The sequence below is a fragment of the Ensifer sp. 4252 genome, assembly GCF_050434565.1.
GTDB lineage: Bacteria > Pseudomonadota > Alphaproteobacteria > Rhizobiales > Rhizobiaceae > Ensifer.
The window spans coordinates 1-114,650 of sequence record NZ_JBNDIU010000002.1; the positions used below are offsets into that span (position 1 = coordinate 1).

The 114,650-nt window shown below is 62.5% G+C and carries 102 protein-coding genes, 1 tRNA gene and 1 pseudogene (1 of these 104 running past the window's edge); 59 read left to right on the forward strand and 45 right to left on the reverse strand.

Annotated elements, in window-relative coordinates:
* Window positions 1-204: 204 nt before the first annotated feature.
* Window positions 205-1,152 carry a LysR family transcriptional regulator gene (locus tag ABIE33_RS06930; RefSeq protein ID WP_429123176.1) on the reverse strand — a complete coding sequence of 316 codons (948 nt, stop codon included), beginning with the start codon at window positions 1,150-1,152 and terminating at the stop codon, window positions 205-207.
* A 238-nt stretch (window positions 1,153-1,390) separates the two neighbouring features.
* Between ABIE33_RS06930 and ABIE33_RS06935 the strand changes: the two genes are divergently transcribed.
* From ABIE33_RS06935 to ABIE33_RS06965, 7 genes are all read left to right on the forward strand, one after another.
* Window positions 1,391-2,596, forward strand: a complete 1,206-nt coding sequence (locus ABIE33_RS06935) for an ABC transporter substrate-binding protein (protein WP_429123179.1) — start codon at window positions 1,391-1,393, stop codon at window positions 2,594-2,596.
* Between the two features lie 14 nt (window positions 2,597-2,610).
* A complete protein-coding gene (locus ABIE33_RS06940) occupies window positions 2,611-3,393 on the forward strand; it encodes an ABC transporter ATP-binding protein (protein WP_429123182.1) in 783 nt (260 codons plus the stop codon).
* Between the two features lies 1 nt (window position 3,394).
* Window positions 3,395-4,096 (forward strand): ABC transporter ATP-binding protein, encoded by a 702-nt coding sequence (locus tag ABIE33_RS06945; protein WP_429123185.1) that lies wholly within the window; start codon window positions 3,395-3,397, stop codon window positions 4,094-4,096.
* Window positions 4,097-4,099: 3 nt separating this feature from the next.
* On the forward strand, window positions 4,100-4,987 hold the full coding sequence (locus tag ABIE33_RS06950; protein ID WP_429123188.1) for a branched-chain amino acid ABC transporter permease: 888 nt from the start codon (window positions 4,100-4,102) through the stop codon (window positions 4,985-4,987).
* Window position 4,988: 1 nt separating this feature from the next.
* Window positions 4,989-5,975, forward strand: coding sequence for a branched-chain amino acid ABC transporter permease (locus ABIE33_RS06955; protein WP_429123191.1), 987 nt, complete (start codon window positions 4,989-4,991; stop codon window positions 5,973-5,975).
* Between the two features lie 75 nt (window positions 5,976-6,050).
* Window positions 6,051-7,646, forward strand: a complete 1,596-nt coding sequence (locus ABIE33_RS06960; protein WP_429123193.1) for a GMC family oxidoreductase — start codon at window positions 6,051-6,053, stop codon at window positions 7,644-7,646.
* Window positions 7,647-7,785: 139 nt separating this feature from the next.
* Window positions 7,786-8,823, forward strand: a complete 1,038-nt coding sequence (locus ABIE33_RS06965; RefSeq protein WP_429123195.1) for a Tim44 domain-containing protein — start codon at window positions 7,786-7,788, stop codon at window positions 8,821-8,823.
* 158 nt (window positions 8,824-8,981) lie between these two features.
* Here the strand turns inward: ABIE33_RS06965 and ABIE33_RS06970 are convergent, their stop codons facing one another.
* On the reverse strand, window positions 8,982-9,899 hold the full coding sequence (locus tag ABIE33_RS06970; protein ID WP_429123198.1) for a LysR substrate-binding domain-containing protein: 918 nt from the start codon (window positions 9,897-9,899) through the stop codon (window positions 8,982-8,984).
* An 89-nt stretch (window positions 9,900-9,988) separates the two neighbouring features.
* On the opposite strand from ABIE33_RS06970, the gene ABIE33_RS06975 reads away from it, so the two are divergent.
* The 9 genes from ABIE33_RS06975 (at window position 9,989) to ABIE33_RS07015 (ending at window position 19,278) form a co-directional block, all read left to right on the forward strand.
* Window positions 9,989-10,477, forward strand: a complete 489-nt coding sequence (locus tag ABIE33_RS06975) for a DMT family transporter (protein WP_429123201.1) — start codon at window positions 9,989-9,991, stop codon at window positions 10,475-10,477.
* 262 nt (window positions 10,478-10,739) lie between these two features.
* The gene (locus ABIE33_RS06980) at window positions 10,740-11,738 is read left to right on the forward strand and encodes an MFS transporter (protein WP_429123204.1); all 999 of its coding nucleotides are present in this window, start codon (window positions 10,740-10,742) and stop codon (window positions 11,736-11,738) included.
* A 302-nt stretch (window positions 11,739-12,040) separates the two neighbouring features.
* Entirely contained in the window at window positions 12,041-13,519 is a 1,479-nt protein-coding gene (locus ABIE33_RS06985; RefSeq protein WP_429123207.1) for an aldehyde dehydrogenase family protein, read from the forward strand.
* Between the two features lie 135 nt (window positions 13,520-13,654).
* A complete protein-coding gene (gene ppk2 / locus ABIE33_RS06990; RefSeq protein ID WP_429123210.1) occupies window positions 13,655-14,575 on the forward strand; it encodes a polyphosphate kinase 2 in 921 nt (306 codons plus the stop codon).
* Window positions 14,576-14,687: 112 nt separating this feature from the next.
* Window positions 14,688-15,530: a MurR/RpiR family transcriptional regulator gene (locus ABIE33_RS06995; RefSeq protein ID WP_429123213.1), complete on the forward strand. Its 843-nt coding sequence runs from the start codon at window positions 14,688-14,690 to the stop codon at window positions 15,528-15,530.
* A gap of 327 nt (window positions 15,531-15,857) precedes the next feature.
* Window positions 15,858-17,321 (forward strand): MFS transporter, encoded by a 1,464-nt coding sequence (locus tag ABIE33_RS07000; RefSeq protein WP_429123216.1) that lies wholly within the window; start codon window positions 15,858-15,860, stop codon window positions 17,319-17,321.
* The gene (locus ABIE33_RS07005) at window positions 17,318-17,977 is read left to right on the forward strand and encodes an aspartate/glutamate racemase family protein (RefSeq protein WP_429123219.1); all 660 of its coding nucleotides are present in this window, start codon (window positions 17,318-17,320) and stop codon (window positions 17,975-17,977) included. Before ABIE33_RS07000 ends, ABIE33_RS07005 begins: the two co-directional genes overlap by 4 nt.
* Window positions 17,978-18,139: 162 nt before the next feature.
* Window positions 18,140-18,730 carry an ankyrin repeat domain-containing protein gene (locus ABIE33_RS07010; protein WP_429123222.1) on the forward strand — a complete coding sequence of 197 codons (591 nt, stop codon included), beginning with the start codon at window positions 18,140-18,142 and terminating at the stop codon, window positions 18,728-18,730.
* A 116-nt stretch (window positions 18,731-18,846) separates the two neighbouring features.
* The gene (locus ABIE33_RS07015; protein WP_429124025.1) at window positions 18,847-19,278 is read left to right on the forward strand and encodes a YHS domain-containing (seleno)protein; all 432 of its coding nucleotides are present in this window, start codon (window positions 18,847-18,849) and stop codon (window positions 19,276-19,278) included.
* A 116-nt stretch (window positions 19,279-19,394) separates the two neighbouring features.
* Here the strand turns inward: ABIE33_RS07015 and ABIE33_RS07020 are convergent, their stop codons facing one another.
* Window positions 19,395-21,614 (reverse strand): adenylate/guanylate cyclase domain-containing protein, encoded by a 2,220-nt coding sequence (locus tag ABIE33_RS07020; RefSeq protein WP_429123225.1) that lies wholly within the window; start codon window positions 21,612-21,614, stop codon window positions 19,395-19,397.
* A 230-nt stretch (window positions 21,615-21,844) separates the two neighbouring features.
* On the opposite strand from ABIE33_RS07020, the gene ABIE33_RS07025 reads away from it, so the two are divergent.
* Window positions 21,845-23,263: a DUF1254 domain-containing protein gene (locus ABIE33_RS07025; RefSeq protein ID WP_429123228.1), complete on the forward strand. Its 1,419-nt coding sequence runs from the start codon at window positions 21,845-21,847 to the stop codon at window positions 23,261-23,263.
* Between the two features lie 117 nt (window positions 23,264-23,380).
* The gene (locus ABIE33_RS07030) at window positions 23,381-24,403 is read left to right on the forward strand and encodes a DUF1254 domain-containing protein (protein WP_429123231.1); all 1,023 of its coding nucleotides are present in this window, start codon (window positions 23,381-23,383) and stop codon (window positions 24,401-24,403) included.
* A 263-nt stretch (window positions 24,404-24,666) separates the two neighbouring features.
* Here the strand turns inward: ABIE33_RS07030 and ABIE33_RS07035 are convergent, their stop codons facing one another.
* From ABIE33_RS07035 to ABIE33_RS07070, 8 genes are all read right to left on the reverse strand, one after another.
* Window positions 24,667-24,891, reverse strand: a complete 225-nt coding sequence (locus ABIE33_RS07035; RefSeq protein WP_429123234.1) for a hypothetical protein — start codon at window positions 24,889-24,891, stop codon at window positions 24,667-24,669.
* 57 nt (window positions 24,892-24,948) lie between these two features.
* Window positions 24,949-25,185, reverse strand: coding sequence for a 30S ribosomal protein S21 (gene rpsU / locus ABIE33_RS07040; protein ID WP_025424996.1), 237 nt, complete (start codon window positions 25,183-25,185; stop codon window positions 24,949-24,951).
* A 56-nt stretch (window positions 25,186-25,241) separates the two neighbouring features.
* The gene (locus ABIE33_RS07045; protein WP_429123237.1) at window positions 25,242-25,523 is read right to left on the reverse strand and encodes a cold-shock protein; all 282 of its coding nucleotides are present in this window, start codon (window positions 25,521-25,523) and stop codon (window positions 25,242-25,244) included.
* 124 nt (window positions 25,524-25,647) lie between these two features.
* The gene (locus ABIE33_RS07050; RefSeq protein WP_025424998.1) at window positions 25,648-25,857 is read right to left on the reverse strand and encodes a cold-shock protein; all 210 of its coding nucleotides are present in this window, start codon (window positions 25,855-25,857) and stop codon (window positions 25,648-25,650) included.
* 520 nt (window positions 25,858-26,377) lie between these two features.
* Complete coding sequence (gene metH / locus ABIE33_RS07055) at window positions 26,378-30,151, reverse strand: methionine synthase (protein ID WP_429123241.1); 3,774 nt, start codon at window positions 30,149-30,151, stop codon at window positions 26,378-26,380.
* Between the two features lie 246 nt (window positions 30,152-30,397).
* The gene (locus tag ABIE33_RS07060; protein ID WP_429123243.1) at window positions 30,398-31,561 is read right to left on the reverse strand and encodes an AGE family epimerase/isomerase; all 1,164 of its coding nucleotides are present in this window, start codon (window positions 31,559-31,561) and stop codon (window positions 30,398-30,400) included.
* Between the two features lie 4 nt (window positions 31,562-31,565).
* Window positions 31,566-32,060 (reverse strand): heme-degrading domain-containing protein, encoded by a 495-nt coding sequence (locus ABIE33_RS07065; protein ID WP_429123246.1) that lies wholly within the window; start codon window positions 32,058-32,060, stop codon window positions 31,566-31,568.
* A gap of 11 nt (window positions 32,061-32,071) precedes the next feature.
* Window positions 32,072-32,968, reverse strand: coding sequence for an ROK family protein (locus ABIE33_RS07070; RefSeq protein ID WP_429123249.1), 897 nt, complete (start codon window positions 32,966-32,968; stop codon window positions 32,072-32,074).
* Window positions 32,969-33,232: 264 nt separating this feature from the next.
* On the opposite strand from ABIE33_RS07070, the gene ABIE33_RS07075 reads away from it, so the two are divergent.
* The 9 genes from ABIE33_RS07075 to ABIE33_RS07115 all read left to right on the forward strand — a co-directional run bounded on the left by ABIE33_RS07075 (window position 33,233) and on the right by ABIE33_RS07115 (window position 39,935).
* Window positions 33,233-33,309 (forward strand) — tRNA-Arg (locus tag ABIE33_RS07075).
* 173 nt (window positions 33,310-33,482) lie between these two features.
* Complete coding sequence (locus ABIE33_RS07080) at window positions 33,483-33,995, forward strand: GNAT family N-acetyltransferase (RefSeq protein ID WP_429123252.1); 513 nt, start codon at window positions 33,483-33,485, stop codon at window positions 33,993-33,995.
* 9 nt (window positions 33,996-34,004) lie between these two features.
* Window positions 34,005-34,262: a hypothetical protein gene (locus ABIE33_RS07085; protein WP_429123255.1), complete on the forward strand. Its 258-nt coding sequence runs from the start codon at window positions 34,005-34,007 to the stop codon at window positions 34,260-34,262.
* A complete protein-coding gene (locus tag ABIE33_RS07090; protein ID WP_429123257.1) occupies window positions 34,259-34,402 on the forward strand; it encodes a BA14K family protein in 144 nt (47 codons plus the stop codon). Before ABIE33_RS07085 ends, ABIE33_RS07090 begins: the two co-directional genes overlap by 4 nt.
* A 328-nt stretch (window positions 34,403-34,730) precedes the next feature.
* The gene (locus ABIE33_RS07095; protein WP_429123260.1) at window positions 34,731-36,260 is read left to right on the forward strand and encodes an ABC transporter substrate-binding protein; all 1,530 of its coding nucleotides are present in this window, start codon (window positions 34,731-34,733) and stop codon (window positions 36,258-36,260) included.
* 113 nt (window positions 36,261-36,373) lie between these two features.
* Window positions 36,374-37,315 (forward strand): ABC transporter permease, encoded by a 942-nt coding sequence (locus ABIE33_RS07100; protein ID WP_429123263.1) that lies wholly within the window; start codon window positions 36,374-36,376, stop codon window positions 37,313-37,315.
* Window positions 37,315-38,184 (forward strand): ABC transporter permease, encoded by an 870-nt coding sequence (locus ABIE33_RS07105; protein ID WP_429123266.1) that lies wholly within the window; start codon window positions 37,315-37,317, stop codon window positions 38,182-38,184. The genes ABIE33_RS07100 and ABIE33_RS07105 overlap by 1 nt, the downstream gene beginning before the upstream one ends.
* Before the next feature lie 3 nt (window positions 38,185-38,187).
* Window positions 38,188-39,399, forward strand: a complete 1,212-nt coding sequence (locus ABIE33_RS07110) for an amidohydrolase/deacetylase family metallohydrolase (RefSeq protein ID WP_429123268.1) — start codon at window positions 38,188-38,190, stop codon at window positions 39,397-39,399.
* A 44-nt stretch (window positions 39,400-39,443) separates the two neighbouring features.
* Window positions 39,444-39,935: a RidA family protein gene (locus ABIE33_RS07115; RefSeq protein WP_429124027.1), complete on the forward strand. Its 492-nt coding sequence runs from the start codon at window positions 39,444-39,446 to the stop codon at window positions 39,933-39,935.
* Between the two features lie 19 nt (window positions 39,936-39,954).
* Here ABIE33_RS07115 and ABIE33_RS07120 read toward each other — a convergent pair whose 3' ends face one another.
* Complete coding sequence (locus tag ABIE33_RS07120; RefSeq protein WP_429124029.1) at window positions 39,955-40,734, reverse strand: IclR family transcriptional regulator; 780 nt, start codon at window positions 40,732-40,734, stop codon at window positions 39,955-39,957.
* Between the two features lie 229 nt (window positions 40,735-40,963).
* Here ABIE33_RS07120 and ABIE33_RS07125 point away from each other — a divergent pair, with 229 nt between their 5' ends.
* Together ABIE33_RS07125 and ABIE33_RS07130 are read left to right on the forward strand one after the other, a co-directional pair.
* Window positions 40,964-42,163 carry an aminotransferase class V-fold PLP-dependent enzyme gene (locus ABIE33_RS07125; RefSeq protein WP_429123270.1) on the forward strand — a complete coding sequence of 400 codons (1,200 nt, stop codon included), beginning with the start codon at window positions 40,964-40,966 and terminating at the stop codon, window positions 42,161-42,163.
* Between the two features lie 45 nt (window positions 42,164-42,208).
* Window positions 42,209-44,038 (forward strand): ABC transporter ATP-binding protein, encoded by a 1,830-nt coding sequence (locus tag ABIE33_RS07130; protein WP_429123273.1) that lies wholly within the window; start codon window positions 42,209-42,211, stop codon window positions 44,036-44,038.
* A gap of 21 nt (window positions 44,039-44,059) precedes the next feature.
* On the opposite strand, the gene ABIE33_RS07135 is transcribed toward ABIE33_RS07130, so the two are convergent.
* The 3 genes from ABIE33_RS07135 to ABIE33_RS07145 all read right to left on the reverse strand — a co-directional run bounded on the left by ABIE33_RS07135 (window position 44,060) and on the right by ABIE33_RS07145 (window position 45,700).
* A complete protein-coding gene (locus ABIE33_RS07135; protein WP_429123276.1) occupies window positions 44,060-44,428 on the reverse strand; it encodes a VOC family protein in 369 nt (122 codons plus the stop codon).
* A gap of 148 nt (window positions 44,429-44,576) precedes the next feature.
* Window positions 44,577-44,738 carry a Thivi_2564 family membrane protein gene (locus tag ABIE33_RS07140; protein WP_107027568.1) on the reverse strand — a complete coding sequence of 54 codons (162 nt, stop codon included), beginning with the start codon at window positions 44,736-44,738 and terminating at the stop codon, window positions 44,577-44,579.
* Window positions 44,739-44,974: 236 nt separating this feature from the next.
* Entirely contained in the window at window positions 44,975-45,700 is a 726-nt protein-coding gene (locus ABIE33_RS07145) for an META domain-containing protein (RefSeq protein ID WP_429123280.1), read from the reverse strand.
* Between the two features lie 239 nt (window positions 45,701-45,939).
* On the opposite strand from ABIE33_RS07145, the gene dxr reads away from it, so the two are divergent.
* Window positions 45,940-47,118, forward strand: coding sequence for a 1-deoxy-D-xylulose-5-phosphate reductoisomerase (gene dxr / locus ABIE33_RS07150; protein WP_429123283.1), 1,179 nt, complete (start codon window positions 45,940-45,942; stop codon window positions 47,116-47,118).
* A 234-nt stretch (window positions 47,119-47,352) separates the two neighbouring features.
* Here dxr and hemA read toward each other — a convergent pair whose 3' ends face one another.
* The 4 genes from hemA to ABIE33_RS07170 all read right to left on the reverse strand — a co-directional run bounded on the left by hemA (window position 47,353) and on the right by ABIE33_RS07170 (window position 52,527).
* Window positions 47,353-48,567, reverse strand: a complete 1,215-nt coding sequence (gene hemA, locus ABIE33_RS07155; RefSeq protein WP_429123286.1) for a 5-aminolevulinate synthase — start codon at window positions 48,565-48,567, stop codon at window positions 47,353-47,355.
* A gap of 226 nt (window positions 48,568-48,793) precedes the next feature.
* Window positions 48,794-49,591: an FAD binding domain-containing protein gene (locus tag ABIE33_RS07160; protein WP_429123288.1), complete on the reverse strand. Its 798-nt coding sequence runs from the start codon at window positions 49,589-49,591 to the stop codon at window positions 48,794-48,796.
* Window positions 49,592-49,606: 15 nt separating this feature from the next.
* Complete coding sequence (locus ABIE33_RS07165; RefSeq protein WP_429123291.1) at window positions 49,607-51,955, reverse strand: xanthine dehydrogenase family protein molybdopterin-binding subunit; 2,349 nt, start codon at window positions 51,953-51,955, stop codon at window positions 49,607-49,609.
* Window positions 51,956-52,038: 83 nt separating this feature from the next.
* A complete protein-coding gene (locus ABIE33_RS07170) occupies window positions 52,039-52,527 on the reverse strand; it encodes a (2Fe-2S)-binding protein (RefSeq protein ID WP_429123294.1) in 489 nt (162 codons plus the stop codon).
* A gap of 431 nt (window positions 52,528-52,958) precedes the next feature.
* On the opposite strand from ABIE33_RS07170, the gene ABIE33_RS07175 reads away from it, so the two are divergent.
* The 4 genes from ABIE33_RS07175 (at window position 52,959) to ABIE33_RS07190 (ending at window position 61,172) form a co-directional block, all read left to right on the forward strand.
* Window positions 52,959-53,216 (forward strand): YMGG-like glycine zipper-containing protein, encoded by a 258-nt coding sequence (locus tag ABIE33_RS07175; RefSeq protein WP_065780791.1) that lies wholly within the window; start codon window positions 52,959-52,961, stop codon window positions 53,214-53,216.
* A gap of 245 nt (window positions 53,217-53,461) precedes the next feature.
* Window positions 53,462-54,691, forward strand: coding sequence for an MFS transporter (locus ABIE33_RS07180; protein WP_429123297.1), 1,230 nt, complete (start codon window positions 53,462-53,464; stop codon window positions 54,689-54,691).
* A gap of 279 nt (window positions 54,692-54,970) precedes the next feature.
* Complete coding sequence (locus tag ABIE33_RS07185) at window positions 54,971-56,884, forward strand: autotransporter assembly complex protein TamA (RefSeq protein ID WP_429123300.1); 1,914 nt, start codon at window positions 54,971-54,973, stop codon at window positions 56,882-56,884.
* 112 nt (window positions 56,885-56,996) lie between these two features.
* Window positions 56,997-61,172: a translocation/assembly module TamB domain-containing protein gene (locus ABIE33_RS07190; protein WP_429123303.1), complete on the forward strand. Its 4,176-nt coding sequence runs from the start codon at window positions 56,997-56,999 to the stop codon at window positions 61,170-61,172.
* A 148-nt stretch (window positions 61,173-61,320) separates the two neighbouring features.
* Here the strand turns inward: ABIE33_RS07190 and ABIE33_RS07195 are convergent, their stop codons facing one another.
* On the reverse strand, window positions 61,321-62,406 hold the full coding sequence (locus ABIE33_RS07195) for a MerR family transcriptional regulator (RefSeq protein WP_429123306.1): 1,086 nt from the start codon (window positions 62,404-62,406) through the stop codon (window positions 61,321-61,323).
* 305 nt (window positions 62,407-62,711) lie between these two features.
* Here ABIE33_RS07195 and ABIE33_RS07200 point away from each other — a divergent pair, with 305 nt between their 5' ends.
* On the forward strand, window positions 62,712-63,503 hold the full coding sequence (locus ABIE33_RS07200; RefSeq protein WP_429123309.1) for an APH(3') family aminoglycoside O-phosphotransferase: 792 nt from the start codon (window positions 62,712-62,714) through the stop codon (window positions 63,501-63,503).
* A 29-nt stretch (window positions 63,504-63,532) separates the two neighbouring features.
* On the opposite strand, the gene ABIE33_RS07205 is transcribed toward ABIE33_RS07200, so the two are convergent.
* Together ABIE33_RS07205 and ABIE33_RS07210 are read right to left on the reverse strand one after the other, a co-directional pair.
* A complete protein-coding gene (locus tag ABIE33_RS07205; RefSeq protein ID WP_429123312.1) occupies window positions 63,533-64,030 on the reverse strand; it encodes a VOC family protein in 498 nt (165 codons plus the stop codon).
* 112 nt (window positions 64,031-64,142) lie between these two features.
* The gene (locus ABIE33_RS07210; protein ID WP_429123315.1) at window positions 64,143-64,577 is read right to left on the reverse strand and encodes an Lrp/AsnC family transcriptional regulator; all 435 of its coding nucleotides are present in this window, start codon (window positions 64,575-64,577) and stop codon (window positions 64,143-64,145) included.
* A 141-nt stretch (window positions 64,578-64,718) separates the two neighbouring features.
* On the opposite strand from ABIE33_RS07210, the gene rocF reads away from it, so the two are divergent.
* The 4 genes and pseudogenes from rocF to ABIE33_RS07230 all read left to right on the forward strand — a co-directional run bounded on the left by rocF (window position 64,719) and on the right by ABIE33_RS07230 (window position 70,148).
* Window positions 64,719-65,642, forward strand: coding sequence for an arginase (gene rocF / locus ABIE33_RS07215; protein WP_429123318.1), 924 nt, complete (start codon window positions 64,719-64,721; stop codon window positions 65,640-65,642).
* A 24-nt stretch (window positions 65,643-65,666) separates the two neighbouring features.
* On the forward strand, window positions 65,667-66,872 hold the full coding sequence (rocD, locus tag ABIE33_RS07220) for an ornithine--oxo-acid transaminase (RefSeq protein ID WP_429123321.1): 1,206 nt from the start codon (window positions 65,667-65,669) through the stop codon (window positions 66,870-66,872).
* A 566-nt stretch (window positions 66,873-67,438) separates the two neighbouring features.
* Window positions 67,439-67,918, forward strand: coding sequence for a chemotaxis protein CheW (locus ABIE33_RS07225; RefSeq protein WP_025425030.1), 480 nt, complete (start codon window positions 67,439-67,441; stop codon window positions 67,916-67,918).
* Window positions 67,919-68,365: 447 nt separating this feature from the next.
* Window positions 68,366-70,148, forward strand: a pseudogene (locus ABIE33_RS07230) (methyl-accepting chemotaxis protein).
* A gap of 288 nt (window positions 70,149-70,436) precedes the next feature.
* On the opposite strand, the gene ABIE33_RS07235 reads toward ABIE33_RS07230, so the two are convergent.
* The 7 genes from ABIE33_RS07235 to ABIE33_RS07265 all read right to left on the reverse strand — a co-directional run bounded on the left by ABIE33_RS07235 (window position 70,437) and on the right by ABIE33_RS07265 (window position 78,537).
* Window positions 70,437-70,667: a formate dehydrogenase subunit delta gene (locus tag ABIE33_RS07235; protein WP_429123325.1), complete on the reverse strand. Its 231-nt coding sequence runs from the start codon at window positions 70,665-70,667 to the stop codon at window positions 70,437-70,439.
* Window positions 70,657-71,511 carry a formate dehydrogenase accessory sulfurtransferase FdhD gene (gene fdhD / locus ABIE33_RS07240; protein ID WP_429123328.1) on the reverse strand — a complete coding sequence of 285 codons (855 nt, stop codon included), beginning with the start codon at window positions 71,509-71,511 and terminating at the stop codon, window positions 70,657-70,659. Before fdhD ends, ABIE33_RS07235 begins: the two co-directional genes overlap by 11 nt.
* Window positions 71,512-71,516: 5 nt before the next feature.
* Window positions 71,517-74,396, reverse strand: coding sequence for a formate dehydrogenase subunit alpha (fdhF, locus tag ABIE33_RS07245; protein WP_429123331.1), 2,880 nt, complete (start codon window positions 74,394-74,396; stop codon window positions 71,517-71,519).
* Window positions 74,397-74,407: 11 nt separating this feature from the next.
* Complete coding sequence (locus ABIE33_RS07250) at window positions 74,408-75,964, reverse strand: formate dehydrogenase beta subunit (RefSeq protein ID WP_429123334.1); 1,557 nt, start codon at window positions 75,962-75,964, stop codon at window positions 74,408-74,410.
* The gene (locus ABIE33_RS07255) at window positions 75,961-76,440 is read right to left on the reverse strand and encodes a formate dehydrogenase subunit gamma (protein ID WP_429123337.1); all 480 of its coding nucleotides are present in this window, start codon (window positions 76,438-76,440) and stop codon (window positions 75,961-75,963) included. Before ABIE33_RS07255 ends, ABIE33_RS07250 begins: the two co-directional genes overlap by 4 nt.
* A gap of 172 nt (window positions 76,441-76,612) precedes the next feature.
* Entirely contained in the window at window positions 76,613-77,509 is an 897-nt protein-coding gene (locus ABIE33_RS07260; RefSeq protein WP_429123340.1) for a LysR family transcriptional regulator, read from the reverse strand.
* 260 nt (window positions 77,510-77,769) lie between these two features.
* Entirely contained in the window at window positions 77,770-78,537 is a 768-nt protein-coding gene (locus ABIE33_RS07265; protein ID WP_429123343.1) for an SDR family NAD(P)-dependent oxidoreductase, read from the reverse strand.
* 173 nt (window positions 78,538-78,710) lie between these two features.
* Between ABIE33_RS07265 and ABIE33_RS07270 the strand changes: the two genes are divergently transcribed.
* From ABIE33_RS07270 to ABIE33_RS07305, 8 genes are all read left to right on the forward strand, one after another.
* Window positions 78,711-79,475, forward strand: a complete 765-nt coding sequence (locus ABIE33_RS07270) for a DeoR/GlpR family DNA-binding transcription regulator (RefSeq protein WP_429123346.1) — start codon at window positions 78,711-78,713, stop codon at window positions 79,473-79,475.
* A gap of 130 nt (window positions 79,476-79,605) precedes the next feature.
* Window positions 79,606-81,123, forward strand: coding sequence for a glycerol-3-phosphate dehydrogenase (gene glpD / locus ABIE33_RS07275; protein WP_429123349.1), 1,518 nt, complete (start codon window positions 79,606-79,608; stop codon window positions 81,121-81,123).
* A gap of 51 nt (window positions 81,124-81,174) precedes the next feature.
* Window positions 81,175-82,245, forward strand: coding sequence for an ABC transporter ATP-binding protein (locus ABIE33_RS07280; protein WP_429123351.1), 1,071 nt, complete (start codon window positions 81,175-81,177; stop codon window positions 82,243-82,245).
* A 23-nt stretch (window positions 82,246-82,268) separates the two neighbouring features.
* A complete protein-coding gene (locus ABIE33_RS07285; protein ID WP_429123354.1) occupies window positions 82,269-83,339 on the forward strand; it encodes an ABC transporter ATP-binding protein in 1,071 nt (356 codons plus the stop codon).
* A gap of 2 nt (window positions 83,340-83,341) precedes the next feature.
* Entirely contained in the window at window positions 83,342-84,208 is an 867-nt protein-coding gene (locus ABIE33_RS07290; protein ID WP_053249280.1) for a carbohydrate ABC transporter permease, read from the forward strand.
* A gap of 21 nt (window positions 84,209-84,229) precedes the next feature.
* Window positions 84,230-85,054 (forward strand): carbohydrate ABC transporter permease, encoded by an 825-nt coding sequence (locus ABIE33_RS07295; RefSeq protein ID WP_429123357.1) that lies wholly within the window; start codon window positions 84,230-84,232, stop codon window positions 85,052-85,054.
* A 12-nt stretch (window positions 85,055-85,066) separates the two neighbouring features.
* The gene (locus ABIE33_RS07300) at window positions 85,067-85,348 is read left to right on the forward strand and encodes a DUF2160 domain-containing protein (protein WP_429123360.1); all 282 of its coding nucleotides are present in this window, start codon (window positions 85,067-85,069) and stop codon (window positions 85,346-85,348) included.
* A gap of 79 nt (window positions 85,349-85,427) precedes the next feature.
* On the forward strand, window positions 85,428-87,149 hold the full coding sequence (locus ABIE33_RS07305) for an ABC transporter substrate-binding protein (RefSeq protein ID WP_429123363.1): 1,722 nt from the start codon (window positions 85,428-85,430) through the stop codon (window positions 87,147-87,149).
* Window positions 87,150-87,252: 103 nt separating this feature from the next.
* On the opposite strand, the gene ABIE33_RS07310 is transcribed toward ABIE33_RS07305, so the two are convergent.
* Together ABIE33_RS07310 and ABIE33_RS07315 are read right to left on the reverse strand one after the other, a co-directional pair.
* Window positions 87,253-88,473, reverse strand: a complete 1,221-nt coding sequence (locus ABIE33_RS07310) for an MFS transporter (protein ID WP_429123366.1) — start codon at window positions 88,471-88,473, stop codon at window positions 87,253-87,255.
* A gap of 110 nt (window positions 88,474-88,583) precedes the next feature.
* Window positions 88,584-88,949, reverse strand: coding sequence for an antibiotic biosynthesis monooxygenase (locus ABIE33_RS07315; protein WP_429123369.1), 366 nt, complete (start codon window positions 88,947-88,949; stop codon window positions 88,584-88,586).
* A gap of 159 nt (window positions 88,950-89,108) precedes the next feature.
* Between ABIE33_RS07315 and ABIE33_RS07320 the strand changes: the two genes are divergently transcribed.
* A complete protein-coding gene (locus ABIE33_RS07320; protein WP_429123372.1) occupies window positions 89,109-90,020 on the forward strand; it encodes a LysR family transcriptional regulator in 912 nt (303 codons plus the stop codon).
* Window positions 90,021-90,051: 31 nt separating this feature from the next.
* Here ABIE33_RS07320 and ABIE33_RS07325 read toward each other — a convergent pair whose 3' ends face one another.
* Window positions 90,052-90,513 (reverse strand): hypothetical protein, encoded by a 462-nt coding sequence (locus ABIE33_RS07325; protein ID WP_429123375.1) that lies wholly within the window; start codon window positions 90,511-90,513, stop codon window positions 90,052-90,054.
* A 275-nt stretch (window positions 90,514-90,788) separates the two neighbouring features.
* On the opposite strand from ABIE33_RS07325, the gene ABIE33_RS07330 reads away from it, so the two are divergent.
* Both ABIE33_RS07330 and ABIE33_RS07335 read left to right on the forward strand, forming a co-directional pair.
* On the forward strand, window positions 90,789-92,273 hold the full coding sequence (locus ABIE33_RS07330; protein WP_429123378.1) for a nucleobase:cation symporter-2 family protein: 1,485 nt from the start codon (window positions 90,789-90,791) through the stop codon (window positions 92,271-92,273).
* Window positions 92,274-92,433: 160 nt separating this feature from the next.
* Window positions 92,434-93,345, forward strand: a complete 912-nt coding sequence (locus ABIE33_RS07335) for a DMT family transporter (RefSeq protein ID WP_429123381.1) — start codon at window positions 92,434-92,436, stop codon at window positions 93,343-93,345.
* Between the two features lie 278 nt (window positions 93,346-93,623).
* Here the strand turns inward: ABIE33_RS07335 and ABIE33_RS07340 are convergent, their stop codons facing one another.
* The gene (locus tag ABIE33_RS07340; protein WP_173418234.1) at window positions 93,624-94,052 is read right to left on the reverse strand and encodes a Fur family transcriptional regulator; all 429 of its coding nucleotides are present in this window, start codon (window positions 94,050-94,052) and stop codon (window positions 93,624-93,626) included.
* Between the two features lie 121 nt (window positions 94,053-94,173).
* Here ABIE33_RS07340 and ABIE33_RS07345 point away from each other — a divergent pair, with 121 nt between their 5' ends.
* From ABIE33_RS07345 to ABIE33_RS07360, 4 genes are read left to right on the forward strand one after another with little or no spacing between them, the layout of a single operon-like run.
* Window positions 94,174-95,079, forward strand: coding sequence for a metal ABC transporter substrate-binding protein (locus ABIE33_RS07345; RefSeq protein ID WP_429123384.1), 906 nt, complete (start codon window positions 94,174-94,176; stop codon window positions 95,077-95,079).
* Window positions 95,076-96,011 carry a manganese/iron ABC transporter ATP-binding protein gene (locus ABIE33_RS07350; RefSeq protein WP_429123387.1) on the forward strand — a complete coding sequence of 312 codons (936 nt, stop codon included), beginning with the start codon at window positions 95,076-95,078 and terminating at the stop codon, window positions 96,009-96,011. Before ABIE33_RS07345 ends, ABIE33_RS07350 begins: the two co-directional genes overlap by 4 nt.
* A complete protein-coding gene (locus tag ABIE33_RS07355) occupies window positions 96,008-96,868 on the forward strand; it encodes a metal ABC transporter permease (RefSeq protein WP_429123390.1) in 861 nt (286 codons plus the stop codon). Before ABIE33_RS07350 ends, ABIE33_RS07355 begins: the two co-directional genes overlap by 4 nt.
* Entirely contained in the window at window positions 96,865-97,716 is an 852-nt protein-coding gene (locus tag ABIE33_RS07360; protein ID WP_025425056.1) for a metal ABC transporter permease, read from the forward strand. Before ABIE33_RS07355 ends, ABIE33_RS07360 begins: the two co-directional genes overlap by 4 nt.
* A 45-nt stretch (window positions 97,717-97,761) precedes the next feature.
* Here ABIE33_RS07360 and ABIE33_RS07365 read toward each other — a convergent pair whose 3' ends face one another.
* Complete coding sequence (locus tag ABIE33_RS07365; RefSeq protein WP_429123394.1) at window positions 97,762-98,511, reverse strand: F0F1 ATP synthase subunit A; 750 nt, start codon at window positions 98,509-98,511, stop codon at window positions 97,762-97,764.
* Window positions 98,512-98,879: 368 nt separating this feature from the next.
* On the reverse strand, window positions 98,880-99,785 hold the full coding sequence (locus ABIE33_RS07370) for an aminoglycoside phosphotransferase family protein (RefSeq protein ID WP_429123396.1): 906 nt from the start codon (window positions 99,783-99,785) through the stop codon (window positions 98,880-98,882).
* Between the two features lie 362 nt (window positions 99,786-100,147).
* On the opposite strand from ABIE33_RS07370, the gene ABIE33_RS07375 reads away from it, so the two are divergent.
* The 3 genes from ABIE33_RS07375 to ABIE33_RS07385 are packed head-to-tail and all read left to right on the forward strand — an operon-like array spanning window position 100,148 to window position 101,447.
* Window positions 100,148-100,363, forward strand: a complete 216-nt coding sequence (locus ABIE33_RS07375; RefSeq protein ID WP_429123399.1) for a hypothetical protein — start codon at window positions 100,148-100,150, stop codon at window positions 100,361-100,363.
* Window positions 100,363-100,506 (forward strand): hypothetical protein, encoded by a 144-nt coding sequence (locus ABIE33_RS07380; RefSeq protein WP_429123402.1) that lies wholly within the window; start codon window positions 100,363-100,365, stop codon window positions 100,504-100,506. The genes ABIE33_RS07375 and ABIE33_RS07380 overlap by 1 nt, the downstream gene beginning before the upstream one ends.
* On the forward strand, window positions 100,503-101,447 hold the full coding sequence (locus ABIE33_RS07385) for a DUF6030 family protein (RefSeq protein WP_429123404.1): 945 nt from the start codon (window positions 100,503-100,505) through the stop codon (window positions 101,445-101,447). Before ABIE33_RS07380 ends, ABIE33_RS07385 begins: the two co-directional genes overlap by 4 nt.
* Before the next feature lie 7 nt (window positions 101,448-101,454).
* Here ABIE33_RS07385 and ABIE33_RS07390 read toward each other — a convergent pair whose 3' ends face one another.
* Complete coding sequence (locus ABIE33_RS07390; protein ID WP_429123407.1) at window positions 101,455-101,886, reverse strand: Lrp/AsnC family transcriptional regulator; 432 nt, start codon at window positions 101,884-101,886, stop codon at window positions 101,455-101,457.
* A gap of 124 nt (window positions 101,887-102,010) precedes the next feature.
* Here ABIE33_RS07390 and ABIE33_RS07395 point away from each other — a divergent pair, with 124 nt between their 5' ends.
* Window positions 102,011-103,114, forward strand: coding sequence for a saccharopine dehydrogenase NADP-binding domain-containing protein (locus tag ABIE33_RS07395; RefSeq protein WP_429123409.1), 1,104 nt, complete (start codon window positions 102,011-102,013; stop codon window positions 103,112-103,114).
* Between the two features lie 194 nt (window positions 103,115-103,308).
* Here the strand turns inward: ABIE33_RS07395 and ABIE33_RS07400 are convergent, their stop codons facing one another.
* The 8 genes from ABIE33_RS07400 to ABIE33_RS07435 all read right to left on the reverse strand — a co-directional run bounded on the left by ABIE33_RS07400 (window position 103,309) and on the right by ABIE33_RS07435 (window position 113,061).
* Window positions 103,309-104,736: a mannose-1-phosphate guanylyltransferase/mannose-6-phosphate isomerase gene (locus ABIE33_RS07400; RefSeq protein ID WP_429123412.1), complete on the reverse strand. Its 1,428-nt coding sequence runs from the start codon at window positions 104,734-104,736 to the stop codon at window positions 103,309-103,311.
* Window positions 104,737-105,005: 269 nt separating this feature from the next.
* Window positions 105,006-105,410, reverse strand: coding sequence for a F0F1 ATP synthase subunit epsilon (locus ABIE33_RS07405; protein ID WP_429123415.1), 405 nt, complete (start codon window positions 105,408-105,410; stop codon window positions 105,006-105,008).
* Between the two features lie 125 nt (window positions 105,411-105,535).
* Window positions 105,536-107,050: a F0F1 ATP synthase subunit beta gene (atpD, locus tag ABIE33_RS07410; protein ID WP_429123418.1), complete on the reverse strand. Its 1,515-nt coding sequence runs from the start codon at window positions 107,048-107,050 to the stop codon at window positions 105,536-105,538.
* A 24-nt stretch (window positions 107,051-107,074) separates the two neighbouring features.
* On the reverse strand, window positions 107,075-107,956 hold the full coding sequence (locus ABIE33_RS07415) for a F0F1 ATP synthase subunit gamma (protein ID WP_429123421.1): 882 nt from the start codon (window positions 107,954-107,956) through the stop codon (window positions 107,075-107,077).
* 27 nt (window positions 107,957-107,983) lie between these two features.
* Window positions 107,984-109,513 (reverse strand): F0F1 ATP synthase subunit alpha, encoded by a 1,530-nt coding sequence (atpA, locus tag ABIE33_RS07420; protein ID WP_057255020.1) that lies wholly within the window; start codon window positions 109,511-109,513, stop codon window positions 107,984-107,986.
* Window positions 109,513-110,079 (reverse strand): F0F1 ATP synthase subunit delta, encoded by a 567-nt coding sequence (locus ABIE33_RS07425; RefSeq protein WP_429123425.1) that lies wholly within the window; start codon window positions 110,077-110,079, stop codon window positions 109,513-109,515. Before ABIE33_RS07425 ends, atpA begins: the two co-directional genes overlap by 1 nt.
* A gap of 257 nt (window positions 110,080-110,336) precedes the next feature.
* On the reverse strand, window positions 110,337-110,723 hold the full coding sequence (locus tag ABIE33_RS07430) for a DUF4345 domain-containing protein (protein ID WP_429123428.1): 387 nt from the start codon (window positions 110,721-110,723) through the stop codon (window positions 110,337-110,339).
* Between the two features lie 133 nt (window positions 110,724-110,856).
* A complete protein-coding gene (locus tag ABIE33_RS07435) occupies window positions 110,857-113,061 on the reverse strand; it encodes a primosomal protein N' (protein ID WP_429123430.1) in 2,205 nt (734 codons plus the stop codon).
* A gap of 178 nt (window positions 113,062-113,239) precedes the next feature.
* Here ABIE33_RS07435 and fsa point away from each other — a divergent pair, with 178 nt between their 5' ends.
* Window positions 113,240-113,893: a fructose-6-phosphate aldolase gene (fsa, locus tag ABIE33_RS07440; RefSeq protein ID WP_053249254.1), complete on the forward strand. Its 654-nt coding sequence runs from the start codon at window positions 113,240-113,242 to the stop codon at window positions 113,891-113,893.
* Between the two features lie 49 nt (window positions 113,894-113,942).
* Here the strand turns inward: fsa and ABIE33_RS07445 are convergent, their stop codons facing one another.
* Window positions 113,943-114,650, reverse strand: partial view of an AAA family ATPase gene (locus ABIE33_RS07445; protein WP_429123434.1) — the 3' portion only. Its footprint extends 429 nt past the window's final position; only the last 708 of its 1,137 coding nucleotides appear in the window; its start codon lies off the right edge, out of view — the gene reads right to left on this strand; its stop codon occupies window positions 113,943-113,945.

Sequence of the window (114,650 nt, forward strand, 5' to 3'; positions counted from 1 at the left end):
CTTATAGACCCCACTCCCCGAACACGTCAACAGACAATTGCAAAAATAAACCAAGATCGAACAACGCCCTGAAAAGATTGGGGAAATTCACACCGTAGTTATCAACAGGGCAAAGTGAGCCAAAATCCGTGACGGAATTCGGTGGGCAAACCGCCGAACAGCAAGGCCGGACACCGTAAACCCCCGAAAGACATGCTTGACGTTTCATTGCGACTGAAGCACCTGACCAACCGACGCTGCCGCCAACGGCCGTTCGCGGCTGAAACAGCCCCAATTCTCCCGCACGATCTGCGTCAGAAACTCGCGCACCGCCCTCACCCGCGGCACGGCAATCAGGTCGCGGTGGCAAATCATCCAATAGGTCCGCTTCAGTTCGATCTCGTCGGGCAACACGATCTCGATATCCTTTTCCTCCCGCGCCATGAAATGCGGCAGTACGCAGAGGCCAAGCCCCTGGCGCACGGCCTTGAGCTGCGTGAGGATGCTGGAACTCTGGAAATGCGCCCTGAGGCCCGGCTGGATCTCGCCGAGATAATCGAGCCCGGGCGCAAAGATCATGTCTTCGATGTAACCGACGAAACGATGGGCGGCGAGATCGTTGCGGCTGCGGATCGGCGGATGGCTGGCGAGATAGCTGCGTGCACCATAGACATGCAGCGTGTAGGGCGTCAGCACCTCGGAATGGTAAGGGCCGGCCTTCGGCGCCGTCAGCGCCACCGACAGATCCGCCTCCTTGCGCGACAACGACATGATCTGCTGGATCGCCACCAGCTCCAGCGAAATGTTCGGGTAGGTCGCGGCAAAGCTTGAAAGCCTATCCGACAGGAAGAAGTTGCCAAAACCTTCGAGCGTGCTCAGCCGCACGACGCCGCGCTGCGCCGTCAGGCCGTCGCTGATATCGAGCTGCAACTGCTCGGTCTCGCGCTCGATGCGCTCGGCGGTCTCGACGAAACGCTGGCCGATCGCCGTCAGCACGTAGCCGCGCGGATTGCGCTCGAACAGCTTGACCTTGAGCGCGAATTCCAGCCGGTCGATGCGCCGGGAAACCGTCGCGTGGCTGGTGCGCAGCCGCCTTGCGGCCGTCGACAATTGCCCGGTGCGGGCGACCGCCAGAAAGAACTGCAGGTCGTCCCAGGTGAAGTTCGGATTCATCTCGCTGCCCCCATCTGTTCGAAAATGAACAGACCCTGTTTGCAATTTACGGGCCGCGCCGCTTGCGTCCAAGCGAATTTTTCCGGATTGTATCGTCGGAGCCGGCATCTGAGGAGCATGTCTGGCCAAATTTGAACAGAACGGGACCGATGGTCCGGCAATGCCATGCGCCTTGCCGGAACCGAGCGCGATTTTGCGCGAGACCGTCCCCGCCTGAAGGCCCTTGGAGGAGGACACGATGACGAAGAAACTGCTCACCGCATTCGCAATGATGCTTGCCAGCAGCACGGCGGCGCTCGCCGACGCATCCGACGGCAAGGTCAAGATCGGCATCTTGAACGACCAGTCCGGCGTCTATGCCGATTTCGGCGGCAAGTCCTCCTATGAGGCGGCGCTGATGGCGGTCGAGGATTTCGGCGGCAAGGTTCTGGGCGTTCCGGTGGAAGTGATCACCGCCGACCACCAGAACAAGGCCGACATCGCCTCCAACATCGCGCGGCAATGGTACGACACCGAGCAGGTCGACAGCATCATGGAGCTGACGAGCTCTTCCGTCGGCCTCGCCGTCCAGGCGCTGTCGAAGGAAAAGAAGAAGATCACCATCAATACCGGTGCTGCCACCACCGAGCTGACCGGCAAGCAGTGCTCGCCCTATGGTTTCCACTGGGCCTACGACACCCATGCGCTGGCGGTCGGCACCGGCGGCGCGCTGGTCAAGCAGGGCGGCGACAGCTGGTTCTTCCTGACCGCCGACTACGCCTTCGGCTATTCGCTCGAGGAAAACACCGGCAACTATGTCAAGGAGAACGGCGGCACCGTCGTCGGCTCGGTGCGCCATCCGCTGGCGACCACCGACTTCTCGTCCTTCCTGTTGCAGGCGCAGTCTTCGGGCGCCAAGGTCATCGGCCTTGCCAATGCCGGCCTCGACACCTCCAACGCCATCAAGCAGGCGGCCGAATTCGGCATCGTCCAGGGCGGCCAGCGCTTGGCGGCGCTGCTGTTCACGCTCGCCGAAGTCCACGGCCTCGGCCTCGAGGCGGCTCAAGGCCTGACGCTGACCGAAGGCTTCTACTGGAACCGCAACGAAGAAACGGCAAAATTCGGCAAGCGCTTCATGGAGCGTACCGGCAAGATGCCGAACATGGTCCATGCCGGCACTTACTCCGCGGTACTTTCCTATCTGAAGGCGATCGAGAAGGCCGGCAGCGACGACGGCGATGCGGTTTCGAAGGAACTGCATGCCCTGCCCGTCAACGACGTCTTTGCCGAAAACGGCAAGGTCGCCGAGAACGGCCGCATGATCCACGACATGTACCTGCTGGAAGTGAAAAAGCCGGACGAAAGCAAGGAGCCCTGGGACTACTTCAAGGTGCTCGCCACCATCCCCGGTTCCGAAGCCTTCATCGACCCGGCCAAGAGCGGCTGCGAACTCGTAAAATCGTGAGCGGTCGGATCGCGATGACCGCTGCCTTGCCAGAACAGAATGGAGCGCCGCGGGTGGTTTTGTCCGCCCGCGGTCTCCGTCGCGATTTCGGCGGTTTTACCGCCGTCAACAACGTCAACCTCGACGTCCACCATGCCCGCGTGCATGCGCTGATCGGCCCGAATGGCGCCGGCAAGACGACGGTCTTCAACCTTTTGACCAAGTTCCTGCAGCCGACCGACGGCACGATCACGCTGCTCGGCGAAGACATCACCCGCATGGCGCCGGACAAGGTGGCGCGCATGGGTCTGGTTCGTTCCTTCCAGATCTCGGCGGTGTTTCCGCATATGAGCGTGCTCGACAATGTGCGCGTGGCGCTGCAGCGTCCGAACGGTCTTGCGACCCAGTTCTGGAAGCCGATGTCGGCGCTCGACGGACTGACCGCCAAGGCCGATCAGCTGATCCGCTCCGTCGGCCTCGACAAGGAACGAAACGCGGTTGCCGCCGATCTTTCCTATGGCCGCAAGCGGGTGCTGGAGATCGCGACAACGCTGGCGCTCGACCCGAAGGTGCTGCTGCTCGACGAGCCGATGGCCGGCATGGGCCATGAGGATGTCGGCATGGTGGCGGAGATCATCCGCGAGGTGGCGCGCGAACGCGCCGTGCTGATGGTCGAGCACAATCTCTCCGTCGTCTCGACGCTTTGCCATCACGTCACCGTCTTGCAGCGTGGCGAGATCCTCGCCGAGGGCGATTACGCAAAAGTGTCGGCCGACCCGCGGGTGCGCACCGCCTATATGGGCACCGAGGAGGCCTGAGATGAAACCGCTTCTAACAGTCTCCGGCCTCAACGCCTGGTACGGCGAAAGCCACATCCTGCATGGTGTCGACATGACGGTCGGCGAAGGCGAGATGGTCACCCTGCTCGGGCGCAACGGCGTCGGCAAGACCACCACCCTGCGCTCGATCATGGGCATCGTGCGCAATCGCAAGGGCGCGATCGATTTTGGCGGCGAGGATCTGATCAAGGTGCCGCTGCACCGGGTCGCCCATCGCGGCCTCGGTTTCATCCCCGAGGAGCGCGGCATCTTTTCGACGCTCTCGGTCTATGAAAACCTGCTGCTGCCGCCGGCGGTGGCCAAGGGCGGCATGACGGTCGACGAAATCTTCGAGCTTTTCCCCAATCTGCACGAGCGCCGCAACAGCCCGGGCACCAAGCTTTCCGGCGGTGAGCAGCAGATGCTGGCGATCGCCCGGATCCTCAGAACCGGCGTGCGCATGATGCTGCTCGACGAACCGACAGAGGGCCTTGCCCCTGTTATCGTCCAGCGCATCGGCGACGTGCTCAAGACATTGAAGGAGCGCGGCATGACCGTCCTGCTGGTCGAACAGAACTTCCGCTTCGCCAGCAAGGTTGCCGACCGTTTCTACCTGATGGATCATGGCCGCATGGTCGGCGAGTTTCCGGTTTCGGAACTCTCCGCCCGCATGGACATGCTGCATGACGTGCTGGGGGTCTGAACCATGACCATGATCTTTGGAATTCCGCTGCAAGCCTTCCTCGGCCAGCTGCTGATCGGCCTGATCAACGGCTCGTTCTACGCCCTCTTGAGCCTCGGTCTTGCAATCATCTTCGGCCTCTTGCGCGTCATCAACTTCGCCCACGGCGCGCAATACATGCTCGGCGCCTTCTTCGCCTGGATGTTGCTTTCGTATTTCGGCATCGGCTACTGGCCGGCGCTGATCATAGCACCGCTCGCCGTCGGGCTTGTCGGCGCCGTCATCGAACGCACGATGTTGCGGCGGCTCTACACGCTCGATCCGCTCTACGGCCTGCTCTTCACCTTCGGCCTGGCGCTGACGATCGAAGGCACGTTCCGTTATCTCTATGGCGCTTCGGGCCAGCCCTATGCCACGCCGGCCGCCCTTGCCGGCGGCACCAATCTCGGCTTCATGTTCCTGCCGGTCTATCGCGGCTGGGTGATCGCCTTCTCGCTCGTCGTCTGCATCGGCACCTGGCTCGTCATCGAAAAGACCAAGCTCGGCTCCTATCTGCGCGCGGCGACCGAAAACCCGATCCTCGTCCAGTCCTTCGGCATCAACGTGCCGTTCCTGCTGACGCTGACCTATGCGCTGGGGGCAGCACTTGCCGCCCTTGCCGGGGTGCTTGCCGCGCCGATCTACCAGGTCTCGCCGCTGATGGGGTCGAACATCATTATCGTCGTCTTCGCCGTGGTGGTCGTCGGCGGCATGGGCTCGATCATGGGGGCGATCGTCACCGGTTACCTGCTCGGCGTCGCCGAGGGGCTGACCAAGGTGTTCTACCCCGAAGCCTCCAACATCGTGATCTTCGTGATCATGGCCATCGTTCTCCTGATACGGCCGGCAGGCCTCTTCGGCCGGGATGTTTGATATGACATTGACACTCGATATCGATAAACCCAGGGAAAAGAAGCCGGTCGTCGCGCAGACGATCTTCCTGGCGGCGGGTCTTGCGCTGCTGGTGCTCGCCCCCCTGTTCTTCTATCCCGTATTCCTGATGAAGCTCTTGTGCTTCGCGCTGTTTGCCTGCGCCTTCAACCTGCTGCTCGGTTACACCGGCCTGCTCTCCTTCGGGCACGCAGCCTTCTTCGGCGGAGCCGCCTATTTCACCGCCCATGCGGTGAAAGAATGGGGGCTGCCGCCGGAACTCGGCATTCTGGTCGGCGTCACGGGCGCTGCGTTTCTCGGCGCGATCATCGGTTTTCTCGCCATCCGAAGGCAGGGCATCTACTTCGCCATGATCACGCTGGCGCTGGCACAGATGTTCTATTTCTTCTGCCTGCAGGCGGAATTCACCAAGGGTGAGGACGGCATCCAGTCCGTGCCGCGTGGCCATCTCTTCGGCTTCATTGATCTCAGTCAGTCGACGAACATGTATTACTTCGTTCTCGGCGTCTTCATCATCGGCGTCGCGATCATCTGGCGGATCATTCACTCGCCGTTCGGCATGATCCTGAAATCGATCCGTGAGAACGAGACACGTGCCGTGTCGCTCGGCTACTCCGTGCGCAACTACAAGCTCGCGGCCTTCGTCATGTCGGCAGCGCTCACCGGCCTTGCCGGCGGCGTCAAGGCGCTGGTCTTCCAGTTCGCGACGCTGACCGACGTCAGCTGGCAGATGTCGGGTGAGGTCATCCTGATGACGCTGCTCGGCGGCATCGGCACGCTGATCGGACCGCTGTTCGGCGCCGGCCTGGTCGTGACCTTGCAGAACTATCTCGCAACTTCCGAATTCCCGGTCACCATCATCACCGGCCTGGTGTTCATGGTCTGCGTGCTGTTGTTCCGGCGCGGCATCGTCGGCGAGTTCTACAATTCACGACTTGGCCGCAAGCTCGGCTTCGAGCACCGGCACTAAACGTCGCGCCTCGGGAAAGAGAGCTGGCCCGGTCCCGCTTTCCGCCGGACCGGGCACCGAGAAGAGAGTGAGCCCATGGACACGTTCGACTACATCGTCGTCGGAGCGGGTAGCGCCGGATGCGTTCTGGCGAACCGCCTTTCCGAAAACCGGGATCACCGAGTCCTGCTGCTCGAGGCCGGCGGCAGCGACAATTATCACTGGATCCACATTCCGGTCGGCTATCTCTATTGCATCAACAACCCCCGCACCGACTGGTGTTTCACCACCGCCCCCGAGGAAGGGCTGAACGGCCGGGCGCTCGGCTATCCCCGCGGCAAAGTGCTCGGAGGCTGCTCGTCGATCAACGGCATGATCTACATGCGCGGCCAGGCGCGGGACTACGATCACTGGCGCCAACTGGGTTGCACCGGCTGGGGATGGGACGACGTCCTGCCGCATTTCCGCAAGTCGGAAGACCACTATCGCGGCGCCGACGACATGCATGGCGCTGGCGGCGAATGGCGGGTGGAAAAGGCGCGCGTTCGCTGGGCTGTGCTTGACGCCTTTCAGAAGGCGGCCACCGAGGCCGGCATTCCGGAAACGTCGGACTTCAATCGCGGCGACAATGAAGGCTCCGGCTATTTCGACGTCAACCAACGCTCCGGCATCCGCTGGAACACCGCAAAGGCGTTTCTGCGGCCCGCGCGCAATCGGCGCAATCTCACTATTCTGACCAAGGCGCATGTCCGGCGGCTGGTGATTGAGGATGGTCGCATCGCCGGCGTGGAATTCCAGCATGACGGCACAGTCAAGCGTGCGCGGTGTCGCCGCGAAACGATCCTTTCCGCCGGCGCCATCGGCTCGCCGCAGATATTGGAGCTTTCCGGCATCGGCCGAGGCGATGTGCTGAGGGACAACGGTATCGAGATCCGGCACGAGCTGGCAGGCGTCGGCGAAAACCTGCAGGATCACCTGCAACTGCGCCTCGCCTACAAGGTGACCGGCGTGCCGACGCTGAACGAGAAGGCAAGTACGCTTCTCGGCAAGGCGGCAATCGGCCTCGAATATCTCGCGAGGCGCTCGGGTCCGATGGCAATGGCGCCGAGCCAGCTCGGCATCTTCACCCGCTCTGGCCCCGAGAAGGAAACGCCCGATCTACAATATCATGTCCAGCCGGTGTCGCTCGAAAAGTTCGGCGAGCCGGTTCATGCCTTCCCGGCGATTACCGCCAGCGTCTGCAACCTGCGGCCGGAAAGCCGGGGATCGGTGCACCTGAAGGGGCCGGATTTCGCAACGGCGCCCGACATTCGCCCGCGCTATCTGACGGCTGAGGCCGACCGCGATGTCGCGGTCCGCTCCATCCGCCTGACGCGCCAGATCGTCAGCCAGCCATCCTTCGCCCGCTTTAACCCGGTCGAGTTCAAACCTGGCCCGTCCTATGAGAGCTATGAGGATCTGCAGCGCGCCGCCGGTGATATCGGCACGACGATCTTCCACCCGGTCGGCACCTGCCGTATGGGCGCGGACCCGACAAGCGTCGTCGATCCCGAACTGCGCTTGCGCGGCCTGCAGGGCTTGAGGATTGCCGATGCCTCGATCATGCCGACGATCACTTCGGGCAACACCAACTCGCCGACGATCATGATTGCCGAGAAGGCGGCGACGATGATCCTCGCGGCCAACCTTTGATCGCCGAATCGCATCCTTTGCCGCCGGGATTACGGTAAACTGGCCAAAATGCGACGTGCAAACCTTAAAATCCGGGACTGAAACCTCTATATGCAGCCATGAAGGCCCTTCAGGGGCCCAAGCACTATAAGGGGTTTGAATGGCAATGCAGCGTTTTGGACGAGCTCTGGCGATGATGGCGATCGGTCTCACGATCGGGCTCACGGTTGTTGATGTCGCCGAGGCGCGGCGCTCCGGCGGCGGCTTCGGCAGCCGCGGTACACGCACCTTTTCGCAGCCACCCGTCACCCGCACCGCGCCGACCAACGCGGCACCGATCGACCGCTCGATGACGCCGCGCCAGGACGCCGGCCCGACGACGACCAATCCGGCCGCTGGCCAGACGCGTCCGAACGCCAACACGCCCAATGCGCGCCCGGGCTTCTTCAGCGGCTTCGGTGGCTCGCTTCTCGGCGGCCTCATGGTCGGCGGCCTGATCGGTATGCTGATGGGCGGCGGCTTCGGTGGTGCGGCCGGCTTCCTCGGTCTGATCGTGCAGATGCTCCTGATCGGCGGCGTGATCATGCTCGCCATGCGCTTCTTCGGCCGCAACCGCCAGCCGGCCTATGCCGGCCCGTCCGAGCGGTCGTCGGCTCAGTCGCCTTCGGCCGGCGCACCATCGTTCAAGATCCCGAGCATCGGCGGCGGACAGGCAAGTGGGCAGGCGAACGCGCGCCCGAGCGTCGCGCCGGCACCGGCCCCCGCAGCGGAAGGCCCGGCCGATGAAATCGGCGTCGGCCAGTCGGATCTTGAACAGTTCGAGAAGATGCTGAAGGACGTTCAGGCAGCCTATGCAGCCGAGGACTACGGCACGCTGCGTCGCCTGACGACGCCGGAAGCCATGTCCTATCTGGCCGAAGAGCTCAGCGACAACGCCACCAGCGGCGTCAAGAACGACGTCACCGACGTCCACCTCGTGCAGGGCGATGTCGCCGAAGCCTGGTCGGAAGACGGTAAGGACTACGCAACCGTCGCCATGCGCTACGAGAGCATCGACGTGATGCGCGACCGCACCACCGGCCGCGTCGTCAGCGGCGATCCGGACAATCTGACAGAAGCCGTCGAGCTTTGGACCTTCGTGCGCAAGGCTGACGGCGAATGGCAGGTGTCGGCGATCCAGGGCGTCGGGCACGCCTGATAGCGCCAGTAACCCCAAAACTTTTGGAGACCCGGCCGGCCCATCCGACCGGGTCTTTTTTTGCGCTTCAACAATCGCCGGATTACACGGACCTGACGAGGTGAAGCGCAGGTCCACTTGGCTCGCACAATAATGGAGAGACGGGTGGCACCGCGTCATCAGCCCGCAGCCGGCTCCCCATCGCCGAGAAGGCGCCCAATCAGCGTCCGCAACCAGCGATGACCCGGATCGCCTTCGCGGCGCCGGTGCCAGATCTGCTCGAAGTCGAACGGCGGAATGGCAAAGGGCGGCTCGAAGACGACCAACCCGTCGCCGTCCCCCTGCGGCAGGATGCGGCGTGCCACGGTCAAGACGAGGTCAGTGCCGCGCACTAGGCCCGGTGCGACGCTCCAATGCGGAACCGCAAGGCAAATGCGGCGCGCGTTCCCCGTTGCCGCCAGCGCCAGGTCGATTTCGTTGCTGACATCGCTACGCAGCGACACCAGCACATGCGGCCGGGCGAGATATTCGCCGAGATCCATGGTCGGCGATCCGCCAAACCGCGACGCGTCTGCAAGACAGGCAAAGCTTTCCCTGAAGAGCAGGGATGACCGGATGCCTTCTCCGTGCGTCGGGAACACGCCCAGCGCCAGATCGATCTCGCCATCGGTCACCTGCGACGCCATCACTTCGCGGCTTGCCTGACTGACGATCAGATCGATATGCGTCGCCTCGACGCGCAGGGTCGCCATCAGCTTCGGCAGCAGCACCGCCGCGCCGTAGTCCGACATCGCCAAGCTGAACGCATGCCGCTCGGTTGCGGGGTCGAACCCTGCAGGGGTTAGCAACGACCGCACCCGGCCCATGGCTTCCGCGAGCCGCGGCGCGAGTTCAAGCGCTCGTATGGTCGGCTCCAGCCGCCCGCCATGTCGCACCAGCAGGGGATCATCGAAGAGATCGCGCAAGCGCGCCAGCGCATGGCTGACGGCGGGCTGGCTCTTGTTCAGACGCACTGCGGCGCGAGAAACATGGCGTTCGGCCAGCAACGCATCGAGCACGACCAGCAGGTTCAGATCGATTCCAGTCAGACTATTCATTCAGTAAATATAGACCGTACGATCTACGAATTTCCATTCTTGATTTGAATGATGAACCATGAGGCCGTCAAACAGATCGGAATATCGTCATGCCAAATGCTGGATCTCTCCTCCTCGTCCTCGCCGCTGTCTTCGCCGGAGCGGTCGTGCCGTTCCAGGCCGGCGCTAACGCCATGCTTGGTCGGCTGATCGGTCATCCCCTGTGGGCGACTGTCGTTTCGCTCGGGGTCAGCCTCGCCCTCATCATTCCCATCATGATCGCCTTTCGCGTACCGATGCTAACGCCCGGCGAGGCGCTGAAGGGGCCATGGTGGATCTGGATCGGCGGCGCGGCCGGCGTGATCTACATCACCGCCGCACTGCTGCTTGCGCCGAAGCTGGGTGCCGCCAGTTTCATTGTCGCGGTGATCGCCGGACAGATGGCGGTCTCGATCCTGATCGATCACTTCGGCCTGATGGGCTTTCCGGAAAAACCGGCAAGCGTCGCCCGCCTCGTCGGCGTCGCCCTGATCATCGGCGGCATGGTGATCACGCAGCTCGCAAACGCCATGCCTGCACTCGCAAGTCAGAGCCGGTGATCGGGCACCCCTCCCCACCACAATTCTTGTCGCTGCCCCCGCAGCCATGATAACAGGGCGTTCATGTCGACCGAACCACACCTGATCGCGTGACGAGCCCCGCAAGGCGGGGCTTGCAGCAGCGAGCCCAAAGTCGCCCGTGTCTCACGGGCTGGTCTTCAGTGATTCGATAGACCTCTTTCTCCTAGATCCGCGACACGGCCCAGTGAGGGACCGGCGACGAGGGGGAGCATGAGGCAATCGACTGCCATCCGGGCTTGCTATGACATCGCCACCCCCCTGGAAATCGACCGCCTTCCGGCGCGTCGGCTTTGCTCTTGCCTTCTATTCCTTCTGCTCGTGGATGCTGGTCGCAGCACTGCCGCTTCTCGTCGCGCACCGGTTCGGCACCGGCGCAGAACTTGTCGGCAGTCTCGCGCTTAGGCTCGCGCCGCGCATCCTGTTTGCCCCGATTGCCGCCAGCCTGATCCGGCGCACTGGTCCACGGTTGCCCGTTTGTGCGGGGCTGATCGTCACCGCATTGTGCGTTGTCGTTCTTGCCATCGTCGCGCACTCCGGCACGCTGCAGGTCGTGGTCCTGACAATCGGGCTTGCAGACACCATTGTTGTCCCGGGCCTGCTGGCGCTACGCGCGGCCGTCGTGCCTGCCGGTCGCAACATGGAAGCAAACACGACGTTTCAGACGATCGATCGGCTTGCCAAAATCTTCGGCCCACCGGCGGCCGGGCTTGTGCTGACGATCGCATCCCCTGTTCCGGCTTTCCTCGCGCTTGCCGTCGGCCACCTCCTGGCCGCGATCGCTCTTTGCCAGGGCGTCGCGGCGCCGGGGCAGATCTCACTCAAGCCGAAGCCAACCGCTGGATCCGGCCTTCTCAGAGAGGCCGCCGCAACGATGAGAGAGAACGCGGTGCTCTGGGCACTGGTCCTGCCCGCTCTCGGCTATATGATTTCCCTTGGCGCGCTGCAGCCCTTTCTGTTCTGGCTCAATCACGACCAGTTCGGGCTTGGCCCAACCATGTGGACCGTGCTGCTGGCCGCGCAAGGGGCGGGTGCCGTTATCGGCGCGCTCGTCTCGAACCGTCTGGCGCGAATGTTGGTCGACGCACAATCGCTGCTGACCGCCTATCTCGTCGCCAGTCTTCTCGAAGGGGCGACGACGCTCGCCTTGGTCTTCGCCCCGACCCACGCACTGGCAACCGTGATGTTGATCATTGGCGGCATACCGGAGATGGTCGCCTTTGCCGCCTTCAACAGAGGCTGAGCCTTGAGCGCCAGGCGGCTTTCTACGCTCTGAGCCTGCCGTTGATGGATCTGTTCATGGTGGCGGGCGTCCTCACAGGCACGCTGCATAGCGGCGGCTGGATGACGCTTCGGCAGTTCTGGTTCGTTGCCAGTGCCGGCGCGATCCTTCCCGTTCTTCCGTTCCTTGCCTGGAGGCCTTTGAGCCGAAGAGCGTAAAGGCTTGCACGGAAAGCGACATAGCCCAGAAAAAGTATGGCCGGCGGCTGGCGCTATCGCCATCGCGGGGGCCATACTCTCTCGGCTGAAAATGAGGGGACTGGTATGCGGGACAAGTTGTTCATCGATGGCAAATGGGAGAAACCCCGCCGCGGCGGAACGCTCGACGTGATCGATCCGGCGACAGAGGAGGTCATCCACCGCGCGCCGGCCGCCACCTATGACGATATCGACCGCGCCGTCAAAGCCGCCCGCATCGCCTTCGACAGCGGCCCGTGGCCAAAGCTTACCGGCACTGAGCGGGCCGCCTATCTCCGGGCGATTGCCGAGACGATCGAGGAAAGACGCCACTCGCTGGCGCGTCTCGAAGTCACCGACAACGGCAAGCCGTTGCCGGAGGCGCTATGGGATATCGACGATGCCGCCGGGTGCTTTCGCTACTATGCCGGGCTTGCCGAGGAACTCGACGCCAACCCCGAGGAAACGATCGCCGTCGGCGACAACAGGTTCACTGCGCGCGCCATCCGCGAGCCGCTCGGGGTCGTCGGCGCGATCACACCCTGGAACTATCCGCTGCTGATGGTCTCCTGGAAAGTGGCACCGGCGCTTGCCGCCGGATGCACCATCGTGCTGAAACCGTCCGAGCTGACGCCGCTGACCGCCCTGGAACTCGGCGCAATCGCCGAGGAAGTCGAGCTTCCGCCCGGCGTGCTCAACATCGTCACCGGCACCGGTCAGGATGCGGGCCAGCCGCTGACCGAACACCCGCTGGTCGACAAGCTCGCCTTTACCGGCTCGGTACCGACAGGGCGAAAAGTGATGATGGCCGGCGCCCAGGACATCAAGAACATCAGCCTCGAGCTCGGCGGCAAATCCCCCTTCGTGGTCTTCGCCGACAGCGATATCGAAAAGGCCGTCGAATGGATCATGTTCGGCGTCTTCTGGAATCAGGGACAAGTCTGCTCGGCAACCTCGCGCGTGCTCGTCGAGGAGCCGATCTACGATGCCGTCGTCAAAAGGCTCTGCGAAGAGGTGGCCAGGATCACCATCGGCAACGGCCTCGACGAAGGCACGCTGCTCGGGCCGATCGTTTCCAAGGGGCAATATGACAAGATCCTGACCGCGATCGACCGCGCCCGTCAGGACGGCGCGACGGTGGCAGCAGGCGGCGGCAGGCCTGCCGGTTTCAACAGCGGGTACTTCATCGAGCCGACCGTTCTGACCGACATGAGCGAAGACAGCTATGTCTGGCGCGAGGAGATCTTCGGGCCTGTCGTCTGCGTCAAGCCGTTCGCGGACGAAGCCGATGCGCTGCGCATGGCCAATGACAGCCGTTTCGGCCTTGCCGCTGCGGTCATGTCCACGGACACGGCGCGCTGCGAACGCGTCGCCCGCGCCTTGCGCGCCGGCATCGTCTGGATCAACTGCTCGCAACCGACCTTCACCGAGGCACCCTGGGGTGGCTACAAGCAGTCTGGCATCGGCCGCGAGCTCGGCCGATGGGGCCTTGCCAACTATCTCGAGACCAAGCAGATCACCAGCTTCGATGCCGACGAGCCCTGGGGCTGGTACATCAAGGGGTAGAACGGCCCCGCAGTAACGGCGCCGGCTGCCAAGGGCGGCGTCAAATTCCCTTCATGCGGCTATGGAATAAGCCAAAGGACGGTAGCATCATGCCGCGGGCTGCCGCATTGCGCGCTTGTGCGCTGGAGGGATGCGATGAACAGGTCAAATGGCGACTTCGACGGGCAGGACTGGCTGGAAGCGGAGTTGGCCGACACGCTCGATGAGGACTACGAACTCGAGCTTTCCGAGCCGGCACTTTCGGAAGAGATCCGCAAGATCTACCGCAAGAACCATCCGCCATCGCTGCCGCGCATCGACTATTTCCGCGCCCTGATCGCGCTGCAATCCGAGCTGATCAAGCTGCAGGACTGGGTCGTGCACCACAAGGAAAAGGTCGTGGTGATCTTCGAGGGGCGCGATTCCGCCGGCAAGGGCGGGGTGATCAAGCGCATCACCCAGCGGCTCAATCCGCGTGTCGTCAGGGTCGCGGCCCTGCCCGCCCCGTCGGACCGCGAAAAGACCCAATGGTATTTCCAGCGCTACGTGCCGCATCTGCCGGCCGGCGGCGAGATCGTGCTGTTCGACCGCTCCTGGTACAATCGCTCCGGCGTCGAGCGGGTCATGGGCTTTGCCAGCGAAGACCAGGTCGAGCAGTTCTTCAACGACGTGCCGGAATTCGAGCGCATGCTGGTGCGCTCCGGCATCCGGCTGGTCAAGTACTGGTTCTCGATCACCGACGAGGAACAGCAGATGCGCTTCCTGGTGCGCATCCATGATCCGCTGAAACAGTGGAAGCTGTCGCCAATGGATCTCCAGTCGCGCGTGCGCTGGGAGGCCTATACCAAGGCCAAGGAAGAAACCTTCGCCAGAACCAACATTCCCGAAGCGCCGTGGCACATCGTCGAAGGCAACGACAAGAAGCGGGCGCGGCTAAACTGTATGGATCACCTGCTGCACCAGATCCCCTATGAGGATGTGCCGCACGAGGAGATCACCCTGCCGGAGCGGGTGTTCAACCCGGACTACGAGCGCAAGGTGCTGCCGCCCGAACTCTACGTGCCGTCAAAATACTAAGGCGACTTCGACGCGACATAACGGCAGGGCCGGCGCTTTCCGGCCTTGCACTCTTGCCAACCCCTCGCGGAAATCGGACAGTCCGTGAAACGACAGTTTCACGGAATTGGTAATGAGTCCCAAAGAGCGATCCTTCCTCACCCGCGTTCGTCAGGTCCTGCCGGAGCTTCATCCCGCAGAGCGGCGCCTTGGCGACTTTCTCTGCGACTTTCCGGGTGAGGTCGCGAGCTACTCCGCCCAGGAACTGGCGGCACTGGCGCATGTGTCGAAGGCGACCGTATCGCGTTTCATCCAGCGGCTCGGCTATGAAAACTACGAGGAGGCGCGCCGCCATGCGCGCGCCGACAAGCAGACGGGATCGCGCCTCTTCCTGGCGACGAGCGCCGATACCGCCGGCGAGCAATCCGTTACCGCCCATGTGGCACAAGGGGTTGCCAATATCGAAGCCACCTTCCTTGCGATATCGGAAACCCAGATCAACACCGCGTCGGCAGCACTGTTGAAGGCGCGCAAGGTCTGGGTGATCGGCTTTCGCGCCAGCCATTCCTTCGCCACCTATCTGCAATGGCAGCTGACGCAGGTGATCGAGAACATCTCGGCCATTCCCGGCGGAGGACAGACGCTGGGCGAACACCTTGTCAGCTTCACACCTGACGACGTCGTCATCGTCTTCGGGCTGCGCCGCCGCATCGCCCTGATGGATGCGCTCATCAACCAGGTGGAAAAGTCCGGTGCCCGCCTGCTTTACATCACCGACGAGGGCGTGCCCTTCCTCAGCAAGGCCGAGTGGCATTTCCGCTGCCAGACGCTGGCCCCCGGCCCGCTCTTCAACCATGTCTCGGTCATGGCGCTCTGCCACCTCCTGACGACGCGCTGCATCGAAACGGCCGGTGTGAGCGGCCGCAACCGTCTGCGCGGCATCGAAGCACTGAACGACGCGCTCGAAGAGTTGTGACCGTTGTTTGGGCATCTGCCTGAAACAGCAGTGCACTATTCGATCACAGGAAACCACAGTTCCAAGCTGTAGATATGGACCAGCGGCGGTCCATATATTTGATTGCAAAGGAGAAACTATAGTTTCCGGTATTTTGGCATGAAATCTGCATTCCTCAATGGCGTTGTTTCGAAGGTGAATTGTGCTGGACGGCAAGTGCGCCCGTCAGGCGCGAAATGTCCGGTTTGTTCGGTTCGAAGCAAGATTCTTGTATGAAACTGTGATTTCTTGATGTAGCATCATGAAACTATGTTTTCACGCCAATTAAGCCATAAAGGGGAACAAACCATGGCAGCGGAAAATATGGTGCCGTCCGGCAAGTCTTCGCCGGTCATTCGACAGTTGGAATCAGCATTTACCAAGATCGGCGTCACCGGCGCCCACAAGCAGATCATCGCCCTCGTTCTGATCGGCTGCCTGTTCGACAGTTTCGAGCAGAACACCATCGGCGTCGCCGGCCCGATCCTCAAGGAACATTGGGGCCTGACCGGCACGGATATCGGCTTCCTCAACACCATCACCTTCGGCAGCGCCGCCCTCGGCCGGTTGCTGTCGGGCATCCTCGGCGATCGCTACGGCCGCCGCGTGATGCTGACGATCAACCTTCTCCTGTTCACTATCGGCTCGGCGGCCTGCGCGCTCGCGCCGAATTTCGCAGCGCTGTGCTTTGCCCGCGCCATTGTCGGCTTCGGCGTCGGCGGCGAAATCTCCACCGCTGTGACGATGCTGTCGGAATTCTGCTCGCCGAAATTCCGCGGCACGGCAGCCGGCCTCGTCAATGTCGGCGCCGGCGGCTTCGGCAACTTCCTTGCCCCCGCCTTCGGCCTGTTGATCTTCACGCTCTTTCCCGGTGAAAACAGCTGGCGCTGGCTGTTTGCTTCGCTGGCATTGCCCGCGCTGCTCGTGGTCTTCTATCGCCGGTTCGTGCCCGAGACCCCGCGCTTCCTTGCCTCGCAGGGAAAGATCGACGAGGCCAACAAGGTGCTGTCGATCCTCGCCTCCGGATCGCTGCGGCCGCGCAACCTGAAGGTCGAGGAATATCTGACCAAGGAGCATCTGCAGGACGAAGCACCGGCCAAGAGCGACTGGAAGGAGCTCTTCCGCGCGCCGTTCATCGGCCGAACCATTCCCGTCGCGATCGCCATCCTCATGAGCTACGGCGCCCAGCTGTCGGTGCTCACCCTGATGCCGATCATCTTCGTGTCGATGGGCTACACCCTGCAGGGCAGCCTGCTCTACAGCATGATCATTCAGAGCGGCAGCGTGCTCGGCGCCATCGCCGCCTCGATGTTCGGCTATTACTTCCCGCGCAAGAAGGTGCTGACGGTCGGTGCGGTCTTCGCGTGCCTGGCGGCAGTTTCGATCGCCTATCTCGGCACCAACATCTACCTCGTCTTGATGTTCGGAGCGATCTTCCAGTTCTTCGTGCTCTTGCTCAACACCTCGATCTGGATCTACGCACCGGAGCTCTTCCCGACGCGCATCCGCGCCTTCGGCGTCGCACTCATCCTGGCGACGGGGTCTGCAGCCGGCTCCTTCGTGCCGACGATTTCCGGCATGCTGTTCGATACCTACGGCATGGTCGGGGTGTTCGGCCTGGCAGCCGGCATGTACGCGGTCTTCGCATTCTGCATCCAGCTCGGCCCCGAGACCTATGGCATGTCGATGGAAGACCTGGACCAGCCGGCGGACGCCGACCTCGCCAAGGCTGAACCAAACAAGATCAATGTCGGCATGGAAGTCAGAACGTGACCGCACATATCCTGTTGATCAACCCGAACAGCTCGCAGGCAACAAGCAGCATGATGCTCGCCATCGCTGAGCGGGCTGTAACCGGACGCTTGGCCGTGGCAGTCGCCACGGCCAAGCGGAACCCGCAGATGATCGTCACGCCGCAGCAGCTGACCGCTGCGGCCGACGAGGTCATCGAGATCGGTGCGGCTCACGACGCCGGTTGCCTCGGCATCATCGTCAGTGCCTTCGGCGACCCGGGCCTTGCTGGCCTCAAGGACCGTGTCGACGTCCCCGTCGTCGGCATCTGCGAGGCATCCATGATCGAAGCCGCGCGCAGCGGCCGCAAGTTCGGCGTCGCAACCACGACGCCTGATTTGATCGAGGCGATCGACGAACGCGCCCGCGACCTCGGCCTTGCCGGCCAATATACCGGCATCCGCTGTACGCCGGGTGATCCGCTCGCACTTGCCGGCGATGAAAAGCGGCTGCGGCAAGCGCTCGGCGAGGCGGTGCGGCAATGCATCGAGCTTGACGGCGCCGAAGCCGTCATCATCGGCGGCGGCCCGCTCGGTCAGGCGGCAGAACAGTTGCAACCCGACTTCACCACGCCGATCATTGCGCCCATCCCTTGTGCGGTGGAGCGCGTGCTCGATCTGATGCGGGTCAACGCCTAACGCGCAATTTCTGCGCTCTGCATCTGTCTGCCGCATCAGGCAACGCCCCGGGGAAACCACGTTCGGGCCCGGACCGGCAATTGACCTTGTTGACGGCAACCACTCTGTGATATTTTCGAATGTCCTTACATGCAAAACCGAAGCTGGGGCGGAGGTTGAGCGATGAACTTTATCTGTGTCTCGGTCGCCGGGCTGGCGTTTTTCACCTCGGCGGCTTTTGCGGGCCCCTTGCATGACGCGGCAAGAGACGGCGACATCAAGAGCGTCACGCTGTTACTCGATCAGGGTACCGACATCACCGAGCCGGATACGGCCGGCGAGCCGGCATTATTGGTCGCGTCACTGGCCGGACGGCCGGATGTCGTCGCGCTGCTGCTCGACCGCGGCTGCGACATCGAGATCCGCAACAAGGGCGGGCTGACCGCCCTGCACGCGGCGGCCTATGGCGGCAATCTCGACACCGTCAAGTTGCTGCTCGCCAAGGGCGCCGACGTCAACGACACCAAGAACTTCTACAAGATGTCGCCGCTTCATGCCGCAGCCGAGGAGGGCCACGCCGATGTCGTGGCTCTGCTGCTTACTCAAAAAGCAGAGGTCGAGGCGAAGGAGCGCAACGGCTACACGCCGCTGACACAGGCAGGCTGGCGCTCCCATTGGGACGCCGCCGAGCTTTTGTTGAAGGCGGGCGCCACCTGCCAGAAGGCCGACCTCGTCGGCGACTGGCTCTATGCCGAATGCACGAAGCGGAAGTGACGCCAAAACGCGCGCCAACCGCATCCGGAAATCGGAGAAGAGGAATGTTTTACCATCGATACGCTTGCACCGTCGGCCTCGCTACGACGGTGTTTCTGGCACTGTCCGGGCCGATAATGGCCGAGGACCTTGTCAACACCGGCTATTTCGGCGATGTCGCCATCAAGGGCTACGACCCGGTCGCCTATTTCACCGAGAACAAGGCGCTCGAAGGCTCGCCGCAATATTCCTACCGCTGGCTCGGAGCGAATTGGCAGTTCGCCAGCGCGGAAAACCGTGAGCTTTTCATCCGTGAACCCACCCGCTACGCCCCGCAATATGGCGGCTACTGCGCCGACGGCGTCTCGTTCGGAACGGTGACCACCAATATCGACCCCAAGGCCTGGCGCATCATCGAGGGCAAGCTGTTCCTGAGCTATGATCCGGGTGCGGCGGAAGGTTTTGAGAAAAACCCGAACAAGCTGGTCGATTCGAAAAAGCACTGGTCCGAAGTGGAAAACACGCTCATTTCGGAAAAGCTCGGTACCACCTGGCAGAAGGCGCGCTAAAGCATTTCCAGGAAAAGCGCGAAGCGGTTCTCCGTCAGAAAATGCGTGAAAACAAAGAGAGAGAGCTTTTCTGCGGCGCCGTCAAAACCGAAAGCGCGCCGTTCTTCGAACCGCCGTCAGCGCTCGATCGAGAAGAATTTCAACGCCTGCGGCGTCACCTGGATGAAGTCGGCGCCGCGTTCGCCCTTGGCCGTGTTGCGATAGACATAGCCGCAGACCATACGGTCGAGAAAATAGCCGTCGAACTTCTCGCAGAGTTGGTTGCCCTTCACCTCGGCGCGCCCGGTGATGTTGGTGTTGGCGCTGCGGTAGGCCGTATTGCCTGTTTTGTCGAAGAATTGCATGAAACTCGTGCCGTTCTTGTGCTGCCCGGTCCAGGTCTTGTCGTCGGTCAGCGTGGCGAGTTCCGCCGGCCCGAGCCTGTCGGCCGCCGCCCCGACGAAACCGAAGGGCCACTCCGGAATGCCGGCCGTACGCAGGCCGTAGAGGTGGCGGTTGAGGTCCTCTTCGCGCCAGTAATCATAGAGGTAACTGTAATAGGTGAGGTTGGTGTCGGGAAAGAGCTTCAGCAGCTTCTCGCCTTCCGCCACCGCACGGGCCCGATCGCCGCGCTGGGCATAGGCGGAGGTTAGATACTCCCGTGCGGCTTCCGCGTTCGGCAGGGCCTCGCCGGCGGCTTCGATCAGCGGGATCGCCCGGTCGTTGTCGCGTGAGGTGTAGTAGACGATGCCGGCCAGCAGCTGAAAACTCGGGGATGGCGACGGGTCGAGCCTCAATGCCCGTTCCAGATCGGCGATCGCCTGTTCGTGTTCGCCGGTTTGCGCGAGGATCAGCGCCAGATTGGCAAAGGCCTCGGGATCGCTCGGCTGCGCTCTGACGGCCCTCGCGGCAGATTCCCGCGCCTCCGTTTCGCGACCATCGACGAGTTGCAGCAATGCCAGCACCGTATGCGCGCGCGCATTGTTGCCGTCGAGCTTCAAGGCCTGGCCCGCCGCGTCATAGGCGATCTTGCGGGCGACGGCCGCTGACCAGAGATAGTTGTAATCGTTGCGCCAGACGTCGACGGCGACCCGCGCGATCCCCGCATGGGCATTGGCGAAACGCGGGTCGAGATCGATCGCCTTCTGATAGAAGGCCAGCGTCTGGCGATAGGTATCGACATCGCTGTAGATGAGCCCCTGCTGCTCGGCCCGCATGTAATAGTCATAGGCTTCGAGATTGTCGGTCGGGATGCGCGCCAGCTGGTCGCGCTCGCCCTCGCTGAGCTTGACCTCCAGCGCCGCGATGATCTTGCCGATGACATCGTCCTGGACCGCGAAGAGATCGGCATATTGCCGGTCATAGCGCTCGGCCCAGAGCGATAACCCGCTCATCGCATCGATCAGCTTGACGTTGATGCGCAGGCGCTGGTCGGCCCGCTGCAGCGTGCCCTCGAGAATGTAGTGAACTCCAAGCTCCGCCGCCACGTCCTGGATCTTCGAAGCGTTGTCCTTCATCGCGAACACCGAATGGCGGGCGATTACGAACAGCCCGGACACTTTCGAAAGCTCGGTGATCAGGTCGTCGGTCAATCCTTCGGCCAGGTGATCGTGATCCCGGTCGCCGCTGACATTGATGAACGGCAGGACTGCGACGGAAGGCTGATCCGGCAGGGGATAGGCAAAGCGCTCCGTCTGCGTCTCCGGCAGGATGAGCGTCCACGGCTGCCACCAGGCTGCGGCAAGCGCGAGGACCAGCATGAGGGCACCGGCAATGAGGATCTTACTTAGGGTGGCATGCCGCTTCGTATCCTTGACAATGGTCTTGCCGGCGTCCGTCGGATCGAGCAGCACGCGGTAGATGCGGATCGGCTCGGAGATGCCCCTGACAGTCTGCTCGCCGAGAGAGGCAAAACCGACAGCAAGCTTCGATCGGACTTGGTCATAGGCGGGACCGGAAATGGCGATGCCGCCCGGCTCCGCCAGCCCCTGCACCCGATCGGCGGTATTGACGCCATCGCCGTGAATGTCGTCGCCTTCGACAATGATATCGCCGAGATTGATGCCAATACGGAAGTCGAGCCACCGATCGGCCGCGACGTCGTCGCCTCGTTGATCGGCCTTGCGCTGCTGGATCTCGACCGCGCAGCGAAGCGCGTCGACGACGCTGCGGAATTCCACCAGCAGCCCGTCGCCCATCGTCTTGACCAGCCGGCCGTGGTGTTCGGCAAACTTCGGCTCCAGAATGCCATGCAGGTCGCTCTGGAATTTGGCGCGCGTTCCCTCCTCGTCGAGCCGGCTCAGGCGACTGTATCCGGCGACGTCGGCGATCAGGACGGCTGCGAGGTGGCGCTCCATCGACGGTCTCTTCACCTGCGATGTATTTGAGCAGCGATGTTACCGCAGGTCGTCAGGCACCGCCATCGCGCCGACAGCGAACGGCAGCTGCCGTCGTAACTGTTACGTACTTGCGGTTTTCTACCCACAGCGCACCATCGAAGCATTGCTGGCCCGTTTGGCTTTGCACATGCCGTCGGATTGTCCGTCGGTCATCTGCGTTGCGCGCGTTCCGCCCGGAGGATTTTGCCATGCTCAGACGACGAACCCTTCTGATGGTCGGTGCGCTTGCTGCCACGCTCCCGCATATGGCGGCCTTGCCGGCCCTCGCCGCGGATGTCGCCCCCACACCAGATGAAGCACGGGCGATCGCCAAGGAGGCGACGATCTACGGCTTTCCGCTGGTCGACAATTACCGGGTGCAGCATTCCTACTTCGTCGACGCAGGCGGTCCGGAGTTCAAGGCGCCGTGGAACACGCTGTTCAACAATGCCCGGGTCTATACGCCGGATGACAAGGCCATCCAGACGCCGAATTCGGACACGCCCTACTCCTATGTCGGCGCCGATCTCAGGGCCGAGCCGCTGGTGTTCACCGTTCCGGCAATCGAGAAGGAGCGTTACTACTCGCTGCAATTCATCGACCTGTACACGTTCAACTTCGCCTATGTCGGCAGCCGCGCAACAGGAAATGATGCCGGCAGCTACCTGCTTGCGGGGCCGAACTGGAAGGGCGATAAACCGCCCGGCATCAAGGACGTCATCCGCTCGGAGACGGAGTTTGCCTTCGTGCTCTACCGCACCCAGCTCTTCAACCCCGGCGACATCGAAAACGTCGAGAAGATCCAGGCCGGCTACAAGGTCGAGCCCTTGTCGGCATTTCTCGGAGAGACCGCGCCTGCACCCGCAGCTGCCGTCAACTTTTTTACGCCGCTCACCGCGGAGGAGGAAAAGACGTCACCCGAGATCTTCAACGAACTCAATTTCATTCTGCAGTTCTGCCCGACGGATCCTTCGGAGAAGGAACTGATGGCACGCTTCGCCGAACTCAACATCGGCGCTGGCAAGACATTCGACCTCAAGGCCTTCCCGCCGGATATCCAGAAGGCGATCACCGACGGCATGGCCGACGGCTGGGCTGCCTTTAGGGAACACAAGGAAACCATGGTCGACACCGGCAAGGTTTCGAGCGCCGACAGCTTCGGCACAAGGGCGTTCCTGAAGAACGACTACATGCAGCGCATGTCCGGCGCGGTTCTCGGCATCTACGGCAACTCGAAGGAGGAGGCCCTCTATCCCGCCTATTTCATCGACGACCAGAAAAAACCGCTCTCCGGCACGAGCAAATATGCGCTGCGCTTCGAACCCGGGCAACTGCCACCCGTCAATGCCTTCTGGTCGCTGACGCTCTACGAACTGCCGGCAAGCCTGCTCTATGCCAACTCGCTCGACCGCTATCTCATCAATTCGCCGATGCTCCCAAGCCTCAAGCAGGATGCCGACGGCGGCCTGACGCTCCATGTCCAGAACGAGAGCCCCGGCCCTGACCGGGAGAGCAATTGGCTACCGGCACCCAAAGGACCGTTCTTCGTGGTTTTGCGGCTCTACTGGCCCAAACCCGATGCGCTCGACGGCAAATGGAAAGCCCCGCCACTGAAAGCCGCCACCTAGAGCATTTCCACGAAGCGCGAAGCGGTTTCCCGTCAGGAAATGCCTAGAAACAAAGAGATAGGGCGTTTCTGCGATTCCGTTAACGGGAAACGCTCCAAGCAAAAAAGGACGCACAGCATGAGCACGTTTCGAACCACCCTTCTGGCGACGGCCCTTGCCGCGATCGGCACGATACCGGCCAAGGCCGCAGATCCCGTTATTGTCGGCGTCGACAACTTCATCCGCGCCGAGAGCGACATGTATGCTGCCGCCATGATCAAGGAAGGCGAACTCGGAAAACTTCAGCACCGCCGCGAACCGGCCTCGATCGACAACCAGACCGTCATCCGCCTCAACCGCGACACGCTCTATTCGTCGGGTGTGTTCGACCTTGATGCCGGCGCGGTGACCATCACCATGCCGGACGCTGGAAAGCGTTTCATGTCGTTGCAGGTGATCAACGAGGATCATTATGTGCCGCAGGTGACCTATGATCCCGGCGAACATACGCTGACGAAGGAGAGTGTCGGCACGCGCTACGTTGTGGTGGGGATCCGCACGCTCGTCGATCCGGCCGACGCGAAGGATATTGAGGCGGTCCACGCGCTGCAGGATGCAATCAAGGTCAGCCAGAAGAGCGTTGGCACCTTCGAGGTCCCCGCCTGGGATCCGGCGAGCCAGAAGAAGGTGCGCGAGGCCCTGCTTGTGCTTGGCTCAACCATACCGGACTTCAAGAAGGCCTTCGGCACCAAGGACGATGTCGACCCCGTTCGCCACCTGATCGGGACGGCCTCGGCCTGGGGCGGAAATCCGGACAAGGATGCCACCTATCTCAACATCACGCCGGCGAAGGACGATGGCGCGACGGTCTATAAGCTCGATGTGAAGGATGTTCCGGTCGACGCATTCTGGTCGGTCAGCGTCTACAATGCGGCAGGATATTACGAGAAGAACCAGTACGACGCCTACACCATCAACAACATCACCGCGAAGAAGGGCGACGATGGCGCGATCGCGATCCAGTTCGGCGGTTGCGACGGCAAGATAGCCAACTGCCTGCCGACGACGAAGGGCTGGAACTATACGGTGCGCCTCTATCGGCCGCGGCAGGACATACTGGATGGAAAGTGGCAGTTCCCTGAGCCGAATCCGGTCAACTAACCGGCCTTCGGAACTACAGCGCCGCGCGTCTTATCAGACGCGCAAAGGCCGCTGTAGCACTTTGAATTGCTGCATGTTTCCTTAAATCGAATAGGATTTAAGGAAACATGCAGTAGGACGCGTGCAAAGCCTGGCTGCGCATCGCGTGGGAGGCGCAGCAGGCAGACCATCTATCGATGAGAATTACATCTGCGCTTGCCTGGCATCGGTGCGACGCGGCAGCGCCCGGGTCGGGTCATGACTGCGCCCGCCCATGAACGCAGTCAGGCGCTCGTGCGCTTGCGTGCCGGCTGGCGTTTCGGCGCCGGGGCCACAGGCTCGGCGTCAGCCTCCTGCAACAGCCGCATGGCCTTGAGCTTCTCGGTCTTCTTTTCGCGCGCCAGCTTTTCAGCCGCGACGATACCGCGGGCCGTATGGTCTGTCGCCGCAGCCTTGTCGCTTGCCGACAGCCGTTCAGGCTTGAAAAGATCTTTCTTCGTCGACGTCATGCGTACCTCCTCGCTCGGGCGTGGACCGATGCCGAAATCGGCATCGGTACCTCAGATTTAGCGGGTGCGGACGGCCTTCTTCGGTGCCGGCAGCAGGCCTTCGCGCTGAAGCTTCTTGCGCGCGAGCTTGCGCTGGCGACGAACGGCTTCGGCCTTTTCGCGAACGCGCTTTTCCGACGGCTTTTCGTAGGCGCTGCGCGCCTTGAATTCGCGGAACAGTCCCTCGCGCTGCATCTTCTTCTTCAGAATGCGGAGCGCCTGGTCGACGTTGTTGTCTCTGACGAGTACCTGCAAGATGTATCCTTCCCGTTGGTTGGTGGCCGCACACCGGCGGACCGAAATTGCTGTAGCTATCTTCCGATCCGGATGCGCGACGGTTTCAGCCAGGGTTCACCCTTGGCAATGCGCGACGGTCCCTCTTCGATGGGAGAGGCCGCCTCAGTGGTCTCGACGTCGCTTGCAACGATGCGACGTTCGAAGTTCTCGCCGTCGAAACGGACGCGATATTGGGTCTCGCCGTGGTCGGCGGGCAGAACACCGATGATCCGGCACGTCCTGACGGCGGGTGCCAGCTTGGTGAAATCGGCCCTTACGGTCACCGTGTCGCCAACGGCACAAATTCTGCGGGTCATGATAGTTTCCTTCCCCGGAATGTGCAGGGTCCGGACGCAAAAAGGCCGGGATTCACCCGACCTCTTCCCGTCAATCAAACGTCCCCAGCCAGTACATCCGTGGTCGGGGGAGGCAGATGACGATTCATTCCGCCCGAAGATTGTCGGCAGAGTTCTTGCCGGTCTTGCGGTCGCGGACGATGTCGTAGGTGACCTTCTGGCCTTCCGCCAGCGAGCCCATGCCTGCACGCTCCACAGCGGAAACATGAACGAACACGTCGGTCGTGCCATCATCCGGCTGGATGAAGCCAAAACCCTTGGTGCCATTGAACCACTTTACTGTGCCTGAATTCATAACGATCTCCTTTCAATCGTTGATTTCGCTCGACGGGTATTCGCCGAGCCGTGTCGATGTTGAGAGGAAATCTGACAACGCTTTTCAGCGCTTTGACAAAGGTCGCAAGCAATATTCGATTGCACCCATATAATTCTTTTTTCGAGATTTTCAATGTTTCATTTGGAAAACGGCCCGAAATGCAACGGCACCTGCGAAAAACAACGTTGAATCACGTTCGCTTCGATTGGAATCCTTCCGGAATTTCCATGCCATTATTTTTGAACGTCTCACGAAATGTATTAGCGACGCCGACCATAAACGATGAATACAGAGCAAATGGGCCAGTTCAGCGAAGCATAGAGACTCCAAAAATCTGGCAAAGTGCCGGGATCGCCAACCGCTCGACGTAGTTTCATCTTGGATTGAAGCAAGGGGGAAGCAAGGTTTTTCCGCACGGCCGGCCTTGCAGGCCTCCCCGCATCAAGCGTGACACTGACGGGCATGGTTGCCCGCCAGCGCTATTGTTGGAATCCCGAGATTACTCGGCTGCCTCTGCTTCGGGCATCGGCACGTAGTTGAGGATCGGCGACAGCCAGCGCTCGACCTCGCGCACCGGCATGCGTTTGCGCGCAGCATAGTCCTCGACCTGATCCCGCTCGACCTTGGCGACACCGAAATAATAGGCATCGGGATGGCCGATGTAGAGGCCGGAGACGGACGAACCCGGCCACATGGCATAGCTCTCGGTCAGGGTGACGCCGATCGCCTTCTCGGCGTCGAGCAACCGGAACAGGGTTTCCTTTTCCGTATGATCGGGCTGGGCCGGGTAGCCCGGCGCCGGACGAATGCCGGCATAGGGCTCACCGACCAGATCCTGCGGTGAAAACGTCTCGTCGGCGGCATAGCCCCAGAGTTCCTTGCGCACATATTCATGCATGCGCTCGGCAAAGGCCTCGGCAAATCGATCGGCCAGCGCCTTGACCATGATCGACGAATAGTCGTCGTTGGCACGCTCGAAGCGCTCGGCAATCGCCACTTCCTCGATACCGGCGGTGACGACGAAGCCGCCGAGATAGTCCCTGCTGCCGCTCTCGACAGGGGCGACGAAATCCGACAGCGCCACGTTCGGCCGGCCATCGCGCTTGCTCAACTGCTGGCGCAGCGTGAAGAAGGTGCCCAGCTCCTGACCACGCATCTCGTCGGCAAACAGCCGGATGTCGTCACCGACGGTTCCGGCCGGCCAGAAGCCGACGACCGCCTTCGGTGCGAACCATTTCTCGGTGATGATCTTGGCAAGCATGGCCTGCGCATCGTCGAACAGCTGACGTGCGGCTGCGCCCTGCTTCTCGTCGTCGAGGATTTTCGGATAGACGCCCTTCAGCTCCCAGGTCTGGAAGAACGGCGTCCAGTCGATGTAGCGCGCAAGCTCTTCCATCTCCCAGCCCTGAAACACCCGTGTGCCGAGGAACGAAGGGGCCTTCGCCTGATAGTCGCTCCAATCGATCTTGTGGGCATTGGCCCGCGCCTGCGACAGCGGCAGGCGGCGCTTTTCCGCCTCGTTGCGAGCATGGGCGTCGGCGACCTTGCGGTATTCCGCCCGGATCGTCTCGACATAGGGTGCCTTGGCCTCCGGCGACAGCAGGCTGGAGACGACCCCGACGGCACGGCTCGCATCGGTGACGTAGACCGTCTGGCCGCGGTCATAGCGCGGATTGATCTTGACCGCCGTATGCACCCGGCTTGTCGTCGCGCCGCCGATCAACAGCGGGATGTCGAAACCTTCGCGCTCGAGTTCCGAGGCAACGTGCACCATCTCGTCGAGCGACGGCGTGATCAGGCCGGAAAGGCCAATGATGTCGACCTTTTTCTCCTTGGCCACCTCGAGGATCTTGGCGGACGGCACCATGACGCCGAGGTCGATGATTTCATAATTGTTGCAGGCAAGCACGACGCCGACGATGTTCTTGCCGATGTCGTGCACATCGCCCTTGACCGTCGCCATCAGGATCTTGCCGGCGCTCTGACGCTCGCCTTCGCCGCCGGCGGCCAGCCGCTCGGCTTCCATGTGCGGCAGCAGAACGGCGACCGCCTGCTTCATCACGCGCGCCGACTTCACCACCTGCGGCAGGAACATCTTGCCCGAGCCGAAAAGGTCGCCGACGACATTCATGCCGGCCATCAGCGGGCCTTCGATGACATGCAGCGGCCGGACGCTCGAAAGCCGTGCCTCGTCGGTATCGGCCTCGATATATTCGGTGATGCCATTGACCAGCGCGTGTTGGAGCCGCTTTTCGACCGACCATTCACGCCAGGAAAGATCCTTCTCCTTCGCCTGGGCGCCGCCTTGGCCGCGATAGCGCTCGGCAATCTCGAGCATACGCTCGGTCGAATCGGCGCGGCGGTTCAGGACCACATCTTCGCAGGCCTCGCGCAGCTCGGCATCGATCGCATCATAGACGGCAAGCTGGCCGGCATTGACGATGCCCATGTCCATGCCGACCTGGATGGCGTGGTAGAGGAACACCGCGTGCATCGCCTCGCGCACCGGCTCGTTGCCGCGGAAGGAGAACGAAAGGTTGGAGACACCGCCGGAGATGTGCACATGCGGCAGCGTCGCGATGATCTCGCGCGTCGCTTCGATGAAGTCGACGCCGTAATTGTTATGCTCCTCGATCCCGGTCGCGACCGCGAAGATGTTGGGGTCGAAGATGATGTCCTCAGGCGGGAAACCGGCTTCTTCGGTCAGCAATTTGTAGGCGCGGGTGCAGATTTCGACCTTGCGCGCCTTGGTATCGGCCTGCCCGACCTCGTCGAAGGCCATGATGACGACGGCGGCGCCATAGGCGCGGCAAAGCCTGGCGTGATGCAGAAACGCCTCCTCGCCTTCCTTCATCGAAATCGAATTGACCAACGGCTTGCCCTGAACACATTTCAGGCCGGCCTCGATAACCTCCCACTTGGACGAGTCGATCATGACGGGCACGCGGGCGATATCAGGTTCGGAGGCAATGAGGTTGAGGAACTCGACCATCGCCTGCTTCGAATCGATCAGGCCCTCGTCCATGTTGATGTCGATGATCTGCGCGCCGTTGGCGACCTGATCGCGGGCGACATCAAGCGCTGCGGAATAATCGCCGGCGGTAATCAGCTTGCGGAACTTGGCCGAACCGGTGACGTTGGTGCGCTCGCCGACATTGACGAAGGGAATGTCGGACGTGAGCGTGAAGGGCTCCAGACCCGAAAGCCGCATCAGCGGCGCCACGTCAGGGATCCGGCGCGGCGGGTGCTTGGCAACCGCCTTGGCGATCGCGCTGATATGGGCCGGCGTCGAGCCGCAGCAGCCGCCGACGATGTTGAGGAGACCGTCACGGGCAAAGGCTTCGACCTGTGCCGCCATCTGGTCGGGGGTCTCGTCATATTGCCCGAATTCGTTCGGCAGGCCGGCGTTCGGATAGGCGCAGACGAAGGTGTCGGCGACACCAGAAAGCTCGTCGATGTGCGCGCGCATGGCATTGGCGCCGAGCGCGCAGTTGAGCCCGATGGTGAAAGGCTCGGCGTGGCGCACGGAATGCCAGAACGCCGTCGGCGTCTGGCCGGACAGCGTGCGGCCGGAAAGGTCGGTAATCGTGCCGGAGATCATCACCGGCAGTTCGATGCTCTTCTCGGCGAACACTTCCTTGGTGGCGAAGATCGCCGCCTTGGCGTTGAGTGTGTCGAAGATGGTTTCTATCAGGATGATGTCGGCGCCGCCGTCGATCAGCCCGCGGATCTGCTCAGCATAGGCGATCCTGAGATCGTCGAAGGTCACCGCCCGGTAGCCCGGATTGTTGACGTCGGGCGAAATCGACGCAGTTCGGTTTGTCGGGCCGAGTGCGCCGGCCACGAACCGGCGACGGCCGTCATGCGCTTCGGCGCGCTTTGCCGCCCGGCGCGCCAGGCGGGCGCCATCGCGATTGAGGTCGTAGACCATGTCTTCCATGCCGTAATCGGCCTGGGCGATGCGCGTCGAGGAGAACGTGTTCGTTTCCAGGATGTCGGCGCCGGCGATGGCATAGGAATAGTGGATGTCCTCGATCGCCTTCGGCTGCGTCAGCGTCAGGAGGTCGTTGTTGCCCTGCTGGTGACAGGCGCAACCGCCAAAACGATCGCCGCGGAAATGCTGCTCGACGAAACCCAGTTGCTGGATCTCGGTACCCATTGCGCCATCCATGATCAGGATGCGCTCGCTGGCCGCCTGCTTCAGCGCCCGCATGACTTCGGAGCCATCCGGCTTGGAGGAAAGGTCGCCGAAAAGGGCGTCGATGGCGGACATGGGAAATCTCCCGTTCTGAAAACGACAAACAATAGTCAAGTCAATCACATAAAGATATCTTTATGTCAACATATGAATGGACTTAATTTGCCGCAAAGAGGCTGACTTGAGAGCCTATGTGCGCGCCGGTTCAGTCTGCGCACAGGAGTAACAGAAAGGCGATTCCGCCTTTCGGGTAACGGCATGGCAAAGAAAATGGCTCGCCGCGGGCGCGGCGAGCCATGGAAATGCGGTCAGAAGACAAATTTATAGGCGGGCGAGGCAATCCTGCGTTTCATAGATGGCACAGAGGATATGGTAGAAACTGCTCGCCGGCGCCGGTTCGTCGACGAAACTGCCGTCCGGTTTCTGCTTGTCGCGCCACAGCCCGGCAACGGGTGTCTCCAGGAACAAGTTGAGTGCCGAAGCCGCACGCGCCGCCGAGGCAAGATAGCGCTCGCGCTCCGCGCCTTCTGTGAGGGCTGCAAAACGAACCGAAGCCTTCAGCCATTCCGTTTGCGGCCAAAGCCGGGCGATCGGATCGGCGACCGAGAAATCGTCGAAGAGCGTCATGATCGCGACGTTGCGGGTCGGGCAGATGCCGTGCGCCTCGCCGATCGCAAACAGCCGCCGCGCCTTGACGATCGCTTCGGCATTGCCGCGGCGCTCGGCCCAACGCAGCAACAGCCAGGCCCATTCGAACAGATGGCCGGGCTCGACGATGCGGCCCTTGTCGCCCGGGAACGGTGCCCAGTCGTGGTCGAAGAACTCCCGCAACGCGCCGGTATCGCCGTCGATGAAGTGATCCATCGCCAGATGCGCGATCTCATCGGCAAGGTTGAACCAGGCGACGCGATCAAAACCGACGACTTCCTCGCTCGCCAGACAGGCTTCGAACAGATGCATATGCGGATTGGAGCAGAGCGGCAGCCGCGATGGCTCGTCTTCCTCAAAGCCCATGAGCGGGTGCTTGCAATGGGCTTCGAGACGCTGGCGCAAGCCGTTGCTGCGCTCGATCATCTCCGGCCTGCGCTCGGGGAAGACCTGGGCCAGATAGGCAAAGGCCAGCAGTGCAAAAGCCTGATTGTAGAGATCGAAGGAAGCCTCGATGAGGTTGCCGTCGGCATCCGCAAGTGCGCCGTAAAAGCCCGTCGGCTGCAGATAGACCCGATCGAAGTAGGCGAGCCCGCCCTCGGCAGCCTCTTTCCAGTCGCCGGTCCAGCCACGCCTGCCGGACTCAGTGAAACAATAGACCTGGCGCGGCTGCACCCGGGCCCGGCGGTTGGCGCGCGTCGGCTCGCCGGCCATGTCGATGGTCTCCGCGAAACCGCCGCCCGTGGCATCGACGCCCTTCTCGCGCCAGACCGGCAACGCTTTGTCAGCCAGCCACGACGACAGGGCAGCGGACTGCGAAAAAATATCCTGCGGCAACGGCTCAGCCCTCGAGCTTCAGTTCATCGTGGTTTTTGCCAAGCAGCTCGGCCAGCGCCTCGACGACCATGTTGTGGTCCTCGCGCTGCGGCAGGCCGGACACGGTCACAGCACCGATGCAGCCCGTGCCCTTGACGACGATCGGGAAGCTGCCGCCGTGGGCCGCATATTCGGCATCCGGAAGCCCGAGCTTCGCCTGCAGATTGGTCTGCTGCTTCAACAGCCCGAGGCCGGTCGAATAGCTGCTCTTGAACAGGCGGAAAACGGTGTTGCGCTTGCGGCGCACCCAGTTCGGATTGTCAGGCGTCGCGCCCTCGAGCGCGGCATAAAACACCTGCATCGAAAACAGCGTGATGTCGATGACGACGCCGAGCTTGCGTTCGGTGGCCCTGCGGCGCAGCGTCAAACCCAGTTGCCATGCCGTTTCCAGGTCGAAACTGTCGAACTGCAGCTCGCGCTCCTGCTGGGAGATGCGCTTGAGATCGTTGTCGATATTCATGAAGCCTCCGCTCAATCCTTCCAGAGCCAAGCCGCGCCGCGCACGCCGGAACTGTCCCCGTGCACCGCCTTGCGGATTGGCGTTTCGAAACTGTCGCCAAAGAGGTAGTCGACCACCAGCGGCGGCACATCCTCATAGATCTCGTCGACATTCGACATGCCCCCGCCGAGCACGAAGACATCGGGGTCGACGATGTTGGTCAAAAGCGCAAGACTGCGCGCCAGCCGGTCGACAAAGCGATTGTAGACATCAGACGCCACCGGATCGCCCGCCCGCTTCGCTTCGATGATGTCGCGCCCACGCTTTTCGACGCCGGTCGTCAGGCGATAGTCGAGCTCGACCCCAGTGCCGCAGGCATACATATCGAGGCAGCCGTGCTTGCCGCACCAGCACTTGTGACCGGGATACTCGTCCTTGGTCATCCATGGCAGCGGATAGTGGCCGATTTCGGCAGCGACCCCCTGGTAGCCGGCATGCACCTTCTTGCCGATCGCAAGCCCGCCGCCATGGCCGGTGCCGACGATCACGCCGAACACCGTCTGCGCGTCCTTGCCGGCACCATCGACCGCCTCCGAGACCGCCAGGCAATTGGCGTCGTTGGCGAGCCGCACCTTGCGGCCGAGCGCCTGCTCGAGGTCGCGCGCCAGCGGCTTGCCGTTGATCAGCACAGCGTTGGAGTTGCGCACGATACCGGTGCGCGGATTGGGGCTGCCGGGAATGCCGATGCCGATCGACCCCTCTTCGCCCGCCGTCGTTTCGGCGGCGGCAACGAGGTCGAGAACGGCCCGAATGCAGTCGTCATAGCCGCTCGTCGGCGTCGCGACGCGGTGGCGGGCGCGCGTTTCGCCATCGCGATCGAGCGCGATGACTTCCATTTTCGTGCCGCCCCAATCAATTCCGATGAACATGTCTGGATCAGGTCTCTGGGTGAAGGTCGCATGAAGGAGCGCCAACCTCCTCAAGCCGGCGCTAATCCCTGCTTAGCATCCGAAAGACGGGAAACGCCAGCCCCCGATTTCGGCACGCCCCGGTAGAGGAGGAGACAGGATCGGCCAGGCGCCATCCGCAATCCCCTGCATTCCCGGCACTGCACGCCACGCCCTATTTCGCGAAGGCACCGCGCAAAAACACTTGGCGAAGAGGCCTTGCTTTTGTATGGGTGCTATCCGAGTGGTCCCGTAGCTCAGCAGGATAGAGCACCAGATTCCTAATCTGGGGGTCGCGCGTTCGAATCGCGCCGGGATCACCATAAATTTCAATGACTTAGTTTGGCGCGCGTTCCCAGGCATTCCCCATTCATGTTTTGTGTACGTTCTTGAAGCCGCGATGCGCAACGCGAAGTCCCGCGACCTGCTTCGTTTTTTCGAGCGTTTTTCTGTTGCAGCGCTGTGTCGTTGGCGCTGGATAAAGATGTAAGCGATCATGGTTCAGCTGCTTGTCACCTACATGGAAATGCGCGCACGGCCGACTGGCGAGCCTTTGCTGCCGCCTTTCGAAGACGCCGCGTTTGCGCCTGAGCGCTTGGCAGCAGAGGAGTTCCTGTCGCTCTATCGCGCCGTCGGCGACCCCTTGCGCTGGGATCAACGGCTGCGCATGTCTGCCGATGAACTCGACGTTTTTTTGCGCAGCCCGTCTTCCGCGCTCTATATCCTGCGAGTGGAAGGCCAAGCCGTCGGGCTTTGCGAATTCGATTGCGCTGACACTGCCGATGTCGAGCTCACCCATTTCGGCCTGATCCCGGAAGCGCAGGGAAGAAGACTCGGGCCGTTTTTTCTGGACGGTGCAATGCGCGCCATCTGGGATCGCGCACCCGATCGTATCTGGCTGCACACGGACACCTGGGATCACGCCAAGGCGCAGGACACCTATCGCCGTGCCGGTTTCGGCATTTTCATGCAGAGGCTCGAAGACGTCGGCGAGCAGCAAACTGACTGATGCGCATTCATGTTGCTGTGCTACCGCACCAGCGGCACAAACACGCCCTCATCCATTTCCCCAATGAAAGGAAATGGTGAAGTCAAAAAGCTGGCAATTGGTGCGCTTTCGCTGGCAACGGCCTTCTCCAGCGTAGCCCCGGCGCAGGCACTGAAGGCAGGCATCTCCGACGTCGAGACCGTGCACTACTATCATCGCCGCTGGTATCGCGGCGGCGATGACTACAGGTGGGGGGGGCGATCGGCGCCATCATCGGCGGGCAGATGAACGCCCAACCGAGACGGTACTACGGCGGCAACTCCCATACGAGCTGGTGCTACAGTCGATACCGCTCTTACCGGGCGTGGAACAATACCTTCAAGCCATACTATGGCGCCTGCCGCGCCTGCTACTCGCCTTATCGGTAATTGCGATGAAAGCCCTGCCGCTGGTCTGGGCAGCGGGGTTAAAGCATAACCATCTGAAAAACAAACGTTTTCCTTGGCGCACGATGCCTAACTCCACAGCGCTCGCGCGTCAAACAGCGCGTTCCGCTTGATCATGCGTGCCCGCGCAATGCGCAACAAGTGTTCCCCTCATCGATCCATCGCTTCGCTGATCAGCTTCGCCGGTCCCGCTGCCGTGGTGCCGTGGGTCTTGGCTGCGGCTTGACATTTCCGTAAGCCTGATCTTATCATTCCAATATAAAGTATCTTAGTACATAACTATGAAATAACAATAAGAGAGGAACATAAGATGAAATCAGCAAGGATTGCACTGCTTCTGGGAACGGCGCTCATCGCCTCCTCGTCCTTCGCGTTCGCGCAGGAAAAGGGCGGCGTCATCAACGTCGCCACGGTCGGCGAGCCGCCGACACTCGACCCGATGGCTTCGACGGCCGACCTGGTCGGCATCGTCTCGCAGCATATGTTCGAGACGCTCTACACCTTCGACAAGGACTGGAAGCCGACGCCACTTCTGGCTGCCGCCATGCCGGAGATCAGCGCCGACGGCAAAACTTACACGATCAAGCTGCGCGCCGGCGTCAAGTTCCATGACGGCACCGACATGGATGCAACCGATGTCGTCGCCTCGCTAGAGCGTTGGACGAAGACGGCATCGCGCGGCAAGCAGACGGCAACGACGATCGCCGGCATCGAGGCCGTCGACCCGACGACCGTCAAGATCTCGCTCAACACGCCCTATGCGCCGCTGGTCTCGCTGCTCGCTTTCAACAATTCCGCGGCAATCGTGCTGCCTTCGGAAAAGCAGGCCGAGCCGATGGTCGATTTCGTCGGCACCGGCCCCTACAAGCTCAAGGAGCGCAAGGCCGACCAATATATCCAGCTTGAGCGTTACGACGGCTACGTCTCGCCCGAGGGCGAAAGCAACGGCTATGGCGGCGCGCGCCACCAATATGCCGACGAGATCCGGTTCGTGCCGGTTCCCGATCCGAACACCCGTGTCGAGGCAGCCGTCTCCGGCCAGTACGACTATGTCGATTCGATTCCGGTCGAATCCTTCGATCGCGTGAAAGGCTCTTCGGCCTCCGAGCCCGTCATGCTGCAGCCCTTCGGCTGGCCGGTCTTCGTTCTGAACTCCGGCAACGGCATGACCAAGAACCTGGAACTGCGCAAGGCGATCCGCGCAGCACTCAGCATGGAAGACATGATGGCGGCCGCCTTCGGCAGCACCGACTTCTACGCGCTCGATGCCGCTCTCTACCCCGCGCAATATGTCTGGCGCACCGAAGCCGGCACGGAAGGCGGCTACAACATCGCCGATCCGGAAAAGGCTGGCGAGCTGTTGAAGGCCGCCGGCTATAAGGGTGAGCCACTGCGCATCCTGACCAGCCGTCAGTATGAGTTCCACTACAAGATGGCTCAGGTTGCGGCCGAATATCTGAAGCTCGCCGGCTTCACCGTCGATATGCAGGTGGTGGATTGGGCGACGCTCACCCAGCGCCGCGCCGACCCGACGCTCTGGGATATCTACATCACCCACAGCCCGTTCCTGCCCGAGCCGGCCCTGATCGGCATGATGTCGACCAAGGCGCCGGGCAACTGGGATACGCCGGCCCGCGCCAAGGCCGTCGATGCCTTCAACGCCGAATCGGATGCCGGCAAGCGCGTGACACTCTGGGCCGACGTGCAGAAGGTAATCTACGAGGAAGTGCCGTTCATCAAGATCGGCGATTTCAATGCCCTGTCGGCAAAGACCAAGACGCTGGACGGCGTCTCGCCCGCACCGTGGCCCTACTTCTGGAACGCTTCGATCAAGAAGTAAGCTCTCATCCACTTGAAGCCTTCGGCGGGCGGTCTTTCTCTGAAGGGATCGCTGCCCGCCGGATAGCCGGTGCCGTCTTGTCGGCGCCCGTGCGGAAGAAGTTCGAGGCACCCATGATACGCTATATCCTCCAGCGCCTGTTCGGCATGATCGTGGTCATGGCGCTTGTCGTCACCATTGTCTTCGTCATCGTGCGCGTGACGCCGGGCGACCCCGCCGCCGTCATGCTCGGACCGGAAGCGACGCAGCAAGACATCGCCGAATTGCGCACCAAGCTTGGTCTCGATCAGTCGCTCGGCCTGCAATATGTCTACTACATCGGGCAGTTGCTGCAGGGCGATCTCGGCCAGTCGATCTTCCTCAACCAGCCGGTTACCTCGGCGCTTGCCGAGCGTGCCGAACCGACCTTCTTCCTCACCTTGTTTTCGATCCTGATCGCCAGCGGTATCGCGCTGCCGATCGGCATCTACGCGGCCTACCGCCGCGGCTCCTTCGTCGATCAGGCGGCCACCACGCTGGCGATGCTTGCCGCCAGCATTCCGAGCTTCTGGCTCGGCCTGATCCTCATCCAGATCCTCGCCGTGCGCCTCGGCTGGTTCCCGGTTTCCGGTTACGGCGGTCCAGGTTCGTCCTTTGCAGAGCGCATGTACCATCTGACCCTGCCGGCGATCGCGCTTGGCGTCGTCTCCTCGGCGCTGATCCTGCGTTTTACCCGCGCCTCCATGCTCGACGTGCTCGGCGACGACTTCATTCGCACCGCTCGCGCCAAGGGTCTGGGCGAACGCCGCGTGGTGATGAAACACGCCTTGAAGAACGCCCTCATCCCAATCCTGACGATCATCGGCCTCACTGCGGCCGTGCTGATCTCCGGCGCCGTCGTTACTGAAACCGTCTTTGGCCTCCCCGGCGTCGGCAATCTCGTCGTCTCCGCCGTGCTCAGGCGCGACTACCCGGTGATCCAGGGAGCGCTTCTGGTGATCGCCGCGCTCTACGTGCTGATCAATTTCGCGATCGACATGCTCTATCTCCTCGTTGATCCAAGGGTTCGCTACTGATGACCGTCACCGTATCAACCCCTGTCGCAAGCGAGCGTGCCAAGTTCCTGCGCCGCCTGCTCAAGCGCAAGACCGTTGCCTTCGGTCTGTTCGTTCTCGTCGTCTTCGTGCTGCTCGCCGCCTTCGCGCCGCTGATCGCACCCTATGCGCCCGGCAAGCTGTCGATCGTCAACCGCCTGTCGCCGCCGAGCCTGCAATGGTTCTTCGGCACCGACGAATTCGGGCGCGACGTGTTTTCGCGCACGCTCTATGCCGGGCGACTGTCGCTGCTGGTCGGTGCCGCCGTCGTCACGCTCGCGACGATCGTCGGCGTCGTCATGGGGCTCGTCGCCGGCTTCTTTCCGAAGCTCGACGCGCCGATCGCCCGCCTGATCGACGCGATGATGGCCTTTCCGGATATCCTGCTGGCGATCGCGCTCGTCGCCGCCCTCGGCCCGTCGCTGACAACGGTGATCATCGCGCTCAGCGTCGTCTATGCGCCACGGCTGGCGCGGGTGGTGCGCGCCTCCACGCTGGTGATCCGCGAGCTACCCTATGTCGAGGCAGCGCGCGCCCTCGGCATTTCGACGCCGCACATCATGACGCGGCATGTGCTGCGCAACCTGCTCTCGCCGATCCTGGTTCAGGGCACGTTCCTGTTCGCGCATGCGATGCTCGCCGAAGCCGGGCTTTCCTTCCTCGGCGTCGGCGTCAGCCCGGAAATCCCGACCTGGGGCACGATGATTGCCTCGGGCCGGCAATATATCGGACAGGCCGATTGGGTGACGTTGTTTCCCGGCATCGCCATCGTGCTTTCGGTCCTGTCCCTGCAGATGGTTGGCGACGGTTTGCGCGACATGCTCGATCCCCGCCTCAGAAAGGACCTTTAATCCATGCCCACCGCAACCCGTAGCAGCAGCCCCGTGCTGATCAGCAACGTCAAGCCCGTCGCCTTCGGCATGGCGGCGCCGGCCGAAACCGTCGATATCCTCGTCGGCGCCGACGGCACCATCGCCGCCATCGGCAACCAGTTGGCAGCACCCGATGGCGCCGAGCGCATCGACGGCAAGGGCGGCTGGATCTCGCCCGGGTGGATCGATCTTCACGCCCATGTCTGGCATGGCGGCACCGACATCTCGGTCAGGCCGCAGCTCTGCGGCATGGAGCGCGGCGTCACCACTATCGTCGACGCCGGTTCGGCGGGCGAAGCCAACTTTCACGGTTTTCGCGAATATATCATCGAGCCGGCGCGCGAGCGCATCAAGGCCTTCCTCAATCTCGGCTCCATCGGCCTGGTCGCCTGCAACCGCGTCAGTGAACTGAGCGACATCCGCTCGATCGACATCGACCGCATCATCGCCTGCTACCAGGAAAACCGCGAGCACATTGTCGGCCTGAAAGTGCGCGCCAGCCACGTGATCACCGGTTCCTGGGGCGTGACCCCGGTCAAGCTCGGCAAGAAAATCGCCAAGATCCTGAAGATCCCGATGATGGTGCATGTCGGCGAGCCGCCGGCGCTCTATGACGAAGTGCTTGAAATCCTCGGCCCCGGCGACATCGTCACCCATTGCTTCAACGGCAAGGCCGGATCGAGCATCATCGAAGACGAAGATCTGTTCGAGCTCGCCGAACGCTGCGCCGGCGAAGGCATCCGGCTCGATATCGGCCATGGCGGCGCATCGTTCTCGTTCCGCGTGGCCGAAGTCGCCATTGCCCGCGGCCTACTGCCGTTCTCGATCTCCACCGACGTGCACCTGCGCAGCATGAACCAGTCGGTCTGGGACCTCGGCACCACCATGTCGAAACTCCTAAGCGTCGGCATGCCGTTCGAAAAGGTCGTCGAGGCCGTCACCCAGGCACCCGCCTCGGTCATCCGCCTGCCGATGGACAATCTCTTGAGCGTCGGCGCGCGCGCCGAATTCACCCTCTTCGATCTCGTCGATTCCGAGCTGCGCGTCTTCGATTCGCTTGGAACCGAAGCCCATCTCAACCGCCTCTTCGAACCGCGTTACGCGGTCATCGGCACCGACGTCGTGGCAGCAAACCGATACCAGCCGCCGCATGTCGAATGCCCGGATCACAGCCACGGCTACAGCTACCGTTGAACCATCACAGAACACATAAACTGGCAGGATATCGCGTGAACAGTTTGGACCATAAGACCAAGGGCCGTGTGCCGGCTTCGCCCTACCAGAGGCTTGCAGCCCTCGGCATCGACCTGCCGCCGGCGCCGCCGCCGATCGCCAACTTCGTCACCCACGTCCAGGAGGGCAACATCCTCTACCTCTCCGGACAGGGCCCGCGCGAAGTCGACGGCCACCTGCATGCCGGCAAGGTCGGCGCCGACGTCGACGTCGAGAGCGCCTATGAGCACGCGCGGCTGACGGGCATCAATCTGCTGGCGGTGATGCACGATGCGCTGGGCGATCTCGGTCGCGTTAAGCGCATCGTCAAGCTCTTGGGCATGGTCAACGCCGTGCCGGAATTTGCCGATCATCCGCAGGTGATCAACGGGTGTTCGGACCTGATGATCGACGTATTTGGCGAAGCGGGACAGCACGCCCGCTCGGCCGTTGGATTCGGATCGCTTCCCGGCAATATCACCGTCGAGATCGAAGCGATCGTCTCGCTTCACGAGTGACGGTTTAAGGGAGGTCGGATCAATGGCTGCGCCAGCCCATCATTTTCTCGATCCGCTCGGCGGAAACCCTGACGTGATCGGCGTAGAAGTTGCGAGCGTCGAGGATCTTCTGCTCGGGCAGAACGATGGAGATGGTCGCGACGCAGCTGCCCTTGTCGTCGAGGATCGGTGCGGCGACGCAGGCAACAGCATAGTCGGATTCGCCGGCCTGGATGGAAAGCTTGGCGGCAAGCGCCGTCTCGGCCTGGCTCGACAGGGCTGCCGGATCGACATCGGCTCGACCGGTTGGCGACGTGCGGGCGCAGCGGCGGAACAGCTCCAGCCTTTCGTCGGAGGGAAGATGCCCAACCAGCAATCGTCCGGAGGCCGTCCAGTTGAGCGGCACCCGGGTACCAACCCTGGATGTCACCTGGAAATGCCCGGGACCGTCGGCCATGGCGAGCACCTGCATATAGTCGCCGTCGCGGCCGCAGAGCTGGATGGTTTCGGCAACTTCACGGCCGAGGTCATGCATTTCCCGCGTCGCCACGCCGAGGAAGTCGAGCGAGCGCGCATAGGCAAGACCGTAGTGGTAGAGCCGGTCGCCGAGCCAGACCTGGCCGTCGGTATCGCGGCTGAGCAGGTTCTTCTCCACCATGTCGTCGACGATGACATAGGCCGTCGACAGCGGCGCGCCGACAGCCTTGGCAATGGCGTAGACGCCGCTCGGCGAGCCGGTCTCATAGAGGAAGTCGAGCACCTGCAATGCCCGATCCATGCCGCTCACGCGCGAGCGGCGGGTCTTGCCGGTCGGTTCCATGTGCTCGCCGGGCTCGGCGGCAATCGTCGTCTTGTCCAAGGGTCTGCTCCCATGCAATTCGAAATTCGCAACAGATCGGCGGACAGCGACGGCTTTCCGCCTCATCCGCGACAACGGCGTGTTCGGCAATCCGAAGCGCGCCATTCATATCTCATTACTATGGTAGATATTCCGCGAAAACGGAATAGCCTACCCGTTTCGACTGCCAGAAAATCATATGGAGACCACCATGCCTGACCGCGACATCCGCGAAGCTCTCGGACTTCGCCCCGTTATCAACGTATCCGGCACGATGACGAGCCTCGGCGCATCGATCGTGGTCCCGGAGGCAATCGCCGCGATGACAGGCATACTGCCGCAATTCGTCGAGATCAACGACCTGCAACGCAAGATCAGCCCGGTGATTGCCCGGCTGACGGGCGGCGAGGCTGGCTTCGTCACCGCCTCCTGCTCCGCAGGCATCAGCCTTGCCGTCGCCGGCACGATGACCGGCAACGATCTTGCTGCGATCGAACGCCTGCCCGACGCCACCGGTCTGAAGAACGAAGTCATCATCCAGATGGGTCACGTCGTCAGCTATGGCGCGCCCGTCGACCAGGCGATCCGCATTGCCGGCGGCAAGCCGGTGCTCGTCGGCCAGGCGACGTCGGCCTATCGCTATCACATCGAAGGCGCCATCAACGAGCGCACGGCCGCCGCCGTCTATGTCGTGTCACACCATGTAGTGCAGTACGGCCTTGTCGGGCTCAAGGAATTCGCCGAAGCCTGCCATGCGAAGGGCGTGCCTGTCATCGTCGACGCGGCTTCCGAATACGATCTGAAGACCTTCCTCGAGCAGGGCGCGGACATCGTTCTTTATTCCGGCCACAAGTTCCTGGGCGGCCCGACCTCGGGGATCGTCGCCGGCGAAAAGACGCTGGTGCGCAACGCCTTCCTGCAGAACCTTGGCATCGGCCGCGGCATGAAGGTCGGCAAGGAAAGCATGCTTGGCGTTATGGCGGCCCTGATCGCCTGGGAAACCCGCGACCACCAGGGCATCCGTGACCGCGAGACCGGCTATCTCCATCTCTGGCGCGACACGCTCGACGGCCGCCCGGGCATCAAGCCGGTGATCGAAGCCGACCCGACCGGCAATCCGCTCGACCGCCTGCGCATCACCATCGACCCGCAGGAAGCCCATATCACCGCATGGGACCTCGCCGATGCACTGGCGCGCGGCGCGCCGCCGATCATCGTGCGCGATCACGAGGTCGAGCACAATTACTTCTACCTCGACCCCTGCAACCTTCATCCCGGCCAGGAAACCATCGTGGCGAACCGCCTTTCCGAGGAGCTGACGAAGGCGCGCAGCTCCAACGAAATCATCGCCACGCCGCTCCATGAACGCAACGCCCGCCGCTTCGCCGGCCTGTTGCGCTGGCCCGACTGAGACCGATCCGCCACCACCCGTGCAGAACGACAAGGAATGTGAGACATGACCCGCACCGACGCTGCCACCGATCTGTCGAAAGCTGTGCTTTCGGTCGAGAACCTGACGACCTCGTTTCTGGTCGACGGCGCCTGGAAGCCGGTGGTGCGGGACATCTCTTTCTCGGTCATGCCGGGGGAGACGGTGGCGATCGTCGGTGAATCCGGCTCAGGCAAGAGCGTGACGTCGCTATCGATCATGCGGCTGCTGCAGAAGGACATGAGCCGGACCGAGGGGCGCGTCATGCTCGGCGGCCGTAACATCCTCGATCTGCCGGAAAGCGACATGCGTCGCGTGCGCGGCAACGACGTGGCGATGATCTTCCAGGAGCCGATGACCAGCCTCAACCCGCTGTTCACCATCGGCGACCAGATTTCCGAAGCGTTGCTTTGCCACCGACCGATGAGCAAGGCGGAGGCAAAGGCCGAAACCATTCGCCTGCTCGACAAGGTCAGGATCCCCTCGGCGGCCTCCCGTTTCGACGAATACCCGCACCGCTTCTCCGGCGGCATGCGCCAGCGCGTGATGATCGCCATGGCGCTTGCCAGCCGCCCGAAGCTTTTGATCGCCGACGAACCGACAACCGCCCTCGACGTAACGATCCAGGGACAGATCCTCGATCTGATCAAGGTGCTGCAGGAAGAGGAAGGAACCTCCGTTCTGTTCATCACCCACGACATGGGCGTGGTCGCCGAGATTGCCGACCGCACGGTGGTGATGTTCCGCGGCGAGGCGGTGGAGACCGGCCAGACGAACGACATCTTCCTGCGCGCCAAACATCCCTATACTCGTGCGCTGCTTTCGGCCGTGCCGATGCTCGGCTCGATGAAAGGCAAGCCGCAGCCGTTGCGTTTTCCCATCATCGACAGCACCACCGGCCTGCCGGATTCGCCGGTCGAGGGCGCAAGCACGGTCGCCGAGACCCGCCCGATCCTTGAGGTGAAAAACCTCGTCAAGCGCTTCGACATCCATGCCGGCCTGCTCGGCAGGCTGCAGGGCCGTGTGCACGCGATCGAAAACGTCTCCTTCAGCCTGCAGCCCGGCGAAACGCTGTCGCTCGTCGGCGAATCCGGCTGCGGCAAGTCGACGACCGGTCGCGCCATCATGCGGCTGATCGAGCCGCAGAGCGGATCGGTCGTTCTCAACGGCCAGGATGTGCTCGCCATGGACCGCAAGGCATTGCGCGAAATGCGCCGGACCATGCAGATGATCTTCCAGGATCCCTTTGCAAGCCTCAACCCGCGCATGACCGTGGGGGCTGCGATCGCCGAACCCTATCTCGAACACAAGCTCGGCACCGCGAGCCAGGCCCGCGACAAGGTCGCCGACCTCTTGGAGCGCGTCGGCCTGCAGGCCGACATGGCATCGCGCTATCCGCACGAATTCTCCGGCGGCCAGCGCCAGCGCGTCTGCATTGCCCGGGCGTTGGCGCTCGATCCGAAGGTCATCGTTGCCGACGAATCGGTGTCGGCGCTCGACGTCTCGATCAAGGCGCAGGTCATCAACCTTCTGCTCGACCTGCAGGCAAGCCTCGGCCTTGCCTATCTCTTCATCTCCCACGACATGGCCGTCGTCGAGCGCGTCAGCCACCGCGTCGCCGTGATGTATCTCGGCGAGATCGTCGAGATCGGTCCGCGCGCCGGCATTTTCGAGAACCCGCAGCACCCCTATACCCGCAAGCTGATGGCGGCCGTGCCGATTGCCGATCCGACCCGGCGGCACACCAGGCGCAACGTTGCCAGCGACGAGATCAAGAGCCCCATGCGCGCGCCTGACTACGTCGTTGCTGCACGGGAGTACCGACAGATTTCGGCGGAGCACTTCGTGCAGGTGTAGAACCAGCGTGGATTTGCGCCGTCACTTGTCCGGCGTGCAGACACGCAAGCGGTGGCCATCGGGGTCAAGCGCAACGAAGGTGCGGCCGAAGACGGCGGTCATCAGCTCCTGCTCGATCGGCACGCCGGCCTTGCGCCACGCCGCGTGCAGCCGCTCGACCTCGCCGTCGTCCTTGACCATGAAGGCGATTTCCATCCGGTGGCCGGAGCCGGATGATACGAAGTTGGCAGCGCTGGTGGACCAGAGGCCGAAGGTGAGCCCGTTTTCCAGGGCATAGGCGACATAGGTCGAAAAAGCAGCAACCGGCGCGCGGCCAAGCAGCCTTGTGTAGAAGGCGGCGCTCTTTTCAGGATCGTCCACGTAAAGCAGGATGAGGTTTGGACTGAGCATCGTCGTTGTTCGATGAGCCAAACCTAGCCTCAGCCGCTGTCAGTTTCTGTCAGCATTGATCCGAACCGGGCGCGAAAAAGCCGCCGCTCCGCGATTGGAGCTGGCGGCCTTGTCAAACTGTTCTAGCCGATCGACGTGAGTGGCTGCGTCAGAAGACGGCCAGATACTTCAACAGCGAGATGATGCCGATGACGAGCACGATCGCCTGGACGATCTGCTTTGCGCGGCCGTCGAGCGGCAGGCGCTGGACCAGATAAAGCACGAGCACGATGACAAGGAACGTGATCAGAATGCTGATAAGAAGCCCCATAGACAAACTCCCTTTGTAAGGCGACGCGAAGTCGTCAGAGTTGTAACTATGAGGCGAGCCGAAAAGTTCCAGTATCAGCAACTACTTATTTAGATCGAGCGGCGGATCGGAGGGCTTTGCGGGCGTAAAATCATGGCTCTGCGTAGGCTGAAACCAAGTGCCCGTCGGCCGCAATAACGGCGGCCGTCAGCCTCTGTGACAGTCCTATGCGACCTTTGCCGGCGAGGCGTCGGATGTCAGCTCGCCACCTTGCAGACAATCCCGGCATCGTTGTCGCCCTTCGTCGCATCGTAGAACGTCACCTCATCGCCCTTCGTCCACCAGATATACTGGCCGCCGACATATTTGGCGCCCGATGCGGCAATCACGTTGGAAGCGACGGTGAAGTTGCCGTCGATGGTGAAGGTCACCAGGGAGATGGGACCGGCATTGATGTATTCGGCTTCGACCGCCTTGCCACCGCAGTCATATCGCACCTGCTGGCGATCGACCGTCTCGGCACCCGGAATAGAGATCGTGACATCGACACTGCCTGATCCGCCCGCCGCCATCGACGCCAGCGTCAGCGCCGGCGTACCGGCCGACTTGCCGAGGATCAGCTTGAAGCCTTCAACCGCCCAGGACAACTCGGTGCGCAGCGCCGCCAGGAATTTCTGTTCCTGATCCATCACCGCCGGCACGCACATCTTGCGGGTCGTGGCCGCCGGCCCGAAGGTGATCTTCGCACCGGAAAGGTTGAACGTTCCGGTAAAGTGGTTGCAGCCGGCCATGCCGCCGTAGGTGCCGTCATCGCGGATCTCCAGCGTCGACTGAAGATTGTCGATCACCCCACGGCCGGCAATATCCTCGGCAAGCCAGCTGCCGACAAGCGCCTGCGGCACGTTTTCGGCAGCGACCGTCTGCATCGAGGCCATTTCGATCAGCACGCAGGCGCAGGAAAGGGCGGTGGCGACTTTCAGCATCGGGAACTCCTTCGCGCTTCGACTCGTGACCCGATTCTTAGCCCGATCACACGTCGGATTGAAGACCGCGCCCTTGTTGCCCGTCGATTTCGCCTGTAGAGCCTAGCGCATACTCTGAAGATCGGCATCGGTTTTCGGCAAAACCAAGACGCGGCTTCCCTTCGTCGGAGCGAGCGCAAGACGCCCGGTTGGCACTTGCGCACCCCGCAGGAAGAGCGAACAAGAACATGGGAATTGGCATGGCATCCCGCGAAACCGCGAAGCGCCGACTGACGATCCTGGGCTCGACCGGCTCCATCGGCACGAACACGCTCGATGTCGTCGCGCGGCTGGGCGGTCGCGACAGCTTCGAGATCGTCGCTCTGACCGGCAACGGCAACATTCCGCTGCTGGCCCAACAGGCGATTGCCCACGGCGCAGAGCTTGCCGTCACCGCCGACGACAACCATTACGCCAGCCTGAAGGCGGCGCTTGCCGGCACCGGCATCGCGGTTGCGTCAGGCAGGAGCGGCCTGATCGAGGCGGCGGAGCGCGACGCCGGCTGGGTCATGGCGGCCATCATCGGCAATGCCGGGCTTGCCCCGACGCTGGCCGCCGCAAGCCGTGGCGCCGACATCGCCCTTGCCAACAAGGAATGCCTGGTTTCTGCAGGCAGCCTGTTCATCGAAGCGGTCAAGAGGGGTGGCGGCCGGCTGCTGCCAGTCGACAGCGAACACAACGCCATCTTCCAGGTGCTGGAAGAACACCAGCGCCACGCCGTCGAGCGCATCATCCTGACCGCCTCTGGCGGCCCCTTCCGCACAAAGTCGCTCGAAGAGATGCGCCACGTTACCGCCGATGTCGCCCGCGCCCATCCGAACTGGTCGATGGGCCTCAAGATCTCGATCGACAGCGCCTCGATGTTCAACAAGGCGCTGGAGATGATCGAGGCGAAGCACCTGTTCGGGCTGAAGCCGGAGCAGATCGAGGTGATCGTGCATCCGCAGTCGGTCATCCACTCGATGGTCGGCTATACCGACGGCTCGGTGCTGGCGCAACTCGGCTGCCCTGACATGCGCACCGCCATCGGCTATGCGCTCTCCTATCCCAGCCGCTGCGATCTGCCGATCGAACGGCTAGACTTCGCCAAGCTGTCGAGGCTGGATTTCGAAGCCCCCGACGAAGTACGTTTCCCGGCGATCCGCCTGGCGCGGCGCGCCATGGAAGAGGGCGGCGTGCAGGGGGCCGTGCTGAACGGCGCCAAGGAGACAGCGCTTGAAGCCTTCATCGCCGGTGAGACCGGATTCCTGACCATGGCCGAAATCGTCGAGCAGGTGATGGACAAGCTGTCGGACCTGCCTGCGGCCATCACCATGGATGATGTTTTCGCCGCCGACGAAAAAGCCCGGCAACTGGCTGCCGGGCTTCTACATCAATAAGGCTGAACCGACGTTCCTGCCCCTCATCCGGCCTGCCGGCCACCTTCTCCCCGCACGCGGGGCGAAGGAAATTCGTGGCACTCTTCAAGCCCTTAACGATCGTTCGCAACGCTTCGCCCTCTGACAGCGTGCATCGGGTGATGCGCCAGCTATTGTCCTCGTCCCCTCTCCCCGCATGCGGGGAGAGGGTTAGGGTGAGGGGCAACCTTCTCGGAAGATTAGGTGAGCGTGGCCTTACGCGACAGCCCGTGCCAGCGCACAGCGCGACCACAGCGAATGCAGTGCGCTGACCAGATGGTCGATATCGGCATCAGAATGCAGCGGCGTCGGGGTGATGCGCAGACGCTCGGTCTTCTTCGGCACCGTCGGATAGTTGATCGGCTGCACATAGACGCCGAAATGATCGAGCAGCAGGTCTGAGATCCATTTGCACTTGGCTGCATCGCCAACCATGACCGGCACGATATGGCTCGGGTTCGGCATATGCGGAATGCCGCGCTGGTCGAGCAGCGAGCGCAGCCGGCGCACGCGCTCCTGATGGGCGAAGCGTTCGACCTGGCTTTCCTTCAGATGACGGATGGAGGCAAGCGCACCGGCCGCAAGCGTCGGCGGCAGTGCTGTCGTGAAGATGAAGCCCGAAGCAAAGGAGCGGATGAAATCGCAAAGCGCCGTCGAGCCGGTGATGTAGCCGCCCATGACGCCGAAGGCCTTGCCGAGCGTGCCTTCGATGACGGTCAGGCGATGCATCAGGCCTTCGCGCTCGGCGATGCCGCCACCACGCGGGCCGTACATGCCGACGGCGTGCACTTCGTCGAGATAGGTCATCGCGCCGTATTTGTCGGCGAGATCGCAGAATTCCTTGATCGGGGCGATGTCGCCATCCATCGAATAGACGGATTCAAAGGCGATGATCTTCGGCGCACGCGGGTCGGCCGCGGCCAGCTTGGCTTCGAGGTCGGCCACCGAATTGTGCTTGAAGATGACGCGTTCGCACTTGGAGTAACGAATCCCCTCGATCATCGAAGCGTGATTCCCGGCGTCTGAGAAGACGATGACACCGGGAATCTTCGAACAGAGCGTTCCGAGTGCTGCCCAGTTGGAAACGTAACCCGAGGTGAACAGAAGCGCCGATTCCTTGCCATGCAGATCTGCGAGCTCACGCTCAAGCAGCACATGGTAATGGTTGGTGCCGGAAATGTTGCGGGTTCCGCCGGCACCGGCACCGCATTCGTCGATCGCGCGCTTCATCGCCTCGGTGACAACAGCGTGCTGGCCCATGCCGAGATAGTCGTTGGAACACCAGACGGTGACTTCCTGGATGCCTTCAGCCGTGTGGCGCGCGGCCTTCGGAAAGTTGCCGCGATGGCGCGCGATATCGGCGAAAACCCGGTAGCGACCTTCCTGATGCAGCCCGTCCAGTTCGGTTTTAAAGAAATTCTCGAAGTCCATCATCTTCTCCAGTGCCCTGCCGCTTTTTTTGATTCAAAGCGACCGGGGGTCAACCCCGCAATGCGACGCGCCCGCCACCTGCGGCAAAAGGCCTCTAGTTTTGAAACGTTCCAAAGAAAGCCCTAGCGCATGTAAATCCCTCCAAGCTTGATCGAAGTCAAGCTTGGACGAAAAAAGGGCGGCCGAAACCGCCCCTTTTTGACGCATCAAGACGGGCTCGCATTGCTCATGCCGCGGCTACCGCGCGTTTTGCCATCACCTTCACCAGATTGGCGCGATAGCTGGCATCCGCATGGATATCGGAAAGCAGGTCGGAAGCGTCGACCGTCACATTAGCAAGTGCATCCGGCGACCAGTTGGAGGAAAGTGCTGCCTCCATGCCCATGTGCCGGAAGACGCCGCTCGATCCCGCCCCCGTCACCGCGACGCGAACTTCGCCATTGTCTCGCCGCACGACGAAGACGCCGGTCATGGCGTAGCGCGAAGCCGGGTTGGCGAACTTCTGGTAGGCCGCCTTTGCAGGAGCCTCGAAGGTGATCGCGGTCACCAGCTCGCCATCTTCGAGCGCGGTCTCGAAAAGGCCGGTGAAGAAATCACCGGCGGCAATCTCTCGCCGGTCGGTGACGATGGTCGCATCGAGCGCCAGCATCGCCGAGGGGTAGTCGGCAGCCGGATCATTGTTGGCGATCGAGCCACCGATCGTGCCCATGTGGCGCACATGCGGGTCGCCGATATGGCTGGCGAGCCCGCAGATCGCCGGGCACACGGCCGCAAGCTCGGCGGAGGACGCCACGTCGAAATGGCTGGTCGCAGCACCGATCATCACGGTTCTCCCCGAAACCGTGATGCCCTTCATTTCGGCGACATGCCTGAGATCGATGAGGTCGGTCGGTGCGGCGAGTCGCTGCTTCATCGTCGGTATCAGCGTCATCCCGCCGGAGAGATACTTGCCCTCCCCCGCGGCCTGCTTGAGTTTGACGGCGTCCTGAATGGAGGACGCCCGATGATAATGGGTCTCGTACATGACACGTCCTCCCGCTCAGTTTGCGGCATGGGCGGCAGCCCAGACCTTTTGGGGCGTCGCCGGCATCGTCAGCCGGTTGTTGCCGATGGCGTCGGTGATGGCGTTGATCAACGCCGGCGGCGAACCGATGGCGCCGGCCTCGCCGCAGCCCTTGATCCCGAGCGGATTGTTCGGGCAGGGCGTGTTCGAGGTCGACACCGTGAACGATGGCAGGTCGTCGGCGCGCGGCATGGCGTAGTCCATATAGCTCGCCGTCAGCAGTTGGCCGTTTGCCGGATCGTAGTGAACATTCTCGAGCAGCGCCTGGCCGATGCCCTGTGCCAGGCCACCATGCACCTGGCCCTCGACGATCATCGGATTGATGATATTGCCGAAGTCGTCGGCGGCGACAAACTGGATGATCTTGGTGACGCCGGTTTCCGGATCGACCTCGACTTCGCAGATGTAGCAGCCGGCTGGGAAGGTAAAGTTCGCCGGATCATAGAAGGCGCCCTCCTTCAGCCCCGGCTCCATGCCCGGCGGCAGATTGTGGGCCGTGTAGGCGGCCAGCGCCATCTGGAACCACGGCACCGTCTTGTCGGTGCCGGCGACCTTGAGCTCGCCGTTCTCGATGACGATGTCGCTTTCATCCGCCTCCATGAGGTGGGCGGCGATCTTCTTCGCCTTGGCTTCGACCTTGTCGAGCGCCTTGACGACGGCGGACATGCCGACCGCGCCCGAGCGCGAACCGTAGGTGCCCATGCCCATCTGCACCTTGTCGGTATCGCCATGCACGATGTTGACGCTGTCGATCGGCACGCCGAAGCGATCGGCGACCAATTGGGCGAAGGTGGTTTCATGCCCCTGCCCATGGCTGTGCGACCCGGTCAGAACCTCAATCGTGCCGACCGCATTGACGCGGACCTCTGCCGATTCCCAGAGACCGACGCCGGCACCGAGCGAGCCGACCGCCGCCGACGGCGCGATGCCGCAGGCCTCGATGTAACAGCTCATGCCGATGCCGCGCTTCATGCCGCGTTTGGCGGCTTCCGCCTTACGGGCGGCAAAGCCGTTCCAGTCGGAGGCCTGCATCGCCGAATTGAGCGATGCGTCGTAGTCGCCGGCATCGTAGTTCATGATCACGGGCGTCTGGTGCGGGAAGGTACGGATGAAGTTGATCCGCCTCAGTTCCGCCGGCGAAACCCCAAGTTCGCGCGCCGCGGTCTCCATGGTCCGCTCCAGGAGATAGGTCGCTTCCGGACGACCGGCGCCGCGATAGGCATCGACCGGCGCCGTGTTGGTGTAGACCGTGCGCACATTGGCGTGGATTGCCGGTATGTCATACTGGCCCGACAGAAGCGTCGCATAGAGATAGGTCGGCACCGCCGAGGAAAACAGCGACATGTAGGCGCCGAGATTGGCAACCGTATCGACCTTGAGCCCAATAATCCGGTTGTCGGCATCAAACGCCATCTTCACCTTCGAAAGATGGTCGCGGCCATGCGCATCGGTCAGGAACGCTTCGGTTCGGTCCGACGTCCATTTCACCGGCACGCCGGTGCGCTTGGAGGCCCAGAGACAGACGATCTCTTCGGGGTAGATGTAGATCTTCGAGCCGAAGCCGCCGCCGACATCGGGCGCGATCACGCGCAGCTTGTTCTCGGGCGCGACATTGTAGAAGGCGCTCATCACCAGTCGGGCCACATGCGGGTTCTGGCTGGTGGTGTAGCAGGTGTAGTGGTCGTCGCCGCCATCGTAGATCCCGAGCGTGGCGCGCGGCTCCATCGGGTTCGGCGACAGGCGGTTGTTGTGGATGGTGATCTCGGTCACATGCGCGGCTGCGGCGATCGCCTTGTCGGTGGCGGCGGGATCGCCGATCTGCCAGTCGAAGATCAGATTGTTGGGCGCTTCCGGGTGCAGCTGCGGCTGGCCTTGCTCCAGCGCCTTCGTCGCATCGGTGACGACGGGCAGTTCCTGGTAGTCGACGACGACGGCTTCTGCCGCATCCTTCGCCTCGGCGATACTGTCGGCAACGACGATGGCGACAGCATCGCCGACATAACGCACCGTCTCATGGGCGAGCGGCCGCCAGGCGCCCATCTTCATCGGCGATCCGTCCTTGGAATGGATCATCCAGCCGCAGATGAGATTGCCGATACCGTCGGCGAGCAGTTGCTTGCCATCGAGCACGCCGATCACGCCGGGCATGGCCTTGGCCGCCGCCGCGTCAATCGACTTGATTTTCGCATGCGCATAGGGACTGCGCACGAAGATCGCATATTTCATGCCCGGCACCGACATGTCGTCGGTATAGCGCCCCTTGCCGGTCAGGAACCGTTTGTCTTCCTTGCGCGCCACCCGCGCGCCAATGCCTTCAACGCCCATTGCCGATCTCCTCCCGAGATATCCAGCGAAAGTCCTGCGGTGAAATATGATCGCGGCGACACGTCATCGCCGCGGGCCGGACGTCATTCGGCAGCGACGCGGGCGCCGCCCATCTCGGCCGAGGCCGCAAGGATCGCCTTGACGATGTTGTGGTAGCCGGTGCAACGACAGATATTGCCTTCGAGCTCGGCGCGCACGGTCGCTTCATCGAGCTGTCCGCCATGCCGGCGGATCATGTCGACGGCCGTCATCACCATGCCGGGGGTGCAGAAACCGCATTGCAGGCCGTGATTGGCCTTGAAGGCCGCCTGCACCGGGTGCAGTTCGCCGTTTGCGGCCAGCCCTTCGATGGTGGTGATCTGCGAGCCCGCCGCCTGCGCGGCGAGGGTGGAACAGCTCTTGACCGACATTCCGTCCATATGAATGACGCAGGCGCCACATTGCGACGTGTCGCAGCCGACATGGGTGCCGGTCAGTCCAAGGTTCTCGCGAATGAAATGCACCAGCAACGTCCGGTCATCGCACTGACCGCTCACCTGACGGCCGTTGACCGTCATTGTAATTTTCGCCATTTCGCTCCTCCGGGTGGGTCAATGCCAACACGAGCGCGAACGATAAGCCGGGTGATGATCTGTCCACGCGACTTGGGAAACGCGCCAACTGCTATCGATGCCCTTCGCCTCGATACCCCTCCTCCGGGTTCCCGCGGCTTGTTTGTATCATTGTCTTTTTTTGGAATGTCGCAACCGTCCGAGGGTCTGGTGCGATAAAAAATTTACGCGAAGGTTGTGTTGGCTGAAATAGCGCCTTCATGTCCCGTTCAGGAACGATATCATTATGTTGGCGGCGAAGAGAATCCGCCGGACCTCCTGTAGACTTTCACAGCGGCCAGTTTATTTTCTGAAATTGCAAGTTCAAGTGGAGAAAGACATCCGTCTTTCCGCCAATCATGTAAGGGACGGACGAGGCAACAGGCTGAGATCCGTAGAGATCGGAGAGAACAATGAAGAAAGCCATCGCACTTGTGCTGGTTGCCTTGTCGGTTGCGAGCTGCACCCAGACTGAAAAGGGTGCCGGCATCGGCGCCGTCTCGGGCGCGATCATCGGTGGCGCGATCACCGGCGACGTCCGTGGTGCTGCTGTCGGTGCTGCCATCGGCGGCGTCTCGGGCGCGGTCATCGGCAACGTCACCGAACAGCCGGGCCAGTGCTACTACCGCGACCGCTACGGCCGCCGCTACATCGACTCCTGCCCGCGCTAAGCCGCAGGGACAGTCGATGACAGCGACACGACGTCCGCCTGTCGACTGACGGACCGGACGAAACATCACCCCTCACAGCCAACGGCCGTGAGGGGTTTTTCGTTTTCCTGACCCTCTCGGCAATCTGCCGATCCGCGACCCGGCCCCGGCAATCGTGCTGAATGGGCAGGGGCGCAGGAACCGGGTGGCCCGCGCCAGCACAAATCTGTCAGGTGCCTCGAAACCGCTTGATCGAGGCCCGCTCCATGCCGAAACCGCCTGTCCCCGCCCTGCCACCAGCGTTCAAACGCATCGCCTGGTCCAACCTGTTTGCACAATTCTCCGAGCAGGTCGCCTTGGCCGCAGCACCGCTCGCGGCCGTTTTTCTGCTTTCGGCCGGCCCCGCCGAAACCGGCTGGCTGCAGATGGCCCAGACGCTGCCGTTTCTGCTGCTGTCCATTCCGGCCGGACTGCTCGTCGACCGCGCCTCGCGGCGAATGCTCATGGTCCTCTCGGAAATGCTGCGCGCCCTGTCGCTGGTAGCAACCCTGCTTTTGATGGCGAGCGGCCTGCTCACTCTGCCGCTTCTGGCGATCATGGGCTTTGTCGGCGCGATCGGAACGGTCTGCTACAACGTCGCCGCACCGGCACTGATCCCCGCGATCGTCCCGCGCGCCCAGCTCGCCGACGCCAATCGCTGGCTGGAGCTTGCCCGCAGCCTCGCCTATTCCGGCGGACCGGCAATCGGCGGGGCGATCGTTGCCTGGACCGGCGCCTCGCTTGCCTATGTTGCTGCCACCACGCTTTCCCTTCTCGCCGTCGTCTTGCTTGCCGGCCTCAGCGACCAGGAGCGATCGACCCGACCACAACGCAACCTGCTACAAGATCTGGTCGAAGGCGCGCGGTTCCTCGGCCACCATCCGCTGCTGCGGCCAATACTCGTGACCGCGATCGTCTTCAACACGTCCTGGTTCGTGCTGCAGGCGGTCTATGTCGCCTATGCCGTCCAGACGCTCGGGCTGACGGCAACGGGTGTCGGCATCACGCTCGGCATCTACGGAGCCGGGATGATGATCGGAGCCTATGCCGCCCCGGCCTTGGCGCGCCGCATCCCCTTCGGCGTCATGATCGCGCTCGGCCCGCTCGGTGGCCTGCTCGCAGCCGTCGTGATGTTGCTGACGATCTGGTTTCCCTTGGGCGCACTTGCGGGATTGAGCTTCTTTCTGTTCGGCGCAGGGCCGGTTCTCTGGTCGATCGCCACGCTCACGCTCCGGCAGGCCATCACCCCGAACGCGATGATGGGGCGGGTTTCGGCCTTCATCACCACGGCCACATTCGGCGCAAGGCCAATTGGTGCGGTACTCGGCGCCATCGTCGCCACCCACTTCGGCGTCAAGGCTTGCCTCATGGTTGCAACAGCCGGTTTCCTCGTCCAGTTTCTGGTGATCATCGCCTCCCAGGTTCCCAGGTTGCGGGCATTACCCGAGCCGGCTTGACCCCATTCAATCGCGTCGACGCGACCATCTGACGCCCTGCAAACGGCAACCGGGAGCGGGACGTTGCCAGCTACATTGTGGCCGAGGCGCGTAGTTTTTGTGCTGCGTTGACAACATTCCGGGTGTTTTTCCTGGAAATCGGCGCCGAATCTGGGCCTCAGGGGTGGATGCGGGCGGCCGTCATCGTTAACAGATGGAAAACCTTAGGCATGCAATAGTGACCCCGCCGCATAGAAGGCAGTTTGTATTGGGTCGCCTTAAGACGGGATGCGGAAGCGAATGTCCCCACCACGGTCGAGTATTGCGTACTGGAAGGCAGCAACTGCGCTCGCGGTTGCCGTCTCGTGCGCGCTCGGCCCCATGTCCGTCTCCAGGGCCTACGCGTTCAAGATCTTCGGCATGAAATTCTTCGAGGGCGACGAGGACGAGGCGCAGGTCATCGACCCCGTCAACTACACCCTCACTTTCCAAGCAGGCACCGACGACAAGGAACTGAAAGAAGCGCTGGAGAACAGCTCGCAGTTGGTCCAGGGACAGGAAAAACCCGTTTCCGGTAACCTTGGCCTTGCGATCCGCGCCCGCGACGACCGCGACCGCCTTCTCGCCGCACTCTATGAGAAGGCCCGTTACGGCGGCACGGTCGCAATCCAAATCAATGGCCAGGACATCGACAGCCTGCCACCCGACCCGTCCTTCCCTGACGGTCAGGCGATACCCGTCACCGTCAGCGTGACGCCGGGGCCGGTGTTCTCGCTCGGCTCGGTCAAGTTCGAAGGCGATGCCGCCGGCCTCAATCCCGCCGACTACGATCTCGCACTCGGAACCAGGGCGGATTCGACGCGGATCATCAAGGCCGGCGAAAAGGTCGTCGACGATCTGCGCGAGCAGGGACGGCCGCTTGCCAAGCTGACCGAGCGCAGCGTCGTAGCCGATCACGCAGACTCGACCGTCGACGTGGTGATATCAGCCGAAAGCGGGCCGGTGGCGCCCGTTGGCGAGGTCAGCGTTTCCGGAACCAAGACCGTCGATCCGGGGTTCGTCCGCGACTATTCGCGGCTCAACGAGGGCCGCCCCTATTCGCCCGAGGACATCCGCAAGGCATCCGAACGGCTGCGCCAGCTCGGCGTGTTCTCGAGCGTCACGATCAAGGAAGCCAACACGCTTTCACCCGATGGTTCGATCCCGATGAAGATCGAGGTGTCCGAGGGCAAGCACCGGTATTTCGGCTTCGGCGCCCAGGTCTCGACCACTGACGGACTCGGGCTTTCGGGCTATTGGGGGCACCGCAACCTGTTCGGCCGGGCGGAATCCCTGCGTATCGAAGGCTCGATCGACCGCATCGGCGAGACCAAGGAGCTCGACAAGCTCGACTATTCCGCCGGCATCCTCTTTGCCAAGCCCGGCGCCTTCGGCCCGGCCTCGACCTTCACCGCCAGCCTCAAGGCCAACATCCAGGATCCCGATGCCTATCGCGCCAAGATCCTGACCGGTGCCGCCGGGGCGACTTTCGAGCTGTCGCCGACCGACACCTTCTCAGGCGGCGGCGAGCTCAGTTGGGCGAATGTCGACGACGCCTTCGGCTCGAACTCCTATCTGACTGCCGCCATTCCGCTCGAATATGTGCGCGACACCCGCGATGACAAGCTGAACGCGACCGAGGGCTACCGCGCGTTGATCAACGCCAAGCCGAGCTATGAGATCAAGGGCCAGACCTTCTTCTCGTCCTTCGAAGCGTCGGCTTCGGGCTATCACGCGCTTGGTGACGAGAAGCGGTTCGTTCTTGCCGGCAAGATCGGTGCGGGCGTGCTTGTTGGTGGCGACGGCCTTGCCGACATTCCGGCAAACCGCCGCTTCTATCTCGGCGGAGGTGGCTCGGTGCGCGGCTATTCCTATCAGGAGATCAGCCCGCGCAATTCCGACAACGAGGAGACCGGCGGGCGCTCCTACGTCAACGCCTCTCTGGAAGCGCGCATCGCGATCACCGACACGATCGGCGTCGTGCCTTTCGTCGATGTCGGCACGGTTTCGGCAAAGACGACGCCTGACTTCTCCGACATTCGTGCCGGCGCCGGCATCGGCCTTCGCTACCAGACGCCGTTCGGGCCGATCCGTCTCGATGTGGCGATGCCGCTCAACAAATATCCCGGCGGCACGAGCTACGGCATCTATGCCGGTATCGGCCAATCCTTCTGATTCCACCGGGTTTCGACCGATTTCTGCGCGCGGTCGGGAAATTTAGCCCAATCGCCCGGACTTTCTGCCTGCAAAGATACCGCAGCGGCGCAAGTTGCGTTATGGATAGATCATGAATCAGGTCGTCCGCTTCCTTCGCGCGACGCTGCGCTATTGCTTTTATGTGCTAGGCGTATTTGCGGTCGCTGCTCTTCTTCTCGTCGCCTTCGTGGGCTTCACGACACCCGGCGCCCGCCTTGTCGCCTGGGCGATCGAGAAATATGCGGCAACCCCGGACCAGATCGTGCGGATTGCCGACCCAAGCCCGTTGTTGACCGGCCAGTTCACCGCCGGCAGCGTGACGCTGTTCGATGGCGAGGGCATCTATGCGGAGGTTCGCGACCTCTCGCTCAACTGGTCGCCCGCGGCGCTGCTTTCCTTCCGCTTCGACGCCGCGGCGCTCTCGGCCGGTTCCATCCGTGTCGAGCGCCTGCCTGTGCCTTCGACGGAAACCAAGGAAGTGCGCTCGACCTTCGCGCTGCCGGTCGATGTCAAGATCGATGCGATCGATCTGAAGGAAATCGTCATCGGCAAGGCGATTGCCGGCGAGGACCAGTTCCTGACGGCGAGTGGCAAGGTGAACGCCACCAACGAAAGCATCGCACTCGCCATAACGGCAGCGCAACGCGACCGGCCCGAGGCCAAGGCAGTTGCCGACATCGTCTTCAATCCGGCCGGCAACGAACTGAAGCTCGAAGCAACCGTCAACGAGCCCGCCAATGGCGTGCTCGCAAAGTTGCTGCGCCTGCCGAACGAACCCGCCGTCAACATCAAGGTGACAGGTGAAGGGCCGCTTTCGGACTGGGCCGGGACCGGGACGGCGGCGCTTGACGGCACCGAGATCCTCAAGCTCGACGGCCGCCATATCCAGACGACGGACGGCATGCATCGGCTGACGCTTTCCGGCGGCGGCGGCTTCGGTTCGCTGATGCCGCCGGCATTGCGCCCGATGTTCGAGGGCCAGACCAGCATCGATCTTGCTGCTGCCTTCGACGGCAAGGGCATGGTGCGCGTCGACAAGGGGCACGTGGCGACCGGCGCGCTGGCCTTCGCCGCCTTCGGCACCTTCGACAGCAAGGGCGAGAACAATCTGCAGGCAAGGCTCGCCGGCACCAATGGCGCGATCGATTTCCGCTGGCCACTGGAAAAGGGCGAGGCCCGCGTTCTGATCAATACCGTCAACCTGTCGCTGATCGGCGATGCCCAATCGGCAATCCTTGACGCGGCCGCCGACGTCACCTCCGTAGCACTGCCGGATGTGGCGCTCGGTGCGGTCAAGCTTTCGGCTCAGAGCGACGGCTTCAACCTCGCGACACAATCGGGCCCGATCAGGACGACGGTCGAGGTCGGCCAGGCCGGCTTCGACAATGCCGATCTTGCCCGTCTCGTCCAGGCGCCGATGAAGATTGTCGGCGAGATCGCGGTTGCCAAGGACAGCATCGCCTTCAAGCCGGTGACGCTCGAAAGCCCCGGCGTCGGCGGCACCATCGAAGGTGCCTTCTCCCGCGAAACCAACACGGTTGCCGCGACCTTCAAGCTCTTTACCGTTCCAGCGGCCCTGCCGCCGGCGGCCGCCGCGAAATTCGACGGCACCATCGCGCTTGCGGGTAGTCTCAAGACCGGCGACGATGGCAGCGTCACCGTCGAGAACATCGACCTGAAATCCGCGACGATCGAGGCTGCCGGATCCGTCGCGCTCGCCGACGGCAATCTGACCGCGGACATCAAGGGCGTTCTGCCGGATCTCGGCAAGCTCCTCGCCGACGCCAAGGGCAAGGCCGACTTCACCGCCGCCGTGACGGGACCGCTCGCCGAACTCGGAATCAAGGCGGAACTGTCCTCGAGCGGCGCGACGCTCGCCGGCCGCACGCTCAGCGACCTGACCATCAAGGCCGATGCCACTGCAAACCAGAGCAGCCCTCAGGCCAAGCTGACGGCAACCGGTGCGCTTGACGGTCAACCGATCGACGTGCGCGCCGACGTCGTATCGAAGGATGGCAGCACATCGATCCCGGTGCTCGAAGCCAAGATCGGTGAGAACACGCTGACCGGCGCAATCAACTTCACCCCCGACTTCAAGCCCGACGGCACTGTCGATTTCAAGTTTCCGGACCTGGGACTGCTTGCCGCCATGGCTGGCCAGAAGGCCTCCGGCGATCTCTCGGGATCGGCCGCGATCCGGACGGCCAACGGTATCACCTCCATCGTTCTGAAAGCCGGCGGCAGCGGCATCAAGCGCGACGACCTGACGATCGCCAAGCCGACAGCCGACATCACCATTGCGGACCTTTCGGCGTTGGCAATCAAGGGCAGCGTCCGGGCGGAGACCATTGCCCAGGGTGCCAACCGGGTGTCCGGCCTGAGCCTCGACTTCACCCAGCAGGCGGGCAAGACAGGCTTTGCCATCGACGGCAAGTACGACGGCGGGCCTTTGACGGCCAAGGGGGATCTGACGAGTTCGGGCGGCCGCACGGAAATCCGCCTTTCCTCCTTCGGCGCGACGCCGAAGCGGATTGCGCTGAGGCTCGCAGCACCCACCGTAATCGCGATCGAGAAGGGCACCGTGCGCCTGAACGCGCTGACGATCCAGGCATCGAAGGGCACGATCGCGGTAAGCGGCACCGCCGGCGAGAAGCTTGACATCACCGCAAAGCTGAACGCGTTGCCGGCAGCCCTGGTCAACGCTTTTGCCCCGGATCTCGGCGCCGAAGGGGCGATTGGCGGCACCGTCGACGTCGACGGAACGCCGGCAGCGCCGGTCGTCGCCTATAACCTCAAATGGTCCGGCGCTTCGCTTGCCGCAGCGCGCACCGCCGGTGTCGGCGCCTTCGACATTTCGGCCAACGGCAAGTTCGTCAACAACCGCGTGACGCTCGACACCACGCTTTCCGGCGCGGGTGGCCTCGCTTTCAAGGGCGGCGGCAATGTCGACATCGCCGGCAACATGCCGATATCAATGAAGTTCAACGGCAATGTGCCCTTCGCGCTGGTTGCCAACCTGATGGCCCAGCAGGGCTTCACGCTCACAGGTCAGGCCGCCGTCGACCTCACGATTTCCGGCTCGGCCAAGGCACCACAGATTGCCGGCACGATCACCACGTCAGGCGGACGCCTCGTCGACGTCCGGCGCAACCTCGCGCTCAACAACCTGACAGCCAACGTGGCGCTCGACGGCAAGCAGGCGACGATCACCAAGCTTTCCGCCAACCTCGCAACCGGCGGCTCAGTCGAGGTCACCGGCACGGTCGGTACCGTTCCCGGCTCCGGTTTTCCAGCCAACCTGACGATCCGGCTCAACAACGCCACCTATGTCGACGGCACGCTGTTCAACGCCCAGCTTGCCGGCGAGATGACCTTGACCGGTCCGCTCGCGGCCACGCCGACGCTCGGCGGCAAGGTCACGATCCGCAAGGCGGCGATTACCATTCCCGAGAAATTGCCGACCTCGCTCTCGGCCATCGACATCAAGCACAAGAATGCGCCGGCCAAAGTGCAGCAGATGGCCAAGGACATCCGCAAGGACGAGAAGCCGGCGGGCGCCAATGCCAGCGGCGGCATCGCCTTCAACCTTGGCGTCACAGCCAATCAGGTCTTTGTGCGCGGCCGCGGCATCGACGCCGAACTCGGCGGCAATCTGACGATCCGCGGCACGGCCGTGCAGCCGACCATTTCGGGCGGCTTCGAGATGCGCCGCGGCCGTCTGGAAATCCTCGGCAAACGCCTGACCTTTACCGATGGCACGATCGGTTTTGGCGGCGACCTGATCCCGACGCTCGATCTCAAGGCGACGTCGACCGCCGGTGCGACGACCATCACCGTCAACGTCGCAGGCCTTGCCAACAATCCGCAGATCACCTTCTCGTCGTCGCCAGCCCTGCCCCAGGACGAAATTCTGGCGCAGCTGATCTTCAACCGCTCGCTGTCCAACCTCTCGGCCTTCCAGATTGCCCAGCTTGCCTCCGCTGTCAGCCAGCTGGCGGGCGGTGGCTCGACCTCGCTGCTCGACGGCCTGCGCAACAAGCTCGGTGTCGATGATCTTGACGTCACCACCGACGAGAACGGCGGCGCCTCGGTGCGCGCCGGCAAGTATCTCAACGACCGTACCTATATCGAACTGCAGCAAGGCGCCGATTCAGGCTCCAGCAAGGCCGTGATCAATCTCGATGTCGGCAAGGGCGTCAAGCTGAAGGGCTCTGCCGGCGGCGACGGCTCCGCGTCGGGCGGCATCTTCTTCGAAAAGGAATACTGAGCAAGCACGTCGCCAATGCCGCCACCGCGGTAGGCGCGTCTGCGTTCCTCACCACAAACAAGCCCGCGGATCGAGGGTGACCCGCGGGCTTGTTTGTTTGCCATTGCAGTGCGTCTGCGAACGCTCGTGGCCAATGGCAGCGCGCCCGTCACAGCCCCGGGCGAAAATAGATGCCGCTGAGCTTGCCGTTAGGGGCAAGCATCAGAGCGCATTCCAGCGTTCCCTTTTCGAAGCGGACATCATAGACATCCGAGCCTTCCTGCAGCACGCCCTTGAACGCCACGCTCTGCAGCGCCCCCAGGCGGTCGAGTTCTGCCTTGACGATCGGCGCCTGTTCATGTGCGAGTGCCGCGAGCGCCGGCATCATTGCATCGTAGTCGGGCTCGCCGCGCTGATGCTCGGCAATGATGCGGCGAAGTAAGGCCTCGCTGTTGGGAAACGGGATCTTGTCCTTCACGCGTTTCTCCAGGTCGTCGGCAACGGCACGCGCCTTGGTCTCGTCGATGCGCTTCGCCGTCTGCTCGTAGCCGCCCTGATGCAGGACCACGCCTTCCGCCGCCCCACGGTCATTGCGGGTGAAGGAAAGTTGCGCCTGGACGACCCGGTAGAAGAACAGGTCATCCGCTTCTGGATAAATTTCGACCGCAGTCTGTCCAGGCAACTGCGCCATCAGTCCACCGTCACGACGAGTGATGCTCAGCACGTCACCGGTCTCGAACTGGAAGTCGCCGACAACAGAGCCGTGTTTTTCGGGGTCGAAACGAATCTCGGTTCGCGGTCGCGCCTGCTCGTAGCGTCGCCATGCAACGGTATCCGGCGATAGGTCGGTCATCCTGGTCTCCTTGGCAAGAGTGATGAGTTCGCTGATCGAGACGGCCTGACCGCTCGATATCTTCTGCAGGGCAGCGCCGATCAGCGACAGGCTGTGCTCGACCCGGTCGCGCAGATCGACGAGCGCGGATTGCTGGATCGTCAGCGTCTGACCGAGGTCCGGTGCGGCGCCGGCCAGCAGGACGGTGATCCGGGTCAGGCTCAAGCCAAGGCGCTTCAAGGCGAGGATCTCGGTCAACCGGGCGATTTCCGCACCGCCATAGAGCCGCCAGTTCTTTTCCGTCCGGCGCGGCGCGATCAGGCCACGATCCTCGTAGACGCGCAGCGCCCGCACGGTAAGGCCGAGACGATCGGCACATTCAGCGGCGGACAAAAGGGCGTCATGGTTTCGCTTGTCGCTCATGGGAACCTCCTGGATTCATCTTCTAAGGTATGACCTTGGGTTCGGCACAAGCGATATTTTGTGTGGGTCGCATCAAGATTTCGCGGAGGGTGCTCGCGCCTGGGTCGAGTCGCCATGGATTTTGCACAATTCCATCCCTACCTGCCCGCTCGCGTCCCATGCATGTTTTCAGCCTTGAATCGGATACGATTCAAGGCTGAAAACATGCAGCGGTTCGTGGTGCTACAGCGACGTTTGTGCGCCTGAAAAGACGCACGGCGCTGTAGGCTGCATTTTCAGGACAACTCGTATTTTCAGGTGGTTTTTTGTCTCTCCAGCTTCTCGATATCGACCTTCCGTCCAATTTTACACCGCTGATCGCAGGCTATGACTGCCGAAAGGACAGCCTTGGTCAGTCGGAATCCAGCGTCTTCCTGTTCAATGCCAAAGACCGCCTGCCCCTTGTTCTCAAGGTGGAGGAGGCTGGCCCCTTTGACGAGCTTGTCGATGAGGCAGAGCGGCTCGAATGGCTGGGCAGGCAGGGAATGCCCTGCCCGCGCGTCATCGCCCGCGAAGTGTACGCGCAAAAGAACTGGCTGCTGATGGAGGCAGTCGAAGGCATCGATCTCGCCTCAAGCACCCTTCCCGCTTCTGACCAGATCGTCCTCATGGCCGAAGCGCTGCGCCGCATGCATGCGCTCGATGTCGATACCTGCCCGTTCGACCATCGGATCGGGGCACGTGTCGCGATCGCCAGGCTCAGGGCGTATGCCGGAATAATCGACCAGACCGACTTCGACGACGAGCGCCTCGGCAAGACCGCTGAAGACCTGTTCGTCGAGCTTCAGGCACGCATCCCGCAGGAGGGAAAGCCGGTCGTCACCCATGGCGACGCCTGCCTTCCAAACATCATCGTCAGGGATGGCCGCTTCGCCGGCTTCATCGATTGCAGCCGCCTGGGCGTCGCCGACCCCTATCAGGATCTCGCGCTGACCTGCCGCAGCATTGCCTATAATCTCGGGGAGGAATGGGTTCAGCCGTTTCTCGATCTCTACGGCATCCGTCGCGCCGATCCCGAAAAACTCGACTTCTATTGCCTTCTCGACGAGTTCTTCTGAGCTCGCGAGGGAAAGATGGCCCGCGCCGCCTATGCGGCGTCGCGGGCCTCAAGGTTCAGATCAACGACATCGGCATCTGCGAGGTCGATATCCTCAAGGGCGTTGAACAGCGCCCAGATATGGCCGAACGGGTCGATGAAGGCGCCGACGCGGTCTCCGGTCGACAGCGTCTCCGCCGGGTTTCTGAGCGCGGCACCCGCCCCGATCGCCCGACCGATGACCCGGTCGACATCTTTTACGTGCAGCTCGAGAATGACCGCCGTCGTGCCGAGCGCATGCGGCGATCTCGGCCCGCCCAGCTTCGGCTCGGCGTCCCGGCGCGGATTGGCACCGGCGATGCGGAAGACGGATTCGCCGATCCTGAGATCGGCACTGGTCAGGATCCCGCTCGGCCATTCATGCCGCTGCACCAGTTCGGCACCCAGCACATCGCGATAAAAGGCAATGGCGCGGTCCTCATCGCCATGCCTGACAAAAAGCTTCACACAGATCTGCCGATCGGCCAGCCTGCCGCCATTGATGACCATGACATCCTCCAATCTCGGGTGAGGCGCACATCATATACAAGGATCGGAACAAATCAAGAACAAATGCCGCGCAAGCACACTTTTCACCCTCGCCCGGCGTGGAAGGAATGCATCAAAATGCGCCCGTCAGCTTGCTGGTTTTCAGGAGGATGTTCGTCTCCGTGACGGTAATGCCGTCGATCAGCCGGATACGCCGCAGGGTCTCGTCGAACGACACCAGGTCCCGGTCCTCAAGCTCAGCGATGAAGTCCCACCGGCCATTGGTGCTGTGCAGCGCCCTTACTTGAGGCAAGCCACGCAACTGCTCGGCGACCCGATCGGCCATCTTGCCGTGGACCTCGATCATCACCACGGCGCGCACGCCGGAGGACGGGATTTCCTTTCCGGTACGAATGGTGAAGGCGGCGATCGTGCCGTTGGCGACCAGCCGGTCGATGCGCGCTGCAACGGTTGCGCGCGACACGCCGGTCCGTGCCGAAAGGGTCGAAACCGGCAGACGGGCGTTCTGGCGCAAGGCGCTGATCAGCGCCTGATCAAGGTCGTCCATATCTCTCACTTTGCAAAATCGGACTTAGCAATCTGTCGATCTTATCTTTCCAATCGACAGTTTTCCATCTTTTTGCTGTCACGCGTTTTGAGGATAATCCGCGCCATCCACGGGAATCATCAGAGAAGGAAGAGGGCGGATATGACGACCATCACGCTGATCGGCGCACCCATCGAGGAAGGTTCTGGACGACGCGGCGCGGCCATGGGCCCGACGGCGCTTCGCATCGCCGGTATCGACACCGTTCTGCGCGACCTCGGCCACACGGTTTACGACGAAGGCGACGTCAAGCCGCTGCCGGCGCGCGACCTCGCCAATCATCCCGGCGCCAACAACCTGCAGATCGTCGCCGCCTTCGCCCGCGCATTGCATGACTCTGTGCACGACACCGTTCGCAAGGGTCATTTCCCGCTCATCCTGGGCGGCGATCACGCCCTGTCGATGGGCAGCGTTTCCGGCATGGCGCGCTATGCTGCCGAAGTCGGCCGCCCGCTGTTCGTGCTCTGGCTCGACGCCCATGCCGACTTCAACTCTCCGGCAACCTCGCCGTCGGGCAACATGCACGGCATGCCGGTCGCCTTCTATTGTGGCAAGGCCGAGTTTGCGCCGATCCTGCCGGCGGACCGGCCGATGGTCGACCCGACGAAGGTCTTCCAGGTCGGTATCCGTTCGGTCGACGACCGCGAACGCGAAGAGATCGCCGAACACGGCGTGCGCGTCTACGACATGCGTGCGGTCGACGAACTCGGCATGGCGCACATCATGCGCCATATTCTCGATGAAGTGCGCTCGGCCAACGGCTTGCTGCATGTCAGCCTCGACGTCGACTTCATGGATCCCGAGCTGGCACCGGGCGTCGGCACCACCGTTCCGGGCGGTGCCACCTTCCGCGAAGCCCATCTGATCATGGAAATGCTCTGGGAAAGCGATCTCGTCTCCTCGCTCGACGTCGTCGAACTCAACCCCTTCCTCGACGATCGCGGCAAGAGCGCGCGTGTCCTGGTCGAGCTGACAGCGAGCCTTTTCGGCCGCCGCGTCCTTGACCGCCCGACCCGCAGCGCCTGAGATAGAAACAACGGAGGACGACGGATGAACACCACGGCAGACCTGATCGAAACCGAATACCGGCTCGGCGCACACAATTATAAACCGCTCGACGTTGTGCTATCGCGCGGCGAAGGCGTCTATGTCTGGGACATGGAAGGCAACCGCTACCTCGACTGCCTGTCGGCCTATTCCGCCGTAAACCAGGGCCACTGCCACCCGAAGATCTTCCAGGCGATGATGGAGCAGGCGCAGAAGCTGACGCTCACCTCCCGCGCCTTCCGCAACGACCAGCTCGCGCATTTCTATGAAGAAATCGCGGCGCTCACCGGCTCGCACAAGGTGCTGCCGATGAACTCGGGCGCAGAAGCCGTCGAGACCGCCGTCAAGGCCGTGCGCAAGTGGGGCTACGAGGTCAAGGGTGTCGCGGAAAACAAGGCCGAGATCATCGTCTGCTCCAACAATTTCCATGGCCGCACCATGGGCATCGTCGGCTTCTCGACCGACCCGGACGCCCGCACCGGCTTCGGCCCGTTTGCGCCGGGCTTCAAGGTCGTCCCCTTCGGCGATATCGATGCCTTCCGCGCCGCGATCAACGAGAACACCGTCGCCTTCCTGGTCGAGCCGATCCAGGGCGAGGCAGGCGTGCTGGTTCCGACCCCGGGCTATTTCCCGGCGGTGCGCGAACTCTGCACCAAACACGGCATCACGCTTATCCTCGACGAGATCCAGACCGGTCTCGGCCGCACCGGCAAGCTGCTTGCCGAGGAACACGAGGGCATCGAGGCGGACGTGACGCTGATCGGCAAGGCGCTTTCGGGCGGTTTCTACCCGGTCTCGGCCGTGCTTTCGAACTCGGAAGTGCTTGGCGTCCTCAAGCCCGGCCAGCACGGCTCGACCTTCGGCGGCAATCCGCTGGCCTGCGCCATCGCCCGCGCGGCGCTCAAGGCCCTGACCGAGGAAGGCATGATCGAGAACTCGGCGCGCATGGGCGACCGCTTCCAGAAGGGCCTGACCGACATCCGTTCGAACATCATCAAGGAAGTTCGCGGTCGCGGCCTGATGCTGGCGGTCGAGCTGGTGCCGGAAGCCGGTGGCGCGCGCAAGTACTGCGAGGCGTTGAAGCAGCTCGGCATCCTTGCCAAGGACACCCATGGCGACACGATCCGCATTGCGCCGCCGCTAGTGATCACCGCCGAGCAGGTGGATTGGGCCGTGGAACAGTTCGCAAAGGTTCTCGCCTCCGCCTGATTTTCAAGCATCGTCGCATTTCCCTTGCGCCCCGGCATCGATCGGGGCGCACCCTCTTTGATACCAACCTGCGCCGATATTGACCTATTGCGCCGGAGCGATTTTGGTTTCCGGCAAGGAGACAACCGCAACCGGACCACATGGTCCGGTGAGGAGTGTCGACGCCGTCCGGGGGAAAAGCGCCCGGCCCTTCGGGTGGGCCGTCTGTCGGCCACCGGCAGCGTCGCAATCCTCGACCGATGCCAAGGCATCGCTCGGCGGTATGCTTCCGCGCCGGATGACCGCACACGGTCCCACGCAAGAGGTCAGTATCGGCGCAGGTTGGTATTAGCTCTTGCAAAAGCAAGTCTTAACGAATCCCGGCCTATAGTCCCTTCCCAAAGCGCAAAGCGGTTCCTCCGCGCATGATGCAGCTGCGCCCCGCCGGATGTCGTCGGCGGACTTTTGAAAACTCTCCCCATCGGCTCAATGGCCGCGCCAGCCGCGACCGCACCGCACGGAGATGCAACGAGTTTGGCGGTGTCGCGCGCCTTAAGGCGTCGACCGGAAAGCTGGAAGGACCTTCGATGACAAGCACACTCAGGACGGCTGGTTTCGACGGCGAGACGCTGGAAATCATCGCGTTCCGCCTCCACGATCAGGAATTCTGCGTCAAGACCACCACGATCCGCGAGATCCGTGGCTGGGCCCCCTCCACCCCCATTCCGCATTCGCCGCCCGAGGTCATCGGCGTGATGAACCTGCGCGGCACCGTGATCCCGATCATCGACCTTGCCCACAAGCTCGGCATGAAATCGACCACAGCCAACGAGCGCAGCGCCATCGTCGTCGCCGAAGTGCACAACATGGTGATCGGCCTGGTGGTCGACCGCGTCTCCGACATCCTTACCGTCCAGGGCAACCAGGTCCAGCCGGTTCCCGAAGTGACTGCATCCTTCGACAAGAGCTTTGCCGAAGGCATCATCGCCAACGAGAACGGCATGATCTGCTTCCTCAACCTCGCGCGCATGTTCAAGGAACGCGAAGTCGAGGAAATGGCTGCCTAACCAACAATACCGGTCTCGCATCAAGGCCGCTTTGCCGATGGGCAAGGCGGCCTTTTCACGTCCAGTAGAGTCGGATTTGCGGGATTGCCGCTCAAACGTAAACGATAAGTTGCTAATTCAACCTAGAAACAGCATGCGAGTTTTCACAACCAAGATTTGATAATTACTATTTTAACAGCTGCTTAATAGTAAAACTACTAACCTAGATTGTATAAACAAGACGTCATGGGCATGAACGCCCACGAGTTCGAACTCTCCCTCGAAGCAACAAAACGCTGACCCCCTTCGGGCCGGCGGACGACGGACCAGACAATTTTCGGCAAGCCGGCATTTGTCCTTGTCCCCGGAGCCTGCGCCGCTCTAGGCCCCGCACGCCCTGTCGACAGCACAAGCAACGAAGTCCCGGCTTTCCGCTTGAAACAACAAGAACCAAACCAGAGGGTAATCATGTTCTCTTTCGGGCAGAGCCTGGATTCACGCCAGATCGTCGCCGCGCTTTCAAAGTCGCAGGCCATGATCCAGTTCGATCTCACAGGAAAAATTCTGACGGCCAACGAAAACTTCTGCCAGGCACTCGGCTACAACCTGCAGGAAATCGTTGGTCAGCACCATCGTATGTTCTGCGCGACGGATTATGTGCAGACACAGGAATATCGCGATTTCTGGGCGCGGCTCGGACGCGGCGAGTTCGATGCCAATGCCTACAAGCGTGTTGCCAAGGGCGGCCGCGAAATCTGGATCCAGGCAACCTACAATCCGGTCTTTCACAATGGCAAACCCTACAAGGTCGTGAAGTTCGCAAGCGACATCACCGCCGCCAAGATCAAGGCGAATGAGGATGGCGGCAAGCTCGAGGCCATATCGAGATCCCAGGCGGTGATCGAGTTCACTCCGTCAGGCGAGATCCTCACGGCCAACGAGAACTTCTGCAATGCTCTCGGCTACAGCCTCCAGGAAATTCAGGGCAGGCATCACAGCATGTTCTGCGAACCCAGCTATGTGCGCGGCACTGAGTATGCCGAGTTCTGGAAGAAACTGGCCGCCGGCGAATTCATCTCCAACGAGTTCGTTCGCTACGGCAAGGGCGGCAAGGAAATCTGGATCCAGGCGGCTTACAATCCGATCCGGGATTCGAACGGCAAGGTCTACAAGGTCGTCAAGTTCGCAACCGACGTCAGCGAGCGCATGGGCGCAATCAAGGCGCTTGGCATCGGCCTGCAGGCGCTGGCGGAAGGCGATCTCACCCATCGCCTGCCGACGCCCTTCGTTCCCAGCATGGAAACGGTGCGAACCGATTTCAACGGCGCGATCGATCGTCTTTGTCGGGCAATGCAGACCGTCGGCGACAATGCCAACGCCATCGCTTCCGGAGCCCGCGAAATCCGCTCCGCCGCCGACGACCTGTCGAAGCGCACGGAGCAGCAGGCCGCCTCGGTGGAAGAAACCGCCGCGGCCCTCGACGAGATCACCACAACCGTTGCCGACTCCAGCCGTCGCGCCGAGGAAGCGGGAGGGCTTGTCGCCAAGACCAAGGCGGGCGCCGAACGCTCCGGCAATGTCGTCAAGAATGCCATCGGCGCGATGGATCAGATCGAGCAATCCTCACGCGAGATCTCCAACATCATCGGCGTGATCGACGACATCGCCTTCCAGACCAACCTCTTGGCGCTGAACGCCGGCGTCGAGGCGGCGCGTGCCGGTGAAGCCGGCAAGGGGTTTGCCGTCGTCGCCCAGGAAGTGCGAACTCGCCCAGCGTTCGGCCCAGGCGGCCAAGGAGATCAAGGCGCTGATCACCACCTCCAGCGACCACGTCAAGAACGGCGTATCGCTCGTCGGGCAGACGGGGGCCGCACTCGAGGAAATCCTCGTCCAGGTCCAGGAGATCAACCTCAACGTTTCCGCCATTGTCGAGGCCGCACGCGAGCAATCGACGGGGTTGAAGGAGATCAACCAGGCGGTCAACTCGATGGATCAGGCAACCCAGCAGAATGCCGCCATGGTCGAGGAAAGCACCGCCGCGAGCCACAACATGTCGCGCGAGGCAGAAGCCCTCCACGCCCTGCTCAGACAGTTCCGCATCGGCCAGGAAACGGCGATGATCGAGACGCAGCGTCACGCTGACGACCGCCGGCAGACAACCCGACTTCACGCCGCCGCCCGCACCATGCGCAGTGGACAGCGCAAAGCACTTGCCGTCGCACCGTCGAACGATGGATGGCAGAATTTCTGAGCGCAATCCCTGCACCCCGCGCTCAGGAATAGGGGAAGGCGGCGACCGGTCGCCGCCTTCCCCTAAATCTATTTGACATCGCTCCATCGTTTCATGGCGACCTACGATCAGCGGCCTCACCGCTCCCCGCGAGTAGGCCGACCACCGAGATCGTGTTTCGGTGGCAACCATCGTCAAATGCAGACGAGGAAACGTGGCGAGCGGCAGTCTCGCCGAGTTCTTATCCGGCGATCGGATGAATCAAGGCAGGCAATAACCGCACCAGCCCTGTCGCGATCGACGCGGTTCTCAGGCCGCTTCCGGGCGCTTGATCTTCGAAGCAGCTTCTAGCACCAGCGGGCTCAAGCCCTCGCCGCCGCCATCGATATGCCGGAACAACTGCCGCCGCATGCGCGGCTCCCAGTATTTGTTGATATGCGTCGCAACGCCCTGGGCGGCTTCATCCTGCGGCTGGCTCTTGAAGAAGGTGGCGATCTGGTTCGCCATGTAGATCAGCTTGGCATTGGTGTCATGCGACATCGGCGACGGCTCCGGACTTGATGCGTTCGGCATGGGTGAAGATCTCGAATTCGTCGCCACGCACCAGCGCGATCAACGTCATGCCCGCCGCCTCCGCTGTGCGGATCGCCAGCGCCGTCGGCGCCGAGATGGCGATGATGACAGGACTGCCGACGATTGCGGTCTTCTGCACCATCTCGACGGAAACGCGGCTGGTGACGACGACGGCACCATCGTTTCCGCGGAAACCGGCGCGCGCCGCCGCACCGACGAGTTTGTCCAGCGCATTGTGGCGGCCGACGTCCTCGCGCACCGCGATCAGTCCCTTGCCCGGCACATAGAATGCGGCGCCGTGCACGGCGCGCGTTTCGAAATGCAACGGCTGCTGGCCGTTCAGGAGCGCGACCGCCTTGACCACATCTTCCTGCGACAGACGGAGCATCGATGCCGAAACGTCGGGTGTCGGCCGGACCGCCTGCTCGATCGATTCGATGCCGCAGAGACCGCATCCGACGGGCCCCGCCATATGGCGGCGACGCAGGCGCAGCATGTCGTTCTGCGCGTCCCTGAGCGTGATCTGCAGATCGATGCCGAGATTACCCGCAACCTCGTCGGCAATTGCCTCGATCGCTTCGATCTGACCCGGTTCGGTGATGATGCCCTCTGTCAGGCTGAAGCCGACGGCGAAGTCCTCGAGGTCTCCCGGTGTCGCCATCATCACCGCATGGGTCGAGCCGCCAAAGGTGAAAGCCACCGGCGTCTCCTCCGGAACAACACGAGAGCCGTCCCTTAAGGCCCCATTGCGACGGGCGGCTTCGGGCACAGTCTTCGACATCTGGAATTTCGGCGTTGATGGCCCGGACATGGAGGCTACTCCGCCGCCTCCAGCTTGCCGGCGATCCGGCGCGACTGCCGCGCCTGCTCGTCATAATCCTGCTGCCAGTCCGACGGCCCGTTGGACGGCATCACCTGAACCGCCGTCACCTTGTATTCCGGGCAGTTGGTCGCCCAGTCGGAGAAGTCGGTGGTGATGACGTTCGCCTGCGTCGTCGGATGGTGGAAGGTGGTGTAGACGACACCCGGCGCCACCCGGTCGGTGATCAGCGATCGCAAGGTTGTCTCGCCGGCACGGCTGGCAAGCCTGATCCAGTCGCCATCGCGGATGCCGCGCTGCTCGGCATCGTGCGGGTGGATTTCCAGTCGGTCCTCCGCATGCCAGACGACATTGTCGGTGCGCCGCGTCTGGGCCCCGACATTGTACTGGCTTAGAATGCGGCCGGTGGTCAGAAGCAGCGGGAAGCGCGGACCTGTGCGCTCGTCCGTCGCGACATATTCGGTGCGGATGAACTTGCCTTTGCCGCGCACGAAGCCGTCGACATGCATGATCGGCGAACCCTCGGGGTGTTTCTCGTTGCAGGGCCACTGCACCGAGCCCATCTTGTCGAGGTAGTCGTAGGAGACGAACGCAAAGCTCGGCGTCGTCGCCGCAATCTCATCCATGATTTCGGAGGGATGGCGATAGTTCCAGTTGAGGCCCATGGCCTGCGCCAGCTTCTGCGTCACCTCCCAGTCGGCATAGCCATTCTTCGGCGTCATCACCTTGCGCACGCGGTTGATGCGGCGCTCCGCATTGGTGAAGGTGCCGTCCTTTTCGAGGAAGGTCGAGCCCGGCAGGAACACATGGGCGTAGTTGGCCGTCTCGTTGAGGAAGAGGTCGTGCACGACGACGCACTCCATTGCCGCAAGGCCGGCGGCCACGTGCTTGGTATCCGGGTCGGACTGCAGGATATCCTCGCCCTGGATGTAGATGCCCTTGAAGGTGCCATCGACGGCGGCATCGAGCATATTCGGGATGCGCAGGCCCGGCTCGTTGGAAATCTGCACACCCCAGAGCTTCTCAAAAGTCTCGCGCGTCGCGTCGTCGGAAATGTGCCGATAGCCCGGCAGCTCGTGCGGGAACGAACCCATGTCGCAGGAGCCCTGCACATTGTTCTGGCCGCGCAGCGGGTTCACGCCGACGCCTGGGCGGCCGATATTGCCGGTGACCATGGCGAGGTTGGCGATGGCCATGACGGTGGTCGAGCCCTGGCTGTGCTCGGTGACGCCAAGGCCGTAATAGATCGCGCCGTTGCCGCCGGTGGCATAGAGCCGTGCGGCACCGCGCACCAGATCGGCGGGAACGCCGGTATAGGCTTCGGTCGCCTCGGGGCTGTGATAGGGCTCGGCAACGAAGCTCGCCCAGTCCTCATACTCCGACCAGTCGCAACGCTCGCGAATGAAGGCTTCGTTGGCGAGCCCTTCCGTGACGATCACATGCGCCAGCGACGTCAGAATGGCGACGTTGGTGCCGGGCTGCAGCGGCAGGTGATAGGATGCTTCGACGTGAGGCGAACGCACGATATCGGTCCGGCGCGGATCGATGACGATCAGCTTGGCGCCCTCACGCAGGCGCTTCTTCAGCCGCGAAGCGAAGACCGGATGGCCGTCCGTCGGGTTGGCGCCGATGATGACGGCAACGTCAGTGAACTCGACCGAATCGAAATTCTGCGTGCCGGCCGAGGTGCCGAAGGCCTGGCCGAGGCCGTAGCCGGTCGGCGAATGGCAGACGCGGGCGCAGGTATCGACATTGTTGTTGCCGAAGCCGGCGCGCACCAGCTTCTGCACCAGATAGGTCTCTTCGTTGGTGCAGCGCGACGAGGTGATGCCGCCGACGGAATCGCGGCCATATTGATACTGGATACGCCGGAACTCGGCGGCGACATGCGCATAGGCCTCCTCCCAGGTCACTTCGCGCCAGGGATCGGAGACCTTCTCGCGGATCATCGGGTTGAGGATGCGATCCCCATGGTTCGAGTAACCATAGGCGAAACGGCCCTTGATGCAGGAATGGCCGCGGTTTGCTTGTCCGTCCTTCCATGGCACCATGCGCACCAGTTCTTCGCCGCGCATCTCCGCCTTGAACGAGCAGCCGACGCCGCAATAGGCGCAGGTGGTCACGACGGAATGCTCCGGCTGACCAATCTCGATCACCGACTTTTCGATCAGCGTCGCCGTCGGGCAGGCCTGGACGCAGGCCCCGCAGGAGACGCATTCGGACGACATGAAGTCTTCGGCCATGCCGGCCGAAACGCGACTGTCGAAACCCCGGCCGCCGATCGTCAGCGCGAAGGTGCCCTGAACTTCCTCGCAGGCCCGCACGCAGCGCGAGCAGACGATGCATTTGGCCGGATCATAAGTGAAATAGGGGTTGGATTCGTCCTTCGGCAGCCATTTGGCGTTGATCTCGCCGTTGTTGCGCGCCGTGACGTGGTTGCCGCCTTCATAGCCGTAGCGAACGTCGCGAAGGCCGACCGCGCCGGCCATGTCCTGCAGCTCGCAGTCGCCATTGGCAGCGCAGGTCAGACAGTCGAGCGGGTGGTCGGAAATATAGAGTTCCATCACCCCGCGGCGAACGTCCTTCAGCCGCGGCGTCTGGGTCGAGACTTCAAGCCCCGGCGCCACCGGCGTGGTGCAGGAGGCGGGCATGCCGCCCCGGCCCTTGATCTCCACAAGACAGAGCCGGCAGGAGCCGAAGGCGTCCATCATGTCGGAGGCGCAGAGCTTCGGCACCTCGATGCCGGCATCCATCGCCGCACGCATGATCGACGTGCCCTCTGGCACCGTGACTTCGCGGCCGTCGATGGTCAGCGTCACCATGGTTTCGGAGCGGGAGGCCGGGGTTCCATAGTCGATTTCATGAATGAGAGACATGGTCTTCCTCCTCACTCCGCCGCTTCGACAAGCGGAGCCGGTCTAAAATCATCCGGAAAATGCGTCATCGCGCTGACGACGGGATAGGGCGTGAACCCGCCGAGCGCACAGAGCGAACCGAACTTCATGGTGTTGCAAAGATCCGCGAGCAGTTCGCGGTTCTTCTCGGGTTCGATGCCGGCGGCGATCTTGTCCGCCACCTCGACACCGCGGATCGAACCGATGCGACAGGGCGTGCACTTGCCGCAGCTCTCGATCGCGCAGAACTCCATGGCGAAACGCGCCTGCTTCAGCATGTCGGCGGTATCGTCGAAGACGACGATGCCGGCATGGCCGATCAACCCGTCCCTGGCGGCGAAGGCCTCGTAATCGAACGGCGTGTCGAACAGTGCGCGCGGGAAATAGGCGCCGAGCGGACCGCCGACCTGCACGGCCTTGACCGGGCGGCCGCTCGCCGTTCCGCCGCCGATATGATCGATGATCTCGCCGAGCGGCAGGCCGAAGGCGGTTTCAAACAGGCCGGAATGCCTGACGTTGCCGGCAATCTGGATCGGGATCGTGCCCCGCGAACGGCCCATGCCGAAGTCGCGATAGAAGGCCGCTCCCTTGTCCATGATGATGGGGACCGAGGCGAGCGAAATCACGTTGTTGATGACGGTCGGACAGTCGAACAGGCCCTTGTGCGCCGGCAGCGGCGGCTTCGCCCGCACGATGCCGCGCTTGCCTTCAAGGCTGTTGAGGAGCGCCGTTTCCTCGCCGCAGACATAGGCGCCGGCGCCGGTGCGCACCTCCATGTCGAAGGCCCTGCCCGAACCGAGCACCGATTGTCCGAGCACGCCGGCGGCGCGCGCGATCTCGATCGCTTGCGCCATCGTCGCGATCGCATGCGGATACTCGGATCGGGTGTAGATGAAGCCCTTGGTCGCACCGGTGGCGATGCCTGATATCGCCATGCCCTCGATCAGCACGAAGGGATCGCCCTCCATGATCATCCGGTCGGCAAAGGTGCCGCTGTCGCCCTCGTCGGCGTTGCAGACGATGTATTTGCGTTCACCCGCCGCTTCCAGAACCGTCTTCCATTTGATGCCGGTCGGAAAGCCGGCGCCGCCGCGACCGCGAAGGCCGCTTTCGGTCACCTGGGCGACGATAGCCATCGGCTCCATGGCGATGGCGTTCTCAAGTCCGCGAAGGCCCCCATGCGATCGGTAATCGTCGAGCGACACGGGATCGATGACACCGCAGCGGGCAAAGGTGAGACGCGTCTGCTGTTTCAGGAACGGAATGTCCTCGGTCTTGCCGAGACAGAGCGCGTGGTCGCCGCCGGCAACGAGCCCGGCATCAAGCAACGAGGCGACATCCCGCGCCCTGACCGGCCCATAGGCGACGCGGCCCTCTGACGTTTCCACCTCGACCAGCGGCTCCAACCAGTGCAGCCCGCGCGAACCGTTGCGCACGATGGTCACGTCGAGGCCGCGCGCAGCGATCGCGTCCTCCATCGCCTTTGCCACCTTGTCGGCGCCCAGTGCCAATGCTGCGGCATCACGGGGAATGTAGATCTTCGTCGTCATCGGCGCGCCTCCGCGACGAGAGCTTCGAGGTCGTCGGCATCGACCCGGGCATGCACCTCTCCGTCAAACATCGCGGAGGGTGCGCAGGAACAGAGCCCGAGACAGTAGACCGGCTCGAGCGTCACCGCGCCGTCGGGTGTCGTCTCGTGGAAGTCGATGCCGAGTATGTGCTTGGCGCGCTCGGCAAGCGCATCGCCGCCCATCGACTGGCAGGCTTCGGCGCGACAGAGCTTCAGCACATGGCGGCCGGCGGGGTGCTCGCGAAAGTCATGATAGAAGGAAAAAACGCCATAGACTTCGGCGCGCGACAGGTTGAGCTCCCGCGCGATGACAGGCAGACAGTCCTGCGGCACATATCCGAACTCATGCTGGATCTCGTGCAGGATCGGCAGAAGCGGCCCTTCGAGCCCCTTCAGTTCCTCGACGATCGCAAGCGTGCGCCCGGGCACGTCGGCACGCGGCTGGTGAATATTCACTCGGGAGCCCTCCCGGCTCGCGGCTGCAGCGCCCCTTGTGCGGATCGCGCCCAGCTCGAATTGGCATCGCCTGGGAAGGCCGTTTCCTCCACGCCCTTGCCCATGAATGAAAAGCTTCGCCCTTCTCGTCGAAAGGGTCAATAAGGCTGTTTCGTTGGTTGATAGAAAAAACCTATTGAACCTGATTTCGCTCGCCGAGAATGCGCGCTTCGTGCAAAAGCGCCGACACCAACGGCGTGAATGGTTCACGATGCGTCGCAACCAGGCCAACGGTGTGGTGGGCATCCGGCTCGATGATCGGGATCATCTTGATATCTTCGTGAAAGCCGAATGATTTCGCGACGTTAAACGGCATGATGCTCGCCCACCGACCGGTGCGCACATGGGAGAAAAGCACGATCATCGAGTTCGATTCGAGTGTCGGCTCGGCGACGACGCCGGCCTCGGAAAGATGCTGGTTGATGATGCGGCGGTTCTGCATATCGGCGGTCAATAGACAAAGCCGAACGTTGCTAACCTCCTTCCACGTCACGGTTTCGCGATCGGAAAGCGGCGTTCCGGCGGCTGTTACGAGATGATATCGCTCGATCTGCAGAGGAACACTGGTCACACGGCCCAGCGGCTCGTTCTCGAGGTAGGTCAGTCCGGCGTCGATCTCGAGGTTTTCGAGCAGCGCCAGGATCTGCAGCGACGTGGTCGACAACACGGAGAACGTCACATCCGGATGCTTCTCCTGAAACGGCGCGGTGATCATCGGCACCATGGCAAGCGTCGTCGGGATCGCCGCCAGCCTGATATGCCCGGACAGGCCCTTGCGCGCCGCACGCATTTCCTCGCGCATGGTGCGGGCGTCGCCGACGATGCGCCGCGCCCATTCCAGCACCCGCTGTCCCTCCGGGGTCAACCCCTGAAAGCGCGAGCCGCGGCTGACGAGCATGACGCCGAGCTGGTCTTCAAGCTGGCGGATTGCCGCCGACAGCGTCGGTTGCGTCACGCCGCATTCGAGCGCCGCCCGGCCGAAGTGCCTTTCGCGGGCAAGCACCAGGAACATTTCCAGCTTGTCGATCATCGCGAACCTTTGGAGTTCTCGGTTTTGCCCCTCACCCTAACCCTCTCCCCGCCTGCGGGGAGAGGGGACGCGCCCCGATCCCCGCCAAAGGCCAATCACGGCCAAAGAATGTTGGCGGCACCGCAAGATTCTGCTCTCCGCAAGCGGGGAGAAGGGACTGGGAGCGTGCCGCAACACCCCTTCGCCCCGCTTGCGGGGAGAAAATGCCGGCAGGCGGATGAGGGGCGGATGCTGAATGCAAACACATGGTGTTGCTTCCCTCAGGCGATCAGCTGGCCGCCATTGACCTCGAGCACTTGCCCGGTGATGTAACCGGCGAGCGCGTGGGAGGCGAGGAAGAGATAAGCCGGCGCGCAGTCTTCGGCCGTTCCGAGCCGGCCGATCGGTATCGTCTTGCGCGTCGCCTCCAGTTTCTCCGGCGACGAGTAGCGCTCGTGAAACTCGGTGGTGATGGTGCCGGGCGAAACGCAATTGACCCTTATGCCTTCCGGCGCCAGTTCGCGCGCCAGCGCCTTGGAATAGGTCGATACGAATGCCTTGGCCGCCGAGTAGATCGATGAGCCGGCACTGCCGCCGGTCAGCGCCGAAATCGACACGGTGTTGACGATCGCCGGATGCGTGCCCTTGCGCAACAGCGGCAGCAGCGCCCGCGTCATCTCGACGACCGACGTCTGGTTGAGCTGGACGACGGTCCGGTACTGCTCGTCGGTCAACTCCGCGGCAGGAAAACGGCCGACCATCGTGCCGGCATTGTTGACGAGGATATCGACGCTGCCGAACCGGCCACGGATTTCCTCCGCCAGCGCCTCGACGCCGCCATCCGCCAGGAAGTCGGCCACAGCGACATGCGCCCGACCTTCGGTCGCCGCCGTCTCCAGAAAATCCGGCAGCTCCCCCATCGTTCGTCCGGCATGGACGAAGACATACGCGCCGCAATCGAGGAACTGGCGCGCCACCTCAAGGCCGATGCCGCGTCCGCCACCGGTCACCACCACATTCATGCCCTTGAACAAGGCCGGATGAAACATGTCTTTTCCCTCTTCCCGTAATTGCCAAAGTCGCCTATCGCCGGGGCGATTGCAACGCGCGCAATTGACATAGCCGGCGACGAAAGCAGATTCGCGACAAACGACGATTTCTGAAATTGCACAGCTTTCGTTTTTGCATATTATGAAAAAAAACGAAAACGGGAGGTTTCGGAATGTATCTGACGGGGCGGCAGGCGGAAATCCTGGAACTGGCGAAGAACGAAGGACGCGTGCTCGTCGAGGAACTGGCGCAGCGCTTTTCGGTGACGCCGCAAACCATCCGCAAGGACCTGAACGACCTCTGCGACGCCAAGATCCTTAATCGGATTCACGGCGGCGCGATCTTCCCGAGCGGCAAGGAAAACGTCAAATATGATGCCCGCCGCCAGATCGCCGCACCGGAGAAGCAGGCGATCGGCAGGGCGGCGGCGGCCCTCATCCCCGACAACGCCTCGCTGTTCATCAACATCGGCACGACGACGGAAGCGGTCGGCGAAGCGCTTCTCGACCACAGGGAATTGATGGTCATCACCAACAATATCAACGTCGCCAACCACTTGCGCGTCTTTCCCTCGATCGAGGTGGTCATCACCGGCGGCGTCGTTCGCGGCTCCGACGGCGGCATTGTCGGCGAGGCGGCGGTCGACTTCATCAAGCAGTTCAAGGTCGACTTCGCGGTGATCGGCGCCTCGGCCATCGACCATGATGGCGCACTGCTCGATTTCGACTTTCGTGAAGTGAAAGTCGCCCAGGCGATCATCGCCAATGCCCGCCATGTCATCCTCGTTTCCGACTCGACCAAATTCGAAAGAACGGCGCCGGTGCGCATCGGCCATATCTCCCAGGTTCAGACTTTCATCACCGATCGCTGTCTCATTGATAATGTGCGGAAAATCTGCGCCGAGCAGGACGTTCGCCTGATCGAAACCGACGCTTGATCATCGTTTTTTAGACTGTTCTGAGATTCGAACAACATTCGTTTGACATTCGATATCTTTTCGCTTTAACTGATTTCGCTTTCGCGACCGCATCAATTTGTGCATTGCGAAATGTGGGAGGGGAAAAGCAGTGGCAGAGCAGGCAATCTTCGACGTCTTCATCATCGGCGGCGGCATCAACGGATGCGGCATTGCGCGTGATGCGGTCGGCCGGGGATACTCGGTTGCGCTCGCTGAAATGAACGACTTTGCCTCCGGCACGTCGTCCGGCTCGACCAAGCTCATCCACGGCGGCCTGCGCTATCTCGAACATTACGAATTCCGCCTGGTGCGCGAAGCGCTGATGGAGCGCGAAGTGCTGTGGGCGATGGCGCCGCATGTCATCTGGCCGATGCGCTTCGTGCTGCCCTACCACAAGGGCGGTCCGCGCCCGGCCTGGCTCATCCGCCTCGGCCTGTTTCTTTACGACCATATCGGCGGCCGCAAGCTGCTGCCAGCAACGGCCACGCTCGACATGACACGCGACCCGGCCGGAAAGCCGCTGAAGCGGCTCTTTACCAAGGCCTTCGAATATTCCGACGGATGGGTCAACGATGCCCGGCTGGTCGTGCTCAATGCCCGCGATGCCGCCGACCGCGGCGCCCGGATCATGGCGCGCACCCGGGTGATCTCGGCAAAGCGCGACAACGGCAACTGGGTGGTCGAAACAGAAAACGCCGCGACCGGCGAACGTCGACAGATCAGGGCGCGCATGCTGGTCAATGCCGCGGGCCCCTGGGTCGATGCGGTGCTTTCAGGCGCGTTCGGCAAGAACGATGTTCACAACGTGCGCCTGGTCCAGGGCAGCCATATTGTCGTGCGCAAGAAGTTCAACGACCCTCGCGCCTACTTCTTCCAGAATCCGGACGGCCGGATCATGTTTGCCATCCCATATGAGGACGATTTCACGCTGATCGGCACCACCGATCGCGACTATACCGACAACCCGGCGGACGTTCGCATCAGCGACGCCGAGGTCGACTATCTCTGCAAGGCCGCGAGCGAGTATTTCCTCGAGCCGGTGGAGAAGGGCGACATCGTCTGGACCTATTCCGCCGTTCGCCCGCTGTTCGACGATGGGGCCAGCAAGGCACAGGAAGCAACCCGCGACTATGTTCTTCGCGTCGAAGGCGACAGGGCGGCAGCACCGCTCCTCAACGTCTTCGGTGGCAAGCTGACGACGTATCGTCGTCTGAGCGAATCCGCGCTCGAAAAGATCGGCGAAGCCATCGGCGTCAAGGGCGCCAAGTGGACCGCCGGCTCGAGCCTGCCGGGCGGGGACTTTCCGGCCAAGGGTTATGCCGACGAAGTCGCCAAGCTTCACAAGAAGTATCCTTTCCTTGCCGCCGGCCATGTGCGCCGGCTGGTACGCCTCTACGGCACGCGCGCGTCCGCGCTGATCGGGTCGGCCTCGAACGAAGCCGCCCTTGGCCGCCATTTCGGCGCCGACCTCTACGAGGCGGAAGTGAAGTGGCTGATCGAGCAAGAATGGGCACGGCACGCCGAGGACGTGCTGTGGCGGCGCACCAAACTGGGATTGAAGCTGACGCCCGGCGAGGCGACGGCGCTGGAGGAATACATGCGGGGCGCGGCGCACGTCGCCGCCTGAGGATCCCGCATTCAAGACTGCCGATGGCTGGGTGGAACACCGGAGAATTCAATGCTTGAAATGAAGAAGATATCCAAGGTCGTGGGCGGGGAGACGCATGTCCACCCGACCGATCTTGTGCTGGAAAGGGGGTCGCTCAATGTGCTGCTCGGCCCGACCCTTTCCGGCAAGACGTCGCTGATGCGGCTGATGGCGGGCCTCGACAAGCCCGCCTCCGGCTCGCTGATCTTCGACGGCACCGACGTCACCGGTCTTCCGGTGCAGAAACGCTCCGTGGCGATGGTCTACCAGCAGTTCATCAACTACCCCTCGATGACCGTCTATGACAACATCGCCTCGCCGATGCGCATCAAGGGCTCGGACGCAGCCACGATCGATCGCGAAGTCCGCAAGGCCGCCGAACTGCTGAAGCTCACGCCCTATCTCGACCGCACGCCGCTCAGCCTTTCTGGTGGCCAGCAGCAGCGCACGGCGCTGGCGCGCGCCATCGTCAAGAATGCCGATCTCGTGCTGCTCGACGAACCGCTCGCCAACCTCGACTACAAGCTGCGCGAAGAGCTGCGCGAGGAACTGCCGAAGATCTTCTCAGCCTCCGGCGCGATCTTCGTCTATGCGACCACCGAACCGTCCGAAGCGCTGCTTCTCGGCGGCAACACCGCAGCGCTGAGCCAAGGCCGCATCACCCAGTTCGGCAAAACCATCGACGTCTATCGCCGCCCGGTCGACCTGATCACGGCGCGCACCTTTGCCGATCCGCCGCTGAACACGATCGAGCTCATCAAATCAGGCTCGATTTTCACGTTTGACGGCAAGCACGTGCTGTCGGTTCCGGCTCATCTTTCGGCGCTGCCGGACGGCCCCTGCACGGTCGCCTTCCAGCCGCACCACCTGTCGTTCGAGCGCCCCTTCGACGGCGCGACGCCGCTGACGGTAAAGACGGCAATCTCGGAAATCGCAGGTTCCGAAAGCTTCATCCACGTCGGCTTTTCCGGCGCGCGCTGGGTCATGCTGGCGCCGGGCATTCACGACATCGAACCGGACGCGACCCTCGAGGTTTTCGTCGATATCCGCCACCTGATGGCCTTCGGGCCGGACGGGCGCGCGATCGGCGGAACCGCCTGAGGAGGCGCTGGGAGGAAACGAAAATGGCACGCATCGATCTCGAACATATCCGCCACGCCTATGGCGCCAAGCCGAAGTCGGAAAACGACTACGCGCTCAAGGAAGTGCATCACGAATGGAACGATGGCGGCGCCTACGCGCTGCTCGGTCCGTCCGGCTGCGGCAAGACCACCCTGCTCAACATCATCTCGGGCCTGATCAATCCGTCCGAGGGCCGCATTCTCTTCGACGGCAAGGACGTGACGCATCTGTCCACCCAGGATCGCAACATCGCCCAGGTGTTCCAGTTCCCTGTCATCTACGACACGATGACCGTCTACGACAATCTCGCCTTCCCCCTGCGCAACCGGCATGTGCCGGAGACCGAGGTCGATCGCCGCGTCAAGGAGATCATCGAGATGATCGGCCTTGGCGGCTGGGCTGGCAAAAAGGCGCAACGCCTGACTGCCGACCAGAAGCAGAAGATCTCGCTTGGCCGCGGCCTGGTGCGCTCCGACGTCAGCGCCATTCTGTTCGACGAGCCGCTGACCGTCATCGATCCGGAAATGAAATGGGTGCTGCGCTCGCAGATCAAGCGCCTGCACAAGCAGTTCGGCTTCACCATGGTCTACGTCACCCATGACCAGACCGAGGCGCTCACCTTCGCCGACAAGGTCGTCGTCATGTATGACGGCCAGATCGTGCAGATCGGCACGCCGGCCGAGCTCTTCGAGCGGCCGCGCCACACCTTCGTCGGCTACTTCATCGGCTCGCCGGGCATGAACGTCCTGCCGGCCAGGATCGACGGCAGCACGGCGACGGTCGGCGGCGAGAGCATCGCGCTCAACTTCCGGCCCGAGATCAAGTCCGGCGCCAAGACCGAACTCGGCATCCGCCCGGAATTTGTATCGATCGGCCGCGAGGGCATGCCGGTTGCGATCACCAAGGTCGAGGATATCGGCCGCCACAAGATCGTGCGCGCCCGCTTCGCCGACCAGCCGATCTCGATCATCCTCGACGAGGACGGCGACATTCCGGCCGAACCGCGCATCGCCTTCGATCAGAAGGCCATCAACATCTACGCCGATTCCTGGCGCGTCGGCGGGGAGGCCTGATCATGGAAAAGACCTGGAACAACAAAGCCTGGTTCATGGTCCTGCCGGTGCTGGTGCTCGTCGCCTTCTCGGCGGTGATCCCGCTGATGACGGTGGTCAACTATTCGGTTCAGGACACCTTCGGCAACAACGAGTTCTTCTGGGCCGGTACCGACTGGTATGTCGACGTGCTGACCTCCGACCGGTTCTGGGACGCGCTCACTCGCAACCTGATCTTCTCGGCGATCATCCTCGCGATCGAAATCCCGCTCGGGATCATCATTGCGCTCAACATGCCCAAGAAGGGCCTCGGCGTGCCGGTCTGCCTCGTCCTGATGGCGCTGCCGCTGCTGATCCCGTGGAACGTCGTCGGCACCATCTGGCAGGTCTTCGGCCGCGTCGACATCGGTCTGCTCGGCCATACGCTCGAAATGCTCGGCGTCAATTACAATTACGTGCAGAACCCGATCGACGCCTGGGTGACGCTGATCGTCATGGACGTCTGGCACTGGACGAGCCTCGTCGTGCTTTTGTGCTATGCCGGCCTCGTCTCGATCCCCGACGCCTATTATCAGGCAGCCAAGATCGATGGTGCATCCCGCTGGTCCGTCTTCCGCTACATCCAGCTGCCGAAGATGAAGCGCGTGCTTCTGATCGCCTTCCTGCTGCGCTTCATGGACTCGTTCATGATCTACACCGAGCCCTTCGTCGTCACCGGCGGCGGTCCCGGCAACTCGACCACCTTCCTGTCGATCGACCTCGTCAAAATGGCCATCGGCCAGTTCGACCTCGGTCCGGCAGCAGCCCTATCGATCATCTACTTCCTCATCATCCTGCTGCTCTCGTGGATCTTCTACACCGTGATGACCACGAGCGACGCGCAGAGCTGAACCAGGAGGGAGGAGAAACAAATGCACACGACCCAAACGCCGCTTTCGCAACGCCTGTCCTGGCTGGTTCCGACGATCTACATCGTCTTCCTGCTCTTGCCGATCTACTGGCTCGTCAACATGAGCTTCAAGGAAACGAGCGAGATCCTCAGCACGTTCTCGCTGTGGCCGCAAAATCCGACGCTGCGCAACTACATGGTGATCTTCACCGACCCGTCCTGGTACAAGGGCTATATCAACTCGATCATCTACGTCGTCATGAACACGGTGATCTCGGTTGCGGCAGCGCTGCCGGCAGCCTACGCCTTCTCGCGTTATCGCTTCCTCGGCGACAAGCACCTGTTCTTCTGGCTGCTGACCAACCGCATGGCGCCGCCGGCCGTTTTCGCCCTGCCGTTCTTCCAGCTCTATTCGGCCTTCGGCCTGATCGATACGCACATCGCCGTGGCGCTCGCCCACTGCCTGTTCAACGTGCCGCTGGCAGTCTGGATCCTTGAAGGCTTCATGTCGGGCGTGCCGAAGGAGATCGACGAGACCGCCTACATCGACGGCTACTCGTTCCCGCGGTTCTTCGTGAAGATCTTCACGCCGCTGATCGCTTCGGGCATCGGCGTCGCGGCCTTCTTCTGCTTCATGTTCTCCTGGGTCGAGCTGCTGCTCGCCCGCACGCTGACGACCACGGCCGCCAAGCCGATCGCCGCGATCATGACCCGCACCGTCTCGGCCTCCGGCCTCGACTGGGGCGTGCTGGCGGCGGCCGGCGTGCTCACCATCATCCCCGGCGCGCTCGTGATCTACTTCGTGCGCAACTACATCGCCAAGGGCTTTGCCCTCGGCCGCGTCTAAAGGAGCTTCGTCATGAATTTCTCATGGATGGCATGGACGCTGCCGACGGCGCTGTTCTTCATCACCATCGCGCTGCTGCTGGCTGGCATGGCCGTGTGGGAATACGTCGCCCCTGGCGGCAACCCGCGCGTCGGTATCCTGCGCTTCGAAACGACGCGTGGTGACAGGCTTTTCGTATCGCTGCTCGGCAGCGCCTTCATTCACCTCGCGTGGCTCGGCCTTGGCGGACCGAACCTCTGGTGGGCTCTCGCCCTCTCGGTGGTCTATGCCATCGGCGTCTTCCGCTACGTGTGAGGTGAACGGACTGAGGGATCGGGAAGGGCCCCTCGAAACTGCAATGGAACGCAATCGCAAAACCCAAAGGGAGGAAATTATGCGACGGCACCTTTTGACAACGACAGCAGCAATGCTGCTGGCCTTTACCGGCTCGGCCTTTGCCGGCATGGACGAGGCGAAACAGTTCCTCGACAGCGAAATCGGCGACATGTCCGCGCTCGACCGCGCCGCGCAGGAAGCGGAAATGCAGTGGTTCGTCGATGCGGCAAAGCCCTTTGCCGGCATGGACATCAAGGTCGTTTCCGAGACGATCACCACCCATGAATACGAATCGAAGACGCTGGCCAAGGCCTTCACCGACATCACCGGCATCAAGATCACCCACGACCTGATCGGCGAAGGCGACGTCGTCGAAAAGCTGCAGACGCAGATGCAGTCGGGCGAAAACGTCTATGACGCCTACATCAACGACAGCGATCTGATCGGCACCCATTGGCGCTACCAGCAGGCACGCAGCCTGACCGACTTCATGGCCAACGAAGGCAAGGACGTCACCAACCCCAACCTCGATATCGACGACTTCATCGGCAAGTCCTTCACGACCGCGCCTGACGGTAAGCTCTACCAGCTTCCCGACCAGCAGTTCGCGAACCTCTACTGGTTCCGCTACGACTGGTTCAACGACGAGAAGAACAAGGCTGACTTCAAGGCGAAGTACGGCTACGACCTCGGCGTTCCGGTCAACTGGTCGGCCTATGAGGACATTGCCGAATTCTTCACCGGTCGCGAGGTCGAGGGCAAGAAAGTCTATGGTCACATGGACTACGGCAAGAAGGACCCGTCGCTCGGCTGGCGCTTCACCGACGCATGGCTGTCGATGGCCGGCAACGGCGACAAGGGCATCCCGAACGGCAAGCCGGTCGACGAGTGGGGCATCAAGGTCGACGAGAACTCTCGCCCGGTCGGCTCCTGCGTTGCACGCGGCGGCGACACCAACGGCCCGGCCGCGGTCTACGCCATCCAGAAGTACCTCGACTGGATGAAGGCCTATGCGCCGGCTCCTGCCCAGGGCATGACCTTCTCGGAATCCGGTCCGGTTCCCTCGCAGGGCGAAGTCGCCCAGCAGATGTTCACCTACACGGCCTTCACCGCCGACTTCGTCAAGGAAGGCCTGCCGGTCGTGAATGCCGACGGCACGCCGAAATGGCGTTTTGCTCCGAGCCCGCATGGCGTCTACTGGAAGGACGGCATGAAGCTCGGCTATCAGGACGCCGGTTCCTGGACCCTGCTGAAATCCACGCCTGACGATCGCGCCAAGGCCGCCTGGCTCTACGCGCAGTTCGTGACCTCGAAGACCGTCGATGTGAAGAAGAGCCATGTCGGCCTGACCTTCATTCGTCAGTCGACGCTCGACCACAAGAGCTTCACCGACCGTGCTCCGAAACTCGGCGGCCTGATCGAGTTCTACCGTTCGCCGGCCCGCCTGCAATGGTCGCCGACCGGCACGAACGTTCCTGACTATCCGAAGCTCGCACAGCTTTGGTGGCAGGCGATCGGCGATGCTTCTTCCGGCGCGAAGACCGCCCAGGAAGCGATGGACTCGCTTTGCGCCGAGCAGGAAAAGGTGCTGCAGCGCCTGGAACGCGCCGGCATCCAGGGCGATATCGGTCCGAAGCTCGCCGAGGAACACGACCTCGAATACTGGAACGCCGAAGCAGTCAAGGCCGGCAACCTCGCTCCGCAGCTGAAGGTCGAGAACGAGAAGGACAAGCCCCAGACCGTCAACTACGACGAACTGGTCAAGAGCTGGCAGAAGTAAATAAGCCCAAGACGACGGCCGCCCGTTCACACGGGCGGCCGGAGATCAGGAGATGCGGCACCGGGGTCGGCAACGGCCCCGGTTTTTTCTTGCCTGCAAATCGTCAGCCGGAGCGAGGCGGAAATCCACGCCGGCCAGCCCAAGCCACCACCAGGGCGGGGAGCAGGATCGCCAGCAGGACGGCTGGGAAGATCGTCGCGCCCGCGCTATCGAGCAGCAGACCGCCAGCCAAACCGCCGCCGGCCATCGCCGCGTTCCAGGCCGTGACGATCATCGATTGCGCCGCATCCGCTTCCGCGCCGGCGGCCTTTGCCGAGGCGGTCTGAAACAGTGTCGGCGCGCCACCGAAGGCGAGGCCCCAGGCGACAACACCGAGATAGACCGCCGCGGGTTCACCGCCGAAGACGGCAAGCAGCAGCGAGGCTGCCGCAAACAGCGTCATGCTCGCGAGCACCAACGAACGCAGATGCCTGTCGACGAGTGCCCCGATGATAGGAATGACGACGAGCGACGCGATGCCGAAGACAAGCAGGATCCTGTCCGCCAGCGCTCCCAGACCCGACGGCTCCAGGAAAGGTACGATGTAGGTGTAGAGGATGTTGTGGGCGAGAACGACGGCGAACATCACGAACAGCACCGGCCGGATCCCGGGCAGCCGGAACACTGATATCAATGGCAGACGTCGTTCGGCGCGCTGCCCCGGGAAATCGGGCAGCGCCCATAGTACCCAGCCGACAAGCAGGACAGTCATGATGCTCAGCAGGCCGAAGGTCAGCCGCCAGCCGGTCATGGCGCCAAGCAGCGTTCCGGCGGGAATGCCGATCGAGAGCGCCACCGGCGCGCCGAGCATGGCAATGGCGATCGCCCGCCCCTGCTGGTGTGGTGCCACCATGCGGCTGGCGTAACCGGCTGCGAGCGCCCATAGGAGGCCTGCAAAAACGCCTGCAAGGAAACGTGCCGCCATCGTCACGGCATAGTCGTTTGAGAGCGCGGTCACCGTATTGACCACGGCAAACCCGGAGATGGCCGCAATCAGCAGCGGTCGCCGGCGCCAGGTGCTCGTCAGCGCGATAAGCGGGATGGCGGCGGCGAGCGAGCCGATCGCATAGATCGTCACCATCTGCCCGGCCAGGGATTGCGAGACACCGAGATCGGCGCTGATCTGCAACAACAGGCCGGCCGGCAGCGCCTCGGTGAGGATGGTGATGAACCCGGCGGTCGCAAGCGCGAGCAGCGCCGAGAGCGGCAGCCTGCCTTCGGCGACAGCGATGGACGTCGATGCTGCTTCCTGCGCGGCCGGAAGCGTGCAGTTGGTGGGTTGCATGGAATCTGTCTTTCAGGGTGACCCGCCAAGAACGCCTGTCTTGACGGCAATGGCGGGATGGAGGCTCATGCAAGGAGTTCGCCGCCGACCAAGGCGGGCGGCGATCTCATCTATGCCGATGCTGCGAGCGCAGCGCGCTTGGGCAGTACGAGGTCATCGACGCGATAGGTGTGAAATTCGCAGGTCGAGACCGAATTCAGCGCCCTGAATTTTTCGAGGAACACCGCATCGGAGAAGAACTCCTCGACATTTCCTTCGCCGGCTATCGCTTCGATGTTGACCACCGTCTTGCCGTCGGTGCTCTTGGAGAGGTTGCTCCAGAGAAAGCCCTCCTTGCGCTCGGCGACATAGTTCACGACGTCCTGGATCAGGCGGAACGCCTCTTCCTGCTTGCCCGGCTGCGCGTGGATGACATTGACGATGAAGACGGTCGGCTCCGGACCCGCGCGGAAACCGGCCAAAAGTGGCTGCTGCATGTTTTCTCCTTCTTTGACCGACAGGGTTCCTCGCATCAAAAACGCGGTTTGTCGGTGCAGCGGACTATGGCCAGCTTCCAATCGGAGAAAAATGCGCTACAGCTCCAAAGATACCGGACAAAAATATCTACAATCCCGTACGACGGGCGAGGACGACGGATGGACAGCCTTGGTGCACTCAATGCCTTCGTGCAGGCAGCCGATGCCCGCAGTTTTACGCAGGCTGCAACCCAGCTCGGCGTTTCGCCATCCGCAGTCGGCAAGGCGATCGCACGCCTGGAGGAGCGATTGAGCGTTCGCCTCTTTCATCGCAGCACGCGCAGCATCACGCTGACACCGGAAGGCACGCTGTTTCTCGAACGCTGCCGGCGGATCTTCTGCGAGGTCGAGGCGGCCGAGGCCGAGTTGGTGCAGACACAGGAGGCCCCGCGCGGCAAGCTGCGCGTCAGCCTGCCGATGGCGGGCATGCTGCTGATGCCGACGCTTGCCGCCTTCATGCGGGCCTATCCGGAGGTCGAGATCGATCTCGATTTCTCCGACCGCATGGTCGACGTCATCGAGGAAGGCTTCGATGCTGTCGTGCGAACCGGGGAGATCGGCGATTCCAGGCTGATGACGCGCCAACTCGGCACGTTTCACCCCTATCTCGTGGCTTCACCCGCCTATTTCGAGAAACACGGCATGCCGGCGATGCCACGAGATCTCGAACAGCATCACTGCCTGCACCATCGTTTTCCCTCGACCGGAAAGCTCGAGCCCTGGCCGCTGGTGCAGGATGGTGTTGCGCTGAATGTCGATGTACCAGTGACGGCCGTCTCCAATGCCCTGGAGCCGCTGATCCATATGGCGGAGGAAGGGCTCGGCATCGCCTGCCTTCCGGATTTCACGGTCAGACGCCAGGTGCGCGAGGGGACGCTTGTACCGGTTCTGGAAAATCAGCTGCGCCGTTGTGGCACCTACAGGATCCTGTGGCCATCCAGCCGGCATCTCTCGCCGAAACTGCGCGTCTTCGTCGACTTCATGGCTGCCAACCTCTTCCCGACCAATGGTGCGTCATCGGAGCCGGTTTGATCGGCAGCAACCGCGAGGCCGCTGCGACATTCTACGATTTCGCCATCACGCGGCGCGCGGTTTTGCCCAGCCGATCCTTGTCGAAAATCGCCCGGATCGCTTGTTTCGTGCCGTCGTCCATCAACACGATCATGTCGAGATAGAGCTGCTTGTCCACTATGACGAAGCGGACGTCGAACGGCTTACCGCCATAGTGCCCGCTGGCGTCCTCGCTCCAGCGGCCGATGCCCGTCGCAATCGTGGAGCCTGTCTTCAGGTCCGCATGGGCAAAGGCAAACCAGCCGTTGTTGGAAGACACCTTCAGAATGGGCCCGTTCTGCTTGATCGCCAGCCAGCAGGTGCCGCCGGTGCCGGCGTTCGACACCATCTGTCGCCACTGCCCGGGAAAATCCTCGGTTTCGGCGGTGGCGGCAAACGGCCACAGAAGAACAACGACAGCAATCAAGGCGCCGACCAAACGGCGAAACGTGCCAGCAGGCGACGAAAATCTCATATGCAGCAACCCCATCGACACCGGTGCGGAGGCGAGTGTTCGCCACGACACCAGTGCACATTGCCTGCGCTGCATTGCGGCAACGTTGCATCCTCGCGCCTTTGCCGCGGTCACTCAGGCGCAGCATTCCCTTTGCTCACCCCATTCCCCCCGGATTCCCGAAAGTGTTTACTCTCCTGTTGCACTTGCGGCATTCTGTCTCGGCACCAAAGATACCCTTTCCCCTGTTGGAGGACGGGGGAAACGGACTGGTCGACGTGATGGGAGGAGTAACCATGAGCGACGCATCCAGCATACACCCGGTGGACGAGAAGCTGCCAGTCGGCAAGCTTGCGACCCTCGGGATCCAGCATGTCCTTGTCATGTATGGCGGCGCCGTCGCGGTTCCGCTGATCGTTGGCCGGGCGCTGCAACTCAGCCCTGAGGACGTCGCTTTCCTGATTTCCGCCGATCTTTTCGTCTGCGGCCTCGTCACCATCATACAGTCTCTCGGCGTTACCCGCAGCGTCGGTATCCGACTTCCCGTCATGATGGGGGTCACCTTCGCGTCCGTCGGCCCGATGGTGTCGATGGCAACGATGACGCCCGGACAGGAGGGCGCCCGATTGATCTTCGGCGCCATCATCGGCGCCGGCCTGGTCGCACTGCTGCTTGCCCCGATAATGGGACGGCTGCTGCGCTTCTTCCCGCCGATCGTCACCGGCACCATCATTCTGGTGATCGGCGTGACCTTGATGCGCGTCGGCGTCAACTGGATCTTCGGCAATCCCTTCGGCCCGACGGCACCGAAGCTCGTCGATCCGACCCACGCCGAATGGCTGGCCGAACTGAAGAAGCTCGCCACGTCAGGCGGCGCGGCCGTTCCCGATGGGGTCGTGCTTGGCGCCACGGTTCCCAACCCTGTTTATGCCGAGCCGAGCCATGTGGCGCTTGCCGGTTTCGTGCTCATCTCGATCCTCGTCGTCGCACGTTTCGGCCGTGGGCTGATCAGCAACATTGCGGTTCTGATCGGCATCGTCATCGGCTGCGTCTTTGCAGCTGGCCTTGGCATGATGCATTTCGACCGGGTGGCGGATGCCGGCTGGTTTGCCGTCGTCACGCCCTTGCGTTTCGGCATGCCGATCTTCGATCCGGTGCTGATCGCCACCATGTCGCTGGTGATGATCGTGGTGATGATCGAATCGACAGGCATGTTCCTGGCGCTGGGCGAAATAACCAACAAGGACGTGTCACAGCAGCAGCTGACGGCCGGCCTTCGCGTCGACGGCATCGGCACGATGATCGGCGGCCTGTTCAACACCTTCCCCTACACCAGCTTCTCGCAGAATGTCGGCCTTGTCGGCGTCACCGGCGTCAAGAGCCGCTATGTCTGCGTGATGGGCGGCGCGATCATGATCGCGCTCGGCCTGATCCCGAAGATGGGTGCCTTGGTCGAGGCGGTCCCGACCTTCGTGCTCGGGGGCGCCGGCCTGGTGATGTTCGGCATGGTGGCTGCCACCGGCGTGCGCATCCTGTCGACGGTCGACTTCAAGTCGTCGCGCAACAACCTGTTCGTCGTTGCCGTCTCGGTTGGCTTCGGGCTGATCCCGCTGATCGCGCCGAACTTCCTGATGTGGATGCCGCATGCGATCCACCCGATCATCGAATCGGGCATCGTGCTCGCCTCCATCTCGGCGGTCGTGCTCAACGCCTTCTTCAATGGATTTAGCGTCGAACGGTCCGCCTCCATCAACGCGGCAAAGCTCGCCGACAGCCACTGAGTCGGCTCCAAACCATCAAGCCCCGGCCCTCGCAAGGAGGCCGGGGCTTTGCCTTTGGGCCACTCCGAAAACCCCGACACTTCGATCGCGAACGAAGCATCGGTCGATACCGGCACGGTAGAAAGAGGGCAACGAAACCGCGCCCAAGGATCTGACCACCATGGCCAAGCCCAACCTCACCCTCGAGCTTCTGCTGCTCGTTCTCCTCGCAACCCTCTGGGGCGCGTCCTACACCTTCATCAAGATCGGCGTCGAAACCATCCCGCCGGTGACGCTGATCGCCGCGCGCACGCTGATCGCCGGTACCATTCTGCTCGCCGTGCTTCGCTTTCGCGGCATAAAGCTGCCGCGTGACGCGGCCACATGGAGGCGCTTCCTGTTCCAGGCCTGCCTCAACAGCGTCGTCCCCTTCACCCTGATCGCCTGGGCAGAGCAGACGATCGACGCCGGTGTCGCCTCGATCCTCAATGCCGCCACCCCGATCTTCGCCTTCCTGCTGACGGCGCTGATCACCCGCCACGAAGCGGCATCGGCAAGGAAGCTGATCGGCGTGGTTGCAGGCATGGCCGGCATCAGCCTGATTATCGGCGTTGAAGCCTTCGGCGGTCTCGGCGACCAGCTGCTGGCGCAGCTTGCCGTGGTGTTCGCAACTGTCTGCTACGCTGGCGCCGCCATCTTCGGCAAAAACTTTAGGGGTCTCGACCCGATGGTTCCGGCCGCTGGCTCGCTTCTTGCCGGCGCGGTGCTTCTCATCCCCGCAAGCCTGGTGATCGACCAGCCATGGACGCTTGCCCCTTCCGCCCATTCCATGGTCGCGCTCGTCTGCCTGGCCGTGTTCTCGACAGCGCTGGCCTTCGCCATCTACTTCCGGCTGATCCAGACGCTCGGTTCGGTCGGCGCCACCGCACAGGCCTATCTGCGTGTGCCTGTCGGGGTCACTATCGGCGTTCTCTTCCTCGGCGAAAGATTGTCGGAGACGATCTGGATCGGCCTTGCCTGCGTCGTCATCGGCGTCGCGGCCATGACGATCCCGGCACGCCGGACCGGGCCTGCCCTCGTCGATCGCGGCTGAGCTTAAGACTAAAACGGAAAATGCGCAGCGATTGCCCCGCTGCGCCTTCTGACTGTCGAAAGCCCCCGAGAATGCTTGTTTGGGGAGGGGAGCATCCCATTCTCCGTCATCCTCGCCCTTGTGGCGGGGATCCACCGACCCGACGTCCGTCGGGTCAAAAGGGCCCTTCAACCCAAAGACTTGGGTTGGCTGGATTCCTGTGACAAGCACAGGAATGAGGAGATGTTGGCTGTCGCTAGCTTCCCACGAGGCCTACCAAGGGCAGGGTGTGAGAACGATCAGTCCTTGCGCTTGCGGCAATAGAGCTCGAGCCGGTGGCGAACCAGGTCGTAACCAAGCTCGGCGGCGATTTCCGCCTGCAACTGCTCGATCTTGTCGGAGCGAAACTCGATCACCGCGCCGGTATCGATGTCGATCAGGTGGTCGTGGTGCGGCGCATCGGCCGTCTCGAAGCGGGCAGTGGCGCTTTCAAACGCGTGGCGCTGCACGACGCCCTGCTGCTCCAGCGCCGACAGCGTTCTGTAGACGGTCGACAGCGAAACGGTGGCGTCGATCTCCTTTGCCCGGCGGTGCAGTTCGCTCGCATCCGGGTGATCTTCGGCGGTCGCGAGAATCTTCAGGATTGCCGCACGCTGCCGCGTCACGCGCACACCGCCATCCCTCAGGACGCCTTCCAGCTCTTCAACGCGATTCTTGTTCTGTTTCATGGCGCTACACTAGCCAAGGCCGACAAGTTTGAAAATAGCTAGTTGCGAATGCTTCTCATTTGCATTGACTTATGCAAATCATTCGCCTAGTCCTGTGAACGACAACATCGGGGAGTATGGAATGATCGATCAGACGAGACGCGCGATCCTGGTTGCGGCAACAGCATTGGCAGCCTTCGCGCTCGTTCCGGCTGCCGCTTGCGCGCAGGAAAAGTTCAAGGCCGTCACGACGTTTACGGTCATCGCCGACATGGCCAAAAACGTCGCCGGCGACGCGGCAATCGTCGAATCGATCACCAAGCCGGGTGCCGAGATCCACAATTACCAGCCGACGCCACGCGACATCCTGAAGGCGCACGACGCCAAGCTGATCCTCTGGAACGGCCTCAATCTGGAACTCTGGTTCGAGAAGTTCTTCCAGAACTTCGACGACGTGCCCGGCGTCGTGGTTTCTGAGGGGGTCGAGCCCATGGGCATCGCGGAGGGCCCCTATAGCGGCAAGCCGAACCCGCATGCCTGGATGTCGCCTTCGGCGGCACTCATCTACGTCGACAACATCCGCGACGCTTTCGTCAAATACGATCCTGACAATGCCGAGACCTACAAAGCCAATGCCGAAGCCTACAAGCAGAAGATCGAGGCAGCGATCGCCCCGATCCGGGCCGAGATTGGCAAGATCCCGGAAGACAAGCGCTGGCTGGTTTCGAGCGAGGGCGCCTTCAGCTACCTCACCCGAGACTTCGGCATGAAGGAACTCTATCTCTGGCCGATCAATGCCGATCAGCAGGGCACGCCGCAGCAAGTGCGCAAGGTCATCGATGCGGTGCGCGCCAACAACATTCCGGTGGTCTTCTCCGAAAGCACGATTTCACCCGACCCGGCACAGCAAGTGGCGCGGGAAACCGGCGCAAAATACGGCGGCGTGCTCTATGTTGATTCCCTGAGCGAAGCGGACGGTCCGGTACCGACCTATATCGACCTCTTGCGCGTCACGTCCGAAACCATCGCGAAAGGCCTTTCGCAATGAACCTTCAGGTGAAACCCGGATCCAACCCCGCAGCAGGTTCGGGGCAGGCCGGCAGCGGCATCCGCGTCTCCGGTGCGACCGTGACCTATCGCAACGGCCACCGCGCGCTTCGCGATGCCTCCTTCGAGATTCCGACCGGCACGATCACAGCACTTGTCGGTGTCAACGGCAGCGGCAAGTCGACCATCTTCAAGGCGATCATGGGCTTTGCCCGGCTGGCCCGCGGGGAGATTTCCATCCTCGGCCTTTCCGTTCAGGAGGCGTTGAAGAAGAACCTCGTCGCCTATGTGCCTCAGGCCGAAGAGGTCGACTGGAACTTCCCGGTTCTGGTCGAGGACGTGGTCATGATGGGCCGCTACGGCCATATGAACATGCTGCGCATCCCCAAGAAAGCCGACCATGAGGCAGTGGAGGCAGCCCTTGCCCGTGTCGGCATGAGCGACTTCCGCAAACGCCAGATCGGCGAGCTTTCCGGGGGCCAGAAGAAGCGCGTGTTCCTGGCACGCGCCCTTGCCCAGGACGGCCGCGTGATCCTCCTCGACGAGCCGTTCACCGGCGTCGACGTCAAGACCGAGGACGCCATCATCCGCCTGTTGATGGGCTTGCGCGAAGAGGGTCGCGTCATGCTGGTCTCCACCCACAACCTCGGCAGCGTTCCGGAATTCTGTGACCGGACCATTCTCTTGAAGAACACGGTGCTGGCGTACGGCCCAACGGAAACGACCTTCACCCGCGAAAATCTCGAACTCGCCTTCGGCGGCGTCTTGCGGCATTTCGTGCTCGGCGGCGACAGCCTGCACGATGACGCGGACCCGCGGCAACTGTCTGTTATCACCGACGACGAGCGTCCGCTGGTGATGTACGGCGCCCAGGGGCAGATGGTGTCGCAGCCAGCCAAGCCGGAGACCGACCCGGAGGCGAACGGCCAATGATCGCCACGCTCTTCGAGCCGTTCACCTACAACTACATGGTCAACGCCATGTGGGTCAGCGCCCTGGTCGGCGCCGTCTGCGCCTTCCTGTCGTCCTATCTGATGCTGAAAGGCTGGTCGCTGATCGGCGACGCGCTCTCACACTCGATCGTTCCGGGCGTGGCAGGCGCCTATATGCTCGGCCTGCCCTTCTCGCTCGGAGCCTTCTTCTCCGGCGGGCTTGCGGCCGGCGCGATGCTGTTTCTCAACCAGCGCACCCGGTTGAAGGAAGACACGATCATCGGGTTGATCTTCACCTCGTTCTTCGGCCTCGGCCTGTTCATGGTGTCGCTGTCGCCGACCTCGGTGAACATCCAGACAATCGTTCTCGGCAATATCCTCGCCATTACGCCTGCCGACACCCTTCAGCTTGCACTGATCGGCATCATTTCGCTGATCATCCTGACGGCCAAGTGGAAGGACCTGATGGTCACCTTCTTCGACGAGAGCCACGCGCGCTCGATCGGCATCCCGACGACCTTCCTGAAGGTGCTGTTCTTCACGCTTCTGTCCGCCTGTACGGTCGCAGCGCTGCAGACGGTCGGTGCCTTCCTCGTCATCGCCATGGTGGTGACACCGGGCGCCACGGCCTATCTGCTCACCGACCGGTTCCCGCGGTTGATCGTCATCAGCGTCGCAATCGGCGCGCTCACCAGCTTCTTCGGCGCCTATTTCAGCTACTTCCTCGATGGCGCCACCGGCGGCATCATCATCGTGCTGCAGACGCTGATCTTCCTCTTCGCCTTCGTCTTTGCGCCGAAGCACGGGTTGCTGGCTGCCCGCCGGCGCAGCGCCGAAGCCCTGGAGGTCACGCCATGATCTCGCTAGACCTCTTGCTTGCCGTCTTCGAATTCGAGTTCATGCGCAATGCGCTTTTGATCTCGGTTCTCGTCGCCATCCCGACAGCCTTGCTCTCCTGCTTCCTCGTGCTCAAGGGCTGGTCGCTGATGGGCGACGCCATCTCGCATGCAGTCTTTCCCGGCGTCGTCATCTCCTACATCGTCGGCCTGCCGCTCGCGGTCGGCGCCTTTGCCGCCGGCATGTCCTGCGCGCTCCTGACCGGCTACCTCAAGGAAAACAGCCGCATCAAGCAGGACACGGTGATGGGCGTGGTCTTCTCCGGCATGTTCGGCTTCGGCCTGGTGCTCTACACCAAGATCCAGAGCGACGTGCATCTCGACCATATCCTCTTTGGCGACATGCTCGGCATCGGCTGGCCCGACATCATCGAAACCGGCCTGATCGCGCTGGTGGCGACCGGCATCCTGGCGGTGAAGTGGCGGGATTTCCTGCTGCACGCCTTCGACCCGGCACAGGCCAAGGCCGTCGGCCTGCGCGTCAACTGGCTGCACTATGGGCTGCTGGCGATCCTGTCGCTGACGATCGTCGGCGCGTTGAAGGCAGTCGGCCTGATCCTTGCCATCGCCATGCTGATCGCCCCCGGGGCCATCGCGTTTCTGATCACCCGCACCATGGGCAGCATGCTCATCGTTGCGGTGCTGGTGGCAACTGTCGCCTCGTTCTCTGGCGTCTATCTCTCGTTCTTCATCGACAGCGCCCCGGCACCGACCATCGTTCTGTTGATGACCGTGATCTTCCTCGCAGCCTTCCTCTGGTCATCCTGGCGGACGGCACGGATCGAGGCGCAGCGAACGACGGTCGAATGAAAAACGAGCCTCCCTTCCCCGGAAGGGAGGCTCTACAAAACTATCTCAATGGCTCGGGTGCAGTGCGTCGTTGAGATACATGCAGGTCAGCATGGTGAAGATATAGGCCTGGATGACCGACATCAGCAGTTCCAGACCGGTGAGCGCCACCGTCATCATCAGCGGCATGACCGCGCCGAGTATTCCGAGCGCGCCGAAGCCGCTGAGGCTGACGACGAAGCCGGCGAACACCTTCAAAGTGATATGGCCGGCGAGCATGACGGCGAAAAGACGAACGGAGTGGCTGACCGGACGCGAGAGGTAGGAAACGACCTCGATCGGGATGATGATCGGCGCCAGCACCAGCGGCACGCCCGACGGCATGAACAGCCTGAGAAAGCCGAAACCGTGCTTGACCAGGCCGTAGATCGTCACCGTCAGGAACACGAGCAGCGCCAGTGCGAATGTCACCGCGATGTGGCTCGTCACGGTGAAGGCATAGGGAAACATGCCGATCAGGTTGGCGACCAGGATGAACATGAACAGCGAGAACACCAGCGGGAAGAAGCGCATGCCGTGCTCTCCGGCATTCTCTCGCAGCGTCTTCGACACGAACTCGTAGAGGATCTCGGCCGCCGACTGGGCGCGGTTCGGCACAAGGCCGCGTCTGCGCGTCGAAAGCATCAGGAAAAGACTGGCAATCGCCACCGTCACGATCATGAAGACGGACGAATTGGTAAAGCTGATGTCGTGTCCGCCGACCTCGGCGATGTGGAAGAGCGACTTGATCTCGAATTGTTCGATGGGTCCGGCCATCATGAACCTCGTGCGTTGGCAACAGAGCAACCACGGCGCGCCGGCGGCGGCCGCGGGCGCATCAATTTGTGGAGGAAACGGGCGAAAGCCGATGTCGCGACGGGGCGCGATGGGGCCCGTAGCAAAAAATCAGCTCTGTCAGGAAGGAAAAGCTCACGCGGACGTGCCGCAGGCCAGGATGCTGCATGATGCGATCGACTCCATTATCTCAAGTATCGAGATAGTGGGGCCGTCCCCAGGCGAAGCATCGACGCGGGTCGTCCCGCGTGCGCCTGACCTAGAGGCAATTTTCGATGAGGTCAAGCCGAGACGGCACCGGACAATGGCGCTGCGACATCAGGCGCCATATCAATCCGCGGCCGGCAACCTCAGCCAAAGCGCTGGTGGTCGGCAAGCACCTCCTCGATCACCCTGCGGCTCTTTTCCGCCTCGGCAGAGTTGGTGCCGGGAAGACCAGCATAGACGATCAATGCCTTCCACAAAGTCCAGCCGCGTCCGCGCGCCCAGGTGCCGGCATCGAGCGCCACGCCGGCGCGAAACGCCTCCCGGCTTTGCCCGTGGAACAGCGTCCAGGTTATGGCGAGGTCGCAGGCGGGATCGCCAACGCCAGAGGTGCCGAAATCGATGACTGCGCTCAGGCGGCCGTGTTCGACCAGCAGATTGCCCCAACTGATATCGCCGTGGAACCAGACCGGCGCGCCGTGCCAGTTTGCCGCCAGCGCCGCCTCCCAGACATCGCGCGCCGCTTGCGTGTCGATCCGCCCCTCGAGCGCGACGAGCGCGCGACGGGTTTCCCCGTCATAATGGGCGGGTGGCCCGCCGCGAAAGAAATTGTGCTGGCCCGGTAACGGCCCGCCGCTCGCATTGAGCTGCCCAAAAGCAACGAGAAAACGCGACAGGTCCTCGGCAAAGACCGTCAGGTCGCCGATCCGATCATCCGTCGCCGTCTCGCCCGGCAGCCAGCGATAGACCGACCATGGCCACGAGTAGCCTTCGCCAGGCACGCCCTTTGCCAGCGGCACCGGGATCGGCAGCGGCAAAAACGGCGCAAGCTTCGGCAGCCAGAATTGCTCCTTTTCCACCTGCAACGCATAGGACGCTGCACTCGGCAGACGCACGGTCATGTCTCGCCCAAGATGGAATGTCCTGTTGTCCCACCCACCGGGGAGCACCGGCTTGATATCGAGCGCAGCCCAGTGCGGAAACTGCGCAGCGATCAGACGCCGGACGAGCAGTGCATCGATGGTGGGAATGATCGTCGATTGATCGGACATAACGGAACAGACGCCTCACGCCAAAACTCGGACGCCTGTTTTAGCCGATCGTTGCCTGTTCGCAACTTTTCCGCCCGGAAGGGCGGACGGACAACCCGATATAACCGATGCGCGTCGCCTTCAACCTGTCTTCGTCGAGCACGACACCGAGGCCGGAAGCCTCGCCGTAGCAACATCCTGCGCTCTCGCCGCCGCGCCGATGGTCGTATGGGTATTGTCTGCCAGGCGGATTTCGGGAATGGAGGAAGTGGAGAAGGACAAAGTCGTCTTCCTGTCGCCTCGGCATGATCGCTTTACCCTGCATCACAATCTGATATTTTCAAATCCACGGAATTTTCGGCTCTTTTTGATAACCTGAGATCATGGAACACCGGCTGCTCAACCGCATATCGCTGGAGGCTTTTCGCGTTTTCGACGCGGCCAGCCGGTATGTGGATTTTTCCCGTGCCGGTGGCGAGCTCAACATCACCGGGGCCACCGGCAGCCGCCGCGGCAAGAACCTGGAATTGACGCCGCAGGGCGAGCGGCTGTTTCAGCGCGTACGGGCGATCAACCCCGCTGACACCTGTCGCCGCTGATGACCGAGGAACTGTCGCCGGTCGCATCGCCCGACTATCTCGGCCTCGAGGCGGAAACGCTGACCCATCTCGACCTGCCCCACAACCGGCCATCGATGGACGCGGTGCTGCGCCTGCATGTTGCACTCGGCAAATCGACATGAGCGGCGGACGCGGTAAGGCGACGGCACCGCCGAAACAGCCGGGCCGTACCGGCATCGCCTTTTTTCTCGTTGCCTTTGCGTTGATCGTTACAGTGATCCTGGCGACCGTTCTGCTCGCCAACGGCCAGAGAAACCTGAAGCGGCTGCTGCAGGCGCTCGATCTTCCGACCACCTTTCTCGAGCCCGTCAGACCGCCGGCGCAAGCTCCGGAGGTCCATGTCAAGCGGCAGCCGCCGCGCGTCGCCCTGCCGGTCTGGACCTTCCAGGATCTGCAGACGCCGGAACAGCAGTTTCTGCGGGTGCTCCGCAGCGATCCCCGCGCGCTTTGCGACGAGTTGCGCGAGGCAGGCTTCCGCGAACTCGAATGGAAATCGAGCGCCGGCGAGCGCGGCCAGTGGGAATGCTCCTCGCTCGTATCCTTTCCGCGCCCCGGGGTCGACAAAACCTCGTCGATCTTCATTTTCATCAAGGGCAGCGGCGAAGAAGAGATCGCCTCGTTTCGCGTCAAGCTCAATATCGAGCGCCCGGAGGATGCGCAGGTGGTAACCACCAGCGCCGCGCGTGCGGCCTCGGTCTTCCTCGATCACGTCCGCTGGGCCGACGGCGGCAGCATTGCGCTCCAGATCCAGGCGCTGAAGGAATTCGACGTCAAGCGTTTCGGCAGTCGCGTGCAGTTCAAGCGCGAAACGGACGAGACCACGGCCCGCTACAATTTCCTCGCCAACCAGCCCGCACGCGCCCGCCCAAAGAGCATCGCCGAGCTTTATTTCGACCGAGAGAAATGGCTCGCCTATGGCAACGCCGATATGCGCAGCTTCGTTCTCGGGCCTTCGGCGTGGAATGGCCCAGCGAAGATACCCGAAGGCGGCGACGCCGACGCGAACCCAGCATCAACAGAGGATGCCGGCACTGCGAAAGCAGACACCAACGCAAAACCCTGACTTAAGTTCAGCGATCGATCCGGGTCGAGAGGATGATGGACGACAGCGTGCGGTCGACGCCGTCGATTTCGCCGATGCGGTCGATCAGCAGATCGAGTTCACTGATCGATGCCGCCGCAACGACCGCGATAAGGTCGAAGCTGCCGCTGACGGAGTGCAGGTTGCGGATCTCGCGGATGGCGGCAAGTTCGGGGGTGACGCGGCTGAGTGCCCGCGGCGCGATGGTGATGAGCACATGCGCCTTGACCAGGCCCTTTTCATAGCTTTCCGACAGGCGGACGCCATAGCCGGCGATCACGCCCTCTCGCTCCAACCGCTCGATCCGGGCCTGCACGGTCGTTCGCGACAGGCCAAGCCTGCGGGCTATCGTTGCGGTCGGCATGCGGGCGTTTTCGCTGAGTACGGCGAGAAGCTCACGGTCCTTGTCGGTGATCTGCATTTCGTCGGTCCATATAGGCAATCTGCCGAATATCTATAGGCGATTTAGTCATATCACCGCTTCAAATCAACAGCTCTCCACCACACAATAGGGCAGAAACGCATTTCATACCCTGGGGGAAGACATGAAAAACATCGTCGTCATTGGAGCAGGCAAGATCGGCTCCACCATTGCTCGCATGCTTGCGCACACCGGCGATTACAGCGTCTGCGTTGCCGACCGCAGCGCCGAGCAGTTGGGCCAGATCGAGAAGCATGCCGCCATCACGACGGCTGCCGTCGATATCGGCGACAAGAAGGCGCTCGTCGCCCTTCTCTCCGGCAAGTTCGCCGTTCTCAGCGCCGCACCGTTCCATCTGACGGTTGCCATCGCGGAAGCCGCCGCCGAAGCCGGCATCCACTACCTCGACCTGACCGAAGACGTCGAATCCACCCGCCAGGTCAAGGCGATCGCCGCCAAGGCCAGCACCGCCTTCATCCCGCAGTGCGGTCTTGCACCGGGCTTCATCTCGATCGTCGCCAATGATCTCGCCAGCCGTTTCGAAACGCTCGAAAGCGTCCGCATGCGCGTCGGCGCGCTGCCGCAGTACCCGTCGAACGCTCTCAACTACAACCTGACCTGGAGCACCGACGGCGTCATCAACGAATATATCGAGCCCTGCGAAGCGATCGTCGAACACAGCCTCATCGAAGTACCGGCCATGGAAGAGCGCGAGGAATTCTCGCTCGACGGCGTCACCTACGAAGCCTTCAACACGTCAGGCGGCCTCGGCACGCTCTGCGAATCGCTGAAGGGCAAGGTCCGCACCCTGAACTACAAGACGATCCGTTATCCCGGCCATGCCGCGATCATGAAGGCGCTCCTGAACGACCTCGGCCTGCGTCACCGCCGTGAAGTTCTCAAGGACATCTTCGAAAACGCGCTGCCGACCACCACCCAGGACGTCGTCGTGATCTTCGTGACGGTTTCGGGCTTCCGCGAAGGTCGCCTGATCCAGGAAACCTACGCCAACAAGGTCTATAGCGGCGTCGTTGCCGGCCGCATGCAGAGCGGCATCCAGATCACCACCGCCGGCAGCATCTGCGCCGTGCTCGATCTGCTGGCCAATGGCAAGATCGCATCGAAGGGCTTCGTTCGCCAGGAGGACATCGCTCTCGATATTTTCCTCGCAAACCGCTTCGGTCAGTACTACGCCCAGAAGGGCGAGGCAGAGCGCGTCGCCGGCTGAAACCACTCGGCTCGAATGCGCTGACTTTAATGCCCGGGTTCTGCCCGGGCATTTTTTATGCGGTGTACGTGATCATCCGGATTCGCCGGCTGCGCTACCGTCCGTCACGACGCACCAATCACGCCGCTCGCCGGAGGCGCGCCACAGCGTTCTGTCCCTGAATCGGCTCCGAGCCAAAGACCGAAGCGGTAGAGCTACGTCCGGCCGAACTCATCCTCGATGCGGATGATGTCGTCCTCGCCGAGATAGGACCCGGTCTGAACCTCGATCAGTTCCAGTGGGATCTTGCCGGGATTGTTCAGTCGGTGGACAGTCCCTTGCGGGATATAGACCGACTCGTTTTCATGCAGCAGTCGGGTTTCGCCGGCCATGGTGATCTCCGCCGTACCACGCACGACGATCCAGTGCTCAGCGCGATGATGATGCTTCTGCAGCGAGATCTTCTTGCCGGGACTGACCTTCAGTCGCTTGACCTCGTAGCGCTCGCCGCTGGAGACAGAAGAGACCGCTCCCCAGGGCCTGTAGGACGTCGGGTGCTCCTGCGTAAGGCCGGACGTTGCCTGAGACCGTGCGAGCACCTTGACGATGTTTCCGACGCTCTGGCTGTCTTCCAGGCGCCCGACATACACAGCATCTTCGCTGGCGATCACGGCGATGTCTTCCAACCCCTGCACAGCAAGGTGAATGTCGCGGGAGAGGACCAATGAGTTGCGCGTGTTCGATACCGTCGCCTTGTCGGTAACGACATTGCCGTCACCGTCCTTGCGACCGGTTTTCCACACCGCATCCCAGCTGCCCAGATCCGACCAGGCGAATGAGGATGGAACGACGGCAGCGCGAGCGGTCTTTTCGAAGACCGCGTAGTCGACCGAAATGTCCGGCGCCTTGGAGAAGGCTTTCGCTTCCAGCCGGCTGAAATCAAGATCCTTGCTGGCGCCCTCGACGGCCGCCTTCGTTGAGGCATAGACGTCAGGTGCATAGAGCAGCATCTCGTCGAGGAACACCTTGACCGGCAGCATGAACATGCCGGAGTTCCAGAGATAGCGCTCGGTCGAAAGCATCGCCTCCGCCTTGGCGCGATCCGGCTTCTCGACGAAGCGGGCAACCCTGTTTGCGCCTGCCTGCAAAGCCTCGCCAAGCTCGATATAGCCATAGCCGGTCGCCGGTTCCGTCGGCGTGATGCCGAAGGTTACCAGCTCGCCCGCCTCGGCTGCCTGCTGCCCGCGCAGCATGCAATCGACGTAGACCGCTCCAGCATCGATCTCGTGATCGGAGGCGAGCACTTGCATGATCGCCGTCTCCCCAAACTTGGCCAGCACGACGAAGGCCGCGGCCGACAGCGCAGGCGCCGTGTTTCGGGCGACCGGCTCGAGCAGGATGTCGCTCAGCGGCGCATCGACGGCGCGCGCCTGCTCGGCGACGATGAAGCGAAAATCGCTGTTGGTGACGATGATCGCCGGCTCGTACAGGCGATCGTCGCTCACCCGTTCCAGCGTCTGCTGGAACAGCGAACGATCGGACAGGATCTGCAAGAATTGTTTCGGCGCGCCCGAGCGCGACAGCGGCCACAGGCGTGTACCTTTTCCACCCGCCATGATCACGGGGACGATCTTAGACGTCATGCCAAGCCTCTGGGTGCATCAAACGAGAGTCCATCCATACAGGACCGATGCTAAAGAATGCCTGAAGCCGGACGCGCAAACAAACCGCACCAAAGGCGAGGCATGCCCCACACTTCGGATAGGACGCCAGCTTGCCCATCGTCTTTACGCCGTACCAATTCGTACCGGCACAACGATGAGGCGGCTTTGTTGCGGCCAGCGCCGGGCAACAAAAAACCCCGCTCGAAGGCGGGGCTTTTTCATTTGTCTATCCCGTCGGGATGTCCCTTTCAGGCCGGGATCACGATTTCCCCGAGCTTCGTCAGTTCGGCGATGAACTGCTCGACGCGCGTCTTCTTTTCGTCGCCGGCACCATCCAGCTCGGCGCGGACCGCCTCGATGCGCTTTTCAAGCGCAGTGCGGTCGAGCTCGTCGACGTGCACGGCGGATTCGGCAAGGAGCGTGCAGCCGGTCGGCAGGATATCGGCGAAACCGCCGAACACCGCGAAACGCTCGGTCTTGCCGTCAGCCGTCTTCACGGTAACGACGCCGGGCTTGACCGTCGTCATTGTCGGGGCATGATTGGCCATCACGGTCATCTCGCCCTCGGTCGCCGGAATGACGACTTCCGTCACCTTCGCGGAGAGGAGCAGGCGCTCGGGGGAAACAAGCTCAAAATTGAAACTGTCGGCCATGACCATTCACTTCTCGTGGGCGCGCCACCTGAGGTGGCAGGCTGTGCATGTCTTCCCTGCTCCGCAATGGGCGGAACGCAGGATGAAAGCCTCGGCGCACCGCTGCGCCGAGGCTTACGATGCTATCAAGCGGCTTCAGCAGCCAGCTTCTTGGCCTTTTCGACCGCTTCTTCGATCGAGCCGACCATGTAGAAGGCGGCTTCCGGAAGATGGTCGTAGTCGCCGTTGACGAGGCCCTTGAAGCCCTTGATGGTATCTTCGAGAGCAACGAGCTTGCCCGGCGAACCGGTGAAGACTTCGGCCACGAAGAACGGCTGAGACAGGAAGCGTTCGATCTTACGAGCGCGAGCAACGGCCAGCTTGTCCTCTTCCGACAGTTCGTCCATGCCGAGGATGGCGATGATGTCCTGGAGAGACTTGTAGCGCTGGAGGGTCGTCTGGACCTTACGCGAAATCTCGTAGTGCTCTTCGCCAACGATCATCGGGTCGAGCATGCGCGACGTGGAGTCGAGCGGATCAACGGCCGGGTAGATGCCCTTTTCGGCGATCGAGCGCGACAGAACCGTCGTTGCGTCCAGGTGGGCGAACGAGGTGGCCGGCGCCGGGTCGGTCAAGTCGTCGGCCGGAACGTAAATGGCCTGAACCGAGGTGATCGAACCCTTATTCGTCGTGGTGATGCGTTCCTGCATCTGACCCATGTCGGTCGCCAGCGTCGGCTGGTAACCCACGGCCGAAGGAATACGGCCGAGCAGAGCCGACACTTCGGAGCCTGCCTGGGTGAAGCGGAAGATGTTGTCGACGAAGAACAGAACGTCCTGGCCCTTGTCGCGGAAGTCTTCGGCGATCGTCAGACCGGTCAGAGCGACGCGAGCGCGGGCGCCCGGCGGTTCGTTCATCTGGCCGTAAACGAGAGCAGCCTTGGAGCCTTCGCCGCCGCCATGCTTGTTAACGCCGGACTCGATCATTTCGTGGTAAAGGTCGTTGCCTTCGCGGGTACGTTCACCCACGCCAGCAAACACCGAGTAACCACCGTGCGCCTTGGCGACGTTGTTGATCAGTTCCATGATGAGAACGGTCTTGCCGACGCCTGCGCCGCCGAAGAGGCCAATCTTGCCGCCCTTGGCATAAGGCGCGAGAAGGTCGACGACCTTGATGCCGGTGACGAGGATCTGCGCTTCCGTCGACTGCTCGACGTAGGACGGCGCGTCCTGGTGGATGGCGCGCTTGCCGGAGGTGACGAGCGGACCGGCTTCGTCAACCGGCTCGCCGATGACGTTCATGATACGGCCGAGCGTTTCGTCGCCAACCGGAACCGTGATCGGTGCACCGGTGTCGGTGACCGGCTGGCCGCGGACCAGACCTTCGGTCGAGTCCATCGCGATCGTGCGGACGGCGTTTTCGCCGAGGTGCTGCGCAACTTCGAGAACGAGGCGGTTACCGTTGTTGTCGGTTTCCAGTGCGTTCAGGATCAGCGGAAGCTGGCCTTCGTCGAACGCTACGTCGACGACGGCGCCGATGACCTGCGTTACGCGACCGACAGCGCCGGTTGCCGCGACGACGGTCTTGGCGGAAGCTGCCTTCCTCGGTGCAGCCGGCTTCTTCGCCGCTGCGGTTTCTTTCGGGGTAGCTGCCTTAGCCATAATCCTTACCCTCTTCTCGTAACCTTAGAGCGCTTCCGCGCCCGAGATGATTTCAATGAGTTCCTTGGTGATCTGAGCCTGGCGCTGACGGTTGTAGTTCAGCGTCAGCTTGTTGATCATGTCACCAGCATTGCGCGTCGCATTGTCCATCGCGCTCATCTTTGCGCCCATTTCGCCGGCGACATTCTCGAGCAGGGCCCGGAAGACTTGCACGGAAATGTTGCGCGGAATGAGGTCGCTCAGGATCGCGCCCGCGTCCGGCTCATATTCGTAGACGGCCGAAGCATCCGATGCTTCCACTGCGACCGGGCCGGCCGAAGCGGGGATCAGTTGCTGTGCCGTCGGAATCTGGGCGATAACGGACTTGAACTCAGAATAGAACAACGTGCAGACATCGAACTCGCCCTTTTCAAAGAGCGCGATGATCTTGTGGCCAATCTGATCGGCGTTTTCAAAGCCGATCTTCTTGACCTCACGCAGGTCGACACGATCGATGATCAGCGACGCGAATTCGCGACGCAGAATATCGAAGCCCTTCTTGCCGACGCAGATGATCTTAACCGTCTTGCCGGCGGCAAGCAGCTTGCGAACGTGGTCGCGAGCGTGGCGGGCGATCTGCGAGTTGAAGCCGCCGCAAAGGCCGCGTTCAGCCGTGCAGACGACCAGAAGATGCGTGTCGTCCTTGCCGGTGCCCGTCATCAGAGCAGGCGCACCGTCGTCCGCGCCAACCGCCTGGGCGATGTTGGCGAGAACGGCAGCCATGCGCTGCGAGTAAGGCCGGGCGGCCTCGGCCGCCTCCTGCGCACGCCGAAGCTTTGCCGCGGCGACCATTTTCATCGCCTTGGTGATCTTCTGCGTCGCCTTGACGGAGGCGATCCGGTTCTTCAGATCCTTAAGTGAAGGCATCCGTTATCCGTCCTAAATGAAATCCGCTCAGGCGAAAGACTTGGCGAAGCTGTCGATTGCAGCCTTCAGCTTGCCCTTGACGTCGTCGGAGATCGCCTTGTCCTTGCGGATGGTTTCCAGGATGTCCTTGCCTTCCGAACGCATGTACGAAAGCAGGCCCTGCTCGAACTTGCCGACCTGGTTGACCGGCAGCTTGTCGAGGTAACCGTTGACGCCTGCGAAGATGACAGCGACCTGCTCTTCCGTCTTCAGCGGCGAGAACTGCGGCTGCTTCAGAAGTTCGGTCAGGCGTGCACCGCGGTTCAGCAGACGCTGGGTAGCGGCATCGAGGTCCGAACCGAACTGCGCAAAGGCCGCCATTTCGCGGTACTGAGCGAGTTCGCCCTTGATCGAGCCGGCAACCTGCTTCATCGCCTTGATCTGCGCGGCGGAACCGACGCGCGAAACCGACAGACCGACGTTAACGGCCGGACGGATGCCCTGGTAGAACAGGTCGGTTTCAAGGAAGATCTGGCCGTCGGTGATCGAGATCACGTTGGTCGGAATGAACGCGGAAACGTCGTTGCCCTGCGTTTCGATGACCGGCAGAGCCGTCAGCGAACCGGCGCCGTTGTCGTCCGAGAGCTTTGCAGCACGCTCGAGCAGACGGGAGTGCAGGTAGAAAACGTCGCCCGGGTAAGCTTCGCGGCCCGGCGGGCGGCGCAGCAGGAGCGACATCTGACGGTAGGAAACGGCCTGCTTGGAAAGGTCGTCGTAGCCGATCAGGGCATGCTTGCCGTTGTCGCGGAAGTATTCGCCCATCGCGCAGCCTGCGAACGGAGCGAGGTACTGCATCGGAGCCGGGTCGGATGCGGTCGCAGCGACAATGATCGAGTACTGAAGAGCGCCACGCTCTTCGAGAACCTTCACGAACTGGGCAACCGTCGAACGCTTCTGGCCGATTGCGACGTAGACGCAATACAGCTTGTCACCTTCCGGACCATTGTCGTGAATGGCCTTCTGGTTGAGGATCGTGTCGAGGATGATCGCGGTCTTGCCTGTCTGGCGGTCGCCGATGACGAGCTCGCGCTGGCCGCGGCCAACCGGGATGAGGGCGTCGATGGCCTTGAGGCCGGTCGACATCGGCTCATGCACCGACTTGCGCGGAATGATACCAGGAGCCTTGACGTCAACGCGCGAGCGCTGCTTGGCGTTGATCGGGCCCTTGCCGTCGATCGGGTTGCCGAGCGCGTCGACGACGCGGCCGAGCAGTTCCGGGCCAACCGGAACGTCCACGATGGCGCCGGTCCGCTTAACGGTGTCGCCTTCCTTGATGTCACGGTCCGAACCGAAAATAACGACACCGACGTTGTCGGCTTCAAGGTTCAGCGCCATGCCGCGAATTCCACCCGGGAATTCGACCATCTCGCCTGCCTGAACATTGTCGAGGCCGTAGACGCGGGCGATACCGTCACCGACGGAAAGCACCTGGCCGACTTCGGAGACTTCTGCTTCCTGGCCGAAATTTTTGATCTGATCTTTAAGAATTGCGGAAATTTCCGCGGCGCGGATATCCATCAGCCGACCTCTTTCAGTGCAAGCTTAAGGGTAGAGAGTTTGGTGCGAAGGGAGGTGTCAATCTGGCGGGACCCAACCTTGACGATCAGACCTCCAAGAATAGACGGGTCGACGGTGACGTTGACCGTCACGTCTTTGCCGGTGACGCCCTTGAGCGTCGCCTTCAATTCAGTTTCCTGCGCTGCGGTGAGCGCATGGGCCGACGTAACGTCGGCGGAGATTTCACCCCGGTGGCGCGCGGCGATCAGGCGGAACGCCTTGATCATGCCTGGCAGCGTGAAGAGGCGGCGATTGCGCGCAACAACCTTGAGGAAGTTACCGACGAGACCAGAAATGCCGGCCTTGGCGGAGATCGCCGAAATGGCCTTGAACTGGTCGTCGGCAGAAAAGACGGGGCTTACGATCAGCCGCTTCAGGTCGTCGCTACCGTCGATCAGGGCCTGGACGCGGGTAAGATCCGCACCGACCGCCTCGACGGAACCCGCTTCGAGAGCGAGGTCAAAAAGCGAGGACGCATACCTTTCTGCAACACCGGAAATAAGCTGGGATGTGTCTGCCACGGGCACAAGCTTCTCTCAATTTCATCCAAGAACGGTGGTGGCGGCGAGCCGTCAACTTAACGTCCTGAATTTGCTGCAATAATTTGCGGGCTATCGAGGCCTGGCGACCCACTTCCCCCGCAATTCGCGGTTCGTCTAGCATAGGAAGTTTGGACTCGCAACACGCGAACGGCAGGAATGCGGCATAAGTCGACCCGGTTTGGCCGAATTTTGCCGTAAATTGGTTTCTGAGGATGTGAATCGCGAAAACGCGAGAGCGGCGATCAGATCATTCCGAAGACATAGGCAAGCGGAAGAATGGCAAGTGCCGCCTGCACCAGCAGCGCCACCCAGTTGTAGAGCGTGGCGCCGTTATCGCTCATCATCGACAGGATGCGACCGAAGGCGGCGAGCGCAAACGCAGCCCCGACGGCGAGATAGACCATCGGCTGCGCCAGGAGGATGGCGGCGAGGCCAAGGCCGGCATGCATGCCGCCCATGGTCGAGCGTGCCTCGGCGAGGCCCCCACGGCGGCCTTCGGCAATGCCGATGCCGGCGGCGCGAAAGGTAAGCCGCGGCGCAAACAGCATGACGACGCCGATCAGCGCCGCCGCAGCCGCCGCACAGAAGGCGAGGAACTCGCCGGTTTCCGTCGGAATGTAGAACTCCATGCCCGTTCCCGCAGATGAGCGCCGATCTCGATCGCACTGCCGCCGGATGAGTGCCCGAGCGTGCGAAGCGTTTCAGACCTCTAGCGCATGTCGCCGCCGTTGTGAATCGTCTACGGCCCGATCGCAGCCGCGATCACAGGAAACTCTGGGGATCAATATCGAGCTGGACGCTGATCGAGCCGCGTTCCTTCGGACCGGCAGCGATCATTGCCTTGACGAAGGCCTGCATGTCGCTGTTGCGGCGCCCGTGCACCAAAAGCCGGAACCGGTGACGGCCGCGGATCAGCGCCAGCGGCGCCTCGGCCGGTCCGAGGATCGCAATGCCATCGGTGCGGGGTGCCGCACTTCGAAGGCCGCGGGCATGGGTCTCGGCATCCTGCCGCGTGTCGGCCGAGACGATCAGCGACGCCAGCCTGCCGAACGGCGGCAGAAGCGCCTTTTCCCGCTCGGCGATCTCGCGGTCATAGAAGGCGTCCGCGTCGCCGGAGACGATCGCCTGCATCACCGGGTGCTGTGGTTGATAGGTCTGCAGTAGGCCAAGGCTCTTCAGGCCGGTTCGGCCGGCGCGGCCGGTGACCTGCGACAGCAGCTGGAACGTTCGCTCGGCCGCCCGCGGATCGCCATTGGCGAGCCCGAGATCGGCATCGATGATGCCGACCAGCGTCATCAGCGGAAAATTGTGGCCCTTGGCGACAAGCTGCGTGCCGATGACGATATCCGCCTCACCGCGCGCGATGGCCTCGAGCTCCAACCGCAGGCGCTTCACCCCCATCAGGTCGGAGGAGAGCACGATCGTGCGTGCCTCGGGAAAATGGCGCTCGACTTCTTCGGCGATGCGCTCGACCCCGGGGCCGCAGGCAACGAGATGATCGAAGGTGCCGCATTCCGGGCAGGCCTCGGGTGTCTTTTCCGCATAGCCGCAATGGTGGCACTGGATCTGGCCGCGGAACCGGTGCTCGACCAGCCAGCTCGAACAGTCCGGGCATTGAAAGCGATGGCCGCAGACGCGGCAAAGCGTCAGCGGCGCATAGCCGCGCCGATTGAGAAACAACAGCGCCTGCTCGCCGCGCTCGACCGCCTTGCCGATCTGGTTGATGAGCACAGGCGAAAGGAACCCGCCGCGCGCCGGCGGATGCTGGCGCATGTCGACGACGCCAAGCCGCGGCAGCGCCGCATCGCCGAAGCGGGTCGGCAGATGGATCGGCTTGTAGCGGCCGACCTCGCCATTGACCCGGCTTTCGACCGAAGGTGTCGCCGAAACCAGTACCACCGGGAAACCGGTGATGCGCCCACGCACGACGGCCATGTCCCGGGCATTGTAGAAAACCCGGTCCTCCTGCTTGTAGGCGGGGTCGTGTTCTTCATCGACGATGATGAGACCCAACTCCTCGAACGGCAGGAACAGCGCCGAGCGCGCACCGGCGACCACGCGCACCGTGCCGGTCGTCACCTGCCGCCAGACTTTTTCGCGCGTTCGCGGCGCGAGATCCGAGTGCCACTCCGCCGGCTTAGAGCCGAAGCGATCCTGAAAGCGCTCGAGGAAGCTTGCCGTCAGGGCGATTTCCGGCAGCAGGATCAGCACCTGCTTTCCGGCCCTAAGCGTCGCGGCGATCGCCTCGAAATAAACTTCGGTCTTGCCCGAGCCGGTGATGCCGTCGATCAGCGAGACCGAAAACCCGCCCTGTTCGACGGCGGCCAGAAGGTCGGCGGCCGCATCCTTCTGTGGTCCTTCGAGCCGGGGAACAGTAAATTCGGGATCGGGGGCAGCCACGACAGGCGGCGGAGCCATGAAGACGGTCTCGAACACGCCCTGCTGGGCGAGGCCGTCGATAACACTCGACGAGGCGCCGGCCGCATGGGCAAGGCCCGAGCGCGTCCAGGCAAATCCGTCGCCGGCGGCTGCGATGACGCGCTCGCGCGCCGTCGTCATGCGCTCCGGACGCATGTCGGTCAGCCGAAGGGCCTCCACCATCGGTTCCGGATCGAAGGCGGCCGGCGCACGCAGCGCCATGCGGGCCACCAGCCCCGGTGGCGTCACCGTATAGGTCGCCACCCAATCGAGGAAGCTGCGCATGTCAGGTGTCAACGGCGGGCAGTCGAAGACCTTTTCGATCGACTTCAGCTTCTTCGGATCGACGCTGCCATTGTCGTCGCCATCCCAGACGACGCCCACGACCAGACGGGGCCCAAGCGGCACCTGGACGATCGAGCCGGGCTCGACGGCCATGCCGTCCGGCACCGCGTAGGAATAGGCCTTCGACGCCGGCATCGGCACCAGAACTGGCACGACACGACGGCCGGAAACAGGCCCGAATAAATCGGTTGAATCGCGAGTCATTTTGCCGTGACCTTGCCACGTGTTTCGGTTAAAGAAAACTGCGCTGCGAACCGCAGCCTTGCCGGCGCAGGGTTTGTCACGGTTCCACCAGAGTTTCAACGCGCGCGATCTCTGCCAAAGGAATTCCTCCCGGTAGATATGCGCCCGAACGGCAATCGTGCCCCAAGGGAGTGACCCCATGAAATTTTTCGTTGATACCGCCGACGTCAAGGAAATCCGTGAGCTGAACGATCTCGGCCTCCTTGATGGCGTGACCACCAACCCTTCGCTGATCCTCAAGTCGGGCCGTGACATCGCCGAAGTCACCAAGGAAATCTGCGGCATCGTCGAAGGCCCGGTTTCGGCCGAAGTGACCGCCACCGAATACGCCGAGATGATGAAGGAAGCGGCCGTTCTTTCGAAGATCGCCGACAATATCTGCATCAAGCTGCCGCTTACGCTCGACGGCCTCAAGGCCTGCAAGGCGCTGACCTCGGACGGTCACCAGACCAACGTGACGCTGTGCTTCTCGGCCAACCAGGCCCTGCTTGCCGCCAAGGCCGGCGCGACCTTCGTTTCGCCCTTCGTCGGCCGCCTCGACGACATCGCGTTCGACGGCATGGACCTGATCCGCGAAATCCGCCACATCTTCGACAACTACGGCTATGAGACGGAAATTCTCGCCGCCTCGATCCGCACTGTGAACCACGTCAAGGAAGCGGCCCTCATCGGCGCCGACGTCATCACGGCACCGCCGGCAACGCTGAAGGCACTGGTCAAGCATCCGCTGACCGACAAGGGCCTCGAAATGTTCCTCGCCGACTGGGCGAAGACCGGCCAGAAGATCGCCTGATTTTTTCGAGATAGAGATTGCAGGGCTCCGCAGCGATGCGGGGCCTTTTTTATTCGTCATCGTCGTCCATCAGGCCGGTCAGGCGCATGCCGTCGATCCAGGTGGCGCTGTCCTTGCGGATCACCCGGCGGGCGCGAACGCCGCAACGCTCGCGAATGGCATCGGCCAGCCGCTCCGAATGGGTGACGATCCAGATCTGGCTGTCGCGCGCCGCACTGGCGATCATGTCGGCGAGCGCCGGCAGCATGTCCGGATGCAGGCTGGTTTCCGGCTCGTTGAGCGCGATGAAGGGCGGGCGGCGATAGGAGAGCAACGCTGCCGCCAGCGCCAGAAACCGCATCTGCCCGTCGGACAGCTCGCGTGTCGAAAACGGCCGCTGCGGAAAATCGGGAAAGACCAGCGAGAATTCGGCGAACTGGCCAGGATCAGGAACGTCGAGATAGGCCCCGCCGAACGCATCGGCGATGGCGCGGTCCAAATCGACGGTGTCCTCGCGGGTATGGCGCAGCGTTGCAAAAACCGCCGCCATGTTGGTGCCGTCCTCATCGAGCATCGGTGCGGTCACCGCAAGGCACGGCAGCCGCAACGGCGAATCGCGATCGGTGCGGAAGCCGTGAAAGAACCGCCATTGATCGACGGCTCGGCGGAAGGTGCCGATCTCGGGATAGTGCCCGGCATCGCCCAAAAGAGCGATCGCCGTCTCTGATTGTAGCGCCTGCTCGGGATAGTCCTCCATTCGTCCGCGGTCGCCGCGCAC

Bases quoted from the DNA above. Each gene is read 5' to 3' on its own strand.
- ABIE33_RS06930 (WP_429123176.1), bottom strand. From the start codon at position 1,152: ATGAATCCGAACTTCACCTGGGACGACCTGCAGTTCTTTCTGGCGGTC.
- ABIE33_RS06935 (WP_429123179.1), top strand. From the start codon at position 1,391: ATGACGAAGAAACTGCTCACCGCATTCGCAATGATGCTTGCCAGCAGC.
- ABIE33_RS06940 (WP_429123182.1), top strand. From the start codon at position 2,611: ATGACCGCTGCCTTGCCAGAACAGAATGGAGCGCCGCGGGTGGTTTTG.
- ABIE33_RS06945 (WP_429123185.1), top strand. From the start codon at position 3,395: ATGAAACCGCTTCTAACAGTCTCCGGCCTCAACGCCTGGTACGGCGAA.
- ABIE33_RS06950 (WP_429123188.1), top strand. From the start codon at position 4,100: ATGACCATGATCTTTGGAATTCCGCTGCAAGCCTTCCTCGGCCAGCTG.
- ABIE33_RS06955 (WP_429123191.1), top strand. From the start codon at position 4,989: ATGACATTGACACTCGATATCGATAAACCCAGGGAAAAGAAGCCGGTC.
- ABIE33_RS06960 (WP_429123193.1), top strand. From the start codon at position 6,051: ATGGACACGTTCGACTACATCGTCGTCGGAGCGGGTAGCGCCGGATGC.
- ABIE33_RS06965 (WP_429123195.1), top strand. From the start codon at position 7,786: ATGGCAATGCAGCGTTTTGGACGAGCTCTGGCGATGATGGCGATCGGT.
- ABIE33_RS06970 (WP_429123198.1), bottom strand. From the start codon at position 9,899: ATGAATAGTCTGACTGGAATCGATCTGAACCTGCTGGTCGTGCTCGAT.
- ABIE33_RS06975 (WP_429123201.1), top strand. From the start codon at position 9,989: ATGCCAAATGCTGGATCTCTCCTCCTCGTCCTCGCCGCTGTCTTCGCC.
- ABIE33_RS06980 (WP_429123204.1), top strand. From the start codon at position 10,740: ATGACATCGCCACCCCCCTGGAAATCGACCGCCTTCCGGCGCGTCGGC.
- ABIE33_RS06985 (WP_429123207.1), top strand. From the start codon at position 12,041: ATGCGGGACAAGTTGTTCATCGATGGCAAATGGGAGAAACCCCGCCGC.
- ppk2 (WP_429123210.1), top strand. From the start codon at position 13,655: ATGAACAGGTCAAATGGCGACTTCGACGGGCAGGACTGGCTGGAAGCG.
- ABIE33_RS06995 (WP_429123213.1), top strand. From the start codon at position 14,688: ATGAGTCCCAAAGAGCGATCCTTCCTCACCCGCGTTCGTCAGGTCCTG.
- ABIE33_RS07000 (WP_429123216.1), top strand. From the start codon at position 15,858: ATGGCAGCGGAAAATATGGTGCCGTCCGGCAAGTCTTCGCCGGTCATT.
- ABIE33_RS07010 (WP_429123222.1), top strand. From the start codon at position 18,140: ATGAACTTTATCTGTGTCTCGGTCGCCGGGCTGGCGTTTTTCACCTCG.
- ABIE33_RS07015 (WP_429124025.1), top strand. From the start codon at position 18,847: ATGGCCGAGGACCTTGTCAACACCGGCTATTTCGGCGATGTCGCCATC.
- ABIE33_RS07020 (WP_429123225.1), bottom strand. From the start codon at position 21,614: ATGGAGCGCCACCTCGCAGCCGTCCTGATCGCCGACGTCGCCGGATAC.
- ABIE33_RS07025 (WP_429123228.1), top strand. From the start codon at position 21,845: ATGCTCAGACGACGAACCCTTCTGATGGTCGGTGCGCTTGCTGCCACG.
- ABIE33_RS07030 (WP_429123231.1), top strand. From the start codon at position 23,381: ATGAGCACGTTTCGAACCACCCTTCTGGCGACGGCCCTTGCCGCGATC.
- ABIE33_RS07035 (WP_429123234.1), bottom strand. From the start codon at position 24,891: ATGACGTCGACGAAGAAAGATCTTTTCAAGCCTGAACGGCTGTCGGCA.
- ABIE33_RS07045 (WP_429123237.1), bottom strand. From the start codon at position 25,523: ATGACCCGCAGAATTTGTGCCGTTGGCGACACGGTGACCGTAAGGGCC.
- ABIE33_RS07050 (WP_025424998.1), bottom strand. From the start codon at position 25,857: ATGAATTCAGGCACAGTAAAGTGGTTCAATGGCACCAAGGGTTTTGGC.
- metH (WP_429123241.1), bottom strand. From the start codon at position 30,151: ATGTCCGCCATCGACGCCCTTTTCGGCGACCTTTCCTCCAAGCCGGAT.
- ABIE33_RS07065 (WP_429123246.1), bottom strand. From the start codon at position 32,060: ATGAATATCGACAACGATCTCAAGCGCATCTCCCAGCAGGAGCGCGAG.
- ABIE33_RS07070 (WP_429123249.1), bottom strand. From the start codon at position 32,968: ATGTTCATCGGAATTGATTGGGGCGGCACGAAAATGGAAGTCATCGCG.
- ABIE33_RS07080 (WP_429123252.1), top strand. From the start codon at position 33,483: ATGGTTCAGCTGCTTGTCACCTACATGGAAATGCGCGCACGGCCGACT.
- ABIE33_RS07085 (WP_429123255.1), top strand. From the start codon at position 34,005: ATGTTGCTGTGCTACCGCACCAGCGGCACAAACACGCCCTCATCCATT.
- ABIE33_RS07090 (WP_429123257.1), top strand. From the start codon at position 34,259: ATGAACGCCCAACCGAGACGGTACTACGGCGGCAACTCCCATACGAGC.
- ABIE33_RS07095 (WP_429123260.1), top strand. From the start codon at position 34,731: ATGAAATCAGCAAGGATTGCACTGCTTCTGGGAACGGCGCTCATCGCC.
- ABIE33_RS07100 (WP_429123263.1), top strand. From the start codon at position 36,374: ATGATACGCTATATCCTCCAGCGCCTGTTCGGCATGATCGTGGTCATG.
- ABIE33_RS07105 (WP_429123266.1), top strand. From the start codon at position 37,315: ATGACCGTCACCGTATCAACCCCTGTCGCAAGCGAGCGTGCCAAGTTC.
- ABIE33_RS07110 (WP_429123268.1), top strand. From the start codon at position 38,188: ATGCCCACCGCAACCCGTAGCAGCAGCCCCGTGCTGATCAGCAACGTC.
- ABIE33_RS07120 (WP_429124029.1), bottom strand. From the start codon at position 40,734: ATGGAACCGACCGGCAAGACCCGCCGCTCGCGCGTGAGCGGCATGGAT.
- ABIE33_RS07125 (WP_429123270.1), top strand. From the start codon at position 40,964: ATGCCTGACCGCGACATCCGCGAAGCTCTCGGACTTCGCCCCGTTATC.
- ABIE33_RS07130 (WP_429123273.1), top strand. From the start codon at position 42,209: ATGACCCGCACCGACGCTGCCACCGATCTGTCGAAAGCTGTGCTTTCG.
- ABIE33_RS07135 (WP_429123276.1), bottom strand. From the start codon at position 44,428: ATGCTCAGTCCAAACCTCATCCTGCTTTACGTGGACGATCCTGAAAAG.
- ABIE33_RS07140 (WP_107027568.1), bottom strand. From the start codon at position 44,738: ATGGGGCTTCTTATCAGCATTCTGATCACGTTCCTTGTCATCGTGCTC.
- ABIE33_RS07145 (WP_429123280.1), bottom strand. From the start codon at position 45,700: ATGCTGAAAGTCGCCACCGCCCTTTCCTGCGCCTGCGTGCTGATCGAA.
- dxr (WP_429123283.1), top strand. From the start codon at position 45,940: ATGGCATCCCGCGAAACCGCGAAGCGCCGACTGACGATCCTGGGCTCG.
- hemA (WP_429123286.1), bottom strand. From the start codon at position 48,567: ATGGACTTCGAGAATTTCTTTAAAACCGAACTGGACGGGCTGCATCAG.
- ABIE33_RS07160 (WP_429123288.1), bottom strand. From the start codon at position 49,591: ATGTACGAGACCCATTATCATCGGGCGTCCTCCATTCAGGACGCCGTC.
- ABIE33_RS07165 (WP_429123291.1), bottom strand. From the start codon at position 51,955: ATGGGCGTTGAAGGCATTGGCGCGCGGGTGGCGCGCAAGGAAGACAAA.
- ABIE33_RS07170 (WP_429123294.1), bottom strand. From the start codon at position 52,527: ATGGCGAAAATTACAATGACGGTCAACGGCCGTCAGGTGAGCGGTCAG.
- ABIE33_RS07175 (WP_065780791.1), top strand. From the start codon at position 52,959: ATGAAGAAAGCCATCGCACTTGTGCTGGTTGCCTTGTCGGTTGCGAGC.
- ABIE33_RS07180 (WP_429123297.1), top strand. From the start codon at position 53,462: ATGCCGAAACCGCCTGTCCCCGCCCTGCCACCAGCGTTCAAACGCATC.
- ABIE33_RS07185 (WP_429123300.1), top strand. From the start codon at position 54,971: ATGTCCCCACCACGGTCGAGTATTGCGTACTGGAAGGCAGCAACTGCG.
- ABIE33_RS07190 (WP_429123303.1), top strand. From the start codon at position 56,997: ATGAATCAGGTCGTCCGCTTCCTTCGCGCGACGCTGCGCTATTGCTTT.
- ABIE33_RS07195 (WP_429123306.1), bottom strand. From the start codon at position 62,406: ATGAGCGACAAGCGAAACCATGACGCCCTTTTGTCCGCCGCTGAATGT.
- ABIE33_RS07205 (WP_429123312.1), bottom strand. From the start codon at position 64,030: ATGGTCATCAATGGCGGCAGGCTGGCCGATCGGCAGATCTGTGTGAAG.
- ABIE33_RS07210 (WP_429123315.1), bottom strand. From the start codon at position 64,577: ATGGACGACCTTGATCAGGCGCTGATCAGCGCCTTGCGCCAGAACGCC.
- rocF (WP_429123318.1), top strand. From the start codon at position 64,719: ATGACGACCATCACGCTGATCGGCGCACCCATCGAGGAAGGTTCTGGA.
- rocD (WP_429123321.1), top strand. From the start codon at position 65,667: ATGAACACCACGGCAGACCTGATCGAAACCGAATACCGGCTCGGCGCA.
- ABIE33_RS07225 (WP_025425030.1), top strand. From the start codon at position 67,439: ATGACAAGCACACTCAGGACGGCTGGTTTCGACGGCGAGACGCTGGAA.
- ABIE33_RS07235 (WP_429123325.1), bottom strand. From the start codon at position 70,667: ATGTCGCATGACACCAATGCCAAGCTGATCTACATGGCGAACCAGATC.
- fdhD (WP_429123328.1), bottom strand. From the start codon at position 71,511: ATGTCCGGGCCATCAACGCCGAAATTCCAGATGTCGAAGACTGTGCCC.
- fdhF (WP_429123331.1), bottom strand. From the start codon at position 74,396: ATGTCTCTCATTCATGAAATCGACTATGGAACCCCGGCCTCCCGCTCC.
- ABIE33_RS07250 (WP_429123334.1), bottom strand. From the start codon at position 75,964: ATGACGACGAAGATCTACATTCCCCGTGATGCCGCAGCATTGGCACTG.
- ABIE33_RS07260 (WP_429123340.1), bottom strand. From the start codon at position 77,509: ATGATCGACAAGCTGGAAATGTTCCTGGTGCTTGCCCGCGAAAGGCAC.
- ABIE33_RS07265 (WP_429123343.1), bottom strand. From the start codon at position 78,537: ATGTTTCATCCGGCCTTGTTCAAGGGCATGAATGTGGTGGTGACCGGT.
- ABIE33_RS07270 (WP_429123346.1), top strand. From the start codon at position 78,711: ATGTATCTGACGGGGCGGCAGGCGGAAATCCTGGAACTGGCGAAGAAC.
- ABIE33_RS07280 (WP_429123351.1), top strand. From the start codon at position 81,175: ATGCTTGAAATGAAGAAGATATCCAAGGTCGTGGGCGGGGAGACGCAT.
- ABIE33_RS07285 (WP_429123354.1), top strand. From the start codon at position 82,269: ATGGCACGCATCGATCTCGAACATATCCGCCACGCCTATGGCGCCAAG.
- ABIE33_RS07290 (WP_053249280.1), top strand. From the start codon at position 83,342: ATGGAAAAGACCTGGAACAACAAAGCCTGGTTCATGGTCCTGCCGGTG.
- ABIE33_RS07295 (WP_429123357.1), top strand. From the start codon at position 84,230: ATGCACACGACCCAAACGCCGCTTTCGCAACGCCTGTCCTGGCTGGTT.
- ABIE33_RS07300 (WP_429123360.1), top strand. From the start codon at position 85,067: ATGAATTTCTCATGGATGGCATGGACGCTGCCGACGGCGCTGTTCTTC.
- ABIE33_RS07305 (WP_429123363.1), top strand. From the start codon at position 85,428: ATGCGACGGCACCTTTTGACAACGACAGCAGCAATGCTGCTGGCCTTT.
- ABIE33_RS07310 (WP_429123366.1), bottom strand. From the start codon at position 88,473: ATGCAACCCACCAACTGCACGCTTCCGGCCGCGCAGGAAGCAGCATCG.
- ABIE33_RS07315 (WP_429123369.1), bottom strand. From the start codon at position 88,949: ATGCAGCAGCCACTTTTGGCCGGTTTCCGCGCGGGTCCGGAGCCGACC.
- ABIE33_RS07320 (WP_429123372.1), top strand. From the start codon at position 89,109: ATGGACAGCCTTGGTGCACTCAATGCCTTCGTGCAGGCAGCCGATGCC.
- ABIE33_RS07325 (WP_429123375.1), bottom strand. From the start codon at position 90,513: ATGAGATTTTCGTCGCCTGCTGGCACGTTTCGCCGTTTGGTCGGCGCC.
- ABIE33_RS07330 (WP_429123378.1), top strand. From the start codon at position 90,789: ATGAGCGACGCATCCAGCATACACCCGGTGGACGAGAAGCTGCCAGTC.
- ABIE33_RS07335 (WP_429123381.1), top strand. From the start codon at position 92,434: ATGGCCAAGCCCAACCTCACCCTCGAGCTTCTGCTGCTCGTTCTCCTC.
- ABIE33_RS07340 (WP_173418234.1), bottom strand. From the start codon at position 94,052: ATGAAACAGAACAAGAATCGCGTTGAAGAGCTGGAAGGCGTCCTGAGG.
- ABIE33_RS07345 (WP_429123384.1), top strand. From the start codon at position 94,174: ATGATCGATCAGACGAGACGCGCGATCCTGGTTGCGGCAACAGCATTG.
- ABIE33_RS07350 (WP_429123387.1), top strand. From the start codon at position 95,076: ATGAACCTTCAGGTGAAACCCGGATCCAACCCCGCAGCAGGTTCGGGG.
- ABIE33_RS07355 (WP_429123390.1), top strand. From the start codon at position 96,008: ATGATCGCCACGCTCTTCGAGCCGTTCACCTACAACTACATGGTCAAC.
- ABIE33_RS07360 (WP_025425056.1), top strand. From the start codon at position 96,865: ATGATCTCGCTAGACCTCTTGCTTGCCGTCTTCGAATTCGAGTTCATG.
- ABIE33_RS07365 (WP_429123394.1), bottom strand. From the start codon at position 98,511: ATGGCCGGACCCATCGAACAATTCGAGATCAAGTCGCTCTTCCACATC.
- ABIE33_RS07370 (WP_429123396.1), bottom strand. From the start codon at position 99,785: ATGTCCGATCAATCGACGATCATTCCCACCATCGATGCACTGCTCGTC.
- ABIE33_RS07375 (WP_429123399.1), top strand. From the start codon at position 100,148: ATGGAACACCGGCTGCTCAACCGCATATCGCTGGAGGCTTTTCGCGTT.
- ABIE33_RS07380 (WP_429123402.1), top strand. From the start codon at position 100,363: ATGACCGAGGAACTGTCGCCGGTCGCATCGCCCGACTATCTCGGCCTC.
- ABIE33_RS07385 (WP_429123404.1), top strand. From the start codon at position 100,503: ATGAGCGGCGGACGCGGTAAGGCGACGGCACCGCCGAAACAGCCGGGC.
- ABIE33_RS07390 (WP_429123407.1), bottom strand. From the start codon at position 101,886: ATGCAGATCACCGACAAGGACCGTGAGCTTCTCGCCGTACTCAGCGAA.
- ABIE33_RS07395 (WP_429123409.1), top strand. From the start codon at position 102,011: ATGAAAAACATCGTCGTCATTGGAGCAGGCAAGATCGGCTCCACCATT.
- ABIE33_RS07400 (WP_429123412.1), bottom strand. From the start codon at position 104,736: ATGACGTCTAAGATCGTCCCCGTGATCATGGCGGGTGGAAAAGGTACA.
- ABIE33_RS07405 (WP_429123415.1), bottom strand. From the start codon at position 105,410: ATGGCCGACAGTTTCAATTTTGAGCTTGTTTCCCCCGAGCGCCTGCTC.
- atpD (WP_429123418.1), bottom strand. From the start codon at position 107,050: ATGGCTAAGGCAGCTACCCCGAAAGAAACCGCAGCGGCGAAGAAGCCG.
- ABIE33_RS07415 (WP_429123421.1), bottom strand. From the start codon at position 107,956: ATGCCTTCACTTAAGGATCTGAAGAACCGGATCGCCTCCGTCAAGGCG.
- atpA (WP_057255020.1), bottom strand. From the start codon at position 109,513: ATGGATATCCGCGCCGCGGAAATTTCCGCAATTCTTAAAGATCAGATC.
- ABIE33_RS07430 (WP_429123428.1), bottom strand. From the start codon at position 110,723: ATGGAGTTCTACATTCCGACGGAAACCGGCGAGTTCCTCGCCTTCTGT.
- ABIE33_RS07435 (WP_429123430.1), bottom strand. From the start codon at position 113,061: ATGACTCGCGATTCAACCGATTTATTCGGGCCTGTTTCCGGCCGTCGT.
- fsa (WP_053249254.1), top strand. From the start codon at position 113,240: ATGAAATTTTTCGTTGATACCGCCGACGTCAAGGAAATCCGTGAGCTG.